Origin of the sequence: Streptomyces sp. NPDC085932 (assembly GCF_044540525.1) — a bacterium.
Classification (GTDB): Bacteria; Actinomycetota; Actinomycetes; order Streptomycetales; family Streptomycetaceae; genus Streptomyces; species Streptomyces levis.
Genome location: NZ_JBITSJ010000003.1, coordinates 148,529 through 261,377, shown reverse-complemented (window position 1 = coordinate 261,377; position 112,849 = coordinate 148,529). Strand labels below are relative to the sequence as shown.

The 112,849-nt window shown below is 72.6% G+C and carries 103 protein-coding genes and 3 pseudogenes (1 of these 106 only partly in view); 57 read left to right on the top strand and 49 right to left on the bottom strand.

Features of this window, described 5'->3' with window-relative positions; genetic code table 11:
• The 5 genes from ACIGAQ_RS17225 to ACIGAQ_RS17205 all read right to left on the bottom strand — a co-directional run.
• Positions 1–811: the start of an ABC transporter permease gene (locus ACIGAQ_RS17225; RefSeq protein ID WP_399783586.1), read on the bottom strand. It extends 1,520 nt beyond the left edge of the window; 811 of the gene's 2,331 nt are visible here — the first part of the coding sequence; its start codon is at positions 809–811; its stop codon lies off the left edge, out of view.
• On the bottom strand, positions 808–1,497 hold the full coding sequence (locus ACIGAQ_RS17220) for an ABC transporter ATP-binding protein (RefSeq protein ID WP_399783583.1): 690 nt from the start codon (positions 1,495–1,497) through the stop codon (positions 808–810). Before ACIGAQ_RS17220 ends, ACIGAQ_RS17225 begins: the two co-directional genes overlap by 4 nt.
• The gene (locus ACIGAQ_RS17215; protein ID WP_311679774.1) at positions 1,494–2,018 is read right to left on the bottom strand and encodes a PadR family transcriptional regulator; all 525 of its coding nucleotides are present in this window, start codon (positions 2,016–2,018) and stop codon (positions 1,494–1,496) included. The genes ACIGAQ_RS17220 and ACIGAQ_RS17215 overlap by 4 nt, the downstream gene beginning before the upstream one ends.
• Before the next feature lie 126 nt (positions 2,019–2,144).
• The gene (locus ACIGAQ_RS17210) at positions 2,145–2,411 is read right to left on the bottom strand and encodes a hypothetical protein (RefSeq protein WP_399783580.1); all 267 of its coding nucleotides are present in this window, start codon (positions 2,409–2,411) and stop codon (positions 2,145–2,147) included.
• Positions 2,408–3,343, bottom strand: a complete 936-nt coding sequence (locus tag ACIGAQ_RS17205) for an SPFH domain-containing protein (RefSeq protein ID WP_399783577.1) — start codon at positions 3,341–3,343, stop codon at positions 2,408–2,410. The genes ACIGAQ_RS17210 and ACIGAQ_RS17205 overlap by 4 nt, the downstream gene beginning before the upstream one ends.
• A 261-nt stretch (positions 3,344–3,604) precedes the next feature.
• Here ACIGAQ_RS17205 and ACIGAQ_RS17200 point away from each other — a divergent pair, with 261 nt between their 5' ends.
• Positions 3,605–5,893 (top strand): transglycosylase domain-containing protein, encoded by a 2,289-nt coding sequence (locus ACIGAQ_RS17200; protein WP_399783574.1) that lies wholly within the window; start codon positions 3,605–3,607, stop codon positions 5,891–5,893.
• Positions 5,894–5,953: 60 nt separating this feature from the next.
• On the opposite strand, the gene ACIGAQ_RS17195 is transcribed toward ACIGAQ_RS17200, so the two are convergent.
• The 4 genes from ACIGAQ_RS17195 to ACIGAQ_RS17180 form a co-directional block, all read right to left on the bottom strand.
• Positions 5,954–8,092 carry a SpoIIE family protein phosphatase gene (locus ACIGAQ_RS17195; RefSeq protein WP_311679766.1) on the bottom strand — a complete coding sequence of 713 codons (2,139 nt, stop codon included), beginning with the start codon at positions 8,090–8,092 and terminating at the stop codon, positions 5,954–5,956.
• A 301-nt stretch (positions 8,093–8,393) separates the two neighbouring features.
• Complete coding sequence (locus tag ACIGAQ_RS17190; protein ID WP_362278413.1) at positions 8,394–9,086, bottom strand: DUF402 domain-containing protein; 693 nt, start codon at positions 9,084–9,086, stop codon at positions 8,394–8,396.
• Positions 9,087–9,169: 83 nt separating this feature from the next.
• Positions 9,170–10,573: a class II fumarate hydratase gene (locus ACIGAQ_RS17185; RefSeq protein ID WP_399783570.1), complete on the bottom strand. Its 1,404-nt coding sequence runs from the start codon at positions 10,571–10,573 to the stop codon at positions 9,170–9,172.
• Between the two features lie 77 nt (positions 10,574–10,650).
• The gene (locus ACIGAQ_RS17180) at positions 10,651–12,321 is read right to left on the bottom strand and encodes a fumarate hydratase (RefSeq protein WP_399783567.1); all 1,671 of its coding nucleotides are present in this window, start codon (positions 12,319–12,321) and stop codon (positions 10,651–10,653) included.
• Positions 12,322–12,502: 181 nt separating this feature from the next.
• Here ACIGAQ_RS17180 and ACIGAQ_RS17175 point away from each other — a divergent pair, with 181 nt between their 5' ends.
• Both ACIGAQ_RS17175 and ACIGAQ_RS17170 read left to right on the top strand, forming a co-directional pair.
• On the top strand, positions 12,503–13,198 hold the full coding sequence (locus tag ACIGAQ_RS17175; RefSeq protein WP_311679757.1) for a DUF1707 domain-containing protein: 696 nt from the start codon (positions 12,503–12,505) through the stop codon (positions 13,196–13,198).
• Positions 13,199–13,312: 114 nt separating this feature from the next.
• A complete protein-coding gene (locus tag ACIGAQ_RS17170; protein WP_311679755.1) occupies positions 13,313–13,690 on the top strand; it encodes a WhiB family transcriptional regulator in 378 nt (125 codons plus the stop codon).
• Positions 13,691–13,777: 87 nt separating this feature from the next.
• Here ACIGAQ_RS17170 and glpX read toward each other — a convergent pair whose 3' ends face one another.
• Complete coding sequence (gene glpX, locus ACIGAQ_RS17165) at positions 13,778–14,812, bottom strand: class II fructose-bisphosphatase (protein ID WP_094055093.1); 1,035 nt, start codon at positions 14,810–14,812, stop codon at positions 13,778–13,780.
• Positions 14,813–14,939: 127 nt separating this feature from the next.
• On the opposite strand from glpX, the gene ACIGAQ_RS17160 reads away from it, so the two are divergent.
• Positions 14,940–15,464, top strand: a complete 525-nt coding sequence (locus ACIGAQ_RS17160; protein WP_311679752.1) for a DUF4245 domain-containing protein — start codon at positions 14,940–14,942, stop codon at positions 15,462–15,464.
• 77 nt (positions 15,465–15,541) lie between these two features.
• Here the strand turns inward: ACIGAQ_RS17160 and ACIGAQ_RS17155 are convergent, their stop codons facing one another.
• The 4 genes from ACIGAQ_RS17155 to ACIGAQ_RS17140 form a co-directional block, all read right to left on the bottom strand.
• Positions 15,542–16,132, bottom strand: coding sequence for a malonic semialdehyde reductase (locus ACIGAQ_RS17155; protein ID WP_311679750.1), 591 nt, complete (start codon positions 16,130–16,132; stop codon positions 15,542–15,544).
• 170 nt (positions 16,133–16,302) lie between these two features.
• Entirely contained in the window at positions 16,303–16,548 is a 246-nt protein-coding gene (locus ACIGAQ_RS17150) for an exodeoxyribonuclease VII small subunit (protein ID WP_094055096.1), read from the bottom strand.
• Between the two features lie 9 nt (positions 16,549–16,557).
• Positions 16,558–17,766 (bottom strand): exodeoxyribonuclease VII large subunit, encoded by a 1,209-nt coding sequence (gene xseA / locus ACIGAQ_RS17145; RefSeq protein ID WP_399783561.1) that lies wholly within the window; start codon positions 17,764–17,766, stop codon positions 16,558–16,560.
• Between the two features lie 65 nt (positions 17,767–17,831).
• On the bottom strand, positions 17,832–19,214 hold the full coding sequence (locus ACIGAQ_RS17140) for an APC family permease (protein WP_399783558.1): 1,383 nt from the start codon (positions 19,212–19,214) through the stop codon (positions 17,832–17,834).
• 101 nt (positions 19,215–19,315) lie between these two features.
• Here ACIGAQ_RS17140 and ACIGAQ_RS17135 point away from each other — a divergent pair, with 101 nt between their 5' ends.
• Positions 19,316–20,341 carry a 4-hydroxy-3-methylbut-2-enyl diphosphate reductase gene (locus ACIGAQ_RS17135; RefSeq protein WP_311679743.1) on the top strand — a complete coding sequence of 342 codons (1,026 nt, stop codon included), beginning with the start codon at positions 19,316–19,318 and terminating at the stop codon, positions 20,339–20,341.
• 113 nt (positions 20,342–20,454) lie between these two features.
• Entirely contained in the window at positions 20,455–21,201 is a 747-nt protein-coding gene (gene ppgK, locus ACIGAQ_RS17130) for a polyphosphate--glucose phosphotransferase (RefSeq protein WP_362278425.1), read from the top strand.
• A 227-nt stretch (positions 21,202–21,428) separates the two neighbouring features.
• Here ppgK and ACIGAQ_RS17125 read toward each other — a convergent pair whose 3' ends face one another.
• Positions 21,429–22,061, bottom strand: a complete 633-nt coding sequence (locus ACIGAQ_RS17125) for a DUF6542 domain-containing protein (protein WP_399783554.1) — start codon at positions 22,059–22,061, stop codon at positions 21,429–21,431.
• Positions 22,062–22,232: 171 nt separating this feature from the next.
• Here ACIGAQ_RS17125 and ychF point away from each other — a divergent pair, with 171 nt between their 5' ends.
• From ychF to ACIGAQ_RS17110, 3 genes are all read left to right on the top strand, one after another.
• A complete protein-coding gene (ychF, locus tag ACIGAQ_RS17120) occupies positions 22,233–23,321 on the top strand; it encodes a redox-regulated ATPase YchF (RefSeq protein WP_311679737.1) in 1,089 nt (362 codons plus the stop codon).
• Between the two features lie 332 nt (positions 23,322–23,653).
• The gene (locus ACIGAQ_RS17115) at positions 23,654–24,346 is read left to right on the top strand and encodes a hypothetical protein (protein ID WP_311679735.1); all 693 of its coding nucleotides are present in this window, start codon (positions 23,654–23,656) and stop codon (positions 24,344–24,346) included.
• Positions 24,347–24,510: 164 nt separating this feature from the next.
• Entirely contained in the window at positions 24,511–24,747 is a 237-nt protein-coding gene (locus ACIGAQ_RS17110) for a colicin immunity domain-containing protein (RefSeq protein WP_399783549.1), read from the top strand.
• Here the strand turns inward: ACIGAQ_RS17110 and ACIGAQ_RS17105 are convergent.
• From ACIGAQ_RS17105 to ACIGAQ_RS17090, 4 genes are all read right to left on the bottom strand, one after another.
• On the bottom strand, positions 24,742–25,143 hold the full coding sequence (locus tag ACIGAQ_RS17105) for a hypothetical protein (protein ID WP_399783546.1): 402 nt from the start codon (positions 25,141–25,143) through the stop codon (positions 24,742–24,744). The genes ACIGAQ_RS17110 and ACIGAQ_RS17105 overlap by 6 nt on opposite strands.
• Positions 25,140–25,742, bottom strand: a complete 603-nt coding sequence (locus ACIGAQ_RS17100; protein ID WP_399783543.1) for a class F sortase — start codon at positions 25,740–25,742, stop codon at positions 25,140–25,142. The genes ACIGAQ_RS17105 and ACIGAQ_RS17100 overlap by 4 nt, the downstream gene beginning before the upstream one ends.
• Before the next feature lie 28 nt (positions 25,743–25,770).
• Positions 25,771–26,598 (bottom strand): DUF4397 domain-containing protein, encoded by an 828-nt coding sequence (locus ACIGAQ_RS17095; RefSeq protein ID WP_399783540.1) that lies wholly within the window; start codon positions 26,596–26,598, stop codon positions 25,771–25,773.
• 107 nt (positions 26,599–26,705) lie between these two features.
• On the bottom strand, positions 26,706–27,314 hold the full coding sequence (locus tag ACIGAQ_RS17090) for an RNA polymerase sigma factor (RefSeq protein ID WP_399783537.1): 609 nt from the start codon (positions 27,312–27,314) through the stop codon (positions 26,706–26,708).
• A gap of 159 nt (positions 27,315–27,473) precedes the next feature.
• On the opposite strand from ACIGAQ_RS17090, the gene ACIGAQ_RS17085 reads away from it, so the two are divergent.
• The 4 genes from ACIGAQ_RS17085 (at position 27,474) to ACIGAQ_RS17070 (ending at position 32,687) form a co-directional block, all read left to right on the top strand.
• Positions 27,474–28,907: a MerR family transcriptional regulator gene (locus ACIGAQ_RS17085; RefSeq protein ID WP_399783534.1), complete on the top strand. Its 1,434-nt coding sequence runs from the start codon at positions 27,474–27,476 to the stop codon at positions 28,905–28,907.
• Between the two features lie 248 nt (positions 28,908–29,155).
• Positions 29,156–30,346 carry a lycopene cyclase family protein gene (locus tag ACIGAQ_RS17080; RefSeq protein ID WP_399784591.1) on the top strand — a complete coding sequence of 397 codons (1,191 nt, stop codon included), beginning with the start codon at positions 29,156–29,158 and terminating at the stop codon, positions 30,344–30,346.
• On the top strand, positions 30,343–31,074 hold the full coding sequence (locus ACIGAQ_RS17075; protein WP_311679724.1) for a methyltransferase domain-containing protein: 732 nt from the start codon (positions 30,343–30,345) through the stop codon (positions 31,072–31,074). Before ACIGAQ_RS17080 ends, ACIGAQ_RS17075 begins: the two co-directional genes overlap by 4 nt.
• The gene (locus ACIGAQ_RS17070) at positions 31,071–32,687 is read left to right on the top strand and encodes an FAD-dependent oxidoreductase (RefSeq protein ID WP_399783530.1); all 1,617 of its coding nucleotides are present in this window, start codon (positions 31,071–31,073) and stop codon (positions 32,685–32,687) included. Before ACIGAQ_RS17075 ends, ACIGAQ_RS17070 begins: the two co-directional genes overlap by 4 nt.
• 203 nt (positions 32,688–32,890) lie before the next feature.
• On the opposite strand, the gene ACIGAQ_RS17065 is transcribed toward ACIGAQ_RS17070, so the two are convergent.
• From ACIGAQ_RS17065 to ACIGAQ_RS17035, 7 genes are all read right to left on the bottom strand, one after another.
• Entirely contained in the window at positions 32,891–33,895 is a 1,005-nt protein-coding gene (locus ACIGAQ_RS17065; protein ID WP_399783527.1) for a DUF5914 domain-containing protein, read from the bottom strand.
• Entirely contained in the window at positions 33,888–34,886 is a 999-nt protein-coding gene (locus ACIGAQ_RS17060; protein WP_311679718.1) for a phytoene/squalene synthase family protein, read from the bottom strand. The genes ACIGAQ_RS17065 and ACIGAQ_RS17060 overlap by 8 nt, the downstream gene beginning before the upstream one ends.
• On the bottom strand, positions 34,873–36,507 hold the full coding sequence (gene crtI, locus ACIGAQ_RS17055; RefSeq protein ID WP_399783524.1) for a phytoene desaturase family protein: 1,635 nt from the start codon (positions 36,505–36,507) through the stop codon (positions 34,873–34,875). Before crtI ends, ACIGAQ_RS17060 begins: the two co-directional genes overlap by 14 nt.
• On the bottom strand, positions 36,504–37,667 hold the full coding sequence (locus ACIGAQ_RS17050) for a polyprenyl synthetase family protein (protein WP_399783521.1): 1,164 nt from the start codon (positions 37,665–37,667) through the stop codon (positions 36,504–36,506). Before ACIGAQ_RS17050 ends, crtI begins: the two co-directional genes overlap by 4 nt.
• A gap of 78 nt (positions 37,668–37,745) precedes the next feature.
• A complete protein-coding gene (locus tag ACIGAQ_RS17045; protein ID WP_399783518.1) occupies positions 37,746–39,119 on the bottom strand; it encodes a cryptochrome/photolyase family protein in 1,374 nt (457 codons plus the stop codon).
• On the bottom strand, positions 39,116–40,642 hold the full coding sequence (locus ACIGAQ_RS17040) for an SDR family oxidoreductase (protein ID WP_399783515.1): 1,527 nt from the start codon (positions 40,640–40,642) through the stop codon (positions 39,116–39,118). The genes ACIGAQ_RS17045 and ACIGAQ_RS17040 overlap by 4 nt, the downstream gene beginning before the upstream one ends.
• A 100-nt stretch (positions 40,643–40,742) precedes the next feature.
• On the bottom strand, positions 40,743–42,863 hold the full coding sequence (locus tag ACIGAQ_RS17035; RefSeq protein ID WP_399783512.1) for an MMPL family transporter: 2,121 nt from the start codon (positions 42,861–42,863) through the stop codon (positions 40,743–40,745).
• 73 nt (positions 42,864–42,936) lie between these two features.
• Between ACIGAQ_RS17035 and ACIGAQ_RS17030 the strand changes: the two genes are divergently transcribed.
• Entirely contained in the window at positions 42,937–43,446 is a 510-nt protein-coding gene (locus tag ACIGAQ_RS17030) for a MarR family transcriptional regulator (protein WP_311679707.1), read from the top strand.
• Positions 43,447–43,495: 49 nt separating this feature from the next.
• Positions 43,496–43,831 (top strand): annotated as a pseudogene (locus ACIGAQ_RS17025) (DUF4383 domain-containing protein); the annotation flags it as partial.
• Between the two features lie 149 nt (positions 43,832–43,980).
• Here ACIGAQ_RS17025 and ACIGAQ_RS17020 read toward each other — a convergent pair.
• Positions 43,981–45,561 (bottom strand): S8 family peptidase, encoded by a 1,581-nt coding sequence (locus ACIGAQ_RS17020; protein WP_399783509.1) that lies wholly within the window; start codon positions 45,559–45,561, stop codon positions 43,981–43,983.
• A 319-nt stretch (positions 45,562–45,880) separates the two neighbouring features.
• On the opposite strand from ACIGAQ_RS17020, the gene ACIGAQ_RS17015 reads away from it, so the two are divergent.
• From ACIGAQ_RS17015 to ACIGAQ_RS16980, 8 genes and pseudogenes are all read left to right on the top strand, one after another.
• Positions 45,881–47,020: a DUF4190 domain-containing protein gene (locus ACIGAQ_RS17015; RefSeq protein ID WP_399783506.1), complete on the top strand. Its 1,140-nt coding sequence runs from the start codon at positions 45,881–45,883 to the stop codon at positions 47,018–47,020.
• Between the two features lie 147 nt (positions 47,021–47,167).
• A complete protein-coding gene (locus ACIGAQ_RS17010) occupies positions 47,168–47,920 on the top strand; it encodes a GntR family transcriptional regulator (RefSeq protein WP_399783503.1) in 753 nt (250 codons plus the stop codon).
• 341 nt (positions 47,921–48,261) lie between these two features.
• Positions 48,262–48,453, top strand: coding sequence for an SPOR domain-containing protein (locus tag ACIGAQ_RS17005; RefSeq protein ID WP_311679700.1), 192 nt, complete (start codon positions 48,262–48,264; stop codon positions 48,451–48,453).
• A 129-nt stretch (positions 48,454–48,582) separates the two neighbouring features.
• On the top strand, positions 48,583–49,017 hold the full coding sequence (locus ACIGAQ_RS17000; protein WP_362278466.1) for a (deoxy)nucleoside triphosphate pyrophosphohydrolase: 435 nt from the start codon (positions 48,583–48,585) through the stop codon (positions 49,015–49,017).
• A gap of 136 nt (positions 49,018–49,153) precedes the next feature.
• Entirely contained in the window at positions 49,154–49,585 is a 432-nt protein-coding gene (locus ACIGAQ_RS16995; RefSeq protein WP_311679696.1) for an ATP-binding protein, read from the top strand.
• A 252-nt stretch (positions 49,586–49,837) separates the two neighbouring features.
• Positions 49,838–52,474 (top strand): SpoIIE family protein phosphatase, encoded by a 2,637-nt coding sequence (locus ACIGAQ_RS16990; RefSeq protein WP_311679694.1) that lies wholly within the window; start codon positions 49,838–49,840, stop codon positions 52,472–52,474.
• A 41-nt stretch (positions 52,475–52,515) separates the two neighbouring features.
• Positions 52,516–53,095: pseudogene (locus ACIGAQ_RS16985) on the top strand (GNAT family N-acetyltransferase).
• A 70-nt stretch (positions 53,096–53,165) separates the two neighbouring features.
• Positions 53,166–54,323 (top strand): hypothetical protein, encoded by a 1,158-nt coding sequence (locus ACIGAQ_RS16980; protein WP_399783498.1) that lies wholly within the window; start codon positions 53,166–53,168, stop codon positions 54,321–54,323.
• Here the strand turns inward: ACIGAQ_RS16980 and ACIGAQ_RS16975 are convergent, their stop codons facing one another.
• The 4 genes from ACIGAQ_RS16975 to ACIGAQ_RS16960 are packed head-to-tail and all read right to left on the bottom strand — an operon-like array spanning position 54,324 to position 58,236.
• On the bottom strand, positions 54,324–55,100 hold the full coding sequence (locus tag ACIGAQ_RS16975; RefSeq protein ID WP_311679688.1) for a succinate dehydrogenase/fumarate reductase iron-sulfur subunit: 777 nt from the start codon (positions 55,098–55,100) through the stop codon (positions 54,324–54,326).
• Positions 55,097–57,037, bottom strand: coding sequence for a fumarate reductase/succinate dehydrogenase flavoprotein subunit (locus ACIGAQ_RS16970; RefSeq protein WP_399783495.1), 1,941 nt, complete (start codon positions 57,035–57,037; stop codon positions 55,097–55,099). The genes ACIGAQ_RS16975 and ACIGAQ_RS16970 overlap by 4 nt, the downstream gene beginning before the upstream one ends.
• Before the next feature lie 16 nt (positions 57,038–57,053).
• Positions 57,054–57,890 carry a hypothetical protein gene (locus ACIGAQ_RS16965; protein WP_399783492.1) on the bottom strand — a complete coding sequence of 279 codons (837 nt, stop codon included), beginning with the start codon at positions 57,888–57,890 and terminating at the stop codon, positions 57,054–57,056.
• Positions 57,891–57,945: 55 nt separating this feature from the next.
• Positions 57,946–58,236 (bottom strand): hypothetical protein, encoded by a 291-nt coding sequence (locus ACIGAQ_RS16960; protein ID WP_311679683.1) that lies wholly within the window; start codon positions 58,234–58,236, stop codon positions 57,946–57,948.
• A gap of 288 nt (positions 58,237–58,524) precedes the next feature.
• On the opposite strand from ACIGAQ_RS16960, the gene ACIGAQ_RS16955 reads away from it, so the two are divergent.
• From ACIGAQ_RS16955 to ACIGAQ_RS16920, 8 genes are all read left to right on the top strand, one after another.
• Positions 58,525–60,669: an ABC transporter family substrate-binding protein gene (locus tag ACIGAQ_RS16955; RefSeq protein ID WP_399783489.1), complete on the top strand. Its 2,145-nt coding sequence runs from the start codon at positions 58,525–58,527 to the stop codon at positions 60,667–60,669.
• Positions 60,670–60,865: 196 nt separating this feature from the next.
• Positions 60,866–62,773 carry a translational GTPase TypA gene (gene typA, locus ACIGAQ_RS16950; RefSeq protein WP_362278479.1) on the top strand — a complete coding sequence of 636 codons (1,908 nt, stop codon included), beginning with the start codon at positions 60,866–60,868 and terminating at the stop codon, positions 62,771–62,773.
• Positions 62,774–63,409: 636 nt separating this feature from the next.
• Positions 63,410–65,023 (top strand): ABC transporter substrate-binding protein, encoded by a 1,614-nt coding sequence (locus ACIGAQ_RS16945; protein ID WP_311679677.1) that lies wholly within the window; start codon positions 63,410–63,412, stop codon positions 65,021–65,023.
• Positions 65,024–65,155: 132 nt separating this feature from the next.
• Positions 65,156–66,085, top strand: coding sequence for an ABC transporter permease (locus ACIGAQ_RS16940; RefSeq protein ID WP_311679675.1), 930 nt, complete (start codon positions 65,156–65,158; stop codon positions 66,083–66,085).
• Complete coding sequence (locus tag ACIGAQ_RS16935) at positions 66,078–67,040, top strand: ABC transporter permease (RefSeq protein ID WP_311679673.1); 963 nt, start codon at positions 66,078–66,080, stop codon at positions 67,038–67,040. Before ACIGAQ_RS16940 ends, ACIGAQ_RS16935 begins: the two co-directional genes overlap by 8 nt.
• Positions 67,041–67,051: 11 nt before the next feature.
• Positions 67,052–68,110 (top strand): ABC transporter ATP-binding protein, encoded by a 1,059-nt coding sequence (locus ACIGAQ_RS16930; RefSeq protein WP_399783484.1) that lies wholly within the window; start codon positions 67,052–67,054, stop codon positions 68,108–68,110.
• The gene (locus ACIGAQ_RS16925) at positions 68,103–69,251 is read left to right on the top strand and encodes an ABC transporter ATP-binding protein (protein ID WP_399783481.1); all 1,149 of its coding nucleotides are present in this window, start codon (positions 68,103–68,105) and stop codon (positions 69,249–69,251) included. The genes ACIGAQ_RS16930 and ACIGAQ_RS16925 overlap by 8 nt, the downstream gene beginning before the upstream one ends.
• A gap of 75 nt (positions 69,252–69,326) precedes the next feature.
• Positions 69,327–69,716 carry a VOC family protein gene (locus tag ACIGAQ_RS16920; RefSeq protein ID WP_362278670.1) on the top strand — a complete coding sequence of 130 codons (390 nt, stop codon included), beginning with the start codon at positions 69,327–69,329 and terminating at the stop codon, positions 69,714–69,716.
• 151 nt (positions 69,717–69,867) lie between these two features.
• On the opposite strand, the gene ACIGAQ_RS16915 is transcribed toward ACIGAQ_RS16920, so the two are convergent.
• Entirely contained in the window at positions 69,868–71,991 is a 2,124-nt protein-coding gene (locus ACIGAQ_RS16915) for a prolyl oligopeptidase family serine peptidase (RefSeq protein WP_399783478.1), read from the bottom strand.
• A 177-nt stretch (positions 71,992–72,168) separates the two neighbouring features.
• On the opposite strand from ACIGAQ_RS16915, the gene ACIGAQ_RS16910 reads away from it, so the two are divergent.
• The 8 genes from ACIGAQ_RS16910 (at position 72,169) to ACIGAQ_RS16875 (ending at position 80,058) form a co-directional block, all read left to right on the top strand.
• A complete protein-coding gene (locus ACIGAQ_RS16910; RefSeq protein WP_003992731.1) occupies positions 72,169–72,363 on the top strand; it encodes a hypothetical protein in 195 nt (64 codons plus the stop codon).
• A gap of 28 nt (positions 72,364–72,391) precedes the next feature.
• Complete coding sequence (gene mshB / locus ACIGAQ_RS16905) at positions 72,392–73,252, top strand: N-acetyl-1-D-myo-inositol-2-amino-2-deoxy-alpha-D-glucopyranoside deacetylase (protein WP_311679664.1); 861 nt, start codon at positions 72,392–72,394, stop codon at positions 73,250–73,252.
• Entirely contained in the window at positions 73,249–73,659 is a 411-nt protein-coding gene (locus ACIGAQ_RS16900; RefSeq protein WP_399783474.1) for a DUF6113 family protein, read from the top strand. Before mshB ends, ACIGAQ_RS16900 begins: the two co-directional genes overlap by 4 nt.
• A gap of 156 nt (positions 73,660–73,815) precedes the next feature.
• Positions 73,816–76,494, top strand: coding sequence for a hypothetical protein (locus tag ACIGAQ_RS16895; protein ID WP_399783471.1), 2,679 nt, complete (start codon positions 73,816–73,818; stop codon positions 76,492–76,494).
• A gap of 150 nt (positions 76,495–76,644) precedes the next feature.
• Positions 76,645–77,547 carry an ABC transporter ATP-binding protein gene (locus ACIGAQ_RS16890; protein WP_399783468.1) on the top strand — a complete coding sequence of 301 codons (903 nt, stop codon included), beginning with the start codon at positions 76,645–76,647 and terminating at the stop codon, positions 77,545–77,547.
• Positions 77,544–78,284 carry an ABC transporter permease gene (locus ACIGAQ_RS16885; RefSeq protein ID WP_311679658.1) on the top strand — a complete coding sequence of 247 codons (741 nt, stop codon included), beginning with the start codon at positions 77,544–77,546 and terminating at the stop codon, positions 78,282–78,284. The genes ACIGAQ_RS16890 and ACIGAQ_RS16885 overlap by 4 nt, the downstream gene beginning before the upstream one ends.
• Entirely contained in the window at positions 78,281–79,447 is a 1,167-nt protein-coding gene (locus ACIGAQ_RS16880) for a sensor histidine kinase (RefSeq protein ID WP_399783464.1), read from the top strand. Before ACIGAQ_RS16885 ends, ACIGAQ_RS16880 begins: the two co-directional genes overlap by 4 nt.
• Positions 79,444–80,058, top strand: a complete 615-nt coding sequence (locus ACIGAQ_RS16875; RefSeq protein WP_399783461.1) for a response regulator transcription factor — start codon at positions 79,444–79,446, stop codon at positions 80,056–80,058. Before ACIGAQ_RS16880 ends, ACIGAQ_RS16875 begins: the two co-directional genes overlap by 4 nt.
• 86 nt (positions 80,059–80,144) lie before the next feature.
• Here the strand turns inward: ACIGAQ_RS16875 and ACIGAQ_RS16870 are convergent, their stop codons facing one another.
• Both ACIGAQ_RS16870 and ACIGAQ_RS16865 read right to left on the bottom strand, forming a co-directional pair.
• A complete protein-coding gene (locus tag ACIGAQ_RS16870; RefSeq protein ID WP_399783458.1) occupies positions 80,145–80,996 on the bottom strand; it encodes a tetratricopeptide repeat protein in 852 nt (283 codons plus the stop codon).
• A gap of 17 nt (positions 80,997–81,013) precedes the next feature.
• The gene (locus ACIGAQ_RS16865; protein ID WP_399783455.1) at positions 81,014–82,036 is read right to left on the bottom strand and encodes a GNAT family N-acetyltransferase; all 1,023 of its coding nucleotides are present in this window, start codon (positions 82,034–82,036) and stop codon (positions 81,014–81,016) included.
• A 140-nt stretch (positions 82,037–82,176) separates the two neighbouring features.
• Here ACIGAQ_RS16865 and fdxA point away from each other — a divergent pair, with 140 nt between their 5' ends.
• Positions 82,177–82,497: a ferredoxin gene (gene fdxA, locus ACIGAQ_RS16860; protein ID WP_030929316.1), complete on the top strand. Its 321-nt coding sequence runs from the start codon at positions 82,177–82,179 to the stop codon at positions 82,495–82,497.
• Between the two features lie 145 nt (positions 82,498–82,642).
• Complete coding sequence (locus ACIGAQ_RS16855) at positions 82,643–83,734, top strand: bifunctional succinyldiaminopimelate transaminase/glutamate-prephenate aminotransferase (RefSeq protein ID WP_399783451.1); 1,092 nt, start codon at positions 82,643–82,645, stop codon at positions 83,732–83,734.
• A gap of 72 nt (positions 83,735–83,806) precedes the next feature.
• Here the strand turns inward: ACIGAQ_RS16855 and ACIGAQ_RS16850 are convergent, their stop codons facing one another.
• Both ACIGAQ_RS16850 and ACIGAQ_RS16845 read right to left on the bottom strand, forming a co-directional pair.
• On the bottom strand, positions 83,807–84,253 hold the full coding sequence (locus ACIGAQ_RS16850; protein ID WP_399783448.1) for an ATP-binding protein: 447 nt from the start codon (positions 84,251–84,253) through the stop codon (positions 83,807–83,809).
• A gap of 345 nt (positions 84,254–84,598) precedes the next feature.
• Positions 84,599–85,579: a heavy metal transporter gene (locus ACIGAQ_RS16845; RefSeq protein ID WP_399783446.1), complete on the bottom strand. Its 981-nt coding sequence runs from the start codon at positions 85,577–85,579 to the stop codon at positions 84,599–84,601.
• A gap of 85 nt (positions 85,580–85,664) precedes the next feature.
• Here ACIGAQ_RS16845 and dapE point away from each other — a divergent pair, with 85 nt between their 5' ends.
• The gene (dapE, locus tag ACIGAQ_RS16840; RefSeq protein WP_399783443.1) at positions 85,665–86,744 is read left to right on the top strand and encodes a succinyl-diaminopimelate desuccinylase; all 1,080 of its coding nucleotides are present in this window, start codon (positions 85,665–85,667) and stop codon (positions 86,742–86,744) included.
• A gap of 119 nt (positions 86,745–86,863) precedes the next feature.
• The gene (locus ACIGAQ_RS16835; RefSeq protein ID WP_311679631.1) at positions 86,864–87,622 is read left to right on the top strand and encodes a TIGR00730 family Rossman fold protein; all 759 of its coding nucleotides are present in this window, start codon (positions 86,864–86,866) and stop codon (positions 87,620–87,622) included.
• Between the two features lie 106 nt (positions 87,623–87,728).
• On the opposite strand, the gene folP is transcribed toward ACIGAQ_RS16835, so the two are convergent.
• Entirely contained in the window at positions 87,729–88,589 is an 861-nt protein-coding gene (gene folP / locus ACIGAQ_RS16830) for a dihydropteroate synthase (protein ID WP_399783439.1), read from the bottom strand.
• 142 nt (positions 88,590–88,731) lie between these two features.
• On the opposite strand from folP, the gene ACIGAQ_RS16825 reads away from it, so the two are divergent.
• Complete coding sequence (locus ACIGAQ_RS16825; protein WP_399783436.1) at positions 88,732–89,121, top strand: DivIVA domain-containing protein; 390 nt, start codon at positions 88,732–88,734, stop codon at positions 89,119–89,121.
• Positions 89,118–89,726, top strand: a complete 609-nt coding sequence (locus ACIGAQ_RS16820) for a DNA-3-methyladenine glycosylase I (RefSeq protein WP_362278507.1) — start codon at positions 89,118–89,120, stop codon at positions 89,724–89,726. The genes ACIGAQ_RS16825 and ACIGAQ_RS16820 overlap by 4 nt, the downstream gene beginning before the upstream one ends.
• Positions 89,727–89,776: 50 nt before the next feature.
• On the opposite strand, the gene ACIGAQ_RS16815 is transcribed toward ACIGAQ_RS16820, so the two are convergent.
• Positions 89,777–90,580, bottom strand: coding sequence for an enoyl-CoA hydratase-related protein (locus tag ACIGAQ_RS16815; protein WP_311679623.1), 804 nt, complete (start codon positions 90,578–90,580; stop codon positions 89,777–89,779).
• A gap of 382 nt (positions 90,581–90,962) precedes the next feature.
• On the opposite strand from ACIGAQ_RS16815, the gene ACIGAQ_RS16810 reads away from it, so the two are divergent.
• On the top strand, positions 90,963–91,130 hold the full coding sequence (locus tag ACIGAQ_RS16810; protein WP_003966491.1) for a DUF3117 domain-containing protein: 168 nt from the start codon (positions 90,963–90,965) through the stop codon (positions 91,128–91,130).
• 118 nt (positions 91,131–91,248) lie between these two features.
• Here ACIGAQ_RS16810 and ACIGAQ_RS16805 read toward each other — a convergent pair whose 3' ends face one another.
• Entirely contained in the window at positions 91,249–91,947 is a 699-nt protein-coding gene (locus ACIGAQ_RS16805; RefSeq protein ID WP_306437589.1) for an O-methyltransferase, read from the bottom strand.
• 234 nt (positions 91,948–92,181) lie between these two features.
• Between ACIGAQ_RS16805 and sigE the strand changes: the two genes are divergently transcribed.
• From sigE to ACIGAQ_RS16780, 5 genes are all read left to right on the top strand, one after another.
• Positions 92,182–92,880 carry an RNA polymerase sigma factor SigE gene (gene sigE / locus ACIGAQ_RS16800; protein WP_094057428.1) on the top strand — a complete coding sequence of 233 codons (699 nt, stop codon included), beginning with the start codon at positions 92,182–92,184 and terminating at the stop codon, positions 92,878–92,880.
• Positions 92,877–93,911 carry a zf-HC2 domain-containing protein gene (locus ACIGAQ_RS16795; RefSeq protein WP_311679615.1) on the top strand — a complete coding sequence of 345 codons (1,035 nt, stop codon included), beginning with the start codon at positions 92,877–92,879 and terminating at the stop codon, positions 93,909–93,911. The genes sigE and ACIGAQ_RS16795 overlap by 4 nt, the downstream gene beginning before the upstream one ends.
• 136 nt (positions 93,912–94,047) lie before the next feature.
• Entirely contained in the window at positions 94,048–95,859 is a 1,812-nt protein-coding gene (locus ACIGAQ_RS16790) for a trypsin-like peptidase domain-containing protein (protein WP_399783431.1), read from the top strand.
• A 220-nt stretch (positions 95,860–96,079) separates the two neighbouring features.
• Positions 96,080–96,520 (top strand): sec-independent translocase, encoded by a 441-nt coding sequence (locus tag ACIGAQ_RS16785; protein WP_399783428.1) that lies wholly within the window; start codon positions 96,080–96,082, stop codon positions 96,518–96,520.
• Positions 96,521–96,744: 224 nt separating this feature from the next.
• The gene (locus ACIGAQ_RS16780; protein WP_399783426.1) at positions 96,745–97,416 is read left to right on the top strand and encodes a hypothetical protein; all 672 of its coding nucleotides are present in this window, start codon (positions 96,745–96,747) and stop codon (positions 97,414–97,416) included.
• Between the two features lie 53 nt (positions 97,417–97,469).
• Here the strand turns inward: ACIGAQ_RS16780 and ACIGAQ_RS16775 are convergent, their stop codons facing one another.
• Genes ACIGAQ_RS16775 through ACIGAQ_RS16765 form a run of 3 tightly spaced genes read right to left on the bottom strand, consistent with a single transcriptional unit; the run spans position 97,470 to position 100,522 of the window.
• Complete coding sequence (locus tag ACIGAQ_RS16775) at positions 97,470–98,603, bottom strand: Mrp/NBP35 family ATP-binding protein (RefSeq protein ID WP_311679607.1); 1,134 nt, start codon at positions 98,601–98,603, stop codon at positions 97,470–97,472.
• 43 nt (positions 98,604–98,646) lie between these two features.
• Positions 98,647–99,246, bottom strand: coding sequence for a DUF1003 domain-containing protein (locus ACIGAQ_RS16770; protein ID WP_311679605.1), 600 nt, complete (start codon positions 99,244–99,246; stop codon positions 98,647–98,649).
• A complete protein-coding gene (locus tag ACIGAQ_RS16765; protein WP_311679603.1) occupies positions 99,236–100,522 on the bottom strand; it encodes a magnesium transporter MgtE N-terminal domain-containing protein in 1,287 nt (428 codons plus the stop codon). The genes ACIGAQ_RS16770 and ACIGAQ_RS16765 overlap by 11 nt, the downstream gene beginning before the upstream one ends.
• A gap of 237 nt (positions 100,523–100,759) precedes the next feature.
• Here ACIGAQ_RS16765 and ACIGAQ_RS16760 point away from each other — a divergent pair, with 237 nt between their 5' ends.
• The gene (locus tag ACIGAQ_RS16760) at positions 100,760–101,515 is read left to right on the top strand and encodes a hypothetical protein (protein WP_362278515.1); all 756 of its coding nucleotides are present in this window, start codon (positions 100,760–100,762) and stop codon (positions 101,513–101,515) included.
• 16 nt (positions 101,516–101,531) lie between these two features.
• On the opposite strand, the gene ACIGAQ_RS16755 is transcribed toward ACIGAQ_RS16760, so the two are convergent.
• Complete coding sequence (locus tag ACIGAQ_RS16755) at positions 101,532–102,047, bottom strand: hypothetical protein (RefSeq protein ID WP_399783421.1); 516 nt, start codon at positions 102,045–102,047, stop codon at positions 101,532–101,534.
• A gap of 23 nt (positions 102,048–102,070) precedes the next feature.
• Positions 102,071–103,186: a magnesium and cobalt transport protein CorA gene (locus ACIGAQ_RS16750; RefSeq protein ID WP_399783418.1), complete on the bottom strand. Its 1,116-nt coding sequence runs from the start codon at positions 103,184–103,186 to the stop codon at positions 102,071–102,073.
• A gap of 459 nt (positions 103,187–103,645) precedes the next feature.
• Here ACIGAQ_RS16750 and ACIGAQ_RS16745 point away from each other — a divergent pair, with 459 nt between their 5' ends.
• On the top strand, positions 103,646–104,230 hold the full coding sequence (locus ACIGAQ_RS16745; RefSeq protein ID WP_311679595.1) for a suppressor of fused domain protein: 585 nt from the start codon (positions 103,646–103,648) through the stop codon (positions 104,228–104,230).
• A gap of 30 nt (positions 104,231–104,260) precedes the next feature.
• Here the strand turns inward: ACIGAQ_RS16745 and ACIGAQ_RS16740 are convergent, their stop codons facing one another.
• The gene (locus ACIGAQ_RS16740; protein ID WP_399783415.1) at positions 104,261–105,484 is read right to left on the bottom strand and encodes an MFS transporter; all 1,224 of its coding nucleotides are present in this window, start codon (positions 105,482–105,484) and stop codon (positions 104,261–104,263) included.
• Positions 105,485–105,643: 159 nt separating this feature from the next.
• Here ACIGAQ_RS16740 and ACIGAQ_RS16735 point away from each other — a divergent pair, with 159 nt between their 5' ends.
• The 3 genes from ACIGAQ_RS16735 (at position 105,644) to ACIGAQ_RS16725 (ending at position 107,996) form a co-directional block, all read left to right on the top strand.
• A complete protein-coding gene (locus ACIGAQ_RS16735; RefSeq protein ID WP_311679591.1) occupies positions 105,644–106,285 on the top strand; it encodes a DUF6758 family protein in 642 nt (213 codons plus the stop codon).
• Positions 106,286–106,395: 110 nt separating this feature from the next.
• Positions 106,396–107,256 (top strand): PHP domain-containing protein, encoded by an 861-nt coding sequence (locus ACIGAQ_RS16730; RefSeq protein ID WP_311679589.1) that lies wholly within the window; start codon positions 106,396–106,398, stop codon positions 107,254–107,256.
• A 134-nt stretch (positions 107,257–107,390) separates the two neighbouring features.
• Positions 107,391–107,996, top strand: a complete 606-nt coding sequence (locus tag ACIGAQ_RS16725; RefSeq protein WP_311680482.1) for a MarC family protein — start codon at positions 107,391–107,393, stop codon at positions 107,994–107,996.
• A 2-nt stretch (positions 107,997–107,998) separates the two neighbouring features.
• On the opposite strand, the gene ACIGAQ_RS16720 is transcribed toward ACIGAQ_RS16725, so the two are convergent.
• Complete coding sequence (locus ACIGAQ_RS16720; RefSeq protein ID WP_399783410.1) at positions 107,999–110,071, bottom strand: trypsin-like serine peptidase; 2,073 nt, start codon at positions 110,069–110,071, stop codon at positions 107,999–108,001.
• Between the two features lie 134 nt (positions 110,072–110,205).
• Entirely contained in the window at positions 110,206–110,358 is a 153-nt protein-coding gene (locus ACIGAQ_RS16715) for a hypothetical protein (RefSeq protein ID WP_094057445.1), read from the bottom strand.
• Positions 110,359–110,585: 227 nt separating this feature from the next.
• On the opposite strand from ACIGAQ_RS16715, the gene ACIGAQ_RS16710 reads away from it, so the two are divergent.
• Entirely contained in the window at positions 110,586–111,479 is an 894-nt protein-coding gene (locus ACIGAQ_RS16710; protein ID WP_311679584.1) for an NYN domain-containing protein, read from the top strand.
• Here the strand turns inward: ACIGAQ_RS16710 and ACIGAQ_RS16705 are convergent.
• A complete protein-coding gene (locus ACIGAQ_RS16705) occupies positions 111,476–112,351 on the bottom strand; it encodes an alpha/beta fold hydrolase (RefSeq protein ID WP_399783405.1) in 876 nt (291 codons plus the stop codon). The two genes, ACIGAQ_RS16710 and ACIGAQ_RS16705, sit on opposite strands and share 4 nt — an antisense overlap.
• Before the next feature lie 104 nt (positions 112,352–112,455).
• Positions 112,456–112,849: pseudogene (locus ACIGAQ_RS16700) on the bottom strand (ATP-dependent helicase); the annotation flags it as partial.

The window sequence follows — 112,849 nt, the reverse complement described above, 5'->3', positions numbered from 1 at the left end:
AGAAGCCGGTGCCCAGGACGAGTCCCAGCACGGATCCGGCGAGGGCCTCGCCGGCGGCGATCCGCCGGGTCATCCGGCCGTCGGAGCCGACCAGTCGCAGCGCCGCGAGCCTGCGGTCGCGCCGCTCGCCGCCGAACCGCACGGCGGCCGCGATGAACACGGCGACCGGCATCAGCAGCACCACGAAGACGACCAGGACCAGCAGGAGCAGCACCGGGTCCCAGGGGTCGGGCGAGCCCAGGTCCGGGTTGCCGAAGCTGTCGATCCGCGCGCCCGCGGTGCCGGAGCCGAGCCGGTCGGCCAGCTTCTCGCCGCCCGCGTAGAAGGCGAGTTCCTGCGAGCCGATGAGCCCCTGCTCGCCGATGGTGCCGGTGATCCGGTAGGGCAGCCGCTCCCGCAGCAGCTTCCCCTCGCCGGACGCGAGCAGTTCCTTCAGCGCGGGGGAGACGACCATGGTGCCGGCGGCCGGGAACCCCGAGAGCCCCGGCGGCAGCGGGGCCTCGGGGCCCTCCTGCTCCAGCAGGCGCCCGCGCACGTCCCGGTCGCGGAACGTGGTGTCCGCGTCCAGCACGACCAGGGTGTCGTCGGCCTTCGGCATCTCCTGCTGGCCCAGCGTGTGGTCGCTGCGGGCCTCCTCGCGCCGGTCGCGTTCCGTCAGCGCGTTCGGCAGGGCGGTGGTGAGCAGCAGCAGCGCCACGCCGAGCCCGACGCCGACGGCCGTGAGCAGCGCCCGGGTCCACCCCTCACGCCCGCCCGCGAGGGCGAACCGCATCCCCAGGGCCAGGTCCCGCACCCACTGCCGGACGTTCATACGACGCGCTCCATGTCCCGGGACTTCCCGTCCCGTACGACGATCTCGCGGTCGGAGTACGCGGCCACCCGGGCCTCGTGCGTGACGAGCACGACGGCCGTGCTGGCCGACCGGGCGGCGTCAGTGAGCAGTTCCATCACTCGCTCGCCGTTGAAGGAGTCGAGCGCGCCGGTCGGTTCGTCGGCGAAGACGACCCGCGGGTTGGTCACCAGCGCCCGGGCGACGGCGACCCGCTGCCCCTGACCGCCGGAGACCTCACCCGGCCGCTTGCGGCGCAGGTCGTCCACCTCCAGCAGCTCCATCCACGCGAGGGCCGCCTTCTCGGCCTCCTTGCGGGGGGAGCCGTTCAGCCGCAGCGGCAGGGCCACGTTCTCCACGCAGGTCAGTTCCGGCACGAGCTGCCCGAACTGGAACACGAAGCCGAACTCCGAGCGCCGCAGCGCACTGCGCTCGGCATCGCTCATCGCGGTGACCTCGCGCCCGTTGTACGTGATCGAGCCGGAGTCGGGCGGGACGATCCCGGCCAGGCAGTGCAGCAGCGTCGACTTGCCCGACCCGGACGGGCCCATCACGGCGACGACCTCGCCCGGGTGGATGGAGAACTCGGCACCGTCGAGCGCGGTGGTCGGCCCGTAGGCCTTGCGCAGGTCCTGGGCGGTGAGCAGGGAGCCGGCGGGAATCGTCATCGGGTCACCGCCTCGCGGAGCTTGTCCAGACGCGCCGCGGTCAGCTCCAGCCAGCGCAGGTCCGCCTCCAGGTGGAACAGCGCGTGGTCGCAGATGAGCTGGTCGGCGAGGTCGCCCTTGCGCTTGCGGTCGGTGAGGATGCGCATGCTGCGCAGGTGCTCCGAGCGCTGCGTGTCGAGGATGTCGGCGGCGTCGCGGTGGGTGAGCAGTGCGAGGACGACCTTGGTGTACAGGGCCGACTGCAGGTACGGCTCGGGCTTCTCCGGCGTCGCGAGCCAGCGCTCGACGTCGGTGATGCCGGCCTCGGTGATGGCGTACCGCTTGCGCTCGGGACCGCCGCCGGCCTCGATGCCGTCGACCTCGACCAGCCCGTGCTTCAGCAGGCGGGACATCGTCGAGTAGACCTGGCCGTAGTGGAGCGGCCGGTCGTGACCGAACTTCTCGTCGAAGGCCCGCTTCAGGTCGTAACCGTGGCGCGGGCCGGACTCCAGGAGCCCCAGGAGAGTGTGACCGATGGACATGACGAGGACTGTACACGGTGTGTATACGCGGGATGTATACGCCGAGTGTGCAGATCATGGCGGGGTGTGCGCCCGCGCAGGTCGCGGGGGCTTGTCACGGTTCCGCAACAGCCCCCCCCGGTCCGTTCAGGCCTGCGGGGGCGCGGGCGGGGAGCCGCCCTGCGAGCCGGGCGGCCGGCCCCGCCGGGGCAGCGGGCCGGTCTCCCGCGGCAGCCGCCCCGCCTCGGCCAGGGCCCGCCGCAGCAGGAACTCGATCTGCGCGTTCGCCGACCGCAGCTCGTCCCCGGCCCACCGCGCCAGCGCCTCGTACACCGCCGGGTCCAGCCGCAGCAGCACCTGCTTGCGCTGCTGCGGCCGCCGCGGGGAGGGGGAACCCTCGGAACGAGCCGTCACTGGTAGAGCGTCCCGGCGTTGAGGACCGGCTGCGGTGCCCGGTCGCCGCACAGCACCACCATCAGGTTGGAGACCATCGCGGCCTTGCGCTCCTCGTCGAGGGTCACGAGGTCCTGCTCGGTGATCCGGGCGAGCGCCGACTCGACCATGCCCACGGCGCCCTCCACGATCTGCCGCCGGGCCGCGACCACCGCTCCGGCCTGCTGCCGCTGGAGCATCGCCGAGGCGATCTCGGGGGCGTAGGCCAGGTGCGTGAAGCGCGACTCGATGATCTGCACGCCGGCCGCCTCCACGCGCGCGTGCAGCTCGACCGCGAGCTTCTCGGTGATCTCCTCGGCGTTGCCGCGCAGCGACAGGCCGTCCTCCTCGTGGGCGTCATAGGGGTACTCGATGGCGATGTGCCGCACGGCCGCCTCCGTCTGCGTGGAGACGAACTCGATGTAGTCGTCCACCTCGAACGTCGCCTGGGCGGTGTCCTCGACGCGCCAGACCACGACCGCGGCGAGTTCGATCGGATTGCCGTAGGCGTCGTTGACCTTCAGCACCGCCGTCTCGTGGTTGCGCACGCGGGTGGAGATCTTCGTGCGCGAGGTGAAGGGGTTCACCCAGCGCAGGCCGTCCTGCCGGATCGTCCCCCGGTACCGGCCGAACAGCTGGACCACGCGGGCCTCGCCCGGCGCGACCATGTTCAGCCCGCACATCGCGAGGAACGCCGCGAGCGCGACCAGGATGCCGCCGATGATCAGGGCCACCTCGGCGCCGGTCGCGGAGACCGTCGTGGCGGCCGCGATCAAACCCGCACCGGCCAGCAGTCCGAGCAGGCCGAGCAGCAGGGCGAGCCCGCCGCCGATGCTGTGCGCGGCGAACTCGCGGACGCGGGGCGCCGGCATCTCGGGCACGTCCGCTGTGACCTGGGCGTCGTGTGTCGTCATGGGTGATCCCCCGGTTTCTCCGAGAAGCCGCTTCTGCATAGCTTCTGTCTAGCTAAGTGATATCACTTTACCCCGCCATGGCAACCCCACACGTGTCTCGTACGTCGGTTCCGGTGGGATGGGTGCTGATTGTCACGTCCGCAAAGACCCGGATCGGCGGCCCTTTCTCTTATCTCCCGGTGTTAGCTTTCTGAGCTGACCTGAGCGGCGAACCTGTGTGACATGTGAGCACACATGAACGAAGCGGAGCGGATCGGACCCATGGGACGAGCGGAAGAAAGACGCGCCCGACAGCGCGGTGGGCGCCGGGCGGCACCCAAGCGCCGCCGTTCGTCGGGCACGGCCGGGAAGAGCGGCATACGCAGACTCTTCACCTGGAAGAAGATCCTCGGCACCTTCCTCGGCCTGTGCCTGCTCGGGATGGGCGCCTTCATCGTGCTGTACATGGTGATCGACATCCCCGAGGGGAACGCCGACGCCAAGCGGCAGAGCAACATCTACCAGTACAGCGACGGCTCGATCATGGCCCGCGACGGCAAGGTCAACCGCGAGGTCGTCGACCTGGCCCGCGTCCCGAAGGACGTCCGCCTCACCTTCGTCGCCGCCGAGAACAAGACCTTCTACAAGGACGCCGGCGTCGACCTCAAGGGCACCGCACGCGGCCTGTTCAACACCGTGGCCGGGCGCGGCGCGCAGGGCGGTTCGACGATCACCCAGCAGTACGTCAAGAACTACTACCTGACGCAGGAACAGACGGTCACGCGCAAGCTGAAGGAACTGGTCATCTCGCTGAAGCTGGACCGGGAGAAGTCCAAGGACTACATCCTCGCCGGCTACATCAACACCAGCTACTACGGCCGGGGCGCCTACGGCATCCAGGCCGCCGCCCAGGCCTACTACCGCACCGACGCCGAGAAGCTCTCCGTCGCGCAGGGCGCCTACCTCGCCGCGCTGCTCCAGGCCCCCAGCCAGTACGACTGGGCCGTCGCCTCGGACAACGGCAAGAAACTGGTGAAGGCGCGCTGGAACTACGTCCTGGACAACATGGTCGACGAGGGCTGGCTCAGCGCCTCCAAGCGCGCCGGGATGAAGTTCCCGGTGCCCAAGGACCCCAAGCCCGCCCCGGGCATGGAGGGCCAGAAGGGCTACCTGGTCAACGCGGCCAACGCGGCCCTGGAGCGACAGCTGGTCGCCGAGGGCGCCGCCGACAGCGCCAAGGAGGCCGAGGCGATGGTCAACGCCGGCGGCTGGACCCTCACACTGAACATCGACAAGAAGAAGCAGGCGGCGCTGGAAAAGTCCGTCCGGCGGCAGCTCACCAGCAAGCTCGACCCCGGCAAGCGCAAGGTCGACGGGGCCGTCCAGGCCGGAGCCGTGTCCGTGAACCCCAAGACCGGCGCGGTGGTCGCGATGTACGGCGGTGAGGACTACTTCAAGCACTACACCAACAACGCCACCCGCTCCGACTACCAGCCCGCCTCCACGTTCAAGCCGGTCATCCTGGCCGCGGCCCTGGAGGAGCGGGCCCGGACGCAGGACGGCAAGCCGATCACCGCCGACACGATCTACGACGGCACCAGCAAGCGCCCGGTCGTCGACAACGGCAGCAAGGTCGGCTTCGCCCCCGAGAACGAGGACGACGCGGACTACGGCCCGATCTCCGTCCAGACGGCCATGAACAAGTCCGTCAACAGCGTCTTCGCGCAGATGGGCGTCGACGTCGGCATGTCCGAGGTCGTGAAGGTCGCCGGCAGGCTCGGCATGGACACCGAGAACATGGAGGCCGTGCCCGCGCAGACCCTCGGCAGCATGGGCGCCAGCCCGCTGGAGATGGCCGGGGTCTACGCGACCCTCGACAACCACGGCAAGAAGGTCACCCCGGCCCTGTTGAAGTCGGCCGAGCACCTGAACCGGACCGTGACCATGCCCGACCCGGTCGGCGACGAGGTCATCAGCCGCGAGGCCGCAGACTCGGTGACCTCGGTGCTGACCGGCGTGGTCGACGACGGCACCGCCCGGGCGTCCGTGCGCGACAACCCCCTGCGCGACGGCCAGCCGGTCGCCGGCAAGACGGGTACGTCCGACAACAACAAGTCGGCCTGGTTCGTCGGCTACACGCCCGACCTGGTCACCTCGGTGGGCCTGTTCGGCGAGGACCCCAAGACCCATGCCCAGGTCCCGATGTACAAGGCGGGCGGGCAGCCCCGGGTCAACGGCGGTGGCTTCCCGGCGCAGATCTGGGCGGCGTACACCTTCGGCGTGATGGGCGACGTCGACAGGTTCGACCTGGACACACGGCAGGGCGCGGCCGTCCGGCCCACGTGGACACCGACACCGTCCCAGTCGCCCACCCGGGAGCCGAGCCAGGAGCCGACCACTGAGGCGCCGTCGTCGTCCCCGCCGCCGACCACGCAGGAGCCGTCCACCATCCCGCCGACCAAGCCGTCGTCGTCCCCGCCCGCCTCCACCCCGCCGACGAAGCCGTCGACGACCCCGCCGGACGACGGCGGTGGCCCGTTCGACCCGATCAAGCCGGACGAGGACGAGTAGGGCACACACGAAGGGCGCCCGGTGTGCACCGGGCGCCCTTTCGTCCGTCCGTGCGGCGGCTCAGCCGCGGTTGAGCTCGAACCACACCACCTTGCCCGTGCTGAGCCGGGTCGCGCCCCACCGCCGGGCCAGCCGGTTCACCAGGTACAGGCCACGCCCGCCCTCGTCGGTGGCACGGGCCTGCCGCAGCCGCGGCAGCTGCGGGACGTCGTCACCCACTTCGCAGCGCAGCACGTCCGTGCGCAGCAGCCGCAGGGTCACCGGCCGGGACGCGTACCGCACGGCGTTCGTCACGACCTCGCTGACCAGCAGCTCCACCGAGTCGCTCAGCTCCTCCAGGCCCCAGCGCTGCAGCGCGCGCCGGGCCAGCCGGCGGGCCCGGCCGGGAGCGGCGTCCTCCGGCTCCAGGAACCAGTACGCCACGTCACTGGGCGCGATCCCGTCGAACCGGGCGGCGAGCAGCGCGATGTCGTCGTCCCGGTCGCCCGGGCCGAGCATGTCGAGCACCTCGTCGCACAGCGCTTCCAGGGGCGGCGGGTGGTCGGGACCGGTGAGCTGCGCGGTCGCGGCGAGCTTCTCCCGCAGCTGCTCGATGCCGGTCCACACGTCCCGCAGGCGCGACTCGACCAGGCCGTCGGTGTACAGCAGCAGCGTCGCCCCGGCCGGGGCGTCCAGCTCCACCGCCTCGAAGTCGACGCCGCCGACCCCGATGGGCGCACCGGCCGGCACGCGCAGCACCTCGGCACGGCCGCCCAGGTGGAGCAGGACGGGCGGCGGATGACCGGCGTTGGCGATGGTGATGCGGTGCGAGACCGGGTCGTAGACCGCGTACAGGCAGGTCGCCATCCGGTCCACGCCGAGGCGCTGGGCCTGTTCGTCGAGGTGGTGCAGGACCTCCTGCGGGGGGAGGTCCAGGCCGGCGAGCGTCTGGGCCGTCGTGCGCAGCTGGCCCATGATGGCGGCCGACGTCATGGAGTGGCCCATCACGTCACCGACGACCAGGGCGACCCGGCTGCCCGGCAGCGGGATCGCGTCGTACCAGTCGCCGCCCACCCGGGCCGTCTCGGCGGCGGGCAGATAGCGGGAGGCGAGCCGCACGCCCGTCGGGCGGGGCAGTGTCTCCGGCAGCATCGTGCGCTGCAGCTCGTCCGCGATGTAGGCCTCGCGGCCGTACAGCACCGCCTTGTCGATGCCGAGGGCGCTGTGCGTGGCGAGCTGGGCGGCCACCAGCAGATCGTCCGGCTCGAAGGCGATGCGCTCGGGGCGGCGCAGGAACAGGGCGGCACCGATCACCCGGCGCCGGCCGCGCAGCGGCGCGAGAATGGCGCGCTGCCCGTCCGGTACGGCGAACTCGCCGCCCTCGCCGAGCAGTTCCGGCAGGGCGGCACGGGCCGCGGGGGCGTCGGTGAACACCGGGCGCACACCCCGCAGCACCTCGGCGAGCGCGCTGCCGGGCCGGACCTCGCACAGTTCGGCGCCGACCGAGTCCAGCTCGTTCGGCTCGGGCTGCGCGGCCGGCAGGAAGCCGTTCTCGGTGTCGCGCTCCGCCGGTATCCGGTCGGTGCGGCGCAGCCGCAGCACCAGCGGGCCGGTGGGCCGCTCGTCGCCGACGGGCAGCGGGTCGCGCAGGTACACCAGGATCGCGTCGGAGAAGGTCGGCACGGTCGCCCGGCACAGCCCCATCACGATCTCGTCCAGGTCGATGCCGCGGGCGATGCGCCGCGTGGCGGCCCCGACGAACCGCAGCCGGTCCCCGTCGCGCCGCATGGGCGTGGGCCGGCCCGGGGGCAGACTCTGGCCGGTGCGCCGCTCCTGCCCGTCGCCGGTCGCCGCCTGCCGGTCCTGCTCGTCGGCCGGCTGGAGCGGGATGCCCTCGGGGGCGGGGCGCGGCCGGGGGGCGTCGCGCTCGGCGGTCTGCTCGGCACCCGGCTGGGAGTGCTCGGAGGCGGGGTCGCTCACGGTGTCCTTGCCCTTGCCGAACGGCGTGGAGGTGTCCGGCTGCGACGTGCCCGGCGGGGTGTGGGCCGTCGAGACCGGAACGGTGACGTCGCCGCCGCAGCGGCCCTGGACCGGTAAGGCGCCGGGCGCACGCGCCGGTGTCGAGGTATGCACGAGCGCCCCGCGGGGGTCCGCGGGGTCGACGCCCGTCTGGGGGCGTTCGAAGGAGGTCGGCTGCTCCGTCACGCGTGTCGAATCCATCCGTCCGGGGCTGCACGCCAGGTGTGCAGCTGGTCCCGCCGAAACTCCGATACCCGGAATACGTGCCCCAGGAACGGAATTCCCGCGTGGTCAGAGGTTGTTCCTGTGCCACCGGCGGGCCGTCCGCGGCCCGTGGAGCCCACGACGCAGGCCCTGCCGGTGTTGCCCTCGTACCCCTCGCTCACGTCCTGCCGCCCCTCGGTGACGATCGGTCAAGCTCAGCGCGTGCTCCGGTAGTTGCCGCCGCGCGCCCTTGCGGAGGACGATCCTACGTTTCTTGCCCGGGGGCGCATCAAGGGTCTCATGAGGACACGTGCGCGGGCGTACGATCCCAGTCCTCCGGCAGTGACGGTACCCCCCAGGACGGATCCGGGCGCCAGTGCTGCCAGCCTTCCGAGAACGGCGGCCCCCAGGCCCGGATCACCTCCACCGCGGCCCGCCCCGCGGTCCGTACCCTTTCCGCCTGTTGGTCGTCCATCAGCCCGTCCCGCCGGGCCTGGGCGAACTCGTCCTCGTCCCGCCAGTGCCAACTGCGGTCGGGATGGACGGAGATGTCCAGGAAGTGGTCCTCGGAGTCGACGCCGCCCTCCCAACGGGCCAGCGGCTGCTCCAGGTTCACGTACCAGTTCTTGAACCGCCAGCCCGGCTCCCAGAACAGCCAGACCGACCAGGGCTCGCCGGGCCGGGCGAGCTTGAGCACGCCCGTGCCGAACCACCGGTCGCGCTGCACGGTGCGGGGCTTGGTGTAGCGCGACTCCAGCGGCTCCTGGTGCACCGGCGTGCCGTCGGCCAGCACGGGCTTCACGCACTCGGTGCCGGGCGCCAGCCACACGGCGAGCACCTCCGCGTCGTCCCGGACGACGGTGACCGGACGCGCGATGTGGATGTGCGTGCCGCCGTTCTCCCGGTACCGCCACAGGATCCGGCTCCCGGGCGCCCAGAAGCCCGTCGCACCGCCCTTTGCCTCGCGTCTCACCGCTCCGCCCTCCGCCATGGACAGATATTAGGTGCCATGGGCATACGACGCTGCGGCGCGTGTCACGGTTCACGCGCCGGGCGTACGTGCGCCACCTGTGGTCACGGACGCGTCATCCGCAGGACGTCCAGGGCCTCGTCGAGCTGCTCCAGGGTCAGGTCCCCGCGCTCCACGTACCCGCCGTCCAGCACGACCTGACGGATCGTCTTCCGCTCGGCCAAGGACTTCTTGGCGATCTTGGCGGCCTCCTCGTACCCGATGTACTTGTTGAGCGGCGTGACGACCGAGGGGGAGGACTCCGCGTACTCCCGCGCCCGCTCGCGGTCGGCGGTGATGCCGTCCACGGTCCGGTCGGCGAGCAGCCGGGAGACGTTGGCGAGCAGCCGGACGGACTCCAGCACGTTCTTCGCGATGACCGGCAGCATCACGTTGAGCTCGAAATTCCCCGCGGCGCCGGCCGTGGCGACGGTGGTGTCGTTGCCCATGACCTGGGCGGCGACCATGAGCACCGCCTCCGGGATGACCGGGTTCACCTTGCCCGGCATGATCGACGAGCCGGGCTGGAGGTCGGGCAGCGCGATCTCGGCGAGGCCGGTGCGCGGCCCGGAGGCCATCCAGCGCAGGTCGTTGGCGATCTTCGTCAGTCCGACCGCGATGGTCCGCAGCTGCCCGCTGGTCTCGACGACGCCGTCCCGGGCGCCCTGCGCCTCGAAGTGGTTCCGTGCCTCGGTGAGGGGCAGCCCGGTGGCGCGGGCGACCTCCTCGATGACGGCGGCGGAGAAGCCGGGCGGGGTGTTGATGCCGGTGCCGACGGCCGTACCGCCCAGCGGCAGTTCGGCGAGCCGGGGGAGGGAGGCCCGCAGCCGCTCGACGCCGTAGCGCACCTGGGCGGCGTACCCGCCGAACTCCTGCCCCAGCGTCACGGGCGTGGCGTCCATCAGGTGGGTCCGCCCCGACTTCACGACGTCGGCGAACTCCTCCGCCTTGCGCTCCAGGGCGGCGGCGAGGTGCTCCAGGGCGGGGATCAGGTCCCGCGTCACGGCGGCGGTGGCCGCGATGTGGAGGGAGGAGGGAAAGACGTCGTTGGACGACTGGGAGGCGTTGACGTGGTCGTTCGGGTGCACGGGGCGCCCGAGCCGCTCGGTGGCCAGGGTGGCGATGACCTCGTTGGTGTTCATGTTGGACGAGGTTCCGGACCCGGTCTGGAACACGTCGACGGGGAAGTGCTCGTCCCACCGGCCCTCGGCGACCTCGCCGGCCGCGTCCTGGATCGCCTCGGCGACGTCCTTGTCCAGGACCCCCAGCTCGGCGTTGACCTTGGCCGCCGCGCCCTTGATCCGGGCGAGGGCCTCGATGTGCGCGCGCTCGATGCGCTGCCCGGAGACGGGGAAGTTCTCCACCGCCCGCTGGGTCTGGGCCCGCCACTTGGCGTGCGCGGGCACCCGTACCTCGCCCATGGAGTCGTGCTCGGTGCGGTACTCGGTCCTGTCCTGCTCGTCGGTCATCGACGATCACCTCCACGTGTCACAGCGTCAGCGCCGCGACCACTGTTCCCCGTGGAGGCGATTCGTCACCGTCGTCGTCAGGCGAGTCCGGGACCGCGTACCGGAATGGACGTGAACGTCGGCGCCGGGGCCGGGTCCTGGAAGAAGTCGTTGCCCTTGTCGTCGACGACGATGAACGCCGGGAAGTCCTCGACCTCGATCTTCCAGACGGCCTCCATGCCGAGCTCCTCGTACTCGACGATCTCGACCTTCTTGATGCAGTCCTGGGCCAGGCGCGCGGCCGGGCCGCCGATCGAGCCCAGGTAGAAGCCGCCGTGGGTGTGGCACGCGTCGGTGACCTGCTTGCTGCGGTTGCCCTTGGCGAGCATCACCTTGGAGCCGCCCGCCGCCTGGAACTGCTCCACGTAGGAGTCCATCCGGCCGGCCGTCGTCGGGCCGAACGAGCCCGACGCGTAGCCCTCGGGCGTCTTGGCCGGGCCGGCGTAGTACACCGGGTGGTCCTTCAGGTACTGCGGCATCTCCTCGCCCGCGTCCAGCCGCTCCTTGATCTTGGCGTGCGCGATGTCGCGCGCCACGACCAGCGGGCCGGTCAGCGAGAGCCGGGTCTTCACCGGGTACTTGGTGAGCTCCGCGAGGATCGTCTCCATCGGCTGGTTGAGGTCGATCTTCACCACGTCGCCGCTGTCGTCGAGCTGCTCGTCGGTGGTCTCCGGCAGGAAGCGCGCCGGGTCCGTCTCCAGCTGCTCCAGGAAGACGCCCTCGGCGGTGATCTTCGCGACGGCCTGGCGGTCCGCGGAGCAGGAGACGGCGATGGCGACCGGGCAGGACGCGCCGTGCCGGGGCAGGCGCACCACGCGCACGTCGTGGCAGAAGTACTTGCCGCCGAACTGCGCGCCGATGCCGATCCTCTGCGTCAGCTCGAAGACCTTCTGCTCCAGCTCCTTGTCCCGGAAGCCGTGCCCCAGCTCGGAGCCCTCGGCGGGGATCTCGTCCAGGTAGTGCGCGGAGGCGTACTTCGCCGTCTTCAGCGCGTACTCGGCGGACGTGCCGCCGACGACGATCGCCAGGTGGTACGGCGGGCAGGCGGCCGTACCGAGGGAACGGATCTTCTCCTCCAGGAACCTCATCATGGAGGACTCGTTCAGGACGGCCTTCGTCTCCTGGTACAGGAACGACTTGTTGGCCGAGCCGCCGCCCTTGGCCATGAAGAGGAACTTGTAGGCGTCGCCGTCGGTCGCGTACAGCTCGATCTGCGCGGGGAGGTTGGAGCCGGTGTTCCTCTCCTCCCACATGGTGAGCGGGGCCATCTGCGAGTAGCGCAGGTTCAGGTTCTGGTAGGCGTCGTAGATGCCGCGGCTCAGGGCCTCCTCGTCACGGCCCTGCGTGAGCACGTTCTGCCCGCGCTTGCCCATCACGATCGCCGTGCCCGTGTCCTGGCACATGGGGAGCACGCCCGCCGCCGCGATGTTCGCGTTCTTCAGCAGGTCCAGCGCCACGAACTTGTCGTTGCCCGACGCCTCGGGGTCGTCGATGATCCGGCGCAGCTGCGCGAGGTGGGCCGGGCGCAGGTAGTGCTGGATGTCGTGGACGGCCTCCTCGGCGAGCTTGCGCAGCGCCTCCGGCTCCACCTGGAGGAAGGTCCGTCCGTCCGGCCCCTCGACCGTGGAGACACCCTCGGAGGTCACCAGCCGGTAGGGGGTGGTGTCCTCTCCCTGGGGGAGCAGATCGGTGTACGCGAACTCAGGCATCTCAGCCCATTCCTCACTCTACGGACGGCGGCCCGCCTCCTTTGGCGAGCGCCAACCAGCGTAGAACCTGCCACTGACGGCGAGCTTGTGAGGTAAGGCTCAGTTCGTCACCTCCGCGCCGGCTCGGGGGAAGCCGGGCCGGGGGGTGTCGCGATCTATCGTGTTTCGGTACGCTGCTGCCGTGGACCTTCAGAAGCAGGACCCTCACCCGCAGACCGGCCCCGCCGTCTCCGAGCTCCGCGCCTCCGACGCCGAGCGCGACCGCATCGCCGACATCCTGCACGACGCCCTCGCCGAGGGCCGTCTCACCGCGGACGAGCACGCCGAGCGCGTCGAGGGGGTGCTGCGCGCCAAGACGGTGGGTGAACTGGAGGTCTTCATCCGGGACCTGCCCGCCGCGCACGGCCCGCGCCCCGCCCCCGCCCCGGCGCCGCACCGCCCCACGGCCGGCGCCATCCCGGTCGAGCCGGACGACAACGTGGTCGCGATCTTCAGCAGCGCCGTCCGCAAGGGCCGCTGGCGCGCGGGCCGCCGGATCCACGCCTACGCGATCTTCGGCAGTGTCGAGATCGACCTGAGCGAGGCGCTCTACAACCACCAGCAGGTCGTCATCAAGTCCTACGCCGTCTTCGGCAGCGTCGAGATCCGCGTCCCGGAGAACGTGTCCCTGCGCGGCATCGGCGGCGGCGTGCTCGGCAGCTTCGAGGTCGCCACCCTCGACTCGGGCGAACCGGAGGCCCCCGTGGTCTACGTCGACGGCTGGGCCGTCCTGGGCAGCGTCGAGGCGCGGCCCAAGCGCGGCAAGCTCGTCGCGGACATCCTGGACCGGGTGCAGCGCAAGGTCGACCGGAGTCTGCGCAAGCACCTCGGGCACTGACGGTCGCGCAGCAACCGGAAGCGGCGGTTCGGAACTCAGTGCATAGGCGCGCGCACAGCGGGTAGGCCTTGCTGCATCGTCTCTCGCTCGCGAAGCCGTCGTCAGGAGTAGACCGTGCTGCAACCGCCGCATTCGTCCCTGCAGGTCGCTGCCGTTCCGGCCCCGCGGGTGCCAGCGCGAGACAGGGACCAGGACGCCCCGTGGCACACCGAGGCGGTGTGCCGGCGCGACGAGGCGGGCCTGTTCTTCGCCCCCTCCAAGGAGCCCACCGCCGCCCGGCTCTCCCGGGAGGAGGCGGCCAAGCGGGTCTGCGCCCGCTGTCCGGTCATGGTCGAATGCCGCGAGCACGCCCTGCTCCAGCCCGAGCCCTACGGCGTCTGGGGCGGCCTCACGGCGGCCGAGCGCCGCGTGGTCCTGGCCCGGCGCCGCCGCCGCGACCTGGAGCTGAAGAAGGCGGCCCGCTCGGCGAACCAGATAGCGGCCGCCGGCTGACTTCCGAACAGCACGGAGCAGGGCGCCCCCACCGCACCGGGGACGCCCTGCTTCTCTGTGTGGAGCCGGGCGGAACGCCCTGGGGTGCTACTTCCCCTTGTCGAAGTCGATCGCGCTGTACGCCCGCAGCTTGGAGAGCCGGTGCTCCGAATCGATCCTGCGCACCGTGCCCGAGCGCGAGCGCATCACGATCGAGTCGGTCGTCGCCGTCTCGGCCCGGTAGCGGACCCCGCGCAGCAGCTCCCCGTCCGTGATCCCGGTCGCCACGAAGAACACGTTCTCCCCGGTCACCAGGTCCTCGGTGGTCAGCACCCGGTCGAGATCGTGGCCCGCGTCGATCGCCCGCTGCCGTTCCTCGTCGTCCTTCGGCCACAGCTTGCCCTGGATGGTGCCGCCCAGGCACTTGACCGCGCAGGCCGAGATGATGCCCTCGGGGGTGCCGCCGATGCCGAGCAGCAGATCGACGCCGGTGCCCTCGCGCAGCGCCAGGATCGAGCCGGCCACGTCACCGTCGGAGATCAGCTTGATGCGCGCCCCGGTGTCCCGGATCTCCTTGATGATGCCCTCGTGCCGCGGCCGGTCCAGGATCACCACCGTGACGTCCTCGGGGGCGGACCGCTTGGCCTTGGCGACCCGGCGGATGTTCACCGACACCGGCGCGTCGATGTCGACGAAGTCCGCCGCCTCGGGGCCGGTGACGAGCTTGTCCATGTAGAAGACGGCGGACGGGTCGAACATCGACCCGCGCTCGGCGGCGGCCAGCACCGCGATCGCGTTCGTCATGCCCTTGGCGGTCAGCGTGGTGCCGTCGATCGGGTCCACGGCGATGTCGCACTCGGGCCCGGTCCCGTCGCCCACGCGCTCCCCGTTGAACAGCATGGGGGCCTCGTCCTTCTCGCCCTCGCCGATCACGACGACACCGTTCATCGAGACGGTGGAGACGAGGGTCCGCATGGCGCGGACCGCGGCACCGTCGGCGCCGTTCTTGTCACCGCGTCCGACCCAGCGGCCCGCGGCCATCGCCGCCGCCTCGGTGACCCGGACCAGCTCCAGGGCGAGGTTGCGGTCGGGGGCCTCGGAGGGCACATCGAGTTCGGACGGCAAGTGATGATGCTCGGTCATCGGAGCGCACCTTTCTGTACGACGACGGCCGGATGAGGGCTTTGTCGCCCGACTCTATCTCCGAGCCCGCAAAATGAGCAGGGCCCCCCACGGATGAGCGCAGCAGGGACCTGCGACGATAGGGGGCGTGGCAGGCACGAACGGCAAGCAGAAGACGGCGCGGGACATGATCCTCTCCCTCGGGGTCATCATCCTCGTGGCGGGCGTCATGTACCTCTTCATCCCGCACGACGACAGCGAACCCGACCTCAAGCGCGTCGACTACCGGATCGAGCTGCTCACGGCACGCCGCGCCGCCCCGTACCCCGTGGCCGCGCCCGAGGGCCTGCCCGGGGCGTGGAAGGCCACCTCCGTCCGTTACCGGGCCGACGACTTCGACACCTGGCACCTCGGGTTCCACGACCCCGAGGGGGAGTACGTGGCGGTCCAGCAGTCCACTCAGCGGCGGCCCGTCTTCCTCGACGAGGCGACGCAGGGTGCGCGGGAGACCGACAGGACCGAGAAGATCGACGGCCGGACGTGGACCCGCTGGGAGGGCGGCCGGTACGACGCGCTGGTGCTGGAGGGCACCGAGGGCTCGACCACGGTCGTGACGGGCACCGCCTCGTTCGCGCAGCTGACGAAGATGGCGCAGGCGCTGCAGACGAAGTGACCGCGCACGAGGAAGGCCCCCGGCGACCGTGCCGGGGGCCTTCCTCGCAGCGGTGCGGCGCGGACGCCGTCCGTGGCTCAGACGGTCGTCACGACCTGGTCGAACTCCAGGCGCGGGGAGCGCGGGTACCAGGCGTCCGGGCCCGGGCGGCCGATGTTGACGACCATCAGCGGGGTGTGGTCGTCGTCCAGGAACTCCTTGCGCACGCCCTCGAAGTCGAAGCCGGTCATCGGGCCGGCGGCCAGACCGGCGGCGCGGACACCGACGATGAAGTACGCGGCCTGCAGCGCGGCGTTCATCGCGGCGGCGCTCTCGCGCACCGGACGCTCGGCGAAGAAGGCGTCCTTGGCCTGCGGGAAGGCCGGGAACAGGTGCGGCAGCTCCTCGTGGAACTCGTTGTCCGCGGAGAGGATCGCGACCAGCGGGGCGCTCGCGGTCTTGGCCCGGTTGCCCTCGGCCATGTGACCGACCAGGCGCTCGCGGGCCTCGGGGGAGCGGACCAGCGTGATGCGCAGCGGGGTCTGGTTGAAGGCGGTCGGGCCGTACTTGACCAGGTCGTAGATCGCCTGCACCTGCTCGTCCGTCACCGGCTCGTCGGTGAAGGTGTTGGCGGTGCGGGCCTCGCGGAACAGGAGGTCCTGGGCTGCGGGGTCAAGAACGAGAGACATGAACGAAAACCTTCTCGGGGTGTACGTCGGGTCCGGGGTGCCGGACCGGCTGACGTCTGCGACAGTACGCCAATGAAGTTCAACGTTCAACTAAATCCGGGGTGTGGTGATCGGCTTCACAGTGCGTCACCCAGTGATCTCCGGGGCCCCGCAGCGGGGACCCGGCCGCGCTACTCGGCGTCCTCGCCCTCCGCGGCCTCCTCCGCCAGCGCCGCGTCCAGCCGCGCCCGCGCCCCCTCCAGCCAGCGCCGGCACACCCGGGCCAGCTCCTCGCCGCGCTCCCAGAGCGCCAGGGACTCCTCCAGCGTCGTACCGCCCGCCTCCAGCCGGCGGACGACCTCGATCAGCTCGTCCCGCGCCTGTTCGTACCCGAGCGCCTCGTCCGTGCCCGGCGCCTGCTCCACCTCGCTGGTCATCCACCCACCCTATGTGTCGACTCGTACGGAGAACTCACCCTCGGAGACCCGCGCGCGCAGGACCTCACCGGCCGCCACCTCGCCCGGGTCGCGGACGGCGTGCCCGTCCGCCCGCTGGAGCACGGCGTACCCGCGCTTGAGCGTCGCGGCGGGGGAGAGGGCCACCACGCGCGCGTGCGTGTGCGTCAGCTCGGAGTCGGCGCGGTCCAGCTGGTGCCGCAGGCAGCGCCGGCCGCGGTCGAGCAGGTCCGCCACCTGGTCGGCCCGCTCGTCGATCATCCGGTGCGGATCCTGTATCGACGGCCGGGCGAGCGCGTGCGCCAGGCCGCGCTCCTCCCGGTCCAGCAGCGCCGCCACGCAGCGCCGCGCCCGGTCCCGCAGCAGCCGTACGCGCTCGTACTCCTCGCCGACGTCCGGCACGACCTTCTTGGCCGCGTCGGTCGGGGTCGAGGCACGCAGATCGGCCACGTGGTCCAGCAGCGGGTTGTCCGGCTCGTGGCCGATGGCCGACACCACGGGCGTACGGCACTGCGCGACCGTGCGGATCAGCTGCTCGTCGGAGAACGGCAGCAGGTCCTCCACGCTGCCGCCGCCGCGGGCGACGATGATCACGTCGACGTCGTCGAGCGCGTCGAGCTCCTTCACGGCCTGCACGACCTGCGGCACCGCGTGCACGCCCTGCACGGCCACGTTGCGCACCTCGAAACGCACGGCGGGCCAGCGGTGCCGGGCGTTCTCCAGCACGTCCCGCTCCGCCGCCGAGGCCCGGCCGCAGACCAATCCGATCAGCTGCGGCAGGAAGGGCAGCGGCTTCTTGCGCTCCGGCGCGAACAGGCCCTCCCGCGCGAGCGCCTTCTTCAGCTGCTCCAGCCGCGCCAGCAGCTCCCCGACCCCGACGGGCCGTATCTCGGCGGCCCGCAGCGACAGCTGCCCGCGCGGGGCGTACCACTCGGGCTTCGCCAGGACGACCACCCGGGCTCCCTCGCTCACGACGTCCGCGACGGCGTCGAACACCTGCCGGTAGCAGGTGACGCTGACGGAGATGTCGTGCGACGGGTCCCGCAACGTCAGGAACACCACACCGGCACCCGGCCGCCGCGACAACTGCGTGATCTGCCCCTCGACCCACACCGCCCCGAGCCGGTCGATCCACCCCCCGATCAGCCGCGACACCTCGCCGACGGGCAGCGGGGATTCCGGAGTCGTGTTCACAGCCATGCCCGCGAGCGTAGTGGCCACCGCTGACAACGCGGTTCACCGGCCGCGGCGCGGGGCGGGGCCGGTCAGTCCGCCGCGGGCGGAGTCGTAGTGCCGCGGCGTTCCTGGACGAGAAGCACCACCAGCCCGGCCGCCAGCCACACCGCGCCGACCACCTGGGCCGAGCCGGATGCCTCCACGATCACGGCGACGGTGATCGCCGCTCCCAGCACCGGCACCAGCAGATGCCGCCACCAGCTCACGGCGCCGCCCCGGCGCTTCACCACGAACCAGCCCACCACGCTCGCGTGCAGCAGCGTGAACGCGGTCAGCGCGCCGATGTCCACCACCGACACCAGCTGGTCCATCCCGTCGTCGTGGCGCGCCGCCCACACCGCCGCCACCAGCGTCACCACGGCCGCGCACAGCAACGCCACCCGCGGCACCCCGGCACTGGTCCGGGACAGCACGCGCGGCAGCCGCCGGTCCCGGCCCATCGCGAACAGCAGCCGAGCCGCCGCGGCCTGCCCGGCCAGCGCCGCGAACGCCGCGCCGATCGCCTTGCTCACCGCGACCAGGTCGTGCAGCCAGGTGCCGACCGAGGCGTCCACCGTGTCGTAGAACGCCGTCCCCTGCCGCCCCGGCTCCGCCGCCAGCCGCGCCGACGACACCGGCTCCAGCAGCGCCACCAGATACGTCTGCGCGACGAACAGCACACCCGCCAGCGCCAGGCAGAACAGCAGCGCCCGCGCGATCTTCGCCGAGCCGCCGGTGACCTCCTCCGCGAACGAGGCGATCGCGTCGAACCCCAGATACGACAGCACCGCCACCGACACCGCCCCGAGCACCGCCGACACCGCGAACGCGCCCTGCGTGCCGTCCCCCGACAGCGGCGACAGCCAGCCCCGCTCGGCACCGTCGCGGGCCAGCACCACCAGCGCGGCCACGACGAAGACGACCAGGACCACGACCTCCAGCACCAGCACCAGGAAGCCCACCCGGGCCGCCGCCCGGACACCCCACAGGTTCAGCAGCGTCGTCACGGCGACCGCGAGCGCCGACCAGACCCACCGGGACACCTCGGGGACCAGCGCGTTCATGGCGACCCCGCAGAACAGGTACGCCACCGCCGGGATCAGGACGTAGTCCAGCATCGCCATCCAGCCGGCGACGAAGCCGGCCTCCTTCCCGAGCCCCGCGCGCGCGTAGGCGAACACCGAACCCGCCTGCGGGACGACCCGGACCATCTGGGCGTAGCTGAACGCGGTGAACGCCATCGCGACCGTCGCGACGACGTACACCAGCGCCACCGCGCCGTGCGACTTCGCGTCCAGCGTGCCGAACACGCCGACCGGGGCCATCGGAGCGATGAACAGCAGCCCGTAGACGACCAGGTCCCGGAAGCCCAGACTGCGCCGCAGCGCGTGTTCCCCGTCGACCGCGCGGGCCCGCGCCCCCGTCTTCGCCATCGTGGCCCGCCTCCGCCTTCCGTCCCTCACACCGCGTTCGTTCAGTCTTCCCGGGGACTCCACCCGGACGCGATCTTTGACCCGCCGAACGCGGCCGTACGATGGGACGCATGTCTGCTTCGCCTGGCCGCCGTGTCCTGCTCGCCGCCCCCCGTGGCTACTGCGCGGGCGTGGACCGCGCCGTGATCGCCGTAGAGAAAGCGCTGGAGCAGTACGGCGCTCCCGTCTACGTCCGCCACGAGATCGTCCACAACAAGTACGTCGTGCAGACCCTGGAGAAGAAGGGCGCGATCTTCGTCGAGCAGACGGAAGAGGTGCCGCCGGGCAACATCGTGATGTTCTCGGCCCACGGCGTGGCCCCCGTCGTCCACGAGGAGGCCGAGCGCGGCAAGCTCGCCACCATCGACGCCACCTGCCCGCTGGTCACCAAGGTCCACAAGGAAGCCGTCCGCTTCGCCAAGGAGGACTACGACATCCTCCTGATCGGCCACGAGGGCCACGAGGAGGTCATCGGCACCTCCGGCGAGGCCCCCGACCACATCCAGCTGGTCGACGGCCCCGGCGACGTCGCCAAGGTCGAGGTCCGCGACCCGTCCAAGGTCGTCTGGCTCTCCCAGACCACGCTCTCCGTCGACGAGACCATGGAGACCGTCGACGCCCTCAAGGACAAGTTCCCGCAGCTCATCTCCCCGCCCAGCGACGACATCTGCTACGCCACGCAGAACCGCCAGCTGGCCGTGAAGCAGATGGGCGCCGAGTCCGACCTGGTGATCGTGGTCGGCTCCCGCAACTCCTCCAACTCCAAGCGCCTGGTCGAGGTCGCCAAGATCGCCGGAGCCCGCGCCGCCTACCTCGTGGACTTCGCCGACGAGATCGACGAGGCCTGGCTGGAGGGCGTCTCCACCGTCGGCGTCACCTCGGGCGCGTCCGTGCCCGAGGTCCTGGTCGAGCAGGTCCTGGAGTGGCTCTCCCAGCGCGGCTTCGAGGACGTCGAGATCGTCAAGGCGGCCGAGGAGTCCATCACCTTCTCCCTCCCCAAGGAGCTGCGCCGCGATCTGCGCGAGGAGGCGGCCGCGCTGGTCGCCGAGCGCGGCGGCGCCGCCTCCGGTGAACGTCCCGCGGAGTGATCGCGGACCCTTCGCGCAGACGGTGCGAAGGGATCGGGGAGCCGTCGGGGACGGGCCGGGCGGGGACCGCCGTCCGGCCTGTGACCGTCCGTCCCACGTCGTAACGTAGGGCCATGCAGATCTTCGGCGTGGACATCGGCGGTTCCGGGATCAAGGGTGCCCCGGTGGACCTGGACAAGGGCGACCTGGCGCAGGAGCGCCACAAGGTCCTCACCCCGCACCCGGCCACGCCCGACGGGGTGGCCGACGGCGTCAAGCAGGTCGTCGACCACTTCGGCTGGACGGGACCCGTCGGGGTCACGTTCCCGGGCGTGGTGACCGACGGGGCCACGATCCGCACGGCGGCGAACGTCGACGACAGCTGGATCGACACGGACGCGCGTGCGCTGCTCGGTGAGCGGCTGGGCGGGCTGCCGGTGACCGTGGTGAACGACGCGGACGCGGCGGGCGTCGCCGAGATGCACTTCGGCGCGGGCCGCGGCCGGCGGGGCACGGTGATCCTGCTGACGCTGGGCACGGGCATCGGCAGCGCGCTCTTCGTCGACGGCGTCCTCGTGCCGAACACGGAGCTGGGCCACCTGGAGCTGGACGGGCACGACGCGGAGAAGCGCGCCTCCAGCAAGGCGCGCGAGGACCACGACCTGTCGTGGGAGCACTGGGCGGCGCACCGCGTGCGCAAGTACCTCGCCCACGTCGAGATGCTGTTCTCGCCGGAGCTGTTCATCATCGGCGGCGGCGTCAGCCGCAAGGCCCAGAAGTTCCTGCCCCACATCGAGGGCATCAAGGCGGAGATCGTCCCCGCGCAGCTGCAGAACAACGCGGGCATCGTGGGGGCGGCGATGCGGGCGGCGGGGCACTAGCGCCGGACGCGCGGCCCGGGGCCCGGGGAAGGGACGCCGGACGGCTGCGGGAGGCGGGAGGACACGGGGGCCGGACGCTGCTGGGGGCGGTTACGCGGACGGCGGGTACCGGCGTCGGACGTGGCGGGGCCCCGGCCATGCGGCAGCGGACGCGGCCCGGGGTGGTGAGCCGGCCGGGCGCCGCCCGCACAGCCGGACTCGTGTCACACCACCGGTCACACCACTGGTCACACCGCTGGTCGCCCGCCGGCCGCCGACGCCGCCGTCCTCCTGCGGTGCACCAGCCGGATCCGGCGGACGATCACGATCAGCCCGGCGACGAGCGTCCCGCCGTACAGCCACCCGGCCTGCGTCGCGAGCGCCGTGACCAGCCCCATCAGCTTGCTCCCGCCGTCGCCCCCGGCCACCGGCAGCAGCCCCGCGGCGAAGGCGATCGGCACGACCACGGGGGCGGTCATCAGGTCCCCCGGCCTCACCCACACGGCGGTCAGCACGCACACCGGCAGAAACAGCACGCCGTACGCCGTCAGCGACGCCCCGAACAGCGCGGCGCACAGCGCGCCCAGCAGGAACATCGCCACCGCGCAGAACAGCCCGCTGCCCAGCCCGGTCAGCCGCGGGTTGGGCAGCCGCCCGGCGGGCGCCGACGGCGCGGGCGCGGGCCGTCGCACCGGCGCCGGACGGCGCTGCGCCCCCGGCGGCCGGGCCGCGCGCACGGGCCCGCCGCCCGCCTGTGCGGGAGCGCCACCCGCCCGTGCGGGAGCGCCACCCGCCCCTCTTTTCACCTGCGGCGGCAGGGGCGGCCTCGGCCGGTCACGTCGCGGTCCGTACTGGGCAGATCGCGTCCTGTATTGCTCCACCGGACCAACTTAGGTCGTTCAATATGCCGAATAGCCCGTGAGACACGCCGACGGCCGAGGCTTGGCCAAGCGTTCGATACGCCGCCCGGGGCGGTTCCGGACACGCCGTAGACTGGTGGATCGGCCGGTCCCCTGGCCCCCTGGCCCTCTCCACTCACGGGAAGTCGCAACGTGTCGCTCACGATCGGAATCGTCGGCCTGCCCAACGTCGGCAAGTCGACCCTGTTCAACGCCCTGACCAAGAACGACGTGCTGGCGGCCAACTACCCGTTCGCCACGATCGAGCCCAACGTCGGTGTCGTCGGCGTGCCCGACCCCCGGCTGACCAAGCTGGCCGAGATCTTCTCCTCGCAGCGGGTCCTGCCGGCCACGGTCGACTTCGTCGACATCGCGGGCATCGTCCGCGGCGCCTCCGAGGGTGAGGGCCTGGGCAACAAGTTCCTGGCGAACATCCGCGAGTCCGACGCGATCTGCCAGGTCATCCGGGCCTTCAAGGACGAGAACGTCGTGCACGTCGACGGCAAGGTCTCGCCCAAGGACGACATCGAGACGATCAACACCGAGCTGATCCTCGCCGACCTGCAGACCATCGAGAAGGTCCTGCCGCGCCTGCAGAAGGAGTCGCGGATCAAGAAGGACATCGCGCCGAAGGTCAAGGCCGTCGAGGAGGCCAAGGAGATCCTGGAGAAGGGCGACACCCTCTTCTCCCAGGGCGTCGTCCAGGGCACCGAGCGCGCCGAGCTCCTGCACGACCTGCACCTGCTCACCACCAAGCCGTTCCTCTACGTCTTCAACGTCGACGAGGACGAGCTGACCGACGAGGACTTCAAGAACGAGCAGCGCGCCCTGGTCGCCCCGGCCGAGGCGATCTTCCTCAACGCCAAGCTGGAGGCGGACCTCGCCGAGCTCGACGAGGACGAGGCCCTGGAACTCCTCCAGTCCGTCGGCCAGGAGGAGCCCGGCCTCGCCACGCTGGCGCACGTCGGCTTCCGCACGCTCGGCCTGCAGACGTACCTCACGGCCGGCCCCAAGGAATCCCGCGCCTGGACCATCAAGAAGGGCGCCACGGCCCCCGAGGCCGCCGGCGTCATCCACACGGACTTCCAGAAGGGCTTCATCAAGGCGGAGGTCATCTCCTTCGACGACCTGGTGGAGACGGGCTCGGTGGCAGAGGCCCGCGCGAAGGGCAAGGCCCGCATGGAGGGCAAGGACTACGTCATGCAGGACGGCGACGTGGTGGAGTTCCGGTTCAACGTGTGACCGGGTGACGGGTTGCGTCGTTCCACGGGTCCGAGGATGGCTCACATGTGCTCCCTGCTGTCGGCGTCACCGGGAGAGGGTGTCCTCGTCGCCGGACTCGTGAAGTGGCGGAGGCCGGTCAGGTTGGCGTGAGCCGCCGGACCGGCCGAGACCACCCACCTCCACGACGCCGGCGGTCAGCTCCTCATCCGGCGTGCGAGGGGAGACGGCGACACCGTCCTGTACCTCGGCGCCACCGAGGTCTGGCCGACGGTCAAGACCTCTCCGGCACACGTTGACGCCGCCAACGGCCAGAACATCGCTCGCGCGGTCTGCAAGTTCAGGTGAACAGCGTGATCATTCGTCGCAGAAGGCACGCAGACGACGACTCCTCGTTCACTGCGGACCGCAGCTACGGCGTCCTGGGCGTCTCGCGCTACGAGGGTCGGCTCATGGTCCTCGTACGGGACGACCACCGGCTTCCGGTCTGGACCGAGCTGTCCGACTTCGAAGTCGACGACCCGGAACTGCACGCGGGCTGGCGGGTCGACGCGTCCCTGCCGGACGAGGGCGTCCTGCAGTTCCTCGCCGGCTACCGGGAACTCGTCGAAGACAGCGAGCACTACGACGCGCTGCTGGAGCGAGAGCCCGGCGCGCTGGCCGTGTTCGAGGACCGGTGGCGTCAGAACCACGGCCCCCTCGAACTGCCGGCGGCGGACGACTTCCTGTCGAACTTCGGCGTGGAGCCGACGTCGGCGGACGGCGGGGACGACACGCACCACTCGCGTGAGCGCGGCCGGGTCCTCATTGAAGGAAGCGACGGTCATGCCGTCACCCTCAAGTGGGACGCCCCGGCACGCCGTCTGGCGTGCGCGTGGACGCACGGGGACCGCAAGGTCGCCGAGTTGACGTTCCCCGACACGTCACGGCTGTCGATCCGTGCCTCGGCCGAGGCCTCCGGTTTCGACGTGCACCACACCGGTACGACGGGCCGGCGCGTGACTCGGATCCAGGTCTACCCGTACGTCTCGGTCGCGGACCTGTAGACGCCCTCTCGCCCCATCTCTTTGGCAACGGCACCCTGCGAACCGCTCACCCTCTTTGGATCACGGCGGCAGACACTGACCTCACAAGAAGGCACTGACAAATGCCCCTTGAAGAACGCCATGGTGCTTCCGCCGAAGCGCGTGCACTCGCGCCCTACGTGACCATGGCCGAGCTGTTCGTCTCCGGGCGGATCGAAGCGCCGGAGTTCGAGTCGCGGTTCTGGGCCGAGTTCCGTGGTCTGAGGGTCATTTCCGAACCGGACTTCGCCGTCCTCAACGAGCTGTTCTACGTCGTCGAGGACTTCGTGGCGGATGCGGCGGCCCGGGATCCCGGGGATGTGGCGGAGGTCGAACTGCTCGCAGCCGCAAGGCGGTTCCTTGCGGGGTGCAGGGGGCTATGAGCAGCCGGGATCTCCGGGCAGGCGGGCCGCTGCCTGCTGTCGTGCCCGCCTGTGCCGGGAGCAGTGCGTGGCGGTGACGGCGGCGGCTGTCGCGAGGGTCAGCAGGGCGAGGAGGGCTCGCTTCCGGCGGTCCGGGGTGTGCCGGGGGCGTTCGGGTGCCGTCGGTTCTCCGGACAGGTCCCGGGTGATGCGGTGCCAGACGCGTGCCGGGGGTGTGGTCGGGAGGTCGATCAGTTCTGCCGTGCGGGCCGCCTCGACCACGCGGGTCATCGTGTGGAGGTCGTCGCGGCAGCGGGCGCAGTGGGCGATGTGGTGGAGCGCCTCGGTGTCCGCGGCGGTGCGGGGGGTGTTGCCCAGGGCCAGTTCGACCAGGTGTGACGGGTCCACGTGGGTCACCGCGGCCTCCCGGATGCGATGGGCTCCGCCGTGACGACCAGGTTGGAGAGGTAGCCGCCGCGCTCGGGGACGAACGGGGGCGCGCAGGTGATGAGGGTGAGGACGGGCGGGCCCGAGCGGCGGAAGGCCGAGGAGGGCAGGTCGTCCTTCGGGACCGTGGTGCGGGAGACGATCCGGTAGCGCACCGGCTGCCCACCGTCCCGCCTCACCTCCACCCGCTGGCCTCGCCGTACGTCGTACAGGGCGGCGAACTCGCCCAGGTCGCCGGAGTCCGTGTCCACGTGGCCGACGAGCACGGCCGAACCTTCGGCGCTGCCCGGTGCCGGGCCGTAGCGGTACCAGCCTGCCGTGGCCGGGTCGTCGGGGACGGTCATGTCGCCCTTCTTCGTCACGCCCACGGGGGTGACGCGGGCGTCGAGGTCCACGTCGTCGATCAGGATCCGTCGCGGTGGGCGCTGGTCCGGCCCTGGCCGTTGCGGTGCGGCGGCCGTGGGTGCCGGGTGGTCCGTGGGGGCCGCCGCGAAGTCCTGGGGCGCTGCGGGCTGTTCGGGCGGCGGGCCCGTGAGGCCGATGGCGGCTGCCAGTGCGGCAGCCGCCATGATCCGACCCGGGCGCCGACGCCTGCGGTCACCCACGCCGGCCGGCGAGGCGGCGGGCCGTCAGGACGCCCGTCACCGTGACCACTCCGGCCGCGGCGGCCCAGGCGGGCCACGTGTCGGAGGAGTTCGGGGTGACGGCGGCGCCGCTGCCGCCCGCGTGCACGGCCTTGGGGTTCGAGGCCATGCCGCTGAACGACTGGGTCGCCAGCGCCAGGTTCTTGTCGTTCGCGCTGCCCCAGGCGTAGACGACGTTGCTGGTGCCCTCCTTCAGGGGCAGGTCGGCCGGGCCGATGGCCACGGTGTCCGTGCCGGCCAGGACCACATCGGCGTTGACCGTGCCCGCGGCGACCTCGGCGGTGTCCTCCTTGGGGTTGGTCAGGCCGGTGAAGACGGGCTGTCCGCCGGCGCGGACGTCCACCGCGGGGGCGGCCGCGACATGGCGGACCGTCAGACGGGCCTTGCCGGCGTCGACCGCGGAGACGTCGTTGGTGAAGGCCGTCAGCTGGGGCTTGCCGTCGGCGGTCAGGTGCGCGGCGACGGTGGCGTTGCCGCCCTCGGGCACCTCGACCTTCTTCTCCAGGGCCGGGGTGCCCTCCGGGCCCTTGCCCGCTTCGAAGATCTTGATGTCGTAGGTACCGGCGTCGAGGGACTGGGGATCCGTCACCGTGCCGGGCTTGAAGTCGCTGAGCAGCTCGTCGCCGTTGGCGTACACGTCCACGGTCAGTCCGGGGATGCCGTGGAAGACGGACACCATGGCCTTCTCCTGCTGGTCGGCCAGGGCCGGGGCGGCCGCTCCGAGGGCCAGGGCACAGGCGCCGGCGGAGGCTGCGAGGGCGAGGGGGAATCGGGAGTTCATGGGGATCATCCCTTCGAAAGGAGTCTCCGTACGGTGCGGAGTCTCGGTCCCGTTTCGGGGGTGGTGGCCGCCTTGGATGCGCGGCCGAATGGGCTCGTGCGCCGTTCTCACGCGCCAGGGTCGGGCGCCGCGGACTGCTCGATCACCGCGCGCAGGCGGTGCAGGCCGCGGCGGGCGTGACTCTTGACCGTGCCCAGGGGCAGGCCGGTCCGTTCCGCGATCTGCGCCTGCGTCAGATCCTCGTAGAACGCCATGCAGAGCACCTCGCGCTGCGGGCGCGGCAGCCGGGACAGGGCGTCGACGAGCAGCACCCGGTCCAGGACGCGGTCCGGTGCCGTGTCGGCGTGCCCCGGGTCGGGGTCGGTCTCGTGGGCGGCCGAGTCGATGAGCGTGAGGCGCCTCGTCCGGGCCGCCAGCGCGTCGACGATCTTGCGGCGGGTGATGCCGACCAGCCAGGCGCCGAGGGGCCCCCGCTCCGGCCGGAAACCGGCCCGGCCGCGCCAGGCGCCGATGAAGACCTGCTGGGTGACGTCCTCCGCCTCGTGGGTGTCGCCGAGCAGCCGGGTGGCCATGGTGTGGACGAGTGAGCCCCAGCGGCGGTAGATCGCGGCGAAGGCTTCCTCGTCGGCGGCGAGGAGGCCACGGGCCAGTTCCTCCTCGTACCGCGTCTCCTCCACGGGCGGGGCGAGGTTCGTGCGTCGCGTGTCGGTGATCATGGCCTGGTTCCTCCTGCCGGGCGTCGTGCGGGACGGGAGACCGTCTGCCGAACCGCACCGGTCGCTGTGCGAAGCGGCGACCCTGCGCTCGACGCCAGTGTTCGGCGGACAAACGACGCACGCCAACATGCGTCGTTTGTGCGTCGTACAGTGGGAGGTATGGCTGGACAGGGACGAAACGACGAGGACCTGCCGAGGGACGGCGGCGGACCGGCCGCAGGTGACCGGGCTGGTGGTGACCGGGCCGGTGGTGATGCGGTCGGCGGTGGCTCCGCGGGCGGTCAGGCGGCCGTCGGCGGCGCCGTCGGTGGGGCCGTCGTCGGCGGGGCTGCTTCCGGTGGCGCGGCCGGTGGCGGAGCCGGGGGTGGTCTCACCACCGGCGAAGTGGCCAGACGGCTGGGCGTCGCGCCCACCACGGTCCGTACCTGGGACCGCCGCTACGGCCTCGGGCCCGACGCGCACACCGGCGGCCGGCACCGGCGCTGGACCGCCGTGGACGTGGCACGCCTGGAGCGGATGTGCGCCCTGACGGCGACCGGGATACCGCCCGCCGAGGCGGCGCGCATGGTGCGGGAGGACGCGCCGCCGGACACGGGCTCCGCCCCGGCCGGACGCGCCGCCGGAGCCGCGCCGGGAGCGGGCGAAGCCGGGCCTCCCGACGGAGCCGCACCGGAGATGCACCCGGCCGGCCGGCCCGCCGGCGCCGTGCCGGACCTGGCCCCGGCCGGTCCCGGCCCCGGTCCCGGTCCCGGTCCCGGTCCCGGCGCCGTGCCGGACCCGGCTCCGGCCGGTCCCGGTGCCGGTGCCGGTCCTCGTCCCGGTGTCAGCCCTGGTCCCGGTGTCGCGCCCGGCGCCGGCGTGTCGCCGCCTCGCTCCACGTCCGTGGGGACCCCCGCACCCGCCTCCACCCGCACCCGCCCCCGAAGCCGTGCCGGCAGCGGGCTGCGTCTGGGTGACGTACGCCAGGAGTGCAAGGGCATCGCCCGTGCCGCCCTGCGCCTCGACGCCGCCGCCCTGGACGGACTGCTCCGGTCCGCCATCGACGAGCACGGGCTGGTCACCGCCTGGACGGAAGTGATCATGCCGACGCTCCAGGCGGTCGGCCGCAAGTGGGAGAGCTCCGGCGAGAAGTACGTCGAGGTCGAGCACTTCCTGTCCTGGCACGTCTCCGGTGCCCTGCGCCGCAGCACCCCCGTGTCGCCCGCCGACCGCCCGGGCGCGCTCACGGTGCTCGCGTGCGTCCCGGGGGAGAACCACACGCTTCCGCTGGAGGTACTGGCCGCCGCGCTCGCCGAACGCGAGTTGCCGGTACGGATGTTCGGCGGTGCCCTGCCCGTCGAGTCGCTCGTCACGGCCGTGCGCAGGACCGGACCGGCCGCGGTGGCGCTGTGGGCGCAATCCCGCGGCACGGCCAGTCGTCCGCTGGCTCAGCACGTGGCCGCGATGGAATGGGGGGTACGCGGTGCCCGACGCAAGCCGGTCGTCCTGACGATCGGGCCGGGCTGGGCCGGCGGCCGGGCGGTGCCGGGCCTGCCGCGTCCGACGGGGCTGGCCGAGGCGGTCGCGGTGGTGGAGTCGGTCGTGTCGCGGTAGTGCGGAGGTGGTGGTCCTGGGGCGGTACGGAGGGCTGGGTGCCGGTGCATCCGAAACCGTCCCCCGCCCCGAACCGGTGAGGGAGCAGAGCGAGCGGTGTCGTCGACCCAGTGGCGGGAGCGGAGAGTGGACGTGATCGGCGCGCGGGCCGCGGTCGGCACCGAGCGAGGAGCTCGGTGAGCCGCGCCGCCGATGCCGGCTCGGACAGGGACCTCACCCCGGGCGCGGACGACGGCCTCACCTCCGACGTGGTCGTCATCGGCGGCGGCGCCGCCGGGCTCGGCCTCGCGCACCGGCTGATCCGGACCGGCACCGCGTCCGTGACCGTGGTCGAGCCGCCGGACGGCCCCCTCCGGCCGGCGGAACGGACCTGGTGCTACTGGGACTGGGACGACGGGCCCGGCGACTTCGACGACGCCGTCACCGCCACCTGGCCCCTGCTGCGCGTGCACGCCCCCGACGGCGAGGCGCTCACCCTCGACCCGGCCCCGGCGCGCTACCGCATGGTGCGGTCCACGGCGTTCGAACGGCTGGTGCACGCGCGGCTGGCCGAGGCGCCCGGCGGGCGGCTGCTGCGGGCCACGGCGGACACCGTGCGCGAGGTTCCCCGAGGCGCCGAGGTGCGGTGCACGGACCCCGACGGCCGGACCCTGACCCTGCGCGCCCGGCACGTCTTCGACTCGCGGCCCCTGCCCGCGCTGCCGCCCGCCCGGACACAGTTGCTGCAGCACTTCCGCGGCTGGTTCGTCCGCACGGCCGCCGACCGGTTCGAGACCGCCGTCGCCGACCTCATGGACTTCCGCGTGCCCCAGCCCCGGCACGGTCTCGCCTTCGGCTACGTCCTCCCGCTGGCCCCGGACCGGGCGCTCGTGGAGTACACCGAGTTCTCCCGGGCCCCGCTGACCACCGAGGCGTACGAGGCCGCCCTCGGGCACTACGCCCGCGAGGTGCTGGGGCTGGGCGCGTTCGCCGTGGAGACGGCGGAACAGGGCGTCATCCCCATGACCGACGCGCGCTTCCCCCGGCGGACCGGCAGGTCCGTCTTCCGGATCGGGACCGCGGGCGGCGCGACCCGCCCCGCCACCGGCTACACCTTCGCCGCCGCCCAGCGGCACAGCCGGGCCGTCGCCGCCGCCCTGCGCGACGGCCACCGCACGGTGCCGCCCCCGCACGGGCGGCGGGCGCTCGCCATGGACGCGGTGCTGCTGCGGGCCCTGGACACCGGGCGCGTCGACGGCCCCGCGTTCTTCACCGGCCTGTTCCGCAGGACCCCGACGCACCGCCTGCTGCGCTTCCTCGACGGCGCCACCTCGTTGCGGGAGGAGTGGGGCATCGGACTGCGCACCCCGGTGGGCCCGATGCTCCGCACCGCGGTCGAGCTGCCCTTCCTGCCCCGCCGAACCCACCCCGCCCCAGGAACCGGAGAGAGCCCCCGATGACCCTGCTGCGCGACCACGACCTGGCACGCGCCTTCGACCACGCGTCCCGCTCCTACGACCGGCTCACCGCCCTCAACCCCGGATACCGCACCGACCTGCTGCGCTCGGCCCGCCGGCTGCGGCTGCCCCGGGACGGGGCCGGGCTGCACGTCCTGGACCTCGGGTGCGGCACCGGCGCCTCCACCCGGGCCCTGCTGCGGGCCGCGCCCCGGGCGCGCGTCACCGCGGTGGACGCCTCCTCGGGCATGCTGCGACGGGCGCTGGCCAAACCGTGGCCCGGGAGCGTGCGGTTCCTGCACCTGAGCGCCGAGGAGCTCGCGACGGCCGGTGAAGGCCCGTTCGACGCGGTCTTCGCGGCCTACCTGTTCCGCAACGTCTCCGACCCGGACGCGGTCCTGCGCTCGGTGCGGACGCTGCTGCGGCCGGGCGGGCGCCTGGCCGTCCACGAGTACAGCCTCGGCGGCTCCCCGGCCCACCGGGCCTTGTGGACGGCCGTCTGCGGGTCGGTGGTCGTACCGGCCGGCACGCTGACCGGCGACCGGGCCCTCTACCGGCACCTGTACCGCAGCGTCCTCGCCTTCGACACCGCGCCCGCCTTCACCGCCCGGCTGACCCGCGCCGGGTTCGCGGACGCCCGCGCCCTGCCCCTGGCCGGGTGGCAGACCGGCATCACCCACACCTTCGTCGCCCGAAACGGCTCCGCCCCGGCCGGGGAGGGCACCCGATGAGCACCACCCGCACCCACGGCACCGTGCGCCGGAGCACCGTCCGCCGGAACATCGCCCGCAACGGCAGCGCCCGTCGCGGCCGCGACCGCAAGGCCGACGTGCTGAGGCCCGCGCCCGGCCGGGACCGGTTCGACCCCGCCGACGCACCCTCCGTCGCCGTCGTCGGCGGCGGGATCGCCGGTCTCGCCGCGGCCACCGGACTGGCCGAACGCGGCGCCCGCGTCACCCTCTACGAACGCGAGGAGTCCCTCGGCGGCCGCCTCGCCGGTCACCGCACCCTGCTGGCCGACGGCTCCGAGGCCACCATGAGCCGCGGCTTCCACGCCTTCTTCCGCCAGTACTACAACCTGCGCGGACTGCTGCGCCGCACCGACCCCGCCCTCGACCGCCTCACGCCGCTGCCCGACTACCCCCTGCGGCACAGCGGCGGAGCGACCGACAGCTTCGCCCGCGTCCCGCGCACCCCGCCCCTGAGCGCCCTCGGCTTCGTCGCCCTCAGCCCCACCTTCGGCTGGCGCGACCTGACCGCGATGGACGCCCGGGCGGCCCTGCCGTTGCTGGACGTGCGGGTGCCGGAGGTGTACGAGCGCTTCGACGGGGTCGGCGCGACGGACTTCCTGCACCGCGTCCGCTTCCCCGAGGCGGCGCACCACCTGGCCTTCGAGGTGTTCTCGCGCAGCTTTTTCGCCGACCCGCGCGAACTGTCCGCCGCCGAGCTGATGCTGATGTTCCACATCTACTTCCTCGGCTCGGCGGAAGGCCTGCTGTTCGACGTGCCCGACGAGCCCTTCCCGCAGGCCCTGTGGGACCCGCTCGGCGCCTACCTGCGGCACCTCGGCGCGGACCTGCGCACCGGCACGCCCGTCGACGCGGTGGAACCCGCCGGCACCGGCGGGGCCGAGGTGCGCAGCGGCACCGGAACCGACCGGTACGACGCGGTCGTGCTCGCCCTCGACACCGCGGGGCTGCGGCGTCTCGTCGCCGCCTCACCGGGCCTGGGCACCGGACCCTGGCGTGACGGCATCGCCGCCCTGCGCACCGCCCCGCCCTTCCTGGTCTCCCGGTTCTGGCTCGACCGCCCGGTCCGCGACGACCGGCCCGGCTTCCTAGGCACCAGCGGCTACGGCGGTCTGGACAACATCAGCGTCCTGGAGCGCTACGAGGGCGAGGCCGCCCGCTGGGCCGGGAGGAACGGCGGCTCCGTCGTCGAACTGCACGCCTACGCCGTGGCCGCCGGGGCGGACCCGCAGACCGTGCAGGACGACCTGCTCGGGCAACTGCGGCGGGTGTACCCGGAGACCCGCGAGGCGCGGGTCGTCGACGCCCGGCACGAGTGGCGCGAGGACTGCCCGCTGTTCCGGGTCGGCACGTACGGCAGCAGGCCCACCGTGCGCTCCCCGCACCCCTGGCTGACGCTGGCCGGCGACGGGATCCGCTGCGACCTGCCCGTGGCCCTGATGGAACGCGCCGCCACCACCGGCTTCCTGGCGTCCAACACCCTGCTCGCCGGGTGGGGCGTGCGCGGCCAGGTGCTGTGGACGGTGCCTCGGGCGGGCCGTTCCCGGGCGCTGCGGGCACTCAACGCGCTCGCGGGACACCCGGCCTCCGGCTGACGCCCGGCCGCCCGCTGACCCGGGGCCGCCCCACGGGCCCGGGCGACCCGTACAAGCCCGTCAGGCGGGGTCACGCCGACCGGGATCACCCGGGTGACCGAAGCCTCGGTACCCCGAGCCCGGCTGCCCCGGCGCGGCACACCCGAGTCCGGCTGCCCCGGCTCGGCTCACCCGGGCCGGGGCTCGGCTCGGGGCCCGGGGGCTCAGCCCGGGAAGCGGCCGGTGCTGCGCAGTGCCCAGCGTCGCTCGGCGTAGGCGAGGTCGTCGCGCCACAGGCGCCCGGCCGTGTGCCGCATCAGCGGCCGCAGGACGGGCGCGGCGGCCCGGGCCAGTGCGAAGCCGCGGCGGTCCGAGGTGGCCACGACCGCCTCGATCACGGCCGTGCGCGGCCGTGCGTCGCCCTCGGCGGTCAGCGGCGTGGCGTGGGTCTCCACGACGGACGTGGCGCCCTCCCCGTCGACGATGCGCATGACCACCGTGCGCGGCTCCGGCGCCGTGAACTCCGCCCGCACCGGCACGACCAGACGGCCCGCCACCCGGAAGGAGACGTCGACGGCGAAGGCGTCGTCCTCCTCGCCCCGCGGCTCCCGGGCCACCGTCAGATCCACGAACGAGTACGGGTGGAACCAGGACCCGTGCCACGGATCGAGCCGGTTGGCCACCACGTCCTGCGGCTCGCACCGCCCGACGCCCGAGTACACCGCGTCCACCCCGCTGCCCGCCGGGGGCCGCTGCGGGATCACGGGCAGCTCGGTCGGTTCCTCGCCGCCGACCGCGTCCAGCCGCACCCACACCAGCACTCCGTCGTCGTGGACGGGATACGGCTGCCAGCCGGCGAACGGGGAGCCGTCCAGGGCCAGTCCGTGCCAGTGGCACACCAGCGTGCCGCACACCACCCGGCTGTCCCGCAGCGGTGCGCCGAGGTGCGGGCAGACGCCGGTGCCGCCGCGGAGCTCACCCGACTCCGAGCGCCACAGCACCACTTCGACACCGCCGACGGTCCGGCCGTACGGGCCGCCCGGACGGACGTCCCGCGAGGCGCCGGCCACGAACCAGTTGCCGGAGGGCCGGGCGCAGGCCCGCTTGAGCGCGTCGGCGATCAGCGCCGGACGGGCCGCGCGCCAGGTCGGCTCCTGCTCGGCCCAGCCGGGGCCGCGGCGCCGCCGCAGCGGTGAGGTCCAGCGCGCCTTCCCGGAGCGGTCAGCCATGGCCCTTCTCCTTCCCTTCCAGCAGCGCGGAGCCCGGCGCGGGCGCCGCGTGCGGCAGCCGGGCGCGCCACCGCGCGCCGGCCACCCGCAGGACCCCGGCCGCGGCGGTGGCCGCCCGCCGGCGGCGCGGCACCACCGCGCGGCGGTGCAGCACGGTGTAGTCCTGCCGCGCGATCGCGTCGAGAATGCCGCCGTACAGCGTGAACGCGGCGCGGATGCAGGGCCGTACCCGCGGGTCGAGCATCGCGATGCCGGGCTCCGCCGTCCGGTACACGTCCCTGGTCAGGTCCTCGGCCGCGACGAAAGCCGCCCGGATCCGCGGATCGGTGCGCCCGGTCCGTCTGCTCCACTCCAGCAGCGCCCGGTCCACGCCGTGCGCGGCGAGCAGGTCGGCGGGCAGGTAGACGCGGCCCCGGTCGAGATCCTCGCCCACGTCCCGCAGGAAGTTGGTGAGCTGGAACGCGACGCCGAGGGCCGCCGCGTGCGGTGCGGCCTCCTCGCGCGGGACGACCGTGCCGAGCACGGGCAGCATCTGCAGGCCGATCACCGCGGCCGAACCGTGCATGTAGGCGCGCAGATCGGCGTAGGTCGGGTAGTCCGTGACGGTCAGGTCGGCCCGCATCGAGGCCAGGAAGTCGGCGAACAGGGTGACGTCGATGGCGTACCGGTCGGCGGTGTCGGCCACGGCCCGCACCACCGGCTCCGTGCCGCCCCCGCTGCGCAGCGCGTGGGCGAGGTCGCCCTCCAGCCGCTTCAGCAGCAGGTCGCGTTCGTCGGGGGCGCGGTCGCGGTCCAAGTCGTCGACGATGTCGTCGGCCCAGCGGGCGAAGCCGTACAGCGCGTGCACGGCCGCGCGGCGCTCCAGCGGCAGCAGGCGCGTGGCCAGGAAGTACGTCCGGCCGTGGCGGGCGTTGAGCCGCCGGCACCGGGCATAGGCGGCGCGCAGGTCGGGGCCGGTGATCCCGGCGGCGTCCAGTTCACGACGGGTCATGGGCACCTGCGCTGGTCGGAGCGGTCGGAGCGGTCGGAGTCGTCGGAGCGGTCGAGGCGGTCGGAGCCGTCGGGCGGGGGTCCGCGGCACGGGACGTCCGGGACGTCCGGGACATCCGGGACGTCCGGGGTGTCCGGTCGCGCTCGCCGGTGACCCGGCCGGCGGCGAGTTTCCCGCTGATCAGGACGGTCGGCACGCCCACGCCGGGCGTGGTCCCGCAGCCCGCCAGCACGACGTTGTCCAGCCCGCGCACGAGGTTGCGCGGCCGGAACGGGCCGGTCTGGGCGAAGGTGTGCGACACGGAGAACGGCGTGCCCGCCGCGTGGCCCTGGGCCGTCCAGTCGAGCGGGGTCACCAAGGACTCCTCCTCGATGCTGTCCGCGAACCCGTCGAGGCCGCGCCGCTCCAGCTCGGCGACCAGGCTGTCGCGGTAGCGCGGGCCCAGGTCCCGCCAGGCGGCGGCGGAGGGGCCGACGGCCGTGTTGGGGCAGGGCGCCAGGACGTAGTGGAGGTGGCGGCCCGGCGGGGCCAGGGAGGCGTCGTGCGCCGTCGGGCGGGTGATCAGCAGCGACGGGTCGCTCATCAGCGTCCCCGTGCGGGTCAGTTCGTCGAAGGTCCGCTCCCAGGCGGCGCCGAAGGACAGCGTGTGGTGGGCCAGGTGGGGCCAGGTCCGGTCGGTGCCCGCGTGCAGGATCACCGCCGACGGCGAGTGCCGCAGCGGGACCGGGCGCACCGGCGCGCGGCCCAGGAGCCGGTGGGCGGTGGACAGTTCGCAGGTGAGCACCACCGCGTCGCACGCGATGCGCTCACCCGAGGCGAGGCGCACGGCCCGCACCCGGCCCGCCGTCCGTTCCAGCCCGCTCACCTCGGAGGACCAGCGCAGCTCGGCACCGGCGTGGGCGGCCGCGTCGGCCATCGCCCGGGGCAGCGCGTGCATGCCGCCCTTGGGGAACCACACGCCGGCCACGGTGTCCATGTAGGCGATCACCGCGTAGGCCGCCAGCGCCCGGGCCGGGGCGACCCCGGCGTACAGGGCCTGGAAGGAGAAGACCCGGCGCAGACGGTCGTCGGAGAGGAAGCGGCCGATCCGGCCGTCCAGCCGCCCGAAGCCGCCGAGCGCCGCCAGCCGGGCGAGGTCCGGGTGCGCGAGCTGGAACGGTGAGTCGAAGTTGGTGTCGATGAAGCGGCGCATCTGGGCCCGGTACAGCCGCTCCAGCCAGTGCCGCAGCCTGCGGTAGCCCGCCGCCTCGGCCGGTCCGGCGAAGCGGCGCACCTCCGCCTCCATGGCCTCGCCGTCGGTGTGCACGTCCAGCCAGGACCCGTCGGCGAAACCGGCGCGGTAGGCCGGGTGCAGGGGCACCAGCTCGACGCGGCGGGCGAGGCTGTCGCCGACGGCCGCGAACGCCTCGTCGGCCAGATGCGGCATCGTCAGCACGGTGGGCCCGGTGTCCACCAGGTAGTCGCCGAGCCGCAGCCGTCCGGCCTGGCCGCCGGGGCCGGCGTCCCGTTCGACGAGGGTGACCTTGCGCCCGGCACCCAGCAGGTGCAGCGCGCAGGCCAGTCCGGACAGGCCTGCGCCCACCACGACGACGTGGTCGGTCGGCCCGGTCACCGTTCTCATACGAGCTCCTCGGCGTGGCGCGGGGCGACGCCCGCGGCCCGCTCCACCAGGGCGGCGAACTCCCGCCGTACGTCGGGTCCCGCGCCGGTCGCCTCGAAGTGCCGCAGGGCGGCGGCCGCCAGCTCCGCGGTGCGGGCCTCCACCTCGGCCCGGGCGCCCGTCCGCTCCAGCGCCGCCCGCATGCGTTCCACGGTGTGCTCCGGGTGGGCGTGCGCGCCCGGGGCCAGCACGTCGGCGGCCTCGCGGTCGCCGGAGGCCCCGGCGAGGCGGACGGCGGCGGCGAGCAGCGGGGTGAGCTTGCGGGAGCGCAGGTCGTCCTCGGCCGGTTTCCCGGTCTCGGCCGGGTCGCCGAAGGCGCCGAGGAGATCGTCGCGCAACTGGAAGGCCAGCCCCGCGCAGTGGCCGGCCGCCCGCAGCGCCTCCGTCGTGCGGGTGCCGGCGCCGGCCAGGGCCGCGCCCAGGGCGAGGGGCCGCGCGACCGTGTACCGGGCGCTCTTGAGGGCGGCGACGGTCAGCGCCTCCTCGTCGCCGGACGCACCGCTCGCCTGGGCGCGCAGGTCGCGGTACTGACCGGCGACCATCTCGGTGCGCATCGCCCGCCACTCGTGGTGCAGCCGGGCGCCCTGCGGCGAGCCGAGGGCCGTCTCCGCCAGCAGGTCGTCCGCCCAGGCGAGCGCCAGGTCACCGGCGAGCACGGCGGCCGAGGCGCCGAACGACTCGGGGGACACCGCGCCGGGCGTGCCGAACGCCGCGGCGCGTCCGGCCGGGTGCCGCCCGGCGAGCTCCACATGCAGCGCCGGGCCGCCCCGGCGCAGGGGCGATCCGTCCATCACGTCGTCGTGGATGAGGGCGCAGCCCTGGAGCAGTTCGAGGGCCGCTCCCGTGCGCAGCACGGCCGTGGCGTCGCCCGAGCCGCCCGCTGCCCGCCAGCCGCACCAGGCGAACGCCGTCCGCAGCCGCTTGCCGCCCCGCAGGACGAACGCGGCGACCCGCTCGGCCAGGTCGGGCGTGAACACCGGGTCGATGCCGCGGGACTGCCGCAGCCGCGCGTCGAGCACCTGCTCCAGGACGGTCTCCACGGCGCTCGTGGCCCAGGGAGCGGTGAGCGTCGCGTCGTCTCCTTCCGCCGGTCCGGCCACCGTCGGCCGCGGTCCAAGCATGCGCAACCCCTTCTCGTCCGATCATCCGCACATCAGTGCTTCCGGCGGCAGCCGTGCCGTGGATGCGCCGGCGGGTCCTCATCCGCGTCCGCGGGCCTGCCGGAAGCGGGCCAGCCCTTCCGCGAGGCCGACGAGCGGCTCCGGGTACCCCAGAACGGCGCGCCGCTTTGCCGGGAGCCGCCAGGGCTCGTGAACCGTCTCGGCGCCGACGTCGGCCAGTTCGGCAATCCAGCGGCGTACGTACACCCCGTCCGGGTCGTACCGCCTGCCCTGGCGCACCGGGTTGAGGACACGGTGCGGGCGGGAGTCGGTGCCGGTGCCGGCGACCCACTGCCAGTTCAGCTGGTTGTTGACGATGTCGCCGTCCACCAGCAGACCGAGGAAGTACCGGGCGCCGATCCGCCAGTCCACGTACAGCGTCTTGGTCAGGAAGCTCGCCGTCACCAACCGGGCCCGGTTGTGCATCCAGCCCTCGGCGCGCAACTGCCGCATGCCCGCGTCGACCAGCGGATAGCCCGTACGGCCCTCACGCCAGGCGGCGATGTCCCCGGCCGCCTCCTCCTCGCCGCGCCATCGGTCGTGCCGGGTGCGGTAGTCGCGGACCGACGCCTCGGGCCGGGCGGCGAGAACCTGGTGGTGGAAGTCCCGCCAGCACAACTGGCGTTCGAACGCCTCGGCCCCTGGTCCGCCCCGCTCACGGGCCCGGTGGATCAGCTCCACCGGCGACAGCGCCCCGAAGTGCAGGTACGGGGACAGCCGTGAGGTCGCGTCACCGGCCAGGTCGTCGTGCCGTTCCCCGTAGCGGGGCAGGTCCGCCCGGGCCCACCGGGCGAACCGGGCCCGCCCCGCCGTCTCCCCGCCCTCGGCGAGCTGCGGCGACAGATGGAGCAGGCCCGCGCGGGACGGCGGCTCCTCACCCCGTACGCCGTCGGGGACGCGCACGGCGCGCGGCGCGGGCAGGGGGCGGCGCAGCGACTGCCCGGACCAGCGGCGCGAGTAGGGGGTGAACACGGCGAAGTGGTCGGAGCCCGTCGGCGCGACGGCGCCCGGCGCCACGGCGGTCACCACCGCGTCGTGCACGCGCAGCCGCACCCCGTCGGCGCCCAGGGCGTGGCGCAGCCGCTCCTCACGGCGGTGGGCGAAGCCGGTGACGCCCGCGGCCATGTGCACCTCGGTGGCGCCGCAGGCGGCGGCCACGGCGCGGACCTCCCGGTCAACCGGGCCCGAGCGCACGACCAGCCGCCCGCCGCGGCGGCGCAGCGAGGAGTCCAGGTCGGTCAGGCAGTCGGCGAGGAAGGCGGCGCGGTTCGGTGCGTCGAAGCCGGCCGCGTGGACGGCGGGGTCGCGTACGAACAGCGGCACCACCTCGTCCGCCGCCCGCAGCGCGGCGTGCAGCGGCGGGTGGTCGTACAGGCGCAGGTCCGCGGTGAACAGGACGACCGCGACGGTCATGGCGTCACTCCCGGGGTGGATGTCCGACGCTTCCCCGGACCGTCCGCCGCGGCCCGGGCGATGTTGCGGGCCATGCCGCCGAAGACGACGGCGTGGAACGGGGCGACGCTCCACCAGTAGGCGTGGCCCAGCAGACCGCGCGGATGGAACAGGGCCCGCTGGCGGTAGACGGTGCCGCCCCGGTCGTCGGTCTCGGCGTACATCTCCAGCCAGGCCAGGCCCGGCAGCCGCATCTCGGCGCGCAGCCGCAGCAGCCGGCCCGGCTCGATCTCCTCCACCCGCCAGAAGTCCAGCGAGTCGCCGACGCGCAGGCGCTCGGTGTCCCGCCGGCCCCGGCGCAGTCCGACCCCGCCGGCGAACCGGTCGAGCCAGCCGCGCACCGCCCAGGCCAGCGGGGAGGAGTACCAGCCGTTGTCGCCGCCGATGCCCTCGACCACCTTCCACAGCGCCGCCGGCGACGCGTCGACCGGCCGCTGCCGCTCGTCCTCGTAGAGGCTGCCGCCCGCCCAGTCCGGGTCGGTGGGCAGCGGGTCGCTGGGGGCGCCGGGCACGGAGGCGGAGGACCAGCGCGTGGCGACCTGCGCCTCCCGCACCCTGCGCAGTGCCAGGGCCAGCGCCTCGTCGAACGGCAGCGGCCGGCCCGGGAGGTCGGGGACGTACCGGTCGATGTCGTGCTCGTGGCAGACGACCTCGTGGCGCAGCGACTCGGTCAGCGGCCGGGCGAGGGAGGCGGGCACCGGGGTGACCAGGCCGACCCAGTGGCTGGACAGCCGGGGAGTCAGCACCGGGACCGGCACGATGAACCGCCGCCGCAGTCCGGCGACGGCGGCGTAACGCAGCATCATGTCCCGGTAGGTGAGGACGTCCGGCCCGCCGATGTCGAAGGCCCGGTCGACCTCGTCCGGCATGGTCGCCGAGCCGACGAGGTAGCGCAGCACGTCCCGTACGCCGATGGGCTGGGTGCGGGTGTGCACCCAGCTGGGGGTGACCATGACGGGCAGGCGCTCGGTCAGATAGCGCAGCATCTCGAAGGACGCCGAGCCCGAGCCGATGACGACGGCCGCCCGCAGCACCGTGGCGGGCACGGGGGAGGCGAGGAAGATCTCCCCGACCTCCGCGCGCGACCGCAGGTGCGGCGAGAGAGACTCCTCGGGCACGCCCCGGGGTGTGAGCCCGCCGAGGTAGACGATCCGCCGTACGCCGGCGGCGTGGGCCTGCTCGGCGAAGATCCGGGCGGCCTCCCGGTCGGTGTCCTCGAACCGGGAGCCGCTGCCGAGGGCGTGCACCAGGTAGTAGGCGACGTCGACACCGCGCATCGCGGCGGCGAGCGACGCCGGGTCCGTGACGTCGCCCCGGACCGTCTCGGCGTGCGGCGCCCAGGGGTGGTCGCGGAGCTTGTCCGGCGAGCGGGCCAGGCACCGGACGCGGTGCCCGGCCTGGAGCAGCTCCGGCACCAGGCGCCCGCCGATGTACCCGGACGCCCCGGTGACCAGGCAGTGCAGCCGCTGCCCGTCGTGCGTCATGCTCCTGCCTCCCGTCTCCGGCCGCGATCACGACCGGCCCCTACAGGAGACTTCGCGACCGGCCCCGGCAGCGGATGCACGGCACGGGGCCCGCGGCCGTTCAGCCGGACGGAGCATCGGCCCCGGCCGCCCGCCGCACCTGTGTGCCGCGGCCGGCCAGGACACTCGGCCACCACGCCCGCGGCCCGATGTCGATCACCAGCGCGGGCACCAGCAGCGACCGCACCACGAGGGTGTCCAGCAGCACCCCGAAGGCGACGATGAACGCGATCTGCACCAGGAACGCCAGGGGGATCACCATCAGGGCCGCGAACGTCGCGGCGAGCACCACGCCCGCCGAGGTGATCACACCGCCGGTGGTGGTCAGCCCGCGCAGCACGCCCCGCCGGTTGCCGTGCGTGAGCGCCTCCTCCCGGACCCGGGACATCAGGAAGATGTTGTAGTCGACGCCGAGCGCCACCAGGAACACGAAGCCGTACAGCGGCACCGACGCGTCCGTGCCGCTGAAGCCGAGCAGGTGCTCGAAGACGAGCGCCGAGACGCCGAGCGTGGCGAGGAAGTTGAGCCCCACGGTCGCGACCAGCAGCACCGGCAGGAGCAGGGAGCGCAGCAGCGCCATCAGGATCAGCAGGATGACGGCGAGCACGATCGGCACGATGACCGTCCGGTCCCGGGCGGCGGTCTGCTGGGTGTCGTACTGCTGTGCGGTGTACCCGCCGACCAGCGCGTCGGCCCCGGGGACCGCGTGCACCCGGGTGCGCAGCCGCTCGACGGTGGCCTTGGCCGCGTCGCTGTCGGCGGCATCCTTCAGGGTGGCGTCGATGCGCACCCGCCCGTCCACCACGAGCGGCCGGCCGGCCCCGGGCCGGCCCGAGGCGGAGACCGCACCGGCCGACGCCACGCCCTCGGTGCTCCGGGCGGCGGCCGTCACCTCGCCGGTGCGGTCGGCGTCGGCGATGATGACGGCCGGGTTGCCGGAGCCGCCGGGGAAGTGCTCCCCGAGGGTGCGCTGCGCGGCGACGGAGGGCGCGTCGTTGACGAAGATCTCGTCGAGCGGCACGCCCCGGGAGGACAGCGACGGCGCGAAGGCCGCGCAGGCGGTCAGCACGAGCGCCGTCACGACCCAGGTCCGCCGCGGCCGGCCGTCCACCGTCGCCGCGACCCGCCGCCACACCCCGCTGCCCTCGGCGGAGTCCCGCGGCGGCTTCGGCCTGGACGGCCAGTACGCCGTGCGGCCCAGCAGCGCCAGCACGGCCGGCAGGAAGGTCAGGGTGGTGAGCACCGCGCAGGCGATGCCGATGGCGCCGACCGGCCCGAGGGCGCGGTTGTTGGTGAGGTCGCTGGCGAGCAGGGCGAGCAGCCCGAGCGCCACGGTCGCGGCGCTGGCGGTGATCGCCCCGGAGGACCGGCGCACCGCGGCCCGCGCGGCCTCGAAGCGGTCCCCGCGCACGGCGAGTTCCTCCCGGAAGCGCGCCGCCAGCAGCAGGGCGTAGTCGGTGGCGGCGCCGATCACCAGGATGGACAGGATGCCCTGCACCTGTCCGTCGACCCGGACCACGTCCCGCTCCGCGAGCGCGTAGACGACCGCACAGGCAAGGCCCAGGGCGAAGACCGACCCCAGGATGATCAGGAACGGCAGCAGCACACTGCGGTAGACGAGCAGCAGGATCAGCAGCACGGCGCCGAGGGCCACGCCCAGCAGCAGTCCGTCGATGCCGGCGAAGGCGTCCGACAGGTCGGCCTGGCTGGCCGCCGGTCCGGCGAGCTGCGCCGTCGTGCCCGGCACGTCCCGGGCCGCCTCGCGCACGGCGTCGAGGACGGCGGGCAGTTCGTCGCCCAGGTCGGGCTCCAGCTGGACGACGGCCTGCAGTGCCTCGCGGTCGTCGGAGAGCAGGGCCGGGGAGGGGCGGCCCACCACCCCGGGCTCTCCGGCGAGCGCGGCGACGGCCCGGGTCGCCTCGGCCTGCCGGTCCGCCGTGAGCCGCTGTCCGTCCGCCGTCCAGACCACGACGGCCGGCACGGTCTCGGACTGGTCGAAGGCCGCGCGGGCGTCGAGCACCCGGGTGGACTCGGCGCTGCGCGGCAGGAAGGCCGCCTGGTCGTTGGTGGCCACCTCGCCGAGCTTGCCCGCGTAGGGGCCGAGCGTGCCGCCCACCCCCAGCCAGACGAGCAGCAGAACGAGCGGGACGAGCCACCTGGCCCGTCGCGGTGCGGTACTCATGCGCATCCCCAGCCTAGAGAAAATAACTCACTCATAAAGTATCTCAATGATCGAGAGATACTAGGGTGGGGGCATGAGCGGTTCCGGCGTGCCCACGGCATCTCTTCCGGCGGACGACCCCATCGGGTTGCAGGCCTTCGCCGTTCTGCTGCGCCGGATGAACAGCGAGTTCAACCGCATCGCGCAGGAGTTCGCCCAGGCGCACGGCCTGCACCTGACCGACATGCAGGCGCTGATCGCGATCCTCGACGCCGAAGCGGATCCCGAGGCGGAGGGCGAGCCCATGACGCCCGGGCGGCTGCGCAAGCAGCTCAACCTCACCTCCGGCGCGGTGACCGCCTGCCTCGACCGGCTGGAGCGGGCCGGGCACATCCGCCGGGTCCGGGACGCGGGCGACCGCCGCGTGGTCCACCTGCACTACGCGGACGCGGCCCGGGGTCTGGCCAGGGACTACTTCCGCCCCCTGGCTCGCGGCACCGAGGCCGCCCGCGGCCGGTTCAGCGCCGAGGAGCTGACGGTGGTCGTCCGGTTCCTGGCCGAGATGAACGCGGAGCTCGCCCTGCTGCGCCGCGGCTCCGACTGAGCGCTCGGGTTCACCGCGTCCAGCCCCGGCCGAACGGGGAAAAACGGACATGAAGCTACGAGACGAACCCCCGGTCGACCACCACCTGGCGACCGTCTACCGGTACGGCGCCGGGTTCTGCGGCCTGGTGCTGCTGACGTTCGCTGCCCTCGGCTTCGCCGACGCCCTCAGCCCCTTCGCGACACCGCCGGGGACACGAGCGCCGGCATGACCACCGACGTACGTGGCCCTGAGCGTCATCTCGACCGTCTTCGGTCTCGCGCTGCTCGCCGGGGCCGTGATCGGCGGCAATGTCGCCTCCCCCCTCAACATGACCGTCGGCGGCCTCTTCGTGCTGAGCGGCTTCGCGCACGTCTTCGTGCTCGACCGGCCGGCGAACATCCTCGCCGCCCCGCCCGGGCCGCCCGAGGCGCGCGGGGTGGCCGCGCGGACGGCCACCGAAGGCGCCGGCCGGCGGCGGGTCCCGGACTGAGCCCCGCGCGCCGGCCGGACGAGCGGAGGCCGGACCGCCGACGGCCCGGCCCCCACGCCCCGTTAGAACTGGAGCGCCCAGGCGTCGATCCGCCCGGTGTCGAAGTTCGCGTTGTCGCTGACGCGGAGCTTCCACGTGCCGTTCGCGGTCTCCGAGGAGGCGTTCACGGTGTACGTGGTGTCGATGTTGTCGGCGCTGCCGCCGGTGCCGTAGCCCTTCAGCGTGTAGGCGGTGCCGTCGGGGGCGATCAGCTGGACCTGGAGGTCACCGATGTAGGTGTGAACGATGTGCACCTCGACGGCGAGGGCCGAGGGGGCGTTGCCCGAGACGCCGGAGACCGTCACCGGGGACTCGGCGGTGGCGTTGTCCGCGATGGCCTGGTCGGCGGTGTTCTCGAAGCGCGGTCCGGGCGGGGTGGTCGTGCCGCCGCCCACGTACAGCAGCCGGTTGGGTGAGCCGGTGCCGGGGCTGGTGACGACGCTGGTGGTGGCGGCGGACGTCAGCGCGGCGGAGACCTGCGCGGGCGTGGCCGTGGGGTTGGCGGCCAGGTGCAGGGCGGCGGCACCGGCGACGTGCGGGCTCGCCATCGAGGTGCCGGAGATGGTGTTGGTCGCCGAGTCGCTCGTGCTCCACGCCGAGGTGATCGACGAGCCGGGCGCGAACAGGTCGAGCACCGAACCGTAGTTGGAGTAGCTCGCCTTGGCGTCGCTCGACGTCGTGGCGCCGACCGTGACGGCCTCGGTGACCCGCGCGGGGGACCGGGTGGAGGCGTTGGTGGACTCGTTGCCGGCCGCGACCACGAAGGTGACGCCGGAGGTGATGGCGTTGCGCACGGCCGTGTCGATGGCCGTGTCGCCCGGGCCGCCCAGGGACATGTTCGCCACGGCCGGCTTGACCGCGTTCCGGGCGACCCAGTCGATGCCGGCGACCACCTGCGCGGTGGTGCCCTGGCCGGAGTTGTTCAGCACCCGCACCCCGACGACCCTGGCCTTCTTGGCGACGCCGTAGGCGTTCCCGGCGACCGTGCCGGCGACGTGCGTGCCGTGGCCGTGGCCGTCCTGGGCGGTGTTGTCGTTGTCGACGGCGTCGTAGCCGTAGGAGGCGCGGCCGCCGAAGTCGCCGTGCGTGATGCGGACGCCGGTGTCGATGACGTACGCCGTGACGCCCTGTCCCGCCGAGTCGGGGTAGGTGTACGAGCTGTTCAGCGGCAGGCTCTTCTGGTCGATGCGGTCCAGGCCCCAGGACGGCGGGCTGGGCTGCGTCGCGGTGATGGAGAACGTCCGGTTCTGCACGACGGACGCGACGGCCGGGTCGGCGGCGAGACGTTTCGCCTCGGACGCGGAGGCCTCGACCTCGTAGCCGTTGAGGGCCTTGGTGTAGGTCCGCTCGATGGCGGCGCCGTACTTGTGCGCGAGGGCGCGGCCCTCGGCGGAACCGGCCTTCTCGGTCTTCAGCGTGACGATGTAGCTGTCGGCGACGGCGTTCGCGGCGCCCTCGTACTGCACGCGTCCCTCGGCGGCGACCGGGGCCGCGCCGGCGGGGAGGGCGGAGACCAGGCTCGCGACGAGCGCCGCGGTGGCCGTCGCGCCGAGCGCGGCCAGTCTTCGCCGGGTGGATCTGTGGGGAGTACGCATCACTGCCATCTGAGGGGTCCTCCTCATCGGTGGTGCGCTGTGGGGTGTGGTGCACGCCCGTTGGAGCACCCGGGAGTCATGGTCATGTCAACCAAGGGGTGACTCCTGTGCGTCAGCCGAAAGATTGAGGCCTCCACAGGAATTGCACAAGGGCCCTGCACGGACCCGCAGGACCTGTGTGACGGCCCGTCAGCCGGATCGCCGCCCCGCCGTCGCCCCCACCGCCGTCCCGGCCGCCCGCGATTCCGCCTTCCGCCTGCGCCGCTTACGATGCGGCGAGCCGCACGCCGAACCCCCGCCCACCGCCTCAGCCAGGAGCGCCGTACCCGTGTCCATACCCCCGCCCCCCGGGCACCCGCAGCCCCAGGACCCGTTCGGTCCGCCGCCCGCCGGCCCCGCGCAGGCCCACGGACCGTACGGCACCGCCGGGCGCCCGTACGGCACGCCGGTCTCGGTCAACGCCCTGGCCGTCACCGCGCTCGTGCTCGGCGTGCTCTGCTTCGTCCCCGCGCTGGGGCTGGTGCTGGGGCTGATCGCGCTGCGGCAGGTCAAGAGGTCCGGGCAGAGCGGGCGGGGCCTGGCGATCGCCGGGATGGTCCTGTCGTCCGTCGGGATCGCGCTGTGGGCGGTGGTGCTGTCCACGGGGGCCGCGTCCAAGGCGTGGGAGGGGTTCAAGGACGGCGCGCGGGGCAACGAGGTCCTGGGGCTGGACAAGGGCGACTGCTTCGACGCGCCGGGCAGCCTGGAGGGCGACACCTACGACGTCGACCGGGTCTCCTGCGCGGGCCGGCACGACGGTGAGGTCTTCGGGGTCGTCACGCTGCCCGGCGGCGCCTTCCCGGGCGACGCCGAGCTGACCGGCATCGCCGAAGAGCGGTGCCGGGAGCTCCAGGACCAGTACGCCATGGACTCCTGGGCGATGCCCGCCGACGTCGACGTGTACTACCTGCTGCCCTCCGAGGTGAGCTGGCGCTTCGGTGACCGCGCGATCACCTGCCTCTTCGGTCACACCGAGGCCGGGTCCCGGCTGACCGGCTCGCTGCGCGGCGACCCCACCACGCTCGACACCGACCAGGTCGTCTTCCTGTCCACGGCCAACGCCTTCGACGCGGCGCTCTACGAGGAGCCCGAGGACGGCCCCGAGGACGACCTCGCCGGCCACCGGGCGTGGGCCACGCAGGTCCACGACGTGCTCGGCGAGCAGATCGAGGCCCTGCGGGGTCACTCCTGGCCCTCCGGGGCCCGGCGGCCCGTCGCCGCGCTGGTCGCGGATCTGGAGGACGCGCGGGAGGAGTGGGCCCGGGCGAGCGAGGCCACCGACGCGGACACCTACTTCACGCACTACGACAAGGCGTACGCCGCCGTCGACGGCCCGGCGACCGTCACGGCCCGCAAGGCCCTCGGTCTGGCCTCGACCCCGCCGGTCTACGACGAGGACGAAGGCGGTGCCTCCGAAGCGCAGGTGTGACAGCGCCCATAGCGGGGAGAAAGTGCCTGCGTAAAGCCCTCAGGGCCGCCATGTCATCACATCGAGTGATTCTCTGGCCTTTGCTTGCACGGCACAACCTACGGTTGCCACGCTGTTGCTGTCTGTACAACCTGATGGGAGCGGCCAGTGACATTCGGTGAGCAGCCGGCGTACTTGCGTGTCGCGGGTGATCTCCGCAGGAAGATCGTCGACGGTCGGCTCCCCCCGCACGCCCGGCTCCCCTCCCAGGCCAGGATCCGCCAGGAGTACGGCGTCTCGGACACGGTCGCGCTGGAGGCCCGCAAGGTGCTGATGGCCGAGGGGCTGGTCGAGGGCCGCTCCGGCTCGGGGACGTACGTGCGCGAGCGGCCCGTGCCCCGGCGCATCTCCCGCTCCGGATACCGTCCGACCGGCGGGGCGACGCCGTTCCGCCAGGAGCAGGCCGACGGCGAGGGGCGCGGCACCTGGGAGTCCAGCAGCGAGCAGTCCGAGGCGAGTGTCGCGGTCGCCGAGCGGCTGGGCATCGAGCCGGGCGACCGCGTGATGTGCACGAAGTACCTGTACCGCGAGAGCGGCGAGGCGATGATGCTCTCCACGTCCTGGGAGCCGCTCGCGGTGACGGGCCGCACGCCCGTGATGCTGCCGGAGGAGGGCCCGCTCGGCGGCATGGGCGTCGTCGAGCGCATGCGCGCGATCGACGTGATCGTGGACAACGTCACGGAGGAGGTCGGCGCCCGTCCCGGCCTCGCCGAGGAACTGCTCGTGCTGGGCGGTGTGCCGGGCCACGTGGTCCTGGTCGTCCAGCGCACGTTCTACGCCTCGGGCCGTCCCGTCGAGACGGCCGACGTGGTCATCCCGGCCGATCGGTACCGGGTCGCCTACCACCTTCCGGTCAAGTAGCGGACGCTCACATCCGCCCCGCGGCGCGCTCCCCGCGCGCCCCGCTCACCCGATGACCGTCATCGGCCCCGCCGCCGGGAGCGGTGTGCGACCCGGGGCCGTCGGTCGTCCGCGCAGGTCGACCGACGTGTATGCGGTATGCCCGCGCATGGGTGCGACGAGGTACGCGGACGGCGCGTTCACCGGCGTGCGCCCCCTGTGTTCTGGCTGGTTGCGTACCTCTTGGTGAAAAGCCGTGTTCGCTGCGTGAAGGTTAGGCGTACGCTCGGGCATATGCGCATTGCGGTTTCCTTAGCGGGTGGGGCTCGGCACAGGCCGCGGGCGGGAAGTGGAGGGGCGCGATGAACGACAGCACGGTCACTCTTCCCTGGCTCGTCATACGTCAGGACGACAACGGCAATCGCTACCGCGTCGGGCGGTACGCGACCCGGGCCGAGGCCCAGAAGATCGCCGACAGCCTCGACGGCCGCGGCCACAAGCAGCTGTACTGGGTCGAACGCCTGGGCCAGAACGGCCCGACCCTGCACGACTGACTCCCCTGCACGACTGACTCCCGTGCACGACTGACTCCCGTGCACGACTGACTCCCGTGCACGACTCCGGCCGGCCCGCGAGGGTCGCCGTCGGGGCGATGCTCCGTCGGGCTCCCGTAGGCTCCCCGCATGACTGAGCACATCGTCGTCGTGGGCGCCGCGCTGGTCGACGACGGGCGGCTGCTGGCCGCCCGGCGCAGCGCGCCCGCGGAGCTCGCCGGGCGCTGGGAGCTGCCCGGCGGCAAGGTGGAGCCCGGGGAGACGGCCGACGCGGCGCTCGTGCGCGAACTGCGCGAGGAACTCGGCGTCGACGCCGAGCCCGGCGTGCGCGTCCCGGGCGAATGGCCCCTGCGCCCGCCCTATGTCCTGCACGTGTGGACCGCGCGACTGCGGCCCGGTTCGCCCGCCCCCCAGCCCTTGCAGGACCACGACGCACTGCGCTGGCTCGGCCCCGAGGAGATCTGGGACGTCGACTGGCTCGACCAGGACGTCCCCGCGCTCCGGCAGACCCTCACACGGCTGGGAGACCTCCGCACCGGCGTGCGTGAAGGACCCGGCGCCTGAGGCTCACCGGGGGCGTGCGACGTGCCATGGCTGTCGCACGGGCGCCCTGTACGCCGTCCGTGCCACAGTGCGCCTCGCCGCGCGGTACTCCGCCCCGGATATCGGGTATGTGCCCATTAACCCCACGAAACCGGACATGGGTGGGCTTGCTGGCTGGGAAGTGATCGGCGTGATCGACACCGAGGGTGACTGCGCCGAGTGGACCTTCCCCGCCGAGCCGGACGCCGTGCGCACCGCCCGTCAGGCCGTCCGCCGCCGGCTCCGCGACTGGGACCTGGACAGTCTCGCCGACCTCACCGCCCTGCTCGTCAGCGAGTTGGTCACCAACGCCCTGCGGCACGCCACCGGCCCCATCGGCGTCCGCCTGGTCCGCCCCTCCGGCCTGGACGGCGTCCTGCTGGTCGAGGTCTCCGACCCGCTGCCGGACCCGCCCCGCGAGCGGGCCGCCCGGCCCGAGGACGAAAGCGGCCGCGGGCTGCAACTGGTGGCTTCGGCCTCCCGCCGCTGGGGCACCCGGCCGGGCGGCGCGGGCAAGACCGTGTGGTTCGAACTCGCGGTGCCGGAGTGAAAAAACGGTGTACGTACCCGTTACCGCTGTAGAGCGATTGGTTCAGGCCAGTGGCGGTTGCCGGCGGACGGGGTTCGACGACGTGTCCCCTGGTTAGAAGACTGGAAGTGTTCTCACGGTCCGGACCGAAAACCATCGGGACCGTGCTGTGATCGTGAACACCGTGTTGTGCGGCACCGTAGTGCTGGATACTGCGGGCAGCCGCCCCTGGTGACCGGTGCCGGGCGCGGTGAGCTGGAGGGGACGGTTCGCGTGAGCGAGATACCAGCGAAGGCCACGGAGTCCGAGGACCCGTCGGAGGGCGCGAGGGCGAGGGCCGCGGACGGCCCGGCCTCCGCGGTCGGAGGTGCGCTCGCAGCCGAGGGGGCGCACCCCGGGGACGCCATGTGGCAGAGCAGCCCCCCCGGATCCATCTACGACTACATCAAGGTCGCGTCCTTCTCCATCGGCCCCGACGGGCTGGTCGACCAGTGGAGCGTGCGCGCCGAGCAACTCTTCGGCATCCCCGCCGCACGCGCCGTCGGCATGGACCCCATCGAGGCGTTCATCGATCCGCGGAACCGCGAGCGCGGCATGCGCAAGATGGCCGAGATCCTCGACGGCCGCGAGTGGACCGGCGTGGTGCCCTTCCGGATGCCGAAGGGCGTGGAGGGGGAGTGCGGTCACGAGGGGCTCGCCGAGGTGTACGTCATGCCGACGCGCACCGAGGACGGTGAGAAGGCCGCGGTGTGCATCGTCGTCGACGTGCGCACGCTGCGCAGCATCGAGACCGACCTCGCCGCCTCGCAGGCCATTTTCAGTCAATCCCCGTTCGGCTTCCTGCTGATCGACCCCGACCTGCGGGTCCGCCGCGTCAACCAGCGGTTCGCGTCCATCTTCGGCGGGGCGCCCGACGACCACCGCGGCAAGGGCGTCCACGACTACCTGCAGCGCGGGGAGGCCGAGCGGGTCGCCGCCACGCTGCGCCGGGTGCTGGAGACCGGCAGCTCCATCACCGACATGCACGTCACGGGGTTCGTGCCGGGCTCCGACGAGCGCCGCCACTGGTCCGTCAACCTCTACCGCGTGCACAGCGGTTCGGGCCGTCCCATCGGCGTCGCCTGGCTCGGCATCGACATCACCGCCCGCCGTGCCGCCGCCCGCGAGGCCGCCGCAGCCCGGCGGAATCTGGCCCTGCTGAACGAGGCCGGTGCCCGCATCGGCAACTCCCTCGACCTGGAGACCACGGCCCGTCAGCTCCTGGACGTCGTCGTCCCCGGCTTCTGCGACCTGGCCACCGTCGACCTCTACCAGGGGCTGCTGGCCGGCGACGAGACGCCGCCCGGGCTCGCCGACGGCAGCGCCGAACTGCGCCGTGTGGCCTTCGCCAGCGCCGTCTCCGACGCGCCGTTCGCCGGTACGGGCGTGCCCGTCTCGGTCGGCGCCGTCCACCACTACCCGTTCAACTCGCCCTGCGCGGACGCCCTGCGCACCGCCCGCCCGCAGATCGTGCCCCCCGAGGACGGCGGACTCGTGCAGTCCACGCTCGCCGTGCCGATGGTCGCGCACGACACCGTCGTCGGGCTCGCGCAGTTCGCCCGGGCCAAGGGCAGCGAGCCCTTCGGCGACCGCGACCGGGACCTGGCCGTGGAACTCGCCGCGCGCGCCGCCGTCTGCATCGACAACGCCCGCCTCTACCGGCGCGAGCACGAACGCGCGCTGATACTGCAACGGTCCCTGCTCCCGCCCGGCGACCCGGAGGCCTCCGGCCTCGACATCGCCTGCCGCTACCTGCCCGGCAACGCCAACACCGGCCGGCCCAGCGAGGTCGGCGGCGACTGGTTCGACGTCATCGAACTGCCCGGGCACCGCACCGCGCTGGTCGTCGGCGACGTCATGGGCCGCGGTCTGCGCGCCGCCGTCGCCATGGGCGAACTGCGCACCGCCGTACGGACGCTGGCCCAGCTCGACCTCGAACCGGCCGAGGTGCTCTCCCAGCTGGACGAGATCGCCCGGGGCCTCGGCGCCCCCGGAGGCGTGCAGCAGGCCACCCGGGCGGCCCGCCGCCCCCGGGAGGCCGACCTATCGGAGGTCTACCTGGCCACCTGCGTCTACGCCGTCTACGACTCCGTCACCCGGCGCTGTACGTTCGCCAACGCCGGCCATCTGCCGCCCGTCCTGGTCGAACCGGGTGAGGCGGCCCTGATGCTGGACGTGCCGCCGGGCATGCCGCTCGGCGTGGGCGGCGAGCCCTTCGAGGAGGTCGAGGTCGAACTGCCCGAGGGCGCCCTGCTCGCGCTCTACACGGACGGCCTGGTCGAGAGCCGCGACCATCCCCTGGACGAGGGCCTCCAGGCCTTCGTCAGCGCCCTCGCCGACCCCACCCAGCCGCTGGAGGACGTCTGCGACCACGTCCTCAACACCCTCGACACGCATCACGGCGAGGACGACATCGCGCTGCTGATGGCACGTGTCCAGGGTCTGCCCACCGAGTCCGTCGGCGACTGGACCCTGCCCCGCGAACCGCGCAGCGTGGGCCGGGCCCGGGAGTACGCGCGCGCCCAACTGCTCAGCTGGGACATGGAGCCCCTCGTCGACACCACGGAGCTGCTCGTCAGCGAACTGGTGACGAACGCCCTGCGCTACGGCGAGGGCGAGATCCGGCTCCGCCTCCTGCTGGACCGCACCCTGGTCTGCGAGGTGTGGGACTCCGGCCTGGTGCAGCCCCGCCGCCGCCGGGCCCGCGACACCGACGAGGGCGGCCGGGGCCTCCAGCTCGTCGGCCTCCTCAGCGCCGCCTGGGGCTCACGCCGCACCCCCCGGGGCAAGACGGTCTGGTTCGAACTCCCCCTCCCGGACGGCGGAAACGGCCTCCCGGACCCGGCGGAGGCCCTGCTGAGCCTGTTCTGAGAGGCGGCCGACGCTCGGCCGGCCGCTTGTACGACCACGCCGTGCCCGACATCACGACCCGGCTCCACGCCGACGCGACCCCGACGGCTCCCGCGCTCGTGCTGCGCCCCTGGAGCCCCGCGGACGCGGCCGGGCTCGCCGTGCTGCGCGGGGACGAGGCCCTGCGCCGGTGGACGTCCTTCTCCGTCGAGGACGTGCCGAGCGCGGCGCGCTGGCTGCGGGAGCAGCGGCGCGGCTGGGACGAGGGCCACCGCTTCGCGTTCGCCGTCGAGGAGGCGGATCCGTCCGGTACGGGCGGGCCGCCGGCCGGTCACGTGGTCCTTCGAGGGCGTCGCGCCCGGCGCCGCGTCCGCCGAGGTCGGCCACTGGACGGTGGCCCGCGCCCGCGGCCGGGGGATCGCGCCCCGCGCCCTGCGCGCCCTGACCGACTGGGCCTTCACGACCTTCGCCGGTGACGGCCTCACTCGTCTCGGCCTGCGTCACCAAGGGGACAACACCGCGTCCTGCCGGGTGGCGCGCAAGAGCGGCTACGAACTCGCCGCCGTCCTGTCGCCGAACCCGCCCGCCCACCCCGTCCAGGGCCACCTGCACGTACGGCACCGGGCCGCGACCCTCCGCTGATCGCAACCGAACGTCCGTGCTGATCGTCCTCCTCCCCGGGCACCGGCCGCACCACCGGGAGGGAGACGGCATGGACCGCACGGAGGGCAGCGCACCGGTCGAGGCACCCGGCGAGGACAAGCCGGCGGACACCGCCGAGGACACCCCCGAGGTCACCGCGGATGACCGCCCGGACGGCGCTCCGGAGGGCGCTTCCGCTGCCGGCAGCGGGAAGGGCGGGCGGCGTCGGCGCTGGATCGTACGGACCGCGCTCGCCGTGGTCCTGGTCGCGCTGGTGCCGCTCCTGTCCGTGCTGGCGGCCCTGCGCGTCAACTACGCGGGAGATCCGGCCGACGGCACGTACACCCGCGACCGCGACGCCCTGTGGCTCGGGCACGCATGGGTGGACGGCCGCAGGAAGGACGCCGACGTCACGGCCCTGGCCCGCCGTCTGCGCGGCACCGGCATCCGTGACCTGTACGTCCACTCCGGCCCCCTGGAGCACGACGGGACCCTCCCTGAGGCGCGCTACCCGAGGGCCCGTTGGTTCATCGACGCCGTGCACGAGAAACTCCCCGGCGTGCGCGTCCAGGCCTTCCTGGGCGACGTCCTCGCCTCCGAGAACAGCGAGGGCATGCTCCTGAACGACCCGGACACCCGCGCGGCCGTCGTCCGCTCGGCCCGCCAGGTCCTGGACACCGGCTACGAGGGCGTCCACCTCGACCTGGAGCCCATGCCGTCCGGCGACCGCGACTTCCTCACGCTGCTCGACGCCCTGCGCCGCGAGACCCGCTCCCGCGACGCCCGGCTCTCGGTCGCCGCGCACCAGATCGACCCGCTGCCGCACCTGCACACCGTCTTCGGCCTGTTCACCGAGCACCCCAAGTGGTGGTCCCAGGAGTTCTTCGGCCAGGTCGCCCGGCGCGTCGACCAGATCGCCGTGATGACGTACGACACCGCCCAGCCCCTGGAGAGCACCTACGGCGGCTACGTCGCCCAGCAGACCTCCCTCGCCCTGGAGGTCACTCCGCCCTCCACCGACCTGTTGATGGGCCTGCCCTTCTACTGGGAGAGCAACTTCGACCACTGGGGCCACGCCGAGACCGCACCCGCCGCGATCCGGGGCGTCCGCCTCGGCCTGTCCCGCACGGACGCGGACCGGCCCGCCTTCGGTGTGGCCCTGTACATCGACTTCACCGCGACGGAGGCGGACTGGCGTGCCTACGAGGAGGACTGGGTCAGCCGGTGATCAGCCCGCCGAGGACCGCCTCCTGATCTTCGAACCCAGCCAGACCAGCGGGTCGTACTTGCGGTCGATCGCGCGTTCCTTCAGGGGGATCAGGGCGTTGTCCGTGATCTTGATGCCCTCGGGGCAGACCTCCGTGCAGCACTTGGTGATGTTGCAGTAGCCCAGGCCGTGTTCGTCCTGGGCGGTGGTCTTGCGATCCAGACCCGTCTCCGCCGCCGCGTCCAGCGGGTGCATGTCCAGCTCCGCGACCCGCATCAGGAACCGGGGCCCGGCGAACGCCTGCTTGTTCTCCTCGTGGTCGCGCACCACATGGCAGGTGTCCTGGCACAGGAAGCACTCGATGCACTTGCGGAACTCCTGCGGCCGGTCCACGTCCTCCTGCATCATGCGGTACTCGCCCGGGGCGACTCCGGCCGGCGGGACGAAGGCCGGGACCTCCCTGGCCTTCTGGTAGTTGAAGCCGACGTCGGTGACCAGGTCGCGGATCACCGGGAAGGCGCGCAGCGGCGTGACCGTGATCGTCTCCGCCCGGTCGAACACCGACATCCGCGTCATGCACATCAGCCGCGGACGCCCGTTGATCTCCGCCGAGCAGGAACCGCACTTGCCGGCCTTGCAGTTCCAGCGCACGGCGAGATCGGGCGCCTGGGTGGCCTGGAGCCGGTGGATGATGTCGAGCACCACCTCGCCCTCGTTGACCTCGATCTCGAAGTCCTCCAGGCCGCCGCCGCTCACGTCCCCGCGCCACACCTTGAAGTGGGCCGCATAGCCGCTCATTCGTACAGCTCCTCTTCGGCGAGGTACTTCACCAGCTCCTCCTTGTCGAACAGGGCGAGCAGGTCGGCACGGACGGGTTCGGTGGTCTCACGGGTGAGCGTGATCTGGCCACGGACGGGGTCCGTCGCCGCCAGCCCGCCCGTCGGATCGGTGAGCGCGCACAGCAGGTTGATCCGCCGCCACTTGCGGTCCATCGACGGGTGGTCCTCCCGCGTGTGCCCGCCGCGCGACTCGGTGCGCTCCAGCGCGGCCCGCGCCACGCACTCGCTGACCAGGAGCATGTTCCTCAGGTCCAGGGCGAGGTGCCAGCCCGGGTTGAACTGCCGGTGCCCCTCGACCCCGGCCCGCCGCGCCCGCACCCGCAGCTCGGCCAGCTTCTCCAGGGCCTGCTTCATCTCCGTCTCGCGGCGGATGATGCCGACCAGGTCGTTCATGGTCTGCTGCAGTTCCTGGTGCAGCGTGTACGGGTTCTCCGGCGGGCCCCCGGCCGGTTCCCCGGTCTCCGCCTCGGCCGAGAAGGGCCGCAGGGCCTCGGCGGCGGCCGCGTCGACCTGCGCGTCGTCCACGACCGGCCGTGCCCCGGCGAGTCCCGCCGCGTACTCGGCCGCGTGCCGGCCCGCCCGGCGCCCGAACACCAGCAGGTCGGACAGGGAGTTGCCGCCGAGCCGGTTCGAACCGTGCATACCGCCGGCGACCTCGCCGGCCGCGTACAGCCCGGGCACCCCGCGTGCCGCCGCCGTGTCGGACTCGACCGCGATCCCGCCCATCACGTAGTGGCAGGTGGGCCCGACCTCCATCGCCTCGGCGGTGATGTCGACGTCCGCCAGCTCCTTGAACTGGTGGTACATCGACGGCAGCCGCCGCTTGACGACCTCGGCGGGCATCCGCGTCGACACGTCGAGGAACACGCCCCCGTGCGGGGAGCCGCGTCCCTCCTTCACCTCGGAGTTGATCGCCCGGGCGACCTCGTCGCGGGGGAGCAGTTCGGGGGGACGCCGGTTGTGGTCCGGGTCGTCGTACCAGCGGTCGGCCTCCTCCTCCGTCTCGGCGTACTTGTCCTTGAAGACGTCGGGGACGTAGTCGAACATGAACCGCTTGCCGTCGGAGTTGCGCAGCACCCCGCCGTCGCCGCGCACCGACTCGGTGACGAGGATGCCCTTCACCGACGGCGGCCAGACCATGCCGGTCGGGTGGAACTGCACGAACTCCATGTTCAGCAGGGGAGCGCCCGCGAGCAGGGCCAGCGCGTGGCCGTCGCCGGTGTACTCCCAGGAGTTGGACGTCACCTTGAAGGACTTGCCGATGCCGCCCGTGGCGACGACGACGGCCGGTGCCTCCAGGACGAAGAAGCGCCCCGACTCGCGTTCGTAGCCGAAGACGCCGCCGACGCGTCCGCCCTCCTTGAGCACCCGCGTGACCGTGCACTCCTGGAAGACCTTCAGCCGGGACTCGTAGTCACCGGTCTCCCGGAAGTCCTCCTGCTGGAGGGAGACGATCTTCTGCTGCAGGGTGCGGATCAGCTCCAGGCCCGTGCGGTCGCCGACGTGGGCGAGCCGCGGGTACTCGTGCCCGCCGAAGTTGCGCTGGGAGATCCGTCCGTCCTCCGTGCGGTCGAACAGCGCCCCCCAGGTCTCCAGCTCCCACACCCGCTGCGGCGCCTCCTGCGCGTGCAGCTCGGCCATCCGCCACTGGTTGAGGAACTTCCCGCCGCGCATGGTGTCGCGGAAGTGGACCTGCCAGTTGTCGTTCTCGTTGGCGTTGGCCATCGCCGCGGCGATGCCGCCCTCGGCCATCACCGTGTGCGCCTTGCCGAACAGCGACTTGCAGATCACGGCCGTACGCGCGCCCCGCTCACGGGCCTCGATGGCGGCGCGCAGTCCCGCACCGCCCGCGCCCACCACGACGACGTCCCACTCCTGCCGGTCGACCACGGACATCAGAACGCCTCACTCATCAGAAGAATCGCGGATCGTCGAAGGCACCGGACGCGACCAGGTAGACGTAGAAGTCGGCGAGCGCCACGCTCACCAGCGACGCCCAGGCGAGCTGCATGTGCCGGGCGTTGAGCTTCCCCGCCCACTGCCACATCCGGTAGCGCACGGGATGCCGGGAGAAGTGCTTGAGCTTGCCGCCGACGATGTGCCGGCAGGAGTGGCAGGAGATCGTGTAGGCCCAGATCAGCACGATGTTGACCAGGAACACGAGGGTGCCGAGGCCCATGTGGCCCCAGGCGTAGTTCTCGTCGCGGAAGGCGAGCACGGTGTCGTAGGTGAGGATCCCGGCGACGAGGAGCGCCGCGTAGAAGAAGTACCGGTGGATGTTCTGCAGGATCAGCGGGAAGCGGGTCTCGCCGGTGTACTTCTTGTGCGGCTCGGCCACCGCGCAGGCCGGCGGGGACGCCCAGAAGCCCCGGTAGTAGGCCTTGCGGTAGTAGTAACAGGTCAGCCGGAAGCCCAGCGGGAAGATCAGGATGATGATCGCGGGCGAGATGCCCCACCACGGTCCGAAGATCTCCCAGTTGGGACCGGCCTTCATCGGCTCGCAGTTCTCCGCCAGGCAGGGGGAGTAGAAGGGCGAGACGTACGGCGCCGCGTAGTAGTCGGCGTTCGCGAAGGCCCGCCAGGTCGAGTAGATGATGAAGGCCAGCAGACCCGCGGCCGTGCCGGCCGGGGCGAGCCACCAGCGGTCGGTGCGCAGGTGCGGGGCGGCGATCGCGGCGCGCGTACCCGCCCGTACGCCGCCGCTGCCGGGAAGGGGTTCGGTGGCGGGGGGTTCCGTACCAGTGGCCACGTGACGACTCCGGTCGGGTTCGGGGGGAGGTGCCGGTCGCTCGACGCCCTCCCGGTCAGGGAGCGCGCCGGTCCCGGGCGCCCAGCCCCTCGTCGTCCGAGTCGATCCACAGCGACGGGTCGTACGGCGCGTCCGAGATGGTGACGAGCTCGGGGCGCTTCGGCGCGGCGGGTGACGCGGCGGCCTCACGCAGCAGGGCGAGGCTCTCGCGCAGGTGGTTGGCGTCGGCCCGGACGCGGCGCATCTCCAGGCCGCCGGTGCCGAGCTGCTTCTCCAGACGCCCCAGCGACCGCAACAGGTCGTCGAGAGAGCGCTGGACCGAGGTCAGTTCGTCGTGAACGGACATGACTTGCCCTCACTTCCACGGGTCCTTCGCGGCCCAAGGCGGCAACGTTCATGCGCCTGCGAGTGTTGCGCGTCACACCTTGTGCTGTGAAGGGATGTGCATCGATTGGCCGAGGCGCGTGGGTGCACCGAGCGGTGCGTTGGGCCGCACGGGTGGCTTCCCGTCCGTGACCGCCGTGTCGCCCTGTGTTGCCGAACCCTTTCCTCTTCAGTGGCCGCATACATCAGATGAACTCCAAATACCGCCAAAAGTGATCGTAACGCCCGCGGCTTCCCGGAGGTAGCACAGATGTCCCAGCACGGCGTCGGCCCGCGTGCGGTCACGCGCTCGGTCGCCTTCCTCACCGCGGGCGTGCTCGCGGTGCCCGCGCTCGCCGGATGCGGTTCCGAGGACCCGGCCGGCAAGCCGCTCGCCGCCCCGGACATCCAGCCCGCCGCCCGTGACAAGATCGCCGACGGCGGCACGCTGCGCTGGGCCGTCGACTCCGTGCCGGACACGCTGAACACCTTCCAGTCCGACGCCGACGCCACCACCACCCGCGTCGCCCAGGCCGTCCTGCCGTCGATGTTCCGGATGGACGCCTCCGGCCGCCCCGAGCGCCACCCGGCCTACCTGGAGTCCGCGAAGGTCGTCGAGACCGAGCCCAAGCAGGTCGTGCTGTACAAGCTCGACCAGCAGGCCGTCTGGAGCGACGGCCGGGAGATCGGCGCGGCCGACTTCGCCGCCCAGTGGCGCGCCCTGTCCGGCAAGGACACCGCCTACTGGACCGCCCGCAACGCCGGCTACGACCGCATCCAGAAGATCGAGCGCGGCGACAGCGCCCTGGAGGTCCGGGTCACCTTCTCCCGCCCCTACGCCGACTGGCGCTCGCTGTTCTCCCCGCTGTACCCCAAGGAGGTCATGGGCACCCCGGACTCCTTCAACGACGGCGCCCGCAGGAAGCTCAAGGTCACCGCCGGCCCGTTCACGGTGAAGAAGGTCGACACCGAGAACGACAGGATCACGCTGGCCCGCAACCCGCGCTGGTGGGGCGAGCCCGCCAAGCTCTCCGCGATCGAGCTGCGCACCGTCCCGCGCGACAAGCGGGCCGCCGAGCTGGCCGCCGGCACCCTCGACCTGGCCGAGATCGACCCCGCGGCGGCCCGCCGCATCACCCTGGCCGCCCGCCCGCACAGCTCCAGCAGCCCCCTGATGGGCCCGGGCGCCGACCGGTCGGCGGCGGACGCCCTGCACTCCTGGGCCGTCGCCAACGGCAGCGACGAGGACGCGGCCGACGAGGAGACCGTCGCGCGCAAGAAGCTGCGCAAGGCGGCCGCCAAGTACGCCCGGCAGCGGCAGGCCCTGCGCGGCTTCGAGGTGCGCAAGTCCCTGGAACCGGCCTTCACCCAGCTCGCCCTGAACGGCGCCGAGGGCCCCCTGGCCGACGAGCGCGTCCGCCGGGCGGTCGCCCGCGCCCTGGACCGCGAGGAACTCGCCGAGGCCGTCCTCAAGCCCCTGGGGCTGCCCGCCGTCCCGGTCGGCAGCCATCTGGCCCTGTCCGGCCAGGCCGCCTACGCCGACAACAGCGGCGCCCTCGGCGGCCAGGACACCGAGGAGGCCCAGGCCCTGCTCGCGGACGCCGGCTGGGTGCGCGGCGGCCCCGTCAAGAAGAAGGAGAAGGAGGAGAAGGCGGCCGGCGGCGAGGGCGAGCGGGCCGACGGCTCCTCCGGCGCGGACGAGGACGACAAGGCCCAGGGGCAGGACCCGGCCGGCCACCTCGCCCAGGACGGCAAGCAGTACAAGCACCCGCACCCGGGCGGCGCCCCCGGCGCGTACGCCCCGCAGGGCACCGCCGCCCCGGCGAACCAGGAGGCCGCCCCGCTCGCCAAGAACGGCAAGGCCCTCACCCTCCGCTTCGTGCTCCCCTCCGGGCCCGGCTCCCAGACGCTGCGCACGGTCGCCGACCGCATCACGCGGATGCTGCAGCGCGTCGGCATCGGCACGGAGATCTCCAAGGTCTCCGACGAGTCCTACTTCAAGGACCACATCGCCTCCGGCCAGTACGACCTGGCTCTGTACTCCTGGCCCGCCACGGCCTATCCCGCCACCGACGCGCGCCCCGTCTACGCCAAGCCGGTCCCGGCCGCCGACGGCTCCCTGAGCGTCGAGCAGAACTACACGCGCGTCGGCACCGACCAGGTCGACCAGCTCTTCGACGAGGCCGCGGCCACGCTCGACGAGGGCAAGTCCCGCTCCCTCATCCGCAAGGCCGACTCCCGCATCTGGGCGGCGGCCGGCTCCATCCCCCTCTTCCAGCGTCCCCAGCTCCTCGCGGCCCGCAAGAACCTGGCCAACACCGGCGCCTTCGGCCTCGCCACACCGGTCTACGAGGACATGGGCTTCCTGAAGAAGAGCACAAAGCCGGCCCCGGGCCCGTCGGCGAGCGGCGGCTGATCCCCCGACCGGCTCCCGCGGGGCGCGCCGAGTCCCTCCCGACCAGGCCTGACCTGCATCGACATATCCCGGCTCACCCCAGCGGGCCCGGACCCGTACCATGGGGTGAGGCCGTGGCATGTTGAGCCCGGCAGGGTCCGCGTAACACAGACGTACGCGACAGCCCCTTCCTCACACTCCGGGAGATCGCCGCTTTATGGCCACGCGCCACGACATCCGCAACGTCGCCATCGTCGCCCACGTCGACCACGGCAAGACCACCATCGTCGACGGCATGCTGAAGCAGGCCGGTGCCTTCGCCGCCCACCAGCTCGACTCGGTCGACGACCGCATGATGGACTCGAACGACCTGGAGCGTGAGAAGGGCATCACGATCCTCGCCAAGAACACGGCGGTGAAGTACCACCCCAAGGACGGCGGGGACCCGATCACCATCAACATCATCGACACCCCCGGCCACGCCGACTTCGGCGGCGAGGTCGAGCGCGGTCTGTCGATGGTCGACGGCGTCGTCCTGCTCGTGGACGCCTCCGAGGGCCCGCTCCCGCAGACCCGCTTCGTGCTGCGCAAGGCGCTGCAGCAGCGGCTGCCCGTCATTCTCTGCATCAACAAGACGGACCGCCCCGACTCCCGGATCGACGAGGTCGTCAACGAGACGTACGACCTGTTCCTCGACCTGGACGCCGACGAGGACCAGATCGAGTTCCCGATCGTCTACGCCTGCGGCCGTGACGGCATCGCCTCCCTCACCAAGCCGGACGACGGCACCGTCCCGGGCGACTCCACCAGCCTGGAGCCGTTCTTCTCGACGATCCTGGAACACATCCCAGCCCCGACCTACGACGAGTCGGCCCCGCTCCAGGCGCACGTGACGAACCTGGACGCCGACAACTTCCTCGGCCGCATCGCGCTGCTGCGCGTCCAGCAGGGCGAGCTGAAGAAGGGCCAGACGGTCGCGTGGATGAAGCGCGACGGGTCCGTCCAGAACGTGCGCATCTCCGAGCTGATGATGACCGAGGCGCTCACCCGCAAGCCCGCCGAGAAGGCCGGCCCCGGTGACATCTGCGCCGTCGCCGGTATCCCGGACATCATGATCGGCGAGACCCTGGCCGACCCGGAGAACCCGGTCGCCCTGCCGCTGATCACCGTCGACGAGCCGGCGATCTCCATGGTCATCGGCACCAACACCTCCCCGCTGGTGGGCCGCGGCGCCACCGGCAAGGGCGCCGACAACAAGGCGGCCGTCAAGGACCGCAAGGTCACCGCCCGCCAGGTCAAGGACCGCCTCGACCGCGAGCTGATCGGTAACGTCAGCCTCCGGGTGCTGGACACCGAGCGGCCGGACGCCTGGGAGGTGCAGGGCCGCGGCGAGCTGGCGCTGGCCATCCTGGTCGAGACCATGCGCCGCGAGGGCTACGAGCTGACCGTCGGCAAGCCCCAGGTGGTCACCCGGGAGATCGACGGCAAGACGTACGAGCCCGTCGAGCGCATGACCGTCGACGTGCCCGAGGAGCACATGGGCGCCGTCACGCAGCTCATGGGCGTCCGCAAGGGCCGCATGGACAACATGTCCAACCACGGCTCCGGCTGGGTCCGCATGGAGTTCGTCGTGCCCTCCCGTGGTCTGATCGGCTTCCGGACCGAGTTCCTGACCCAGACCCGCGGCACGGGCATCGCGCACTCCATCCACGAGGGCTTCGAGCCCTGGTTCGGCACGCTCCAGACCCGTAACAACGGCTCCCTGGTCGCGGACCGCTCCGGCGCGGTCACCGCGTTCGCGATGACCAACCTCCAGGAGCGCGGCGTGCTCTTCGTGGAGCCGGGCACCGAGGTGTACGAGGGCATGATCGTCGGCGAGAACTCCCGCGCCGACGACATGGACGTCAACATCACCAAGGAGAAGAAGCTCACCAACATGCGGTCCTCGACGGCCGATGTGACCGAGTCGATCGTCCCGCCCCGCAAGCTGTCGCTGGAGCAGTCCCTGGAGTTCTGCCGCGACGACGAGTGCGTCGAGGTCACCCCGGAGGCCGTGCGCATCCGCAAGGTGAACCTGGACGCCCGCGAGCGCGCCCGCGCCGCGAGCCGCGCCAAGCACGGCTGACGCACCCGTACGCACGGCACCGGGCACTCCGCGAGGGCGGGGTGCCCGGTGCCGTTCCCGGCCGCTCGTGGGGCCGCTCGGCGTCCGCCCGGTAAAAGGGGGACAACGCCGAGGGAAGGGGTAGGGAAAACCCTCGATTTGCCCGGCGTCGCCGTCCGGAACGGCCGGCTCCCACTACCCTGCTGCGGAACGCCTCGCTCTGCCCTGCCTTCTGGCCGGGAACGGCCTTGCGGCGAACGCCTCTTGAGCGCCCCGCGGCCACCGTCGGAACCCTGCACGGGCGCCACGGCGACCGCAAGCGGTTTTTCTCACTCGCGCGTCCGGAATACGGACGGTCTCCACCGATAGATGTGTAACAAGTCCGTTTCGCAGGGATCTTTCACCAAACCCTTTGTCCGGATTTTGGAAGATGTATACGCGAGCTGTGATCGAACCGAGACCTCGAGAGTGTGGTTCGGTCCTGGTGTTTGGCAGATAGTTAGGCGCGTAGAGCTCGGATGAAGGGTCACTCGCCGGCAGCGGCGCCGACTCACGAGCGCGGGGGCACCTGACGATTTCCGGCACCGGCGACGGGCGGTGGCGGTGGTCTGTCTGTGCTCCCTTTGCGGTGAACCAATGACTTCTTAGGAGGAACCCATGCGCGGTGCCAAGAGCGCCAAGTGGGTCGCGGGCGCGATAGTCGTCGCCCTGTCCGCCACCGCCTGCGGCGGCGACGGTGATGGTGAGAGCAAGAGCAAGGGTTCCGGACCTGCCGGTTACGTCTCGATCGACGTCGGTGAGCCGCAGAAGCCGCTGATCCCGGCCGACACGAACGAGAGCAACGGCTCGTACGTCATCCAGTCGCTCTTCACCCAGCTGCTGGACTTCGACTCCAAGGGTGAGATCGTCTACACGAACGCCGAGTCGGTCACCTCCGACGACTCCAAGACGTGGACGGTCAAGCTCAAGAAGGGCTGGAAGTTCCACAACGGCGAAGAAGTCACGTCCAAGTCGTACATCGACGCTTGGAACTGGTACGCCAACATCAAGAACAACCAGCAGAACTCCTTCTGGTTCCAGGACATCAAGGGCTACGACGATGTCCACCCGGAGAAGGGTGACCCGAAGGCCGAGACCATGTCCGGTCTGAAGGCCGTGGACGACCACACCTTCACCATCGAGCTGAAGTACACGATGCCGTACTTCAACTACAAGCTCGGCTACACCACGTGGGCCCCGCTGCCCAAGGTCTTCTACGACGACCCGAAGGCCTTCGGCCAGAAGCCGGTCGGCAACGGTCCCTACAAGTTCGAGAAGTGGGACCACAAGAAGCTCATCCAGGTCAAGGCCTGGGACGAGTACCAGGGCCCGAACAAGGCCAAGAACAAGGGCGTCCAGTTCAAGGCGTACACGACCCTCGAGGCCGCGTACAAGGACGTCGTCTCCGGCAACCTGGACATGATCCGCCAGGTCGGCCCGACGGACCTGCCGAAGTACAAGCAGGACCTGGGCGACGGCGCCATCGAGCAGCCGTACGCGGCCATCCAGACGCTGACCCCGGCGTTCTACTCCAAGACCTTCAAGGACATCGACCCGAAGGTCCTGCAGGGTCTGTCGATGGCGATCGACCGCGACACGATCACCAAGACGGTTCTGAACAACACCCGCACGCCGGCCAAGGGCTTCACGCCGCCCGGTGTCAAGGGCTACCAGAACCTGGACACGGACGTGTTCACGTACAACCCGGCGAAGGCCAAGCAGCTCATCAAGGAGGGTGGCGGCGTTCCCGGGAACAAGTTCACCATCCAGTACAACACCGACGGTGGGCACAAGGAGTGGGTGACCGCGGTCTGCGAGTCCATCCGCAAGGCCACCGGTGTCGACTGCGTCGGCGACCCGAAGCCGGACTTCGCCACGGACCTCGAGGCCCGTGACAACGACCAGGTGAAGGGCATGTACCGCGGTGGCTGGGTCGCCGACTACCCGGTCAACGCCAACTTCATGAAGGAGCTGTACCACACCACCGCCGAGGCGAACAACGGCCGCTTCTCCAACAAGGAGATCGACGGCCTGATGAACAAGGCCGACAACGCCAAGTCCCTCGAAGAGTCGGTGAAGGCCTTCCAGGAGGTCGAGAAGAAGCTGGTCGACCACATGCCGGCCATCCCGCTCTGGTACTACCGCATCAACGGCGGCCACGGTAAGAACGTCGACAACGTCAACGTCGACTTCCACGGTGACCTCGAAGTGTGGGCCGTCACCACCAAGTAAGAGGAGCCCGTCGGGCTCTTCCCACTCGGCCGTAGACCCGCCGCCGCTCCGGCGGCGGTGGGAGGCACGGGGGGCCGTCTCGTCGACAGGAGGCGGCCCCCGTACCTGCGTTAACCCCTCACGGAGGCACCTATGGGGCGCTATGTCGCACGACGACTGCTCCAGATGATCCCGGTGTTCATCGGGTCAACCTTGATCATCTTTTGCATGATGTACGCCCTGCCCGGCGACCCCGTCCGGGCGATGATGGGGGATCAGGCGTACGACCCGACGGTGGTCGCGGGCATCAAGAAGGAACTCGGCCTCGACCAGCCGCTGCTGCAGCAGTACGTGAACTACATGACCAACCTGTTGCAGGGCGACTTCGGTACCCAGATCGCCAGTCAGCGGCCCATCGCCGACATCATCACCGACGCGTTCCCGGTGACCATCAGGCTGACGATCTTCGCCTTCACCTTCGTCACGCTCGTGGGCATCGGCCTCGGCATCGTCGCCGGCCTGCGTCCCGACACGCTGCGGGACCGCGGACTGCTGACGCTGACGCTGGTCCTCGTGTCGATGCCGTCCTTCGTGCTGGGCTTCCTGCTGCAGTACCTGTTCGCGTTCAAGTGGGCGATCACCACTCCGACCGTGACCGACTCGACGGACTTCGCGCAGCTCGCGCTGCCCGCCACCGTGCTGGCGTCGCTGTCGCTCGCCTACGTCGCCCGGCTGACGCGCACGTCGATCGCGGAGAACCTGCGGTCCGACTACATGCGCACCGCGGTGGCCAAGGGCCTGCCGCGCCGCCGCGTGATCGGCGTCCACCTGATGCGCAACTCGCTGATCCCCGTGGTCACCTTCCTCGGTATCGAGGTCGGCAACCTGATGACCGGCGCCATCGTGACCGAGGGCATCTTCAACGTGCGGGGCATCGGCGTCGAGATCTACGAGGCGCTCAGCCGCCGCGAGGGCGCCACGGTCGTGGGCATCGCCTCGCTGATGGTGCTCATCTACCTCGCCGCCAGCTTGATCGTCGACCTGCTCTACGCGGTCCTGGACCCGAGGATCCGGTATGCCTGACAAGACCGCTGAGAAGAAGGTCGAAGCCCTTCCCGGTGACACCGTGAGCACCGCGGGCGTCGTCGTGGCCGACGCCGGCCCGGCTCCGGACAAGGCGCGCAGCCTGTGGTCCGACGCCTGGCACGACCTGCGGCGCAACCCGCTCTTCGTGATCTCGGCCGTGCTGATCCTGTTCCTGCTCGTGATGTCGATCTGGCCGGGGCTGTTCACCAGCGCCTCGCCGCGCGACGCCGACCTGGCCAAGCACTACCTGGGCAAGCCGAACTGGGGCCACTTCTTCGCCCCGGACTGGCTCGGCTACGACGTCCAGGGCCGCTCGATCTACGCCCGTGTCGTCTACGGCGCCCGGGCCTCGATCACCGTCGGTGTGGGTGTCACGCTCGCCGTCACCGTCCTCGGCACGATCATCGGCATGATCGCCGGCTACTTCGGCGGCTGGACCGACACCCTGCTGTCGCGGCTGACCGACATCTTCCTCGGCATCCCGTTCCTGCTCGGTGCCCTGGTGGTGCTCAACTCCTTCGACGACCGCACCGTCTGGGTCGTCATCATGGCCCTGGCCTTCCTGGGCTGGACCCAGATCGCCCGCGTCGCCCGCGGTGCCGTCATCACCATCAAGCAGGCGGACTACGTGGTGGCCGCCAAGGCGCTCGGTGCCTCGACGACCCGGATCCTGTTCCGGCACATCCTGCCCAACGCGCTCGCGCCCATCATCGTCGTGGCGACCATCGCGCTCGGCGGCTACATCGCGGCCGAGGCCACCCTGTCCTTCCTGGGCGTGGGCCTCGGTGACACGGCGGTGTCCTGGGGCGGCGACGTGGCCCGAGGACGCGAGCAGCTCCGGATCGCCCCCCACACCCTGATCATCCCGTCGGTGATGGTCTCGATCACGGTGCTCTCGTTCCTGATGTTCGGCGATGCGGTACGCAACGCCCTCGACCCCAAGCTGCGCTGAGGGAGGCGTACGTGACCATCATCGATGAAGTGGCCGGCAGTCCCGCGGCCGACGGTTCCGAGGACACGGGCCGCCCGCTGCTCGAAGTCCGCGACCTGCACGTGGAGTTCCGCACCCGCGACGGTGTCGCCAAGGCCGTCAACGGCGTCAACTACTCCGTCGCCGCCGGTGAGACGCTGGCCGTGCTCGGCGAGTCCGGCTCCGGCAAGTCCGTCACCGCACAGGCGATCATGGGCATCCTCGACATGCCGCCCGGGAGCATCCCCAAGGGGGAGATCCTCTTCCGCGGCCAGGACATGCTGAAGATGTCCGACGAGGAGCGCCGGAAGATCCGCGGCAGCAAGATCGCGATGATCTTCCAGGACGCGCTGTCCTCGCTGAACCCGGTGCTCTCCGTGGGCTACCAGCTCGGCGAGATGTTCCGGGTGCACCAGGGCATGTCCAAGAAGGACGCCAAGGCCAAGGCGATCGAGCTGATGGACCGGGTGAAGATCCCGGCCGCCGCGGCCCGCGTCAACGACTACCCGCACCAGTTCTCGGGCGGTATGCGCCAGCGCATCATGATCGCCATGGCGCTCGCCCTGGAGCCGGACCTGATCATCGCCGACGAGCCCACCACGGCTCTCGACGTGACGGTCCAGGCCCAGGTCATGGACCTGCTCGCGGAGCTGCAGCGCGAGTACAACATGGGCCTCATCCTGATCACCCACGACCTCGGCGTGGTCGCCGACGTCGCGGACAAGATCGCCGTGATGTACGCCGGGCGCATCGTCGAGCGCGCCCCGGTCCACGAGCTGTACAAGCGCCCCGCGCACCCGTACACGAAGGGGCTGCTGGACTCGATCCCGCGCCTGGACCAGAAGGGCCAGGACCTCTACGCGATCAAGGGCCTGCCGCCCAACCTGACGCGTATCCCGTCCGGTTGCGCCTTCAACCCGCGATGCCCCATGGCGCAGGACATCTGCCGTACGGACATCCCGCCGCTGCACCCCGTCACCGAGCGGGACGGCAGCGAGCTGGCCGGCCGCGGCAGCGCGTGCCACTTCTGGAAGGAGACGATCCATGGCTGACCTCGGCAAGACCGACGAGCCGCAGGACGCCACGCCGAACGTCTCCGAGGTCGAGGTCGTCGACGCGTCCTCCGAGACGGAGGCGGTCGCCGCCATCGAGGCGCCGGTCGAGCGGGGCGAGCCGATCCTGCAGGTGCGCAACCTGGTGAAGCACTTCCCGCTCACCCAGGGCATCCTGTTCAAGAAGCAGGTCGGAGCGGTCAAGGCCGTCGACGGTGTGTCCTTCGACCTCTACCAGGGCGAGACGCTCGGCATCGTCGGCGAGTCCGGCTGTGGCAAGTCCACGGTCGCCAAGCTGCTGATGATGCTGGAGAAGGCGACCGCCGGCGAGGTCTTCTACAAGGGCCAGGACATCACCAGGCTGTCCGGGCGTGCGCTGAAGGCGGTCCGCCGGAACATCCAGATGGTGTTCCAGGACCCGTACACCTCGCTCAACCCCCGTATGACGGTGGGCGACATCATCGGGGAGCCGTTCGACATCCACCCCGAGGTGGCCCCGAAGGGCGACCGGCGCCGCAAGGTGCAGGAGCTCCTTGACGTGGTCGGCCTGAACCCGGAGTACATCAACCGCTATCCGCACCAGTTCTCCGGCGGTCAGCGCCAGCGCATCGGCATCGCCCGCGGCCTGGCCCTGAACCCCGAGATCATCATCTGCGACGAGCCGGTCTCGGCCCTGGACGTGTCGGTCCAGGCACAGGTCATCAACCTGATGGAGCGCCTGCAGGACGAGTTCAACCTCTCCTACATCTTCATCGCGCACGACCTGTCGATCGTCCGGCACATCTCGGACCGGGTCGGCGTGATGTACCTCGGCAAGATGGCCGAGATCGGCACCGACGAGCAGATCTACGACCACCCGACGCACCCCTACACCCAGGCGCTGCTGTCGGCGGTTCCGGTCCCCGACCCCGAGGCCCGGGCGAACCGCGAGCGGATCATCCTCACCGGCGACGTGCCGTCCCCGGCCAACCCGCCCTCGGGCTGCCGCTTCCGCACCCGCTGCTGGAAGGCCCAGGACAAGTGCGCCGAGGAGGTTCCCCTCCTGGCCGTCCCGGAGCGCTTCCAGAACTCGGACACCCCGGCGGCGCACGAGTCGGCGTGTCACTTCGCGGAGGAGAAGGACGTGGTCCACGCGGCCTGATCCCCTCCCACTGCCACTCCGGTTCCCGGCATCCCCCAGGGCTGCCGGGAACCGGCGTACCCGGAGGATCCCGCCCTGCTGCATCACGTCGAACTGTGGGTTCCCGACCTGCCCCGCGCCGCCCGCGAGTGGGGCTGGCTCCTCGGAAGCCTGGGCTGGTCGCCCCACCAGGACTGGGAGCACGGCCGCAGCTGGCGGCTCGGCCCGACGTACCTCGTCGTCGAGCGGTCGCCGGCGATGAGCGCCGCCGGGCACGACCGCATGCGCCCCGGGCTCAACCATCTCGCGTTCCACGCGGGCCCTCCCGGGCGGGTCGACGCCCTGGCCGCCGAGGCGCCCGGCCACGGCTGGACGCCCCTCTTCGCCGACCGGTACCCGTACGCGGGCGGCCCGGGCCACCACGCGGCGTATCTCGTGAACACGGACGGATTCGAGGTGGAGCTCGTGGCGGCCGAGGGGGCATAGGCCCGCAAATCCCCGCAACTGCGTTAACACGCAGGCAACTTCGCCGACCCGGTTCCGATATACGGACGCGTCAGGCTGGTCCGCGTACGGCCGTGCGGGTGCCGTAGACGGGCCGGGGCGCGCCATGTCGCCCCGGCCCGTCGCCGTGCGCTCAGGAGGCCGCGATGCCCAGGGAGCGCTTCAGGAAGTCGACCTGGAGCAGGAGCAGGTTCTCCGCGACCTGTTCCTGCGGGGTCATGTGCGTGACGCCGGACAGGGGCAGCACCTCGTGCGGGCGGCCGGCGGCCAGCAGGGCCGAGGACAGGCGCAGGGCGTGGGCGACCACGACGTTGTCGTCGGCGAGGCCGTGCACGACCATCAGGGGCCGGTGGGGCTCGGCGGGGGAGGAGAGGCCGTCCTCCGTGACCAGGGAGCTCCTGGCGTAGGCGGCCGGCTGCTCCTCGGGGGTGCCGAGGTAGCGCTCCGTGTAGTGGGTGTCGTACAGGCGCCAGTCCGTCACCGGCGCGCCCGCGATCCCCGCGTGGAAGACGTCCGGACGGCGCAGTACCGCCAGGCCCGCCAGCCAGCCGCCGTAGGACCAGCCGCGGATCGCCACCCTCGACAGGTCCAGCGGGTACCGCTGCGCGAGGTCCTCCAGCGCCTCCACCTGGTCGTCGAGCGAGACCGTGAAGTCGTGGTGGATCGCCTTCTCCCAGGCGGGGGAGCGGCCCGGCGTACCGCGCCCGTCCGCGACCACCACCGCGAAGCCCTGGTCCGCGAACCACTGCGAGGTGAGGTGCGCGTTGTGGGCCGCGACCACCCGCTGGCCGTGCGGGCCCCCGTACGGGTCCATGAGCACCGGCAGGGGGGTGTCACCGGCGTAGTCCCGAGGCATAAGCACGGCGCACGGGATGCGGCGTGCGCCCCCCTCGGTGAGTGTCACGCGGGGGGACAAACCAGGATCTTCAGCATGAGAACGGACGGTCAGCGTCGGTTTTCCGTCGCGCAGCACCTGCGCCCGCGCCCCCGCCCGGTCCAGCACCGACGACACCAGCACGGTCACGCCCCCGGCGCGCACCGCCGCGTGCACGCCCGGCTCCTGCGACACCCGCTCCAGGCCGAGCTCGTTCACCCGGTACACGTGCACCTGGCCCGTCTCCGCCTCCGCCGCCTCCTCGCCGGCCGACGCCGAGACCAGCACGTCGTCGGCGGAGACGTCCAGCACCGCCCTGACGTGCAGCTGCGCACCCGTCAGCGGGCGTTCGCCGACCGCCAGCACCCGCGCGCCGCCCTCGTCCGCGATCCGGACCAGCTGCCCGGAGGGGCTCCAGCACGGCACCCCGGGGAAAAGATCAAGCCATGTTGGATCTTCGTCGGCGTGCACCATCCGGGTCGCGCCCGACTCCGGGTCCACGGCCAGGATGAGCTGGCCGCGCTGGTCGCGGGACTGGACGAGCAGCAGCGGAGACCCCGCCGCTGACCAGTGCACATGCGCCAGATACGGGTAGCGTGCCCGGTCCCAGGAGACCTCCGTGCGCACCCCGTCCAGATCGATCACGAACAGCCGGACCTCCGCGTTGCCGGTGCCCGCCGCCGGGTACGGCACCCGCTGCGGCTCCCGGTCCGGATGCGCCGGGTCGGCGATCCACCACCGCGACACCGGCGTGTCGTCCACGCGCGCCACCAGCAGCCGGTCCGACTCCGGAGCCCACCAGAACCCCCGCGAACGCCCCATCTCCTCGGCCGCGATGAACTCGGCCAGACCGAACGAGACGTGCTCCGCGTCCGGTTCGGCCAGCGCCCGGTCGTCCTCGCCCTCGGCGCCGACCACCCGCAGGGCGCCCCGGGCGACGTAGGCCAGGTGCCGTCCGTCGGGCGACGGACGCGGGTCGATCACCGGCCCCGGGACGGCCACCTCGCGCGCCGTCCCGGCCCGCAGCTCGGCCGTGAACAGCCGTCCTGACAAGGCGAAAGAGGCCAGCTCCACGGCCGCGTCCGTGGCGTAGCCGACGATGCCGGCACCGCCCTCGCGGCTGCGCTCGCGCCGCGCCCGCTCCTCGGCGGAGAGGTCCTCCGAGGCACCGCCCAGCAGGGCGCGCGGGTCGGCCGCCACGCGCTCCCCGCCGCCCTCCGTGTCGAGGACCCACAGCGAAGCCGCCCGGTCCGTACCGGAGCCGGAGCGCAGGAACACGACACGGGAACCGTCGGGCGCCACGGTGAACGAACGCGGCGCGCCGAGCGTGAAGCGCTGGGTACGGGCGTGCCGTCGGGGGAAGGAGTCAGCCTCGGTCGTCATGCCCTGACCATATTGGCCATGCGCCCCCTTGTGCGGCCGTGCGCCGATCGATGCGCACGGACGGATAGTTATGATCAATGTCGCATAGTGGGTATGAACCTGCTGGCTGCTGTACGGATTTGATGCCCCCATAGTCCGACCCCCCGCGCCCCTGTGGATCTTTGGAGGTGAACCGCCGTGGCACTCTCGATTTCGGCGGTGGTGCTGCTGGCGATCATCGTCTTCCTGCTGATCAAGAAGTCAGGGTTGAAGGCGGGGCATGCGATCGTCTGCATGCTGCTGGGCTTCTATCTCGCCTCCTCGACCGTCGCTCCCACGATCAGCGAGCTGACGACGAACATCGCGGGCATGATCGGCAGCATCAAGTTCTGACCGTCACCGGACCTCGTAGGGTGGTCCCATGACGGAACAGCCCGGCCGTCGTCTGCTGCTGGTGCACGCGCACCCGGACGACGAGTCGATCAACAACGGCGCGACCATGGCCCGGTACGCGGCCGAGGGTGCCCACGTCACCCTGGTCACCTGCACCCTCGGTGAACGCGGCGAGGTCATCCCGCCCGAGCTGGCGCACCTGACCGGCGCCGCCCTGGGCCAGCACCGCCGCAACGAGCTGGCCGCCGCCATGTCCCTGCTCGGCGTCCGCGACGTCCGCCTGCTCGGCGGCGCCGGGCGCTACAGCGACTCCGGGATGATGGGCCTGCCCGACAACGACGACCCCGCCTGCTTCTGGCAGGCCGACGTCGACGAGGCCGCCGCCCACCTCGTCGAGGTGATCCACGAGGTACGTCCCCAGGTCCTCGTCACCTACGACGACAACGGCGGCTACGGCCACCCCGACCACATCCAGGCCCACCGCGTCGCCATGCGCGCCGCGGAGCTGGCCGCCGAGACCGGCTGGCGCATCCCGAAGGTCTACTGGAACCGCGTCCCCCGGCCCGTGGTGGAGGAGGCCTTCGCCCGGCTCCGGGAGGAACTGCCCGGCACCCCCTTCACCAAGGCGGCCGCCGTCGACGACGTCCCGGGCGTGGTGCCCGAGGAGCGGATCACCACGGTGATCGACGGCACCGCCCACGCCGCCGCCAAGGCAGCCGCGATGCGCGCCCACGCCACCCAGATCACCGTGGCCGAGCCCTGTTTCGTGCTGTCCAACGAACTCGCCCAGCCGATCCTCACGACCGAGTACTACGAGCTGGTGCGCGGCGAGCGGGGCACCGGCGAGCGGGAGACGGACCTGTTCGCCGGGATCGGGGAGGCGTCGTGAGCGACCGCGGCCCGATGCTCGCCCAGCCGATGCGGCCCCCGTCCGCCGGACGGGCCGCGGCCCTCCTGGGGTTCTTCGTGCTCGGAGCCCTCGTCGGCACGGCCGGCGCGCTCGTACAGCCCGGGTGGTTCCCGGGCGGCCTGATCCTCGCGCTGGCCGGCGAGGCCGGGCTCGTCCTGGGCGCCGCGCGCCTCACCCGCAGCCGCTCCGGGGGCGTCGCTGCCGCCGCCGGCTGGATGCTCTCCGTCGTCCTGCTCACCGCCAGCCGCCCCGAGGGGGACTTCCTCTTCGCCGCGGGGAGCGGCTCCTATCTCTTCCTCCTCGGCGGCATCCTCGTGGCTGTGATCTGCGCCACCCTCGGCCCGGGACGGCAACCGGACGGCGGTCCCGTCCGACTTGGCAAGTGACGTACCACTTCGCCGGGACGCGCCCGTGGGGGTCCGGTGTGACTTTCCCCAGCGGTCCTGAGATACGGGTGAGAAGTGGCCAGTATGGTGGTGCGCGCCGCCGAGCCGCCCGCGTGAGGTCGTGACGGGCGGCGGAGCCAACCGGGAGAACCTGCCTTGAGTCGTGAAACTGACACACCGTCCTCCGGGCCCAACGGGCGCGGCGGAGCCGCCTACCCGTCGGGCACGCCGCCCTACGGCACCCCGACGGTCTCCAGTGACGGCACGGACGCGGGCCGTTCGGCCACGCGGCCGGAGGAACGCAAGACCGAGACCACGCTGACGACCCGGATCCGGATCAACATCCCCGGATCGCGGCCCATTCCGCCGGTCGTCGTGCGCAAGCCCGTCGCGGAGGCGGACGCCCCGGCCGACACCGACCCGCACGGCGACACGCCGCCGTCGGCGCCGAGTGCGGCGACGCCCCGGGGCGCGGGCGCGGGTTCCGGCGCGGGCTCCGGCTCGGGCTCGGGCTCCGGCTCCGGCGAGTCTCCCGCCGAGGACAAGCCGACCAGCGACTGGTTCGCACCCCGCAAGTCCGGCTCCGGCCCGGGCGGTCAGGGCAGCGGCTCCACCAACGGGTCCGGTCTGCCGGGCGGTTCCGCTCCGGCGGCCGGGGGTTCCGGTACGGGCGGCCCCGGTTCGGGCACGTCCGGCGGGGCGCGTCCGGGTGCCGGTCGGCCCGGCGGCGTGGTCGGCTCCATGAGCGCGCCGGGCGGCTCCCGGCCCGGCGGCACGAACGGCGCCGGGCTCCCGGGCGGCGCGACCGGCGGCCCCGTCGCGCCCGGGCACGGCGGCGGCACCGGCTCCTTCGACGTCACCGAGGCACTGTCGGCGGGCTCGCGGGGCAACGGCTCGCGGTCCGCCCCGGGCAACGGCGGCGAGGCGCGCCGCGACGACCTCCCCTACTTCTCGGAGAACGGCGGCGGCCCGGACACGGCCGACGGCTTCCACGAGACCGGCACTCCCGGTGGCTCCGGAGCCCGGGGCCCGGCCGGTCCGACGGGCGGTCCGGTGACCGGCCACGGCCCGATGGTGCCGCCGGCAGGCGGCCCCGGCCCCTTCAACGAACCCGGCGGACCCGGTGGTTCCGGCGGCTTCGGTGGCTTCGGTGGCCCTGGCGGCTTCGGCGGTGAGCAGGGTGCTCCGGGCGGACCCGGTGGCCCTGGCGGCTTCGGCGGCGAGCAGGGTGCTCCCGGCGGCCCGGGCGGCCCCGGCGCGTTCCCCGAGCACGGCGGCCCCGCTGGCCCGGGCGGTCCCGGAGGCCCCGGCGGCTTCAACACGCCCGGTGGCCCCGGCGCCCCGGGCGGTCCCGGCCCCTCCGGCGGTCCCGGCGGTTTCACCGCACCCGGTGGCCCCGGCGCCCCGGGCGGACCCGGCGCCTTCACCGAGCCCGGCGGCCCGGGCGGTCCCGGCGGCCCCGGTTCCCCCAACGGCTTCGGCGACCCGGGCAGGCCCGGTGCCCCCGAGGCGTTCAACGACCCCGGCCGCCCCGGCGCCCCGGCCGGCCCCGGTGCCATAGGCGGCGGCCCCGCGGGCCCCGGCGCCCCCGGGACCCGCGGAACGCCCGGCGGCCCGGGCGCCGCAGGGCCGGGCGGTGGCCTGAGCGACGACACCGCCGTCCTCACCCCGCAGCAGCCGGCCCCCGAGCCCCCGGCCGGCCAGGGCTACGGCCCCCGCCACGACAACGTCTCCGGACACACCGTCACCAGCGGCATCCCCGTCGTACAGCCCGGCGCGGCCTCGCCGTTCGCCCCGGGCGCGCCCGGCGACGGCCCCGTGCCGCACACCGCCCCGAAGCTGCCCGAGCCGGTCTCGCCGCCCCCGGCGAGTTCGTCCAAGGCGCCCAGGAAGAAGGGCCGCAACAAGCTCGTCCTGCTCGCCGTGGGCGTGGTCGTCGCCGCCGGCGGTCTCTACGGCGCCGGCCTGCTGATGAACCGCACCGACGTGCCCAAGGGCACCACCGTGCTCGGCGTCGACATCGGCGGCACCACGCGCGACGGCGCGGTCAAGAAGCTCGACGAGGCCTTCGACGACCGGGTCGGCAAGGAGCTGAAGCTGTCGGTGGGCGGCAGGACCGTCGCCCTGGACCCGGACAACGCGGGCCTGCAGTTCGACATGGACGCCACGGCCGACGCGGCGGCGAAGAGCGACTACAACCCGGTCTCCGTGATCGGCTCGCTGTTCGGCAACCACCGGGTCGTCGCCCCGGACATGCCCGTCGACGAGGAGAAGCTGCACGCCGCCCTGGAGAGCGCGGCGGGCGCCTCGGGCGCGTCGACCGACGGCACGGTCGTGTTCAAGGGCGGCAAGGCCGTCCCGGTCTACGGCAAGCCGGGCAAGGGCGTCGACCTCGCCAAGTCGACGAAGGCGGTGGAGGAGGCGTACCGCGCGCAGGTGGAGACCGGCGCGGCCGGCACGGTGACCCTGCCGACCACCACACAGCAGCCGACGGTCTCCGACGCCGAGGTGAACCGGGTACTGAAGGACATCGCGCAGCCCGCGATGTCCGACCTGGTCACCGTCCGCACCGACGCGGCCCACAGCATCGACTTCGGCCGGCTCTCCCTGCCGAAGATCCTCAGCTTCAAGGCCGTCGACGGCAAACTCGTGGACACGTACAACCTCGAAGCGCTGCAGGAGGCCTACGGCCAGACCTTCGACGGCGTGCAGATCGAGGGCGCGAGCGGCAAGCGGGACGTCACCCCGCAGGACGTCGTCTCGGCGCTGCGCAAGGCCCTGCGCGGCAAGACGCCCGAGGAGCGGGTCGGAGTCATCGACACCGACCCGAACTGACCTCCGGTCACCCGCCGTACGAGCAGGCCCCCGCCCCGGTGTGCGGGGGCCTGCTCGCGTCCGGTCACCCCACGTGCATGACACCTGTCACGCGATATCCCGGACGCCCGGCACTGCCCCGGCCCGCGTGCGCGCGGCGACGCTGTCCCCATGACGAATCCAGTCGAGTTCGACCAGGTGAGCAAGGCGTACGGCGCCGTCCGGGCCGTGGACGGACTGACCCTCGACCTCCGCCCGGGGCAGACCGTGGCCCTCCTCGGTCCCAACGGCGCCGGCAAATCCACCACCCTCGACCTGCTGCTCGGGCTGAGGACACCGGACAGCGGCACCGTCCGCCTCTTCGGCACCGGTCCCCGGGAAGCCATCACCGCCGGGCGCGTGGGCGCCATGCTGCAGAGCGGCGGGCTCATGGACGAGGTCACGGTCGCGGAACTCGTACGACTCGCCTGCGACCTGCACCCCAAGCCGTACCGGCCCTGTGAGGTCCTGGCCCGCGCGGGCCTCGCCCAGATCGCCGGCCGCAAGGTGAACAAGCTCTCCGGCGGCCAGGCCCAGCGCGTCCGCTTCGCCCTGGCCACCGCCGGCGACAGCGACCTCATCGTGCTGGACGAGCCCACCACCGGCATGGACGTCACCACCCGCCAGGCCTTCTGGGCGACCATGCGCGAGCAGGCCGGCCAGGGCCGGACCGTCCTGTTCGCCACCCACTACCTCGAAGAGGCCGACGCCGTCGCCGACCGGGTCCTCGTCCTGCACCGCGGCCGGCTCCTCGCCGACGGCACGGCCGCCGAGATCAAGGCCAGGGCCGGTGCCCGCCGCGTCTCCTTCGACCTCGACGGCACCGTCGACGAACCCGCCCTGCGCGCCCTGCCGTTCCTGACCGGGCTCGACGTCTCCGGCCGGACCGTCCGCATCCGGTCCGCCGACGCCGACGCCACCGTGCACGCCCTGTACGGCCTCGGACTGTTCCCCCGCAACCTGGAGGTCGCCGGACTCGGCCTGGAGCAGGCCTTCGTCGCCCTCACCACCGCCGAGGAGGCGAAGACCCGGTGAACAGCCTGATCAAACTGGAACTCACCCGCGTCCTGCGCAACCGCAAGTTCCTGTTCTTCTCCGTGATCTACCCGTCGCTGCTCTTCCTGATCATCGCGGGCAACACCGACAGCACCGCGAAGGTGCCCGGCAGCGACCTGACCCTGCCGGCCTACATGATGGTCTCCATGGCCTCCTTCGGCGCGCTCACGGCCGTCCTGATGGGCAACAGCGAACGCATCGCCAGGGAGCGCGAGGGCGGCTGGGTGCGGCAGCTGCGCCTGACCCCGCTGCCCGGCCGCGGCTACGTCCTCGCCAAGACCGCGAGCGCCGCCGTCGCCGGCCTGCCCTCCGTCGTCGTCGTCCTCGCCGTCGCGGCGGCCGTGAAGGGCGTACGCCTGGACGCCTGGCAGTGGCCCGCCCTGACCGCCGTGATCTGGGCCGGCAGCCTCGTCTTCGCCGCGCTCGGCGTCGCCCTCGGCTACCTCGCCACCGGCGACGCGGTCCGCCCCCTCACGATGATCATCTACTTCGCCCTCTCGCTGCTGGGCGGCCTGTGGATGCCCACGACGACGTTCCCGGGCTGGCTGCAGGACATCGCGAGATGGCTGCCCACCCACGCGTACGCTGCCCTGGGGCAGGCCGTCGAGCAGAGCCGCGCCCCGCACCCGCGGGACCTGGCCGTCCTCGTGGTGTCGTTCGCCCTGTTCGCGGGCGGCGCGGCCTGGCTGTACCGGAAGGACACCCTGAAGGCGTGAACGGCGTCGGCGTCGGTATCGGGCAGCGCCCGGTCAACCGCAGGCAGCGTGCGGTGAAATCGCTGTGGACCGGCATCTGGCTGATCTACCTGAGCGCGCCGGTCACCGACCTGCTGCACGGCGGCCACAGCACGGGCGTGCGGGTGCTCGGCTGGCTCGGCCTGGCCGCCTTCGTCACCTGGTACATGCTGCTGGTCTTCCGCACCGGCCGCGGTGAGCGCAACGCCCTGGTGCTCGGCTCCCTCGGGGTCCTCGCCGCCCAGTCCGCGCTCCTCGCCCTCACCCTGGGCCGCGAGTGGCTGGTGCTGTTCGTCTACGTCGCGATCGCGTCCGGCGCGGCCCTGCCGCTGCGCCTGGCGCGCTGGACCATCCCGGCCGCCTGCGCGCTGCTGACCGCCGTCGCGCTCGCCGTGCCGGGCGGCCGCGCCTACCTGGCGAGCCTCCTCATCCCGGCCCTGCTCGGCGGCTTCGCCATGACCGGCGTACGCGAACTCGTCCGTACGACGATCGCGCTGCGCGAGGCCCGCGCCACCGTCGCCCAGCTCGCCGCGAACGAGGAACGGCTGCGCCTGGCCAGGGACCTGCACGACCTGCTCGGCCACTCCCTGTCCCTGATCACCCTCAAGAGCGAGCTGGCCGGGCGGATGCTGCCCGGCCGGCCCGACGAGGCGGCCCGGCAGATCGCCGACATCGAGCAGGTCAGCCGCCAGGCCCTGGTCGACGTGCGGGAGGCCGTCACCGGATACCGCCGCCCCCGCCTGAGCGCCGAACTCGCCGGAGCCCGGGTCGCCCTCACCACGGCGGGCGTCCTCGCCGAACTGCCCGCCGAACCCGACCTCACCGGGGTCGGGGAGGCGGGCGAGACCGCCCTCGCCTGGGCGCTGCGCGAGGCCGTCACCAACGTCGTACGGCACAGCGGCGCCCGCCGCTGCACGGTCGGGCTGCTGCGCCGGCAGACCCTGGACGGCCCCATGCTCGAACTGACCGTGGAGGACAACGGCTCCGGCGGCCCGGGCGTCGGCCACGGCAACGGCCTCACCGGTCTCGGCGAACGCCTCACCAAGGCGGGCGGCACCCTGGAGGCGGGCCCGCTCGGACCCGGGTTCCGCCTGGTCGCCCGCGTGCCGGTGGCCGGGACGGCGGACGTAGGATCCCCGGCATGAGCCGCACGATCAAGGTCCTGCTCGCCGAGGACCAGTCGATGGTCCGCGAGGCCCTGGCCGCCCTGCTCGGTCTGGAGGAGGACATCGAGGTCGTCGCCCAGGTGGCCCGCGGCGACGAGGTCCTGGCCGCGGCCCGCGAGCACGACGTCGACGTGGCGCTGCTCGACATCGAGATGCCCGGGGCGACGGGCATCGAGGCCGCGGCCCGCCTCCACGCGGAGCTCCCGGACGTGAAGCTGGTCGTCCTGACGACCTTCGGCCGGCCCGGCCACCTGCGCAGCGCCATGGAGGCCGGCGCCGACGCCTTCCTGGTGAAGGACGCCCCGGCGGCCCGGCTGGCCGAGGCGATCCGCACGGTCCTCACCGGCGAACGCGTCATCGACCCGACCCTGGCGGCGGCGGCCCTGGCGGAGGGCGCCAACCCGCTGAGCGACCGGGAACGGGAGGTCCTGCGGGCCGCCGCCGACGGCTCCACCAACGCCGAGCTGGCCGCGGCCCTGCACCTCTCCCGGGGCACCGTCCGCAACTACCTCAGCACGGCCATCCAGAAGCTGGCGGTGCGCAACCGCGCGGAGGCGGTCCGGGTGGCCCGCGACAAGGGCTGGTTGTAGAACGGGCCCCGAAGGAGCGCGGGCAACCGCGCGATCGACCACGACCAGCCCGCACACTCTCACCGCGCGAAGCCCACGGCGAGAGGTCAGTTCAGCATCGCCCTGGCCGCGAAAGCCTCCCCCCGCACCCGCTCCGCAGCCTTCTCGTCCACCGCCGAGACGACGTCCGCATAGGCCGCCAGCTCCCTGGCCCCGGCCTGGAACTCCCCCCGCCGCACCAGCACCTGCGCCCGCTCGTACCGCAACCGCGCCGGATGCGACGGCAGCAGCAGCGACAACTCCACCGCCCACAACGCCACGTCCGACCGCTCCGGCCGGGCCGCGGCCCACGCCCGCACGTTGTTCAGGATCCGCAGCACCACGTCCAGCGGGTCCGCGGGCCGCAGCATCGCCGGTTCGAGCCCCGCGCCCGTCGCCCCGGCCACCAGCAGCTCCGCGTCCGCCCCGGTCAGCACCCGCCCCCCGGCGAACGGATCGGCCAGCACCTGCCCCTCCTCGGGCCCGAACCCGACCACGAAGTGCCCGGGCAGCGCCACCCCGTACACCGGTGCCCCGGCCCGCCGCGCCACCTCCATCCACACCACGGACAGCAGGATCGGCAGGCCCCTGCGCCGCTGGAGCACCTCGTGCAGCAGCGAGGACTCCAGACGCCGGTAGTCCGCCGGGGTCCCGTGGAACCCCAGCCGCTCACCGAGCAGCTTGTGCAGCGCCACCGCCCACGCCCGCGGCCCCCCGGGCCGGTACGGCAGCAGCCCGGCGAGCCGGTCCAGCTCGACCTGCGCGGCGTCCAGGCCCGCCTCGTCCAGCTCCCGGTCCGCCTCCGCGCCGACCAGCAGGCACAGCGTCGACAGATCGGGCCGCTCGGACCGGGCCTCTTCGGCGAACCGCCGCCGCAGTTCGGCGGAGCGCTCCGGGGACGGGGGGTACGGGGGACGCATGGCTGGCTCGTGCCCTCTCACGACGATCGGCCACCGGGCGTGGCGTCGCCGGCCTCCGGCGCCCGGTAGTGGTGGTAGGCGTGGTGCGCGACGAACCCCATCCCGGCGTACAGCGCCCGCGCTGCCGCGTTGTCGGCCTCGACCTGGAGCCAGGCGGCCGACGCGCCCTCGTCGAGCGCCCGCCGGGCCAGTGCGGCCATGACGGCCGTGCCGAGCCCCTGGCGCCGCAGCGCCGGGTCGACCTCGACGGCGGCGAAACCGGCCCACCGCCCGTCGACCACGCACCGCCCGATGGCGGCAGGCACCGCCGGTCCGGGCACGGTCGCGAACCACACCGACGGCCCGCCCCCCAGCACCCGCAGCGCCACCTCGCTCACGCCCTTGCGCCGGTAGCGGGCCAGCCACGCCTCGTCGGCCTCCCGGGACAGCGCGACGCCCGCCGGGTCGCCCAGGTCGGCGACCGGCGCCAGCGGGCCCACCCACAGCTCGGCGGTCACCTCCCGCACCCAGCCCCGGGCCTCCAGCTCGGCGCAGAGCACCTCCTGGGAGCCCTCGGCGCCGGTCGCGGTCTGGACGTAGGCGGGCAGCCCGCGCTCGTCGTACCAGCGCCGCACGGTCGTGAGCGCCTCGTCGAGCGGCACGCCCGGATCGCCGAGCGGCAGCACCGAGTTGGCCCGCCGCGTGAACCCGGCGGCGGCCCGCAGTTCCCAGTCGCCGAGCCGCGCGCTCTCCACGGGCCGCCAGGCCCGCGCGGCGACCCGGGCCAGCTCCTCGTAGGAGGCGGCCGCACCGCGGCGACGCGCCGGGGCGGAGGGCACGACCTTGCCCGCGACCAGCGCGGATTCCGCGATGCGGACGCTCTCGCCACTCTTCCGTGTGATCAGCAGCACACCGTTGTCCCATGATGTGAGAACACCGACCGTATCGGTGAACTTCTCCTCCAGGGCACCATGTTCGATCAAGCTCCGGACGGAGACCCGTTTGCCCACGTCAGCAGCGGTGATACGGACCTCCAGTCGCCCGGCGGCAGAGATTTCCACAGGTCAGTTCACCCCTCCTGTTCGGATCATGCCCAGGAACGGAGATACTAGGGGCGGGCATCGACGACGCCGCGCTCCCGCGCGCCAGGCGGCGGAGCCTGAGGAGGCCCGCCAGCGCCCTATCGAGGAGGAACGACAGCGTGACCTACGTCATCGCGCAGCCTTGTGTCGACGTCAAGGACAAGGCGTGCATCGAGGAGTGCCCGGTCGACTGCATCTACGAGGGCCAGCGGTCCTTGTACATCCACCCGGACGAATGCGTCGACTGCGGGGCCTGTGAGCCGGTCTGCCCGGTCGAGGCCATCTTCTACGAGGACGACACTCCCGAGGAGTGGAAGGACTACTACAAGGCGAACGTCGAGTTCTTCGACGAGCTCGGTTCCCCGGGCGGCGCCAGCAAGCTGGGTCTGATCGAGCGCGACCACCCGTTCATCGCCGCGCTGCCGCCGCAGGCCGAGTAACCACCGCGAGCGGCCCGCACTCCGTGCCGCCTCGGTCCCGCACGGCCCGATCACGCCCGATCGCCGTGCGGGGCCGAGGCGTTTGCCGTGACCACCCGGCTCGTGACCACCCGGCTCGTACGCACCAGAAAGTGAGCCAGCACCCGTGTCCGCAGTCTCCGACCGCCTGCCCACCTTCCCCTGGGACAAGCTGACGCCCTACAAGGCCACGGCCGCCGCCCACCCGGACGGCATCGTGGACCTGTCCGTCGGCACCCCGGTCGACCCGGTCCCCGAGCTGATCCAGAAAGCGCTGGTCGCGGCGGCGGACTCGCCGGGCTATCCGACCGTCTGGGGCATGCCCGAGCTGCGCGACGCGATCACCGGCTGGGTCGAGCGCCGCCTCGGCGCCCGGGACGTCACCCACCGCCACGTCCTGCCGATCGTCGGCTCCAAGGAACTGGTCGCCTGGCTCCCGACCCAGCTGGGCCTCGGCCCCGGCGACCGGGTGGCGTTCCCGCGCCTGGCCTACCCGACGTACGAGGTGGGCGCCCGCCTGGCCCGCGCCGCGTACGAGGCCTACGACGACCCGACCGAGCTCGACCCCGAGGGCCTGAGGCTCCTGTGGCTGAACTCGCCGTCGAACCCCACGGGCAAGGTCCTGGCCAAGGAGGAGCTGACCCGGATCGTCGCGTGGGCCCGTGCGCACGGCGTCCTGGTCGTCTCCGACGAGTGCTACCTGGAGCTGGGCTGGGAGGCCGACCCGGTCTCGGTGCTGCACCCGGACGTCAACGGCGGCTCCTACGACGGCATCGTCTCCGTGCACAGCCTCTCCAAGCGCTCCAACCTCGCCGGCTACCGCGCGGCCTTCCTGGCCGGCGACCCGGCGGTGCTCGGACCGCTGCTGGAGATCCGCAAGCACGGCGGCATGATGACGTCCGCGCCGACCCAGGCCGCGGTCGTGGCCGCCCTCGGCGACGACGAGCACGTCCGCGTCCAGCGCGAGCGCTACGCCGCCCGCCGCACCCTGCTGCGCGAGGCGCTGCTCGGCCACGGCTTCCGCATCGAGCACAGCGAGGCGAGCCTGTACCTGTGGGCGACGCGCGGCGAGTCCTGCTGGGACACCGTCGCCCACCTCGCCGAGCTCGGCATCCTCGTCGCCCCGGGCGACTTCTACGGCCCGGCGGGCGCGCAGTTCGTCCGCGTGGCCCTCACGGCGACGGACGAGCGGGTGGCGGCGGCCGTACGCCGTCTGTGACCGCCCGCCCCGGTGCGTGCCGAAGGGGTCCGGGGAAGCTCCCCGGACCCCTTCGGCGTGCGTGGCGCGGCGTCAGCCGACCGGCAGGCCCTTCACCGGCAGCGAGTCCGCGGACGGCACGCCGCCCTTGGTGAGGGAGTCCGTCGGCAGACCGCCCTTGGCCGAACCGGCGGCGTCGCCGACCAGCTCACCGGCGGAGCCCGCCGCGTCACCGGCCGCCTTCTGGGCCACCGGCGTGGCCTTCTTGACCGCCTTGCCGCCGGTCTTGCCCGCGGCCGGCACGGCCTTCTTCACGGTCTGGCCGCCGGTGTCACCCGCGGTCTCGGTGACGTTCTGAGCCGCGCCGTCGACGGTGTTGCCGACGTTCGCCCCGTCCAGGGCGGTCAGCCCGCCGAGGTTCGGGGTGGCCGGCAGCTCCGGCGCCGCGCTGGCGGAGCCGGCCGCACCGACCCCGGCAGCCGCTCCCGCAGCGACGATCAGCGCGGCACGGGCGATCCGGCGGGTCAGGGGGAGGGACATGGTGCTCCTTCGACGGAGAGAACAGTGAGGTTCGTGAAGTGTCCGACCCGGTCCGGGAGTTGATCGACTGGCTGTTGATCGCCCCGGCTCGGACGCAGTGACTACCGCTCGAAGCCCGCGAAGGTTGCGGCACCGCAACGTAAAGAGTTGGCAATGTGTCGCATTATCGGCTGCGGATAAAAACGGGCAAAGGGCCCTCCGCGGGAAAGCCCGCGGAATCCTTCCCGCCCTTTGTTCCCAAGGGATTCCGCCGAGTGAGGGGTGAGGGTGCGAAAGCCTGCGCACACCGTCGCCGCGCGGCCTGCGGCTAATCCTCCGGGGTGAGGTCCCGTACCCCTGCGCGAGCTAGCGCATCGTGACGATGCGGACGGCCTCCCCGGCCCGCTCCGCCCCCGCCGTGCCCTTCGCCGGGGCGTCCCGCCACTCGCTCGCGGTGTTCCCGGCGACCCACTCCCGGCCCGCGTACGTCACCCGCGCGATGTGCAGCTCGGAGGCGTTGGCCACCGCCCAGTGCGCCAGCTGCCAGCCGCGCCGCTGCGGATCCCGCCCGCCCGCGGCGCCCGGGTCGGGGGCCACCGGCAGCGTCACCGTCCGCCCGCCGGACCCGCCCGGAGCGCTCGGGGAGGGCGTGGGCGAGGCCGCCGGCGAGCCGGCCACCTCGGCACCGGCCGGCGCCAGCACATCGCGCCCGAAGTCGCGCACCAGCGCGGCCCGCACCCCGTCCGGACCCGAAGCCCGGGTCGCGGCCGGCCGGCCCTCGCAGGTCAGCGTGGCCGCCGACTGGCCGGTCAGGGCAGCGGCGAGCAGCGCGGCGTCCGGCTCGTGCTTGGCGTAGGCCTGCGGGAAACCGCTGCGCTGCACGCGCTGCGCGGCCACCGTGAGGGGCAGCCGCGTGTAGCCGGGCACCTTGACCAGGTGCTCGTAGAACTCGCCCGCCGAGTACGTCGGGTCCATGATCTCCTTCGGTGTGCCCCAGCCCTGCGAGGGCCGCTGCTGGAACAGGCCGAGGGAGTCGCGGTCGCCGTGGTCGATGTTGCGCAGGCTCGACTCCTGCAGCGCGGTCGCCAGCGCGATGGTCACGGCCCGCTCGGGCAGGCCGCGCGCGGTCCCGACGGCGGTGATCGTCGCCGCGTTCACGGCCTGCTCGGGCGTGAACGCGTACGAGGCCCCGTCGCCCTTGCCGGAGACGACTTTGCAGCCCGGACCGCTGCTGCCTCCGGTGATGTACTGCACGACGAGGTAACCGGCGACCGCGAGCAGGGCCACGAAGGCGGCTCCGCATCGGAAGAGGCGGCCACGACGCTTGGGAGAGGACGGCTCTGGCACGCCGTACAAGGTACTGGAGAGTACGGAGTGGCATGAGCCCGGTGGGAAAGACCGTGCGCGGGCCTCGCGCGTTAGGGTCGACGGCATGGCCGACACCTCCCTTGACCTCACGCTGGACGCCGCGGAGCTCACCGCCCGGCTCGTCGACTTCCGCTCCGAGAGCGGCACGGAGAAGCCACTGGCGGACGCGATCGAGACAGCGCTGCGCGCGCTGCCGCACCTGACGGTCGACCGGTACGGCAACAACGTCGTCGCCCGCACGAACCTGGGCCGCGCCGAGCGGGTCGTCCTGGCCGGCCACATCGACACCGTCCCGATCGCGGACAACGTCCCCTCCCGGCTCGACGAGGACGGCGTCCTGTGGGGCTGCGGCACCTGCGACATGAAGTCCGGCGTCGCGGTGCAGCTGCGCATCGCGGCCACCGTCCCGGCCCCGAACCGCGACCTGACCTTCGTCTTCTACGACAACGAGGAGGTCGACGCGGAGCTCAACGGCCTCAAGCACGTCTCCGAGGCGCACCCGGAATGGCTGGCGGGCGACTTCGCGGTCCTGCTGGAACCGTCCGACGGCCAGGTCGAGGGCGGCTGCCAGGGCACCCTGCGGGTGCTGCTGCGCACCGAGGGCGAGCGGGCCCACTCGGCACGCGGCTGGATGGGCTCCAACGCGATCCACGCCGCCGCCCCGATCCTCGCCCGGCTGGCCTCCTACGAACCGCGGTGGCCGGTCATCGACGGCCTGGAGTACCGCGAGGGCCTCAACGCCGTCGGCATCACCGGGGGCGTGGCCGGCAACGTCATCCCCGACGCGTGCGTCGTCACCGTCAACTTCCGCTACGCGCCCGACCGCACCCCCGAAGAGGCCGTGGCGCACGTCCGGGAGGTCTTCGCGGACTGCGGGGTGGCGGAGTTCGAGGTCGTCGACCACAGCGCCGCGGCGATGCCGGGCCTGTCCCACCCGGCGGCCAAGGCGTTCATCGAGGCGGTCGGCGGCACGCCGATGCCGAAGTACGGCTGGACCGACGTCTCCCGTTTCTCGGCCCTGGGTGTCCCCGCGGTCAACTACGGCCCGGGCAACCCCCACTTGGCGCACAAGCGGGACGAGCGCGTGGAGGTCGCGAAGATCCTCGCGGGCGAGGAGCGCCTGCGGCTCTGGCTGACCGCCTGACCCCGCCGGGGGCCCTTCGTGTTTACGGCGCTCCATCGCGGACATGCTCACGTCCCTCGTTCGTAACCCGCGTAGATCTACGCTGAGGTGGAAAGACAGGCACGACGGAGGGAGCGCACATGGCGACCGGCAACCCCGAGGGGAAGAAGCAGCCGCCGGAGGAGAAGCGCCTGGGCCCGGTCCTCCAGCGGCGGGACCAGGTGCAGGCCAGCACGACCGACCAGCGGCTGCTGGACGAGCGGGCCCCCTCCGACTGGGTGCACACCGACCCCTGGCGCGTGCTGCGCATCCAGTCGGAGTTCATCGAGGGCTTCGGCACCCTCGCCGAACTGCCGCCCGCGATCAGCGTGTTCGGCTCGGCCCGGACCCCGGCGGAGTCGCCCGAGTACGACGCGGGCGTGCGGCTGGGCCGGGGCCTGGTGGAGGCGGGCTTCGCGGTCATCACGGGCGGCGGCCCGGGCGCCATGGAGGCGGCCAACAAGGGCGCCCTGGAGGCCAAGGGCATCTCGGTCGGCCTCGGCATCGAGCTGCCGTTCGAGCAGGGCCTCAACCCGTACGTCGACATCGGCCTGAACTTCCGCTACTTCTTCGTGCGGAAGATGATGTTCGTCAAGTACGCCCAGGGCTTCGTCGTGCTGCCCGGCGGCCTCGGCACCCTCGACGAGCTCTTCGAGGCCCTCACCCTCGTCCAGACCCAGAAGGTGACCCGCTTCCCGATCGTCCTGTTCGGCACGGAGTACTGGGGCGGCCTGGTGGACTGGCTGCGGGACACGGTGATCGCGCAGGGCAAGGCGGCGGAGAAGGACCTGCTGCTGTTCCACGTGACGGACGACGTGGACGAGGCGGTGGCGCTGGTGTCGAAGGAGGCGGGCCGGTAGAGGGCCTGTCGAGCCCGGCGAGCCCGGCCCCCTGTCCGGCCGTGTCGCGCGGCGGGTGGCCGCGGGGCCGGGATCCAGGGGGCCGCGGAGCCCTCTGGTACCTCGGCTAGGCCAACCCGCGCCGCGCGACGGCCGGCACCCGGTGCCCCGCGATCGCCGCCACCATGTCCAGCACCTGCCGCGTCTCGGCGACCTCGTGCACCCGGTACACCTGCGCCCCGAGCCACGCGGACACGGCCGTCGTCGCCAGCGTGCCGACCAGCCGCTCCTTCACGGGCCGGTCCAGGGTCTCCCCGACGAAGTCCTTGTTGGACAGGGACACCAGCACCGGCCAGCCCGTGGCGACCATCTCGTCGAGCCGCCGTGTCGCCTCCAGGCTGTGCCGCGTGCTCTTGCCGAAGTCGTGCCCGGGGTCGATCATGATCGACTCCCGCGGCACGCCCAGGGACAGCGCCCGCTCGGCCAGTCCGACCGTCACCTCCAGGATGTCGGCCATGACGTCGTTGTACTCGATCCGGTGCGGCCGGGTCCGCGGCTCGGCGCCCCCGGCGTGCGTGCACACGAGCCCGGCCCCGTAGCGCGCCGCGACCTCCGCGAGCCCCGGGTCGACCCCGCCCCACGCGTCGTTGAGCAGGTCGGCCCCGGCCTCGCACACGGCCTCGCCGACCTCCGCCCGCCAGGTGTCCACGCTGATGATCACGTCCGGGAACCGGCGCCGCACCTCCGCGACGAACCCGACCGTGCGCCGGGCCTCCTCCTCGGCCGTGACCTCCTCGCCCGGCCCGGCCTTGACTCCGCCGATGTCGATGATCGCGGCCCCTTCGGCCACCGCCCGCTCCACGCGCGCCAGGGCCGGCTCGTCGCGGAAGGTGGCGCCCTGGTCGTAGAAGGAGTCCGGGGTCCGGTTCACGATCGCCATGATCACCGGCTCGTGCGGCCCGAATTCCCGCCTGCCCAGCCTGAGCATCCCCTGTGACCTCTCCTGGTACGTCCGTCTTCCGCCGCCTGCGACCCTAACGGTCCCGGTCGCATGGCACGATCGGAGCCTGACAACATCCGACTCGGAGCACGTGACCGGCTCCGAACCGTCCGACCGTGGGGGCCCCGCGATGGTTATGTTCCTGTTCCTGGTCGTCGCGCTCGCCGTCGTGATCGGCGCGGTGACCCTCGCGGTGCTGGGCGGCGGGGAGAACGGCCCGCTGCCCGAGGCCGCCCCGGAGCGGCTGCGGGACCCGCTGCCCCCGGACCGGCCGGTCAGCCGGGCCGACGTGGAGGACCTCCGCTTCCCGCTCGCCGCCCGCGGCTACCGGATGGCCGACGTCGACGACGCCCTCAGCCGCCTGGGCGCCGAGCTCGCCGAGCGCGACGCCCGGATCGCCGACCTGGAGTCGGCCCTCGCGGGCGCCCGCGCGACCTCCTCCCACGGCCCGGCGCACGGGTCCGCCGAGCACCAGGTGTCCATGGACAAGCCCGCCCCGCGGCAGGAGGACCGGCCGTGAGCGACGGCGCCGCCCTCGCGGGCCCGGACGGCGCACTGCGCTGCCCGTGGGCCCTGTCCGCCCCGGAGTACGTGGCGTACCACGACGAGGAGTGGGGCCGTGCCGTCCACGGCGACGACGCGCTGTTCGAACGGCTCAGCCTGGAGGCGTTCCAGTCCGGTCTGTCCTGGATCACGATCCTGCGCCGCCGCCCGGGCTTCCGCGCCGCCTTCGCCGACTTCAGGATCGCCGCGGTGGCTGCCTTCACCGACGAGGACCGTGAGCGGCTCCTGGCCGACGCCGGCATCATCCGCAACCGGGCCAAGATCGACGCGACCCTCGCCAACGCGCGGGCCCTCGCCGAGTGGTCCCCGGGCGAGCTGGACGCCCTGATCTGGTCCCACGCCCCGGACCCGGACGGCCGCCCGGTCCCGAAGACCCTCGCGGACGTCCCGCCCGTCACCCCGGAGTCGACCGCCCTGTCCAAGGCCCTCAAGAAGCGCGGCCTGCGCTTCGTGGGCCCGACGACGGCGTACGCGCTGATGCAGGCGTGCGGCCTGGTCGACGATCACCTGGCGGCATGCGTGGCGAGAGGCGCCCCCTCGCGGGCGAGGGGAACCGCGTAGGCAACCCCCTAGCACCCGCGGCCCCCCCCGACGCCGCGCCCGCACCCGGGTCACCGTCCCAGATACTTCGGCCTCTCCTTGTTGACGAAGGCCTGCACCGCGATCGCGTGGTCCTCGGAGGACCCGGCCTTGGTCTGCAGCTCGTCCTCCTTCTCCAGCGTCTCCTCCAGCGAGTGCGTCAGGGCGAAGGCCATCGACTCCTTCAGCGCCGCGTACGCCACCGTCGGACCGTCGGCCAGGGCCCGCGCCACCTTCTCGGCCTCCGCCCGCAGCTCTCCGGGCGGCACCAGCCGGTTCGCGACACCGAGCTCGTACGCCTCCTGCGCGCTGATGTTGCGCGGGAAGAGCAGCAGGTCGGCGGCGCGGCCGGGGCCCACGACCCTGGGCAGCGTCCAGGAGATCCCGGAGTCCGCGGTCAGCGCGACCCCGGCGAACGACGTGTTGAAGGCCGCCGTGTCCGCCACGATCCGGTAGTCCGCCGCGAGCGCGAAGCCGAAGCCCGCCCCCGCCGCCACTCCGTTCACCGCGGCGACGACCGGCTTCGCCGCCCCGGCCAGCGCCCGCACGATCGGGTTGTAGTGCTCCCGCACCGTGCTCATGGTCTGGCCCGAGCCGGTCTCACGGTCTTGCGTCAGCAGCCCGATGTGCTCCTTCAGGTCCTGCCCCACGCAGAACGCCCGGTCGCCGGCGGCGGTCAGCAGCACCGCCCGCACCGCGGCGTCGCCCGCCGCGGACTCGACCGCCTCCCGCAGGGCGACCTTGGTCGCCACGTTCAGCGCGTTCATCGCCTCCGGGCGGTTCAGCGTGATCGTCGCGAGTCCGTCGGTCACCTCGTAGAGCACGGTGTCGGCCATGGCGTATCCCCTCCGCGTCGCGGCTCGGGGACGTACCGGCGGGTACGTCCCGTTCTGCAGGACAGCATGACGGAGATCACCGGCGGTGAACCGGAGCGGACGTGTGACCTGCGTCAAAGAATTCTCGTCCGGATCCGTTCCGCAAACGTGTGTGCGGGGGCGGAGTATCGCAGTCTCATCGCCGAATTGAGTGGTTTTGCTCGCGTGCGTTGCCCAAGCGATGCCGACCGATGTTGGTCATCGGGTCCTGAGATGCGGGATAATGGCTGGGAAGCAATGTGTTCGATGCCGGTGACGCGTGTCCTGCCACAAGGAACCGCACGTGTGCCCTTCTCAGGGCCGTCGGCTTTGACTGAGCTGGGTTTCAGGAAGGGGTACGAGCATGGCGGCCATGAAGCCGCGGACGGGTGATGGCCCGCTCGAGGTGACCAAGGAGGGGCGGGGCATCGTCATGCGCGTTCCGCTCGAAGGCGGCGGTCGGCTCGTCGTCGAGCTGACCCCGGACGAGGCCGACGCCCTGGGCGACGCCCTCAAGAAGGTCGTCGGCTGACGCGCAAGCGACCATACCCTTTCAGCTGCCCCGGCATCACATGAGGTGCCGGGGCGGCTGTTTTCTCACCGGCGACCCGCGCCTGCCCCGGTTCACGCCCGGCTGACGTGCCGACGGGCTACCGCTTCACCGCGCACAGCAGACCGTCGCCCACCGGCAGCAGGGACGTCACCAGCTCCTGGCTCTCGCGCACCGCGCGCAGCAGCTCCCGCAGCCGCAGCACCTCGGTGGGCTGCGGACCGGAATCCACCGTCCGGCCGTTGGCGAAGGCGCCCTCGAAGACGACGAGCCCGCCGGGACGCAGCAGACGCAACGATTCAGCGAGGTAGTCCATGACCTCCAGCCGGTCGCCGTCGCAGAAGACCAGGTCGTACCCCGCGTCCGCGAGGCGGGGCAGCACGTCCAGGGCGCGGCCCGGGATGAAGCGCGCCCGGTTGCTGGCGAAGCCGGAGGCGCGGAAGGCCTGGCGGGCGAACTGCTGGTGCTCCGGCTCGGGGTCCACGGTCGTCAGGACCCCGTCGGGCCGCATGCCGTGCAGCAGGTGGATCCCGGAGACGCCGCAGCCGGTGCCGATCTCCGCGACGGCCTTCGCGTCGACGGAGGCGGCCAGCAACCGCAGCGCGGCGCCCGTGCCGGGCGACACCGAGCGCAGCCCTGCCTCGCGGGCCCGGTCACGGGCCCAGTGCAGTGCTTCGTCCTCGGCGACATAGGCGTCGGCGAACGCCCAGCTCGTCTGCCGGTTGCCGGTAATGACCCTCTCCTGTCCCCGTGAATGCCTGGGCGTGACTGTATCCGTTGGGCTCGGGAACCCGCAGATGGGACCGGTCGTTTAAAGGGATGAGCGAGCGGCGAGGGCCGGGACGGGGGGCGGGCGGTGGATCGGGACGGCGAGCAAGTGCCGACGCAGCAGTACGAGGGGTATCAGCCCAGATCAAATTCTCGTAAAACCGCTTATCCGGTCCTAACGGGCGAGGTGGCTATGGTAGGGGCTCCACTGGACACCACCAGAGCTGACAGGGGAGGTGCGGCCGCACCCGGGGATCGGGGAGGAGTGCTGCGGCGCTTCCTCGGATCGGCGGGCAGGCCGACATCTGTGAACGACACCGCTGACCACAGCCACGCCGCTGGCTCCGCCCAGACCGCGACCTTCACCACCGACGCGGACGGGCAGGCGTGGACTCCGCCCACGTGGGAGGAGATCGTCAGCACGCACAGCGGCCGGGTCTACCGGCTCGCCTACCGTCTCACCGGCAACCAGCACGACGCGGAGGACCTCACGCAGGAGGTCTTCGTCCGCGTCTTCCGCTCCCTGTCGACGTACACGCCGGGCACCTTCGAGGGCTGGCTGCACCGCATCACCACCAACCTCTTCCTGGACATGGTCCGCCGCAAGCAGCGCATCCGCTTCGACGCGCTCGGCGAGGACGCGGCCGAGCGGCTGCCCAGCAAGGAGCCCACCCCCCAGCAGGTCTTCAACGACGCGCACTTCGACGCGGACGTCCAGCAGGCCCTCGACACCCTCGCCCCCGAGTTCCGCGCCGCGGTCGTCCTGTGCGACATCGAAGGACTGTCGTACGAGGAGATCGCCGCGACCCTCGGCGTCAAGCTCGGCACGGTCCGCTCGCGGATCCACCGCGGCCGTTCCCAGCTGCGCAAGGCCCTCGCGCACCGCTCCCCGGAGGCGCGCGCCGAGCGCCGCTCCTTCGTGCCCCGTGTCCCCGCCCTGGGAGGAGGGGGCGCGAGCGCGTGAGCGGATCACGACCCAAGGCTTCCGAGGGGCACCTCGCAGAGCAGCACCTGGGAGACCGCCTCTCCGCCCTGGTGGACGGAGAGCTCGGTCATGACGCGCGCGAGCGCGTACTGGCGCACGTGGCCACCTGCCCGAAGTGCAAGGCGGAGGTGGACGCCCAGCGCCGGCTGAAGAACGTCTTCGCGGAGGCGGCACCCCCGCCCCCGTCCGAGAGTTTCCTGGCCCGCCTGCAGGGACTACCCGCGGGCGGCGGCCCGGACGGTGACCTGCCGCCGGGCGGGGCGGGGCTGCCCGGCGGGCGGTTCGGCTCGTCCGGGGCGTTCCCGACGAAGCGCGACGAGCGGTTCGAGTTCGGGTACGCCCCGTCCCGGCCGCACCTGGGGGCCCTGCCGCCCTCCGCGGGAAGAGCACTCGCGGCGGGTGAGCGCGGGCTCCCCTCCGGCCCTGACGGCCTGCCCGCGGGCGGCCGGGGCTTCCGTATCCACGACGTCGGCCGGTCCGAGCCGGACCGCTCCTCCTCGCGGCTGCGGTTCGCCTTCGTCGCCGCCGGGGCGGTGTCCCTCGCGGCGATCGCGCTGGGCGGGGTCACCGCGGGCACGCCGACCGACACGGAGGCCCGCGGCGGCTCGGGCACGGGCAGCAACGTCACGCCGATGCGCACGCAGGGCACCGGTGCCGCGACCGCTCCCGAGTCCCAGCGCCGCCGCGGCGCGGGACCGCTGCTCGGACAGTTGCACGGGCAGAACCTGCTCGGCCGCACCCCGGCCGCCCCGACCGAGGTGTCCGCACCGCTGCTCCCGGGCGTACCGGCGCCCTCCGCCCGGCACGGTGCCGTGCACGCGCTGACCGCGCCGGTGGTGGCCGGTGCCGCCGCCATGTCCCCGCTGATACGCCCGTTGCAGGCGGCCCCGCCGGCCGCCCTGACGTCCTGGTCGGCGCTCCCCGAGATCACGGCGCCCCTGCTCGCCGTGCCGCTGCCGGACGCCGGTTCGTCCCCCTCGGCCCCCACGTCCTCGCGCACCGCCCGTTGACGGGCCTCTGCGCACCGGCGCGCGAACCTGATTGAATCCGGGGGTGGTGTCCCCGGCCGAGGAGTGCCGGGGCGCCGATTCGACGAACTGCGGCCACAGCTGACGAGCCGTGCCGCGGCTGTGCTGTGGGGAGAGCATGAACGAGGGGAAGCCCACGAAGGCGAAGTGGTGGAGTCGTCCACGGCCGCAGGATCCCGCGGGGGCGGAGCCGGCGGCGGACGAGGCGCGGGGCCCGGACACGGACGCCGAGGGAGACTTCGAGCTGGCGCGGCCCCTGGCCCGGCGTGACGAGGACGCGGGCGACTACGAACTACGCCGCCCGGACGCCCCGACGACGAACCGGGACGCACCCGACGGGACGCCCGAGCACTCCCCGGAGACGGCTCCGGCTGGTGCGGGGACCCCGGGCGGCAGCCCCGGCGTGCCCGCGCAGGACGCCCCCAAGCCTCTGCACGACCCCGACCCCTACAGCACCCCGCCCTACGGCGAACCGGGCCCCTGGGCGCCCGCGCCGCCCGTCCAGCACCCGGCGGCGACACCGGCCCACGGCGTGGCGACACCGGCGGCGGACGTCCCCGTGTCCGGTGCCCCGGCGTCCGCCCCGTACGGGCCGCCCGCCGGCGGCCAGGCGCACGCTCCGTACGGGCCGTCCGGCGGCGGCCCTGCGCAGGCAGTGGTCCCGGCGCAGGTGCAGCCGCAGAACCCCGCTGGCCCGGCCGGTCACGCCGAGGCCCCGGTGCCGGCTCCCGTGCCCGACCCCTGGCGGCGCTACGACCCCTGGGCGGCGCCCGCGCCCCTGCAGCAGACCGGGGCGCCGATCCCGAGCACCGAGCAGCGGCGCAGGCGGGGCAGGAGGACGCTGCTGCTCGGGGCCCTGGTGCTGGCGCTCGTGTCCGGCGGCATCGGCGGCCTCGTGGGGACGTACCTGGAGCGCAACGGCGGCGTCGGGACCCTGGAGTTGCCCCAGGCCGGGAAGGAAGCCGCGAGCCGGGACGCCGACAGTGTCGCCGGGATCGCCGGACGGGCCCTGCCCAGCGTGGTGACGCTGCATGTGAGCGGCTCCGGCGAGCAGGGCACCGGCACCGGCTTCGTGCTCGACACCCGCGGACACATCCTCACCAACAACCACGTCGTACGGCCCGCCGGGACCAGCGGCGAGATCACCGTCACCTTCAACGGCGGGGAGACCGCCGAGGCCGAGCTCGTCGGCCGGGACAGCGGCTACGACCTGGCCGTGGTGAAGGTGAAGGGCGTCAGCGGCCTCACCCCGCTGCCCCTCGGCAATTCGGACAACGTGCAGGTCGGCGACCCGGTCGTGGCCATCGGCGCGCCCTTCGACCTGGCCGGCACGGTCACCTCCGGCATCATCAGCGCCAAGCAGCGGCCCATCACGGCCGGCGGCGAGAAGGGTGACGGCAGCGACGTGTCGTACGTCGACGCGCTGCAGACCGACGCGCCCATCAACCCCGGCAACTCCGGCGGTCCCCTGCTCGACTCCAAGGCCCGGGTCATCGGCATCAACTCGGCCATCCGCTCGGCGGACAGCGGCTCCGACCTGGACAGCGGCCAGTCGGGGTCGATAGGCCTCGGGTTCGCCATACCCATCAACCAGGGCAAGCGCGTCGCCGAGGAGCTGATCAACACCGGGAAGGCGACCCACCCGGTCATCGGCATCACGCTGGACATGGACTACACCGGCGACGGCGCCCGCGTCGACACGGAGGGCAGCGAGGGCGGACCGCCGGTCACCGCGGGCGGCCCGGGGGCCAGGGCCGGCATCAAGGCGGGCGACGTCATCACGGAGGTCGACGGGCGGCGGATCCACTCCGGCGAGGAGCTGATCGTCAAGACCCGGGCGCACCGGCCCGGCGACCGGCTGGAGCTGACCGTGGAGCGCGGCGGCAAGGAGCGGACGGTCTCGCTCGTGCTCGGCTCGTCCGGCGGCTGAGGCACATGGGGCCGGGCATGCGCGCAGACGTCGCGACCAGGGTGATTCGGGATCGATCAGGCGAACAACCGGGAAAGCGCTCCCACCTCCCGTACGCAGAGGTCTCGGGACGGTACCGGTCGGACAGGATCGCCGGGTACCGTGGAGCCGGCCCGGACCACGGCAAGACCCGCACCGACCACCGAGGGCCGAGGACCGAGGACATCGCAAGGAGCTTCAGGTGTTCAATGACATAGGACCGCTCGAGCTGGTGACGCTCATCATCCTTGCCGTGCTCGTCTTCGGTCCGGACAAGCTCCCCAAGGTCATCCAGGACGTGTCGCGCACGATCCGGAAGATCCGCGAGTTCTCGGAGAGCGCGAAGAACGACATCCGCGAGGAACTGGGCCCGGAGTTCAAGGACTTCGAGTTCGAGGATCTCAACCCCAAGACGTTCATCCGCAAGCAGCTGGACAACGAGGACCTGGGGCTCAAGGAGATCCGCAACGGCTTCGACCTGAAGAAGGAGATGGCCGAGGTCACCGACGCCGTTCACGCCCGTGAGGCCGACGCGTCCTCCGCGTCGCCGTCCGGTTCGTCCGGTGGCCGTATCGACATGACGAAGAAGCCCGAGACGCCCGGCCGGGACGACCGTCCGCCCTTCGACGCGGACGCCACCTGAGCGACCGCGCCGGGGCGCGACGCCCCGGCGCGCGTGACGCGTTTCATACTCCGGTCGGGCTGTGTACGGCCTGAACGAGGCGCCCGTGCGGCCCACGCGCCGGGCGCTTTCCCTGCTGCTCGCGGCGGTGTGGCTATGCTGCCGAGTTGTTGTGCGGACCGGACGAGTACGCCCGAAGGGGGGCGGGCCGTCCGGTTCGACGAGAGCGAGGAGGGCTCGGGCACATGGAGACGACGAGTGGGGCAGTCGCGCAGGCGCCGGCCGCGGAGGGCGGACAGCAGCTCCCCTCCGCCCGGCGTACGGTCGACGGCTACCTGCGCGCGCCCTTCCCGTGGTACGGCCTCGACGAGGCCTTCACGGGGCCGCGCTGGCTGATGCAGGTCGGCACGACGGCCGACGGGGCCGTCGAACACGGGTCGATCGGGCACGGCGACGAGCCCACGGTGCGCAACGAGCATGCCGCCGGGGGCGATCTGGATGCCAAGGAGAAGTTCGCGGTCGTGGTGACCGTGGCGGCGAACCCCTCACGGCGCACCGCCGACGGCACGGGGCTGCTGGAGGCGACGTCCGTGTCGTCCGCGGCGTGGCTCGCCGGTGTGGGGCTGCTGTCCTTCACGTGGCCGGGGCAGATGGACCACTCGCTGCGGGACGACTGGCTGGAGCAGCAGACCGAGACGGCCTGGGTGCTCGCCGACGATCTCGACGGGCCGGACTGGTCCACGCTGTCGCTGCCCGTGGACGGGATGCCGACGGCGTTCCACTACCGGGAGTCGGAGTTCGGCTGGGTGCTGGCCGGGTCCACGGCGGCCGGGGTCCACGTCGGGGCGTACGGCAGGGGCATGAGCGCGTACGGGCTCGGCTTCGCCGTGGTGAAGGACATCGCCGCGTACGAGTGAGTTCCCTGGGGCGCCGGGTTTTCGGCGCCCCTTCGCCGTGGGCCGTTTCCGGACTAGAACTTGTTCCGCGGGGTGATGCCCAGGGACAGGCCCGACAGGCCCCGCTGGCGGCCGCCGAGCTTGCCGGCGATCGCGCGCAGGGCCGAGCCGGCCGGGGAGTCCGGGTCCGTCAGGACGACCGGCTTGCCCTCGTCGCCGCCCTCGCGCAGGCGGACGTCGATGGGGATGTTGCCCAGGACCGGGACGTTCGCGCCGGTCGTGCGGGTCAGGCCGTCGGCGACGAGCTGGCCGCCGCCCGTGCCGAAGACGTCGACCATCTCGCCGCAGTGCGGGCAGGGCAGGCCGGACATGTTCTCGACCACGCCGACGATCTTCTGGTGGGTCTGGACGGCGATGGAACCCGCCCGCTCGGCGACCTCGGCCGCCGCCTGCTGCGGGGTCGTCACGACCAGGATCTCCGCGTTCGGCACCAGCTGGGCGACGGAGATCGCGATGTCGCCGGTGCCGGGCGGCAGGTCCAGCAGCAGGACGTCCAGGTCGCCCCAGTACACGTCCGCGAGGAACTGCTGCAGGGCACGGTGGAGCATCGGGCCGCGCCAGACGACTGGGGCGTTGCCCGGGGTGAACATGCCGATGGAGATGACCTTCACGCCGTTCGCCGACGGCGGCATGATCATGTTCTCGACCTGGGTGGGACGGCCGTCGGCGCCCAGCATGCGCGGCACGGAGTGGCCGTAGATGTCGGCGTCCACGACACCCACCTTGAGGCCGTCGGCCGCCATCGCCGCGGCCAGGTTGACCGTCACCGAGGACTTGCCGACGCCGCCCTTGCCGGAGGCGACCGCGTAGACGCGGGTGAGGTTGCCCGGCTTGGCGAAGGGCACCTCGCGCTCGGTCTGGCCGCCGCGCAGGGCGGACGCCAGCTCGCGGCGCTGCTCGTCGCTCATCACGTCCAGCGTGACGTCGACGCGGGTGACGCCCTCGACGCGGGAGACCGCCTCGGTCACGCGCTGCGTGATCGTGTCCCGCATGGGGCAGCCCGAGACCGTCAGGTACACGGTGACCGCGACCGCCCCGTCCGCGCCGATCTCCACGGATTTGACCATCCCCAGTTCGGTGATGGGCTTGTGGATCTCGGGGTCGTTCACCGTCGCCAGTGCCTCGCGCACCGCGTCTTCCGTAGCCATAAGGACGATGGTACGGCGCCGTACCGGGGCGTAGGGAAGGCCGTCAGCGGTCGTCTGCGTCACGTCCCCCCGACCGTTCCGCCGGGAATACGACCGTGTCGTGACGGTGGCCGTTCTGCCGTTCCTCCAGCTCCTTGATCATGTCCTGGAGCTCGGAGCGGATCCAGTCGCGGGTGGCGACCTCGCCCAGGCCGATGCGCAGGGCGGCGACCTCGCGGGTCAGGTACTCGGTGTCGGCGATCGACCGCTCGTTCTGCTTGCGGTCCTGCTCCAGGTTGACCCGGTCGCGGTCGTCCTGCCGGTTCTGCGCGAGCAGGATCAGCGGGGCGGCGTAGGAGGCCTGCAGCGACAGCATCAGGGTCAGGAAGATGAACGGGTACTCGTCGAAGCGCAGGTCGCGCGGGGCGAGGGTGTTCCACGCCACCCACAGGATGATGGCGGCCGTCATCCAGACCAGGAAGCGCCCGGTGCCGAGGAAGCGCGCGATGCGTTCCGACAGCCGCCCGAAGGCATCCGGGTCGTACTCCGGCAGGAACCGGCGCCGGGGCACGCCCGGCTGGTCCAGCCGGGCGGTGCGCGGCCGGGAGGCGGCCGTGGCGCCGGCCGGCGTGCGCTCGCGGGAGCTCTCGCGCTCAGGAACCATCGGTGGCCACCTCCTCCTCGTCCAGGTGGAACTCCGTCTCCCGCCAGTCGTCCGGGAGCATGTGGTCGAGGACGTCGTCCACGGTCACCGCGCCCAGCAGCGACCCGGCCTCGTCCACGACCGGCGCCGCGACCATGTCGTACGTGGCGAAGAAGCCCGCGATGGCCGGCAGGTCGGCCTCCGGGTCCAGCGGCTGCAGATCGCTGTCCACGATCGAGCTGACCAGCGACGGTGGTGGCTCCCGCAGCAGGCGCTGGAAGTGGACCGTGCCGAGGTACTTGCCGGTCGGGGTCTCGTCGGGCGGTCGGCAGACGTAGACCTGGGCGGCGAGGGCGGGGGAGAGATCGGGGTTGCGGACGCGGGCGAGGGCGTCGGCGACGGTGGCGTCCGGGCGCAGCACGATCGGCTCGGTGGTCATCAGACCGCCCGCCGTGCGCTCCTCGTACGACATCAGGCGCCGCATGTCGGCCGCGTCGCCCGGCTGCATCAGGCTCAGCAGCCGCTCCTGCTCGTCCGTCGGCAGCTCGCCCAGCAGGTCGGCCGCGTCGTCCGGGTCCATGGCCTCCAGGACGTCGGCGGCGCGCTCCTCCTTCAGCTTGCCGAGGATCTCGATCTGGTCGTCCTCCGGCAGCTCCTCCAGGACGTCGGCCAGCCGGTCGTCGTCCAGGGCGGCGGCGACCTCGGCGCGGCGTTTGGGGGAGAGGTGGTGCAGGACGTTGGCCAGGTCGGCCGGGCGCAGCTGCTCGAACGTGGCGAGCAGGTTCTCGGCGCCCTGCCCCTGCTCCTCCAGGGAGAAGCCCGTGACGGCGGTCCACTCGACGGTCAGTGCCTCGCCCTTGGCGCGCCGGAACGCGCCGCCCTTCCTGCCCTTGCGGACGAAGATCCGGTCGATCTCCCACTCCCGGCGCGCCGGGAGCTGATGCACCGACAGGTCGAGGACGGTGACCTCCTCGCCGGTCTCCGTGAGCGTCACGCGCCGGTCCAGCAGCTCCCCGAAGACCAGCCGCTCGGTGGGCCGCTGCTCGAAGCGCCGCACGTTGAGCACGCCGGTGGTGATGACCTGGCCGGACTGGATGGCCGTGACCCGGGTCATGGGCAGGAAGATGCGGCGGCGGGTGGCCAGTTCGACGACGAGGCCGAGCAGCCTCGGCGGCCGCTGTCCCACCCGCAGCATGACGACGAGATCGCGGACGCGGCCCACCTGATCACCGGCGGGGTCGAAGACGGCGACACCGGAGAGGTGCGAGACGAAGATCCGGGGGGCGCCCGCTGCCATGGCCGCGGCTCCTTTTCGTACGGGGTGGTTCCTGATGCCTGTGGGACGGCTTGACGTCGTGCCTGTCTTTGTAGCTGTCTCTTCCGAATTGCCCGCTCGGATGGGCTTCAGGCTAGCCCGTCCCGATCGGGACCGCGTCGGCGGGCGGTCCGGACGGACTGGCTCCGACCTGCCCGCACGTCCCCGGTACCCTGCGGTACGCCGTTCAGGTCTTTCGTCAGAGAGGCAGCCCCACCTGTGACTCCGATTCGCCAGAGCCGTAGCCGCGGTGCCGCACTCGCCCTCGCGACGTGCGCGCTGCTCGTGACGGGAACGGTGCTCACGGGCTGCGCGGAGGAGGATCCGAACGAGGGCACCAACGGGGTGGGGAGACTGCCCGCCGCCAAGATCCAGAGCAAGACCCGCGCGGCCGCCGGGTCCGCCGGAGCGGTCCGGGTGCACGGCAACGTCGTCAGCGGCGGACGGACCTACGCGCTCGACATGCGGCTGAAGGACGACGGCGGCGACGGCTCGGTCACCACCAAGGGCACGACCTTCAAGCTGCTGCGCGTCGGCGAGGAGCTCTTCGTCAAGGCGGATGCGGACTTCTGGAGTCATGGCGGTGGCCAGGGCGAGGGCGAGGCGGACGCGGCGGCGGCCTCCAAGCTCGGCGGCAAGTTCGTGAAGGTGCCGCAGGGCGACCCCTCGTACAAGAAGTTCAGCGGTTTCACGGACAAGGCTCTCCTCCTCGACGGTCTGCTGACCCTGCACGGCACGCTCGCGACGGACGGGCACGGCGAGCAGGCGGGGGTGCGCACCATCCGCATCACCGGCGACAAGGGCTCCGGCGGCACCCTGGAGGTATCCCTGGAGGGCAAGCCGTATCCCCTGCGTCTGGTGCGGGCGGGCGGGGCGGGCACGCTCACGTTCTCCGCCTGGGGTGAGGACTTCGCCCTCAGGGAGCCGGAGAAGAACGAGACGGTCGACTACGGCAAGCAGCTGCCGGCGTCGTAGGCCGCCCCCCGGGCCCTCAGGCCCGTTTGCGCTTCTTCTTCAGCAGCAGGCGGGGCAGGCCCGCCGGGACCGGACGGCGGGTGGTCGCCGGGGACGGCAGCGGCGGCTCGGACAGGGAGCCGTCGGGCAGCGGCGCCGTCGCCCCGGTGGGTTCCAGGCGCAGCACCCGGCACTCGCGGGCCCAGCGGTCGGTCATGGCCTCGCCGTCGGGCGCGTTCAGCCGCTTGCCCTTGAGTTCGCCGACCGCCGCCGCCCAGGCCTCGGAGCCCGGCGCGAGCTGCACGGTCCGCGCCGACCAGGAGACCAGCCGGCCTCCCTTGTCCTTGCTGCGGACGGTCACCCGGGCCTCGGCCCCGTCGGTCAGCCCCGGCAGCGGCTGCTCGCCGGGCCCGTCGCCGACCAGGCACGCCGCACCCTCGTGCCACACGTGCCAGAGCGCGCGCGCCGGGCCCTCGGGGCCCTGGACCCAGATGAGGCCGGACTTCTTCGTGGCCTCCTCGACGAGGGCCTGGTCGAGCAGCTCGCGTGTCATGGGCGCCAGCCTATCCACGCCGCTCACAGCCAGCCGTTCCGCTTCAGCGTGCGGTGGATGCCCAGGCAGATGACCACCGTGACGCCCATGATCGCCGGGTAGCCGTACCGCCAGTGCAGCTCCGGCATGTGGTCGAAGTTCATGCCGTACACCCCGCACACCATCGTCGGCACGGCGATGATCGCGGCCCAGGAGGTGATCTTCCGCATGTCCTCGTTCTGCGCCACGGACGCCTGCGCGAGGTTGGCCTGGAGGATGGAGTTGAGCAGCTCGTCGAAGCCGAGGACCTGCTCCTGGACCCGGGCCAGGTGGTCGGCGACGTCCCGGAAGTACTTCTGGATGTCGGGGTCGATCAGCCGCATCGGCCGCTCGCTCAGCAGCTGCATGGGCCGCATCAGCGGGGACACGGCCCGCTTGAACTCCAGCACCTCACGCTTGAGTTGGTAGATCCGGCCGGCGTCCGAACCGCGCGGCGAGCCCTTGCGGCCGGGGGAGAAGACGTCGGTCTCGACCTCGTCGATGTCGTCCTGCACCGCGTCGGCGACCGCGATGTAGCCGTCCACCACGTGGTCGGCGATGGCGTGCAGCACGGCCGACGGGCCCTTGGCCAGCAGCTCGGGGTCGTCCTGCAGCCGGTGGCGCAGGGTCCGCAGCGAGCCCTTGCCGCCGTGCCGGACGGTGATGAAGAAGTCCCGGCCGGTGAAGCACATGACCTCGCCGGACTCCACGACCTCGCTGTTGGCGTCGAGCCGGTCGTGCTCCACGTAGTGGATGGTCTTGAACACGGTGAACAGCGAGTCGTCGTAGCGCTCCAGCTTGGGCCGCTGGTGGGCCTGCACGGCGTCCTCCACGGCCAGCGGGTGCAGCCCGAACTCGCTCGCGATACCGGCGAATTCCGCCTCGGTCGGCTCGTGGAGGCCGATCCACACGAAGCCCCCGTCGCGGCGCGCCACGCGCACCGCCTCCTGCGGGGTCAGGGGGGTGTCGGTCGGGACGCGGCGGCCGTCGCGGTAGACGGCGCAGTCCACGACGGCGGAGGTCGCCGCGGGGCTGCGGGTGGCGTCGTACGGGCCGCCGTCCTTGCGCAGCGACACGCGGGACGGACGGACGACGGCGCGCAGGTCGCGGATCATCGACATGGCGGGCTCCTTCGCGACAGGCAACGAAAAGGCGCCGACCCGACAGGTGGAACTACCCGGAATGAGGACGTTGGGGCTCAGGATGTTTGGCACGTCCACAAAGCGGGGAGCACCGCACCGTCGCGGTGGCGAGTCTCGTCACTGATTCAGCTACTGAGGCAGATCAGGCAAAGCGAAACGAAGCGCTCTTCCGCGTGGAGCGAGTGCGAGAGGTGGCGACCAGCCAGGGCCAGAACAGCTACGTCAGCGGCGGGAAGAGCGTGGTGCTACTGCACGGTCGACTTCGATCCATTGCAGTCCCACCTCCTCCGGCCGGTCCCTCGTAAGGGAGTTCCTTCGGCGTCGGGGCTTGATCGCGACGCTTCTGCGTGCTGCCCCGAACCACCGGGCAAGAGTAGCAGCCGCCCGACGTGTCAAGGCGCTTGTTTGCCCGCTACCGACGAGTTCTATGCTCGCCGCATGGCAGATGTTCTTCCTCTGGTCGAGGCCCGGTTGCGTACGGCACTGGGCGAACCGGACGCGCGCGCGGCCGTCACCTTCCTGGGCACGGACCGCGTCGAGGTGCTCCGCTTCCAGGAGGGCGACATCGTCCGCTACGCCACGCTCGGCATGTCCGCGCACCCCATGGCGGACCCGACGGCGGTGGTCGCCGACCCCGTGAAGGGCCCCCGCGCGGAGCTGGTCCTGTCGGTTCGTGGCGGCCTCGCCGACACGGACAAGGTGCTCAGGCCGCTCGCCGTGCTGGCCGCGTCGCCGCAGGTGGAGGGGTTGGTCGTGGCGCCTGGAGCCTCCCTCGACGTGGGTGAGCCGCTGTGGCCCGGCGCCGCCTTCACCTCGGTCCTGGTCGCGGAGCCGGGCGGCCTGATCGAGGACCTGGAGCTCGACGAGCCCCTCGATCCCGTGCGCTTCCTGCCGTTGCTGCCGATGACACCGAACGAGGCCGCCTGGAAGCGCGTGCACGGCGCGCAGGCGCTGCAGGAGCGGTGGCTGAACCAGGGGACGGACCTGCGGGATCCGTCCCGCAGGTCCGTCCCGCTGGAGTGAGCAAGCTCACCAACCCCGGTCCGGATAGCGTCAGTTGGCGAAGACGGTGACCCCGTCCTCGGTCGCGTGCCGGGGCCGGAGCTCCTCGGCCTCGTGGGCGAGCGCCTTCCGCCGGACGACGACCACGAGCGCGCCCACCACCGCGGTGACGGCCGCCACCACGAACGGGACGTGGGCGTCGGTCCACTCCTCGATCTTCGGCGCGAAGTACGGAGCTGCCGCCGCCGCGAACCAGCGGACGAAGTTGTACCCGGCGCTCGCCACCGGGCGGGGCGCGTCCGACACGCCGAGGGCCAGCTCGGTGTAGACGGTGTTGTTCACGCCGATGAAGGCACCGGACAGGATCGTGCACACGACGGCCGTGGTGTGGGAGCCGTAGCCGAGCACCAGCACGTCCGCCGCGAGCAGCACCAGCGAGCCGCCGAGCACCTTCAGCGAGCCGAAGCGCCGCTGCAGGCGGGGCGCCACGATCACGGAGAACACGGCGAGCAGCACGCCCCAGGCGAAGAACACCGCCCCCGACCGGTAGGGGCTCATGTCCAGGACGAACGGCGTGAAGGCCAGCACGGTGAAGAACGTGTAGTTGTAGAAGAACGCCGAGATCGCCGCGGAGGCGAGGCCGCCGTGGCCGAGGGCCTTGAGCGGGTCCAGCAGCGAGGTCCTGCGGGCCGGCTTCGGCTGCTCCTTCAGGAACACCGCGATGCACAGGAAGCCGACGGCCATCAGGAACGCCGTGCCGAAGAACGGGTAGCGCCAGCTGGCGTCGCCGAGCAGGGCGCCCAGCAGCGGGCCGCACGCCATGCCGAGGCCGAGGGCCGACTCGTAGAGCAGGATCGCCGCGGCGCTGCCGCCGGCCGCGGCGCCGACGATCACGGCGAGGGCGGTGGAGACGAAGAGCGCGTTGCCGAGACCCCAGCCCGCCCGGAACCCGACCAGTTCGCCGACCGACCCGGACGTGCCGGAGAGCCCGGCGAAGACCACCACGAACGCCAGGCCCAGCAGCAGGGTCTTGCGACCGCCGATACGGCTGGAGACGAACCCGGTCACCAGCATCGCGACGGCGGTGATCAGGAAGTACGAGGTGAAGAGCAGGGAGACCTGGCCGGCCGTGGCGTCCAGGCCCCGGGCGATGGACGGCAGGATCGGGTCGACGAGCCCGATGCCCATGAAGGCGACGACCGACGCCCCCGCGGTCGCCCACACGGACGTGGGCTGCTTCAGAAGGCCGCCCGCTCCGGCTTCGAAGGGGTCCATGCGTGCTCCCTTTCCCGAGACGAGATGGTTGGTGTATGCACACACTAAGTTAGCCAAGCTAATAAATGCAAGCTACATCTAGTCTGGGCGGTGAAGGGTTCCGTCCGGATGGGTGATCGTCCTTGACGCGGCGGGGCAGGGGTAGGACCGTGGGGCCCTATGAGGGGCGAACCCAGTTGCCCGAAGTGCGGTGGCCGGGTCAGGGCTCCCGGCCTCTTCTCCGACTCGTGGCAGTGCGATGTGCACGGCACCGTTCATCCGGTGCAGCCCGTGATACCGCCCAGCGTCGACGCCCTCAACGTCGTGGTGCACCGGACCCAGGTGCCCGTGTGGATGCCGTGGCCGCTGCCGGTCGGCTGGCTGTTCACGGGCGTGGCCTGCGCCGGGGACGACCGCACGGGCGGTCGCGCGACGGCCGTCGCCTGCACGGGCCCGGGGCCGCTCGGCGGGATGGGCGAGCTGATCCTCGTCGCCGAGGAGCTGGGCGTCGGGCTCGGGGCGCGCTACGCCGGCATGGACGGACCCGACCCCGGGCCGTACATGGACGTCGGGAAACCGGCCCAGGCGAAGGTGCTGGCCGCGGGGCGGCCGACGCCGCTGTGGCATGTCTCCGGGGCGCCGGGCGACCGGGCCGTGTTCGCCGGCGAGGCGCTGGGGCTGTGGCTGTGGGCCGTGGTCTGGCCGGAGCAGTCGGGGCTGCTGATGTACGACGAGCTCGTGCTGGCGGACCTGCGGGACGCCGGGGCCGAGGTCGAGCTGGTGCCCTGCGGCGCCCTGTCGCCGCGGCTGCTGGCGCCGTAGGGGGACGACTGTAGGGGGCGCTGGGCGGGTTCGGGTGTGACGGCGGGTGTCGAAGATGCGGTTATCCTTGAGCAGCCCTGTCCGTGTCGTCCCCGTCTGGAGTCCGTGTCGTGCGCATCGACCTGCACACCCACTCCACCGCCTCCGACGGTACGGACGCGCCGGCCGAGCTGGTGCGCAAGGCCGCGGCGGCCGGGCTCGACGTCGTGGCGCTCACCGATCACGACACCACCCGCGGGCACGCCGAGGCGATCGCCGCGCTGCCGCCCGGGCTGACGCTGGTCACCGGGGCCGAGCTCTCCTGCCGGCTCGACGGCACCAGCATGCACATGCTGGCCTACCTCTTCGACCCGGAGGAGCCGGCGCTGCTCGCCGAGCGGGAGCTGGTCCGGGACGACCGGGTGCCCCGGGCCCGGGGCATGGTCGCCAGGCTCCAGGAGCTGGGCGTGCCCGTGACCTGGGAGCAGGTGGCGCGGATCGCCGGTGAGGGGTCCGTCGGGCGCCCGCACGTGGCTAGCGCGCTCGTGGAGCTGGGTGTGGTGCCGACCGTGAACGACGCGTTCACGCAGGACTGGCTGGCCGACGGCGGCCGCGTCTTCGTCGAGAAGCACGAGACCGATCCGTTCGAGGCGATCCGGCTGATCAAGGGCGCGGGCGGAGTCGCCGTGTTCGCGCACCCCGCGGCCAGCAAGCGCGGACGGACCGTGCCGGAGGCCGCGATCGCGGAGATGGCCGCGGCCGGGCTGGACGGCATCGAGGTCGACCACATGGACCACGACGCGGAGACGCGGGCGCGGCTGCGCGGCCTGGCCGAGGAGCTCGGACTGCTCGTGACCGGGTCCTCGGACTACCACGGCAGCCGGAAGACCTGTGTGCTCGGGGAGTACACGACGGATCCCGAGGTGTACGGGGAGATCACGCGGCGGGCGTTCGGTGCGTTTCCCGTGCCGGGGGCCGGCGGAGCCGCCTGAGCCCTCTCCCGTTCCCGTTTCTCTGTCCGGCACGGGGCGCCGCTGTGCGCCGTGCCCGCCCGTTCCGCCGCGCGGACGCCTGCCCACGGCAGGGTCGGCGCCTCCCCCTCGACACGCGCAAGGCCATCACGCTCATGTTCGACCTCGCCGTCTTCGGCTCCCTCTTTCTCACCCTCTTCGTCATCATGGATCCCCCGGGGATCACGCCGATCTTCCTCGCCCTCACCGCCGGGCGGCCGGGGAAGGTGCAGAAGCGGATGGCCTTCCAGGCCGTCTGTGTCGCCGGCGGTGTGATCACCGTGTTCGGGCTGCTCGGCCACCAGATCCTGAACTACCTGCACGTCTCCGTGCCCGCGCTGATGATCGCGGGCGGGCTGCTGCTCCTGCTGATCGCGCTGGATCTGCTCACCGGGAAGACCGACGAGCCCAAGCAGACCAAGGACGTCAACGTGGCGCTGGTGCCGCTGGGCATGCCGCTGCTGGCCGGGCCGGGCGCCATCGTCTCGGTCATCCTCGCCGTGCAGAAGGCCCACACCGTCACCGCCCAGGTGTCCGTGTGGACGGCCATCCTCGCCATCCACGTCGTGCTGTGGCTGGTGATGCGCTACTCGCTGGTGATCATCCGGATCATCAAGGACGGCGGCGTGGTCCTCGTGACGCGCCTCGCGGGCATGATGCTGTCCGCGATCGCCGTGCAGCAGATCATCAACGGCGTCACGCAGGTCGTCCAGGGCGGCTGAGGTCAGCCGCGGCCGGTGAGGACCGAGCCGATCGGGCCCGCCGCGACCGCGTGGGAGAGGTACTCCTCGATCTTGTGCGCGCGGTCCCGGCCGTTGGGAACGGCCACCTGTGTGAGCTTGCCCCAGTGCTCGTCCTCCAGGGGACAGCCGATGGCCACCCCGTCGGTGGGGCACCAGACGTTGACCCAGTCGCGGACCCGGGGCGGGCGGTGCGGGCCACGGGCCAGGAGCCGTTCGTTGACGCCGTCCAGGCCGAGCGGGCTGCCCGCGGTGACCAGCAGCACCGGTTCCAGGCCCTCGGGCAGCCGGGTCAGCAGGTCCATGCCCACGACGGTGCCCAGGCTGTGCGTGACCAGCACGAGTTCGCCGTCCGTGGGCATCGTCTCCAGGACGCTGTCCAGTACGGCCTGCCGTACGGCACCGTCGCCGAGGTACAGGTCGACGTCCCGCAGGAACGTGGCGATGGTCCACTCGTCCAGGTCCGACCGGGCGGCGAGCCAGCTCAGCGGCCGGTGCAGGGCGCCGACCAGGCCCGCTCCGAAGCCCTCGGTGGTCGCCGGCCCGTCCTGCGGCATGCCGGCCCGGGCCGCCGCCTCGTGGATCAGCCGCTCGTAGGAGCCGGTGGGGGACTCGGCGGCGAAGACCTCGGCCGCAGCGGCGGCGCTGAGCCGGTCGAGGCCGATGGACTCGGCCGCGCTCTCCCGGCCGCTGACCAGGTCGTGCAGACGCGTGCCGTAGTACGGGAACCAGGCGTCCCGCGGGTCGAGCGGGGGCAGTGAGGCGAGGGTCAGGCCGCGGTTGAGGCCGGCCGTCCAGTTCAGGCGGAGGTCCACGGGCTCCTTGCGGTGCTGGTCCCTGCCGTGCAGGAAGACCAGGTGCTTGCGGCCGCCGAAGGCGGTGCTCCGGGCGCGCAGTCCGGTCCGGGTCTCCCGGACGGCCGTCCCGCTCTCCCGGACGCCCGTCCTCGGGGTCCCGGTGCCCGACCCCGGAAGCCGCGTGGGCTGCGCGTCGAGGGCCGGGGCGGCGGCCGCGCTCTGGTCCAGTCCGGAGTCCGGGCCCATCTCGGCCAGCAGGGCCCGGCGCCCGGGGTCGAGGTCCAGCCTGGCCAGGTGCTTCAGGACGGAGCTGATCCGGACGCCCTCGTTGGCGACCCAGTCGATCGCGTCGTCGCCGTCGCCGTGCCCCCAGGGCCTGCCGTCCCTGCGCAGGATGCGCCCCTGGTCGTCCTTCTTCGGCACCCCGCTGTGGTGCAGGGCCACGACCTCCCACTGGTCGTTGAAGACGGGGGAGCCCGAGTTCCCGGGCCGGGTGTCGGTCCGGTAGTGGACGAAGTCGTCGAGCCGTACGAGCACGGCGTTGTCGCGCAGCACGATCTCCTTCAGACGTCCGTCCGGGTGACCGATGATGTTGACCCGTTCGCCGAGGACCAGCTTGCCGATCTGCACGCTCAGCCGGTTCCAGCCGAAGATCTCACCCGGCGGGCGGCCGTCCTGGGCGGGGGCGACCGCCACGAGGGCGAAGTCGAGCCGCTGGTCCGCCGCGAAGAACGTCCCGGGGTCGAACTCCATGCGCACGACGGTGTCGGGCTGGTTGTCGACCGTGACCTGGGCGTTGAACTCCGCGAAGCACTGGCGCGGGAAGTCCTCGTCGGGCAGCACGTGGTGGTTGGTCAGCATCAGCCGCGGCGACACCAGGAAACCCGTGCCGTGCGGCAGTTCCCGGCCGTCGCGGCGCAGGGTGATCCGGGCGACCGTGGCCCCGGCCCTGACCCCGCGCGGCAGGAAGCTCCAGGCCTGCAGCTCGTTGGACAGGTCGATGATGCGCTCATTGGCGTCGGGCAGGTCCATGGCCTCGCGGTGGATGTCCGCCACCACCGCCGAGGGCGACAGACCGCCCCGGTCGAGGATCCGGTCCGCGCGCACGGCGAGCGCGTCCGGGGCGTCCGGGAAGCGCACCCCGGCCGCCATCCGGCTCTCCACCCGCTCGCGCTCCGGGGAGGACTCCTCGTACCGCCGCGCGGCCGCGGCCACCGCCTGCTCGTGCAGCTCCTCGTTCGACCGGCCCGTCACCGCCATGCGGCCCACCGTCCCGTTCTCGCTGTCGACCTGCCCCTCAGCCAGTACGCATCCGGCCCCGGCGGCCCGCAACAGCACAGCCCCCGCTCGGCCGATGCCGGGCGGGGGCTGTGCGGTGCGGGAGAGCGTGCGCGTTATGAGGCCGTGGTCTCGGCCGGGCGTATCCACAGGCGCTGCCCGATGGCGGCGGCCTGCTGCACGATGCGATTGACGGAGGCGGCGTCCACGACGGTCGTGTCCACAGGCGTGCCGTCCACGTCGTCGAGTCGCATGATTTCGAAGCGCAAGGGCTTCTCCCTTCGTCTGGTCATCCTCCTGAGGAGAACTACTTGAGTGGCGGCCCACCGGCTGCTGTGCGCGGTGTTCCGTATGGGTCAACAGAGGTGCACTCGTCAAACATTCCCTACGCTAAGGAAATTTTTCGAACGGCTAATTACTGAGTCGTAAGAGTGTCGTTACGGGACCGACCGGGACCGGTTGTGTTCGCAGCGTGACCGCCGGGACAATGGAGGCGATGAACGACGACCTCGCGGCCCTCAGTGCCCGCATCGACCGCACCAACGAGCTGCTCCAGCGCATGCTCGCCGAGGTGGCGAAGACGCCCTCGACCCACGCGATCTTCGTCGACGCGGGATATCTGTACGCGGCCGCGGGACGCCTGGTGGCCGGGACGGAGGACCGCCGCGCCTTCGACCTGGACGCCGAGGGCCTCATCGACGCGCTCATCGACCGGGCCCGCACGATCTTCGCCGACAGCCGGCTGCTGCGGGTCTACTGGTACGACGGCGCCAGGCGCCGCATCCACACGGCGGAACAGCAGACCATCGCGGAGCTGCCCGACGTGAAGGTGCGCCTCGGCAACCTCAACGCCAACAACCAGCAGAAGGGCGTCGACTCCCTCATCCGCACCGACCTGGAGTCCCTCGCCCGCCACCGTGCCATCAGCGACGCGGCCCTGCTCGGCGGCGACGAGGACCTGGTGTCCGCGGTGGAGGCCGCCCAGGGCTACGGCGCCCGTGTCCATCTGTGGGGCATCGAGGCGCCGGAGGGCCGCAACCAGGCCGAGCCGCTGCTGTGGGAGGTCGACAGCCAGCGCACCCTCGACCTCGACTTCTTCAAGCCGTACGTCTCCCGCCGCACGGCTCCCGTCCACGAGACGACCGCGGGGCGGCCCAGCCGCGAGGACGTGCGGTTCGTCGGCGCGCAGATCTCGGCGAAGTGGCTCGCGGCACGCGGCCGCGACTCCCTGGGCGAGCTGCTGCCCGGGCATCCGTATCTGCCGGGCTCGGTCGACCAGGATCTGCTCGTGGAGGCGGAGGGCCTGCTGCAGTACTCACTGCGCGGGCAGGCGGACCTGCGGCGCGCCCTGCGGGACGGCTTCTGGGACCACCTGCAGACGCAGTACTAGGAGCCGCCGGCCGTGCCGTCCCAGAAGTCGGCGAGGGCCCGGGCCGTCGGCAGGGGCCGGTCGGCGTTGGGGGAGTGCTCCGCCCCCGCGACGACCGTGCGGTGCGCGTCCAGCCGTACGGCCATGTCGTCGAGGACCGTCACCGGCCAGGTGTCGTCGCGCTCACCCGACAGGACGTGGAACGGCAGCGGCACCGTGGCGAGTTCGGCGACACGGTCCGGTTCGGTGCACAACTGGCGCCCCGTGGCCAGCAGTTGAGCGGGACTGTGGCCCAGCCAGCGACGGCGCAGCTGCTCCTGGTCGCCGAGGCCGCGGGCCGGTCCGCCGACCTCCTCCGGCGGTCCCATGGCCCGGATCGCCTCCCACACCTCCTCCATCGACAGCACGGCGAGCGCGTCCCTGAGCAGCTTCACCCGCTCCTGCTGGGAGACGGAGATCTCGGCCGGCCCGGACGACATCAGGGTGAACGACAGGAAGGGGGAGTGGTCGAGGAGCACGGCGGCACGGGCGATCTGCCCGCCGAGCGAGTGCCCGACGAGATGCACGGGCCCGCCCAGCGCCGCGGCCTGCGCGAGCACGTCCCGCGCCAGCTCCGGCTGGGCATAGGCGGATTCGTCGTCCGCGGGGCCGTCCGACTCGTGCTGTCCGCGACCGTCCACGGCCACGAGCCGGTATCCGCGCGCCGCGAGCGGCTCGTGCAGCAGCCGGAAGTCCTCCTTGCTCCCGGTGAACCCGGGCAGCATCAGGACGACCCCCCTGACCTCCGTCCCCGGCTCCGGCGACGAGTCGACGACGGCGAACTCGCCCCGGGCCGTGCGCAGCTGGTACGCGCGGGCGCCCGGGGGCGGAGGGAAGGCGGGGTGGCTGGTCACGGGGGTGAGGGTAGCGGGTGGGGAGCCGGTGGCGGCTGCGCGCCCGGGGGAACGCCGACGGCCCGGCCCCCTGTGCGGGGACCGGGCCGTCGAACGGGGGTGTGTCAGCCCTCCGTGGACTCCGCGGCGGCCGTGGCCTTGCGGGTACGGCGGACCCTGGGCTTGGCCTCCGCCACGCCGTCCGCGGCCTCTGCCTCGGCGGCCGCGGTCTTGCGGGTGCGGCGGGGCTTGGCCTCGGTGGCGTCGGGCTCCTGAGCGGCCTGGGCCGGGATGTCGGCGGCCTGGGCGGGCTCGGTGGGCTCGGCGGTCTTGCGGGTGCGGCGGCGCGGCTTGGCCTCCGTGCCCTCGGCGGTGTCGACGGCCGCTTCCGCCTTGGTGGCGGTGGCCTTGCGGGTGCGGCGCGGCTTGGTCTCGGCGACCTCCGCGTCGGCCTCCACGGCGGCGGTCTTGCGCGTCCGTCGCGGCTTGGCCTCCGTGGCCTCGGCCGTGTCGACCGCG

Coding starts and splice junctions, on each gene's coding strand:
- ACIGAQ_RS17220 (WP_399783583.1), bottom strand. CDS start 1,497: ATGACGATTCCCGCCGGCTCCCTGCTCACCGCCCAGGACCTGCGCAAG.
- ACIGAQ_RS17215 (WP_311679774.1), bottom strand. CDS start 2,018: ATGTCCATCGGTCACACTCTCCTGGGGCTCCTGGAGTCCGGCCCGCGC.
- ACIGAQ_RS17205 (WP_399783577.1), bottom strand. CDS start 3,343: ATGACGACACACGACGCCCAGGTCACAGCGGACGTGCCCGAGATGCCG.
- ACIGAQ_RS17200 (WP_399783574.1), top strand. CDS start 3,605: ATGGGACGAGCGGAAGAAAGACGCGCCCGACAGCGCGGTGGGCGCCGG.
- ACIGAQ_RS17195 (WP_311679766.1), bottom strand. CDS start 8,092: ATGGATTCGACACGCGTGACGGAGCAGCCGACCTCCTTCGAACGCCCC.
- ACIGAQ_RS17190 (WP_362278413.1), bottom strand. CDS start 9,086: ATGGCGGAGGGCGGAGCGGTGAGACGCGAGGCAAAGGGCGGTGCGACG.
- ACIGAQ_RS17185 (WP_399783570.1), bottom strand. CDS start 10,573: ATGACCGACGAGCAGGACAGGACCGAGTACCGCACCGAGCACGACTCC.
- ACIGAQ_RS17180 (WP_399783567.1), bottom strand. CDS start 12,321: ATGCCTGAGTTCGCGTACACCGATCTGCTCCCCCAGGGAGAGGACACC.
- glpX (WP_094055093.1), bottom strand. CDS start 14,812: ATGACCGAGCATCATCACTTGCCGTCCGAACTCGATGTGCCCTCCGAG.
- ACIGAQ_RS17155 (WP_311679750.1), bottom strand. CDS start 16,132: ATGTCTCTCGTTCTTGACCCCGCAGCCCAGGACCTCCTGTTCCGCGAG.
- ACIGAQ_RS17150 (WP_094055096.1), bottom strand. CDS start 16,548: ATGACCAGCGAGGTGGAGCAGGCGCCGGGCACGGACGAGGCGCTCGGG.
- xseA (WP_399783561.1), bottom strand. CDS start 17,766: ATGGCTGTGAACACGACTCCGGAATCCCCGCTGCCCGTCGGCGAGGTG.
- ACIGAQ_RS17140 (WP_399783558.1), bottom strand. CDS start 19,214: ATGGCGAAGACGGGGGCGCGGGCCCGCGCGGTCGACGGGGAACACGCG.
- ACIGAQ_RS17135 (WP_311679743.1), top strand. CDS start 19,316: ATGGGACGCATGTCTGCTTCGCCTGGCCGCCGTGTCCTGCTCGCCGCC.
- ppgK (WP_362278425.1), top strand. CDS start 20,455: ATGCAGATCTTCGGCGTGGACATCGGCGGTTCCGGGATCAAGGGTGCC.
- ACIGAQ_RS17110 (WP_399783549.1), top strand. CDS start 24,511: ATGGCCGAGCTGTTCGTCTCCGGGCGGATCGAAGCGCCGGAGTTCGAG.
- ACIGAQ_RS17100 (WP_399783543.1), bottom strand. CDS start 25,742: ATGGCGGCTGCCGCACTGGCAGCCGCCATCGGCCTCACGGGCCCGCCG.
- ACIGAQ_RS17095 (WP_399783540.1), bottom strand. CDS start 26,598: ATGAACTCCCGATTCCCCCTCGCCCTCGCAGCCTCCGCCGGCGCCTGT.
- ACIGAQ_RS17090 (WP_399783537.1), bottom strand. CDS start 27,314: ATGATCACCGACACGCGACGCACGAACCTCGCCCCGCCCGTGGAGGAG.
- ACIGAQ_RS17085 (WP_399783534.1), top strand. CDS start 27,474: ATGGCTGGACAGGGACGAAACGACGAGGACCTGCCGAGGGACGGCGGC.
- ACIGAQ_RS17075 (WP_311679724.1), top strand. CDS start 30,343: ATGACCCTGCTGCGCGACCACGACCTGGCACGCGCCTTCGACCACGCG.
- ACIGAQ_RS17070 (WP_399783530.1), top strand. CDS start 31,071: ATGAGCACCACCCGCACCCACGGCACCGTGCGCCGGAGCACCGTCCGC.
- ACIGAQ_RS17065 (WP_399783527.1), bottom strand. CDS start 33,895: ATGGCTGACCGCTCCGGGAAGGCGCGCTGGACCTCACCGCTGCGGCGG.
- ACIGAQ_RS17060 (WP_311679718.1), bottom strand. CDS start 34,886: ATGACCCGTCGTGAACTGGACGCCGCCGGGATCACCGGCCCCGACCTG.
- crtI (WP_399783524.1), bottom strand. CDS start 36,507: ATGAGAACGGTGACCGGGCCGACCGACCACGTCGTCGTGGTGGGCGCA.
- ACIGAQ_RS17050 (WP_399783521.1), bottom strand. CDS start 37,667: ATGCTTGGACCGCGGCCGACGGTGGCCGGACCGGCGGAAGGAGACGAC.
- ACIGAQ_RS17045 (WP_399783518.1), bottom strand. CDS start 39,119: ATGACCGTCGCGGTCGTCCTGTTCACCGCGGACCTGCGCCTGTACGAC.
- ACIGAQ_RS17040 (WP_399783515.1), bottom strand. CDS start 40,642: ATGACGCACGACGGGCAGCGGCTGCACTGCCTGGTCACCGGGGCGTCC.
- ACIGAQ_RS17035 (WP_399783512.1), bottom strand. CDS start 42,863: ATGAGTACCGCACCGCGACGGGCCAGGTGGCTCGTCCCGCTCGTTCTG.
- ACIGAQ_RS17030 (WP_311679707.1), top strand. CDS start 42,937: ATGAGCGGTTCCGGCGTGCCCACGGCATCTCTTCCGGCGGACGACCCC.
- ACIGAQ_RS17020 (WP_399783509.1), bottom strand. CDS start 45,561: ATGGCAGTGATGCGTACTCCCCACAGATCCACCCGGCGAAGACTGGCC.
- ACIGAQ_RS17005 (WP_311679700.1), top strand. CDS start 48,262: ATGAACGACAGCACGGTCACTCTTCCCTGGCTCGTCATACGTCAGGAC.
- ACIGAQ_RS17000 (WP_362278466.1), top strand. CDS start 48,583: ATGACTGAGCACATCGTCGTCGTGGGCGCCGCGCTGGTCGACGACGGG.
- ACIGAQ_RS16995 (WP_311679696.1), top strand. CDS start 49,154: ATGGGTGGGCTTGCTGGCTGGGAAGTGATCGGCGTGATCGACACCGAG.
- ACIGAQ_RS16980 (WP_399783498.1), top strand. CDS start 53,166: ATGGACCGCACGGAGGGCAGCGCACCGGTCGAGGCACCCGGCGAGGAC.
- ACIGAQ_RS16975 (WP_311679688.1), bottom strand. CDS start 55,100: ATGAGCGGCTATGCGGCCCACTTCAAGGTGTGGCGCGGGGACGTGAGC.
- ACIGAQ_RS16970 (WP_399783495.1), bottom strand. CDS start 57,037: ATGTCCGTGGTCGACCGGCAGGAGTGGGACGTCGTCGTGGTGGGCGCG.
- ACIGAQ_RS16960 (WP_311679683.1), bottom strand. CDS start 58,236: ATGTCCGTTCACGACGAACTGACCTCGGTCCAGCGCTCTCTCGACGAC.
- ACIGAQ_RS16955 (WP_399783489.1), top strand. CDS start 58,525: ATGTCCCAGCACGGCGTCGGCCCGCGTGCGGTCACGCGCTCGGTCGCC.
- typA (WP_362278479.1), top strand. CDS start 60,866: ATGGCCACGCGCCACGACATCCGCAACGTCGCCATCGTCGCCCACGTC.
- ACIGAQ_RS16945 (WP_311679677.1), top strand. CDS start 63,410: ATGCGCGGTGCCAAGAGCGCCAAGTGGGTCGCGGGCGCGATAGTCGTC.
- ACIGAQ_RS16940 (WP_311679675.1), top strand. CDS start 65,156: ATGGGGCGCTATGTCGCACGACGACTGCTCCAGATGATCCCGGTGTTC.
- ACIGAQ_RS16935 (WP_311679673.1), top strand. CDS start 66,078: ATGCCTGACAAGACCGCTGAGAAGAAGGTCGAAGCCCTTCCCGGTGAC.
- ACIGAQ_RS16925 (WP_399783481.1), top strand. CDS start 68,103: ATGGCTGACCTCGGCAAGACCGACGAGCCGCAGGACGCCACGCCGAAC.
- ACIGAQ_RS16915 (WP_399783478.1), bottom strand. CDS start 71,991: ATGACGACCGAGGCTGACTCCTTCCCCCGACGGCACGCCCGTACCCAG.
- mshB (WP_311679664.1), top strand. CDS start 72,392: ATGACGGAACAGCCCGGCCGTCGTCTGCTGCTGGTGCACGCGCACCCG.
- ACIGAQ_RS16890 (WP_399783468.1), top strand. CDS start 76,645: ATGACGAATCCAGTCGAGTTCGACCAGGTGAGCAAGGCGTACGGCGCC.
- ACIGAQ_RS16875 (WP_399783461.1), top strand. CDS start 79,444: ATGAGCCGCACGATCAAGGTCCTGCTCGCCGAGGACCAGTCGATGGTC.
- ACIGAQ_RS16870 (WP_399783458.1), bottom strand. CDS start 80,996: ATGCGTCCCCCGTACCCCCCGTCCCCGGAGCGCTCCGCCGAACTGCGG.
- ACIGAQ_RS16850 (WP_399783448.1), bottom strand. CDS start 84,253: ATGTCCCTCCCCCTGACCCGCCGGATCGCCCGTGCCGCGCTGATCGTC.
- dapE (WP_399783443.1), top strand. CDS start 85,665: ATGGCCGACACCTCCCTTGACCTCACGCTGGACGCCGCGGAGCTCACC.
- ACIGAQ_RS16835 (WP_311679631.1), top strand. CDS start 86,864: ATGGCGACCGGCAACCCCGAGGGGAAGAAGCAGCCGCCGGAGGAGAAG.
- folP (WP_399783439.1), bottom strand. CDS start 88,589: ATGCTCAGGCTGGGCAGGCGGGAATTCGGGCCGCACGAGCCGGTGATC.
- ACIGAQ_RS16825 (WP_399783436.1), top strand. CDS start 88,732: ATGGTTATGTTCCTGTTCCTGGTCGTCGCGCTCGCCGTCGTGATCGGC.
- ACIGAQ_RS16815 (WP_311679623.1), bottom strand. CDS start 90,580: ATGGCCGACACCGTGCTCTACGAGGTGACCGACGGACTCGCGACGATC.
- ACIGAQ_RS16810 (WP_003966491.1), top strand. CDS start 90,963: ATGGCGGCCATGAAGCCGCGGACGGGTGATGGCCCGCTCGAGGTGACC.
- ACIGAQ_RS16790 (WP_399783431.1), top strand. CDS start 94,048: ATGAACGAGGGGAAGCCCACGAAGGCGAAGTGGTGGAGTCGTCCACGG.
- ACIGAQ_RS16780 (WP_399783426.1), top strand. CDS start 96,745: ATGGAGACGACGAGTGGGGCAGTCGCGCAGGCGCCGGCCGCGGAGGGC.
- ACIGAQ_RS16775 (WP_311679607.1), bottom strand. CDS start 98,603: ATGGCTACGGAAGACGCGGTGCGCGAGGCACTGGCGACGGTGAACGAC.
- ACIGAQ_RS16770 (WP_311679605.1), bottom strand. CDS start 99,246: ATGGTTCCTGAGCGCGAGAGCTCCCGCGAGCGCACGCCGGCCGGCGCC.
- ACIGAQ_RS16765 (WP_311679603.1), bottom strand. CDS start 100,522: ATGGCAGCGGGCGCCCCCCGGATCTTCGTCTCGCACCTCTCCGGTGTC.
- ACIGAQ_RS16755 (WP_399783421.1), bottom strand. CDS start 102,047: ATGACACGCGAGCTGCTCGACCAGGCCCTCGTCGAGGAGGCCACGAAG.
- ACIGAQ_RS16750 (WP_399783418.1), bottom strand. CDS start 103,186: ATGTCGATGATCCGCGACCTGCGCGCCGTCGTCCGTCCGTCCCGCGTG.
- ACIGAQ_RS16745 (WP_311679595.1), top strand. CDS start 103,646: ATGGCAGATGTTCTTCCTCTGGTCGAGGCCCGGTTGCGTACGGCACTG.
- ACIGAQ_RS16740 (WP_399783415.1), bottom strand. CDS start 105,484: ATGGACCCCTTCGAAGCCGGAGCGGGCGGCCTTCTGAAGCAGCCCACG.
- ACIGAQ_RS16735 (WP_311679591.1), top strand. CDS start 105,644: ATGAGGGGCGAACCCAGTTGCCCGAAGTGCGGTGGCCGGGTCAGGGCT.
- ACIGAQ_RS16725 (WP_311680482.1), top strand. CDS start 107,391: ATGTTCGACCTCGCCGTCTTCGGCTCCCTCTTTCTCACCCTCTTCGTC.
- ACIGAQ_RS16720 (WP_399783410.1), bottom strand. CDS start 110,071: ATGGCGGTGACGGGCCGGTCGAACGAGGAGCTGCACGAGCAGGCGGTG.
- ACIGAQ_RS16710 (WP_311679584.1), top strand. CDS start 110,586: ATGAACGACGACCTCGCGGCCCTCAGTGCCCGCATCGACCGCACCAAC.